97 protein-coding genes are annotated in these 113,178 nt (G+C 74.0%); 43 read left to right on the top strand and 54 right to left on the bottom strand.

Going from position 1 to position 113,178, the window contains the following annotated elements; all coding sequences use genetic code 11:
* The first annotated feature begins 12 nt into the window (after positions 1-12).
* The gene (locus tag ACIBQZ_RS11545) at positions 13-756 is read left to right on the top strand and encodes a S1 family peptidase (RefSeq protein WP_396088495.1); all 744 of its coding nucleotides are present in this window, start codon (positions 13-15) and stop codon (positions 754-756) included.
* A gap of 291 nt (positions 757-1,047) precedes the next feature.
* Positions 1,048-2,295 (top strand): formaldehyde dehydrogenase, glutathione-independent, encoded by a 1,248-nt coding sequence (fdhA, locus tag ACIBQZ_RS11540; protein ID WP_396088494.1) that lies wholly within the window; start codon positions 1,048-1,050, stop codon positions 2,293-2,295.
* 47 nt (positions 2,296-2,342) lie between these two features.
* On the opposite strand, the gene ACIBQZ_RS11535 is transcribed toward fdhA, so the two are convergent.
* Complete coding sequence (locus tag ACIBQZ_RS11535) at positions 2,343-4,022, bottom strand: glycoside hydrolase domain-containing protein (RefSeq protein WP_396088493.1); 1,680 nt, start codon at positions 4,020-4,022, stop codon at positions 2,343-2,345.
* A gap of 106 nt (positions 4,023-4,128) precedes the next feature.
* Complete coding sequence (locus tag ACIBQZ_RS11530; protein WP_396088492.1) at positions 4,129-4,674, bottom strand: RICIN domain-containing protein; 546 nt, start codon at positions 4,672-4,674, stop codon at positions 4,129-4,131.
* A gap of 308 nt (positions 4,675-4,982) precedes the next feature.
* On the opposite strand from ACIBQZ_RS11530, the gene ACIBQZ_RS11525 reads away from it, so the two are divergent.
* A complete protein-coding gene (locus ACIBQZ_RS11525) occupies positions 4,983-6,431 on the top strand; it encodes a cellulase family glycosylhydrolase (protein WP_396088491.1) in 1,449 nt (482 codons plus the stop codon).
* Here the strand turns inward: ACIBQZ_RS11525 and ACIBQZ_RS11520 are convergent.
* The 3 genes from ACIBQZ_RS11520 to ACIBQZ_RS11510 are packed head-to-tail and all read right to left on the bottom strand — an operon-like array spanning position 6,319 to position 8,561.
* Complete coding sequence (locus ACIBQZ_RS11520) at positions 6,319-7,491, bottom strand: NAD(P)/FAD-dependent oxidoreductase (protein WP_396088490.1); 1,173 nt, start codon at positions 7,489-7,491, stop codon at positions 6,319-6,321. The two genes, ACIBQZ_RS11525 and ACIBQZ_RS11520, sit on opposite strands and share 113 nt — an antisense overlap.
* 52 nt (positions 7,492-7,543) lie before the next feature.
* Entirely contained in the window at positions 7,544-8,092 is a 549-nt protein-coding gene (locus ACIBQZ_RS11515; RefSeq protein ID WP_396088489.1) for an RBBP9/YdeN family alpha/beta hydrolase, read from the bottom strand.
* Positions 8,093-8,111: 19 nt separating this feature from the next.
* On the bottom strand, positions 8,112-8,561 hold the full coding sequence (locus ACIBQZ_RS11510; protein ID WP_396088488.1) for a hypothetical protein: 450 nt from the start codon (positions 8,559-8,561) through the stop codon (positions 8,112-8,114).
* A gap of 100 nt (positions 8,562-8,661) precedes the next feature.
* Between ACIBQZ_RS11510 and ACIBQZ_RS11505 the strand changes: the two genes are divergently transcribed.
* On the top strand, positions 8,662-10,281 hold the full coding sequence (locus tag ACIBQZ_RS11505; RefSeq protein WP_396088487.1) for an alpha-amylase family glycosyl hydrolase: 1,620 nt from the start codon (positions 8,662-8,664) through the stop codon (positions 10,279-10,281).
* Here the strand turns inward: ACIBQZ_RS11505 and ACIBQZ_RS11500 are convergent.
* From ACIBQZ_RS11500 to ACIBQZ_RS11490, 3 genes are read right to left on the bottom strand one after another with little or no spacing between them, the layout of a single operon-like run.
* Positions 10,276-11,076, bottom strand: a complete 801-nt coding sequence (locus tag ACIBQZ_RS11500) for a DinB family protein (protein WP_396088486.1) — start codon at positions 11,074-11,076, stop codon at positions 10,276-10,278. The genes ACIBQZ_RS11505 and ACIBQZ_RS11500 overlap by 6 nt on opposite strands.
* A 30-nt stretch (positions 11,077-11,106) precedes the next feature.
* Positions 11,107-11,772: a response regulator gene (locus ACIBQZ_RS11495; RefSeq protein WP_396088485.1), complete on the bottom strand. Its 666-nt coding sequence runs from the start codon at positions 11,770-11,772 to the stop codon at positions 11,107-11,109.
* On the bottom strand, positions 11,769-12,995 hold the full coding sequence (locus tag ACIBQZ_RS11490) for a sensor histidine kinase (protein WP_396088484.1): 1,227 nt from the start codon (positions 12,993-12,995) through the stop codon (positions 11,769-11,771). The genes ACIBQZ_RS11495 and ACIBQZ_RS11490 overlap by 4 nt, the downstream gene beginning before the upstream one ends.
* Before the next feature lie 67 nt (positions 12,996-13,062).
* On the opposite strand from ACIBQZ_RS11490, the gene ACIBQZ_RS11485 reads away from it, so the two are divergent.
* Positions 13,063-13,200, top strand: coding sequence for a hypothetical protein (locus ACIBQZ_RS11485; protein ID WP_396088483.1), 138 nt, complete (start codon positions 13,063-13,065; stop codon positions 13,198-13,200).
* A 186-nt stretch (positions 13,201-13,386) separates the two neighbouring features.
* On the opposite strand, the gene ACIBQZ_RS11480 is transcribed toward ACIBQZ_RS11485, so the two are convergent.
* On the bottom strand, positions 13,387-14,397 hold the full coding sequence (locus ACIBQZ_RS11480) for a GNAT family N-acetyltransferase (protein WP_396088482.1): 1,011 nt from the start codon (positions 14,395-14,397) through the stop codon (positions 13,387-13,389).
* Between the two features lie 504 nt (positions 14,398-14,901).
* On the opposite strand from ACIBQZ_RS11480, the gene ACIBQZ_RS11475 reads away from it, so the two are divergent.
* A complete protein-coding gene (locus ACIBQZ_RS11475) occupies positions 14,902-15,687 on the top strand; it encodes a hypothetical protein (RefSeq protein ID WP_396088481.1) in 786 nt (261 codons plus the stop codon).
* A gap of 127 nt (positions 15,688-15,814) precedes the next feature.
* On the top strand, positions 15,815-16,267 hold the full coding sequence (locus ACIBQZ_RS11470) for a DoxX family protein (protein WP_396088480.1): 453 nt from the start codon (positions 15,815-15,817) through the stop codon (positions 16,265-16,267).
* A gap of 63 nt (positions 16,268-16,330) precedes the next feature.
* On the opposite strand, the gene ACIBQZ_RS11465 is transcribed toward ACIBQZ_RS11470, so the two are convergent.
* Positions 16,331-16,978, bottom strand: coding sequence for a DUF4360 domain-containing protein (locus tag ACIBQZ_RS11465; protein ID WP_396088479.1), 648 nt, complete (start codon positions 16,976-16,978; stop codon positions 16,331-16,333).
* Positions 16,979-17,461: 483 nt separating this feature from the next.
* Between ACIBQZ_RS11465 and ACIBQZ_RS11460 the strand changes: the two genes are divergently transcribed.
* The 7 genes from ACIBQZ_RS11460 to manD all read left to right on the top strand — a co-directional run bounded on the left by ACIBQZ_RS11460 (position 17,462) and on the right by manD (position 24,486).
* Complete coding sequence (locus ACIBQZ_RS11460) at positions 17,462-18,106, top strand: DUF4360 domain-containing protein (RefSeq protein WP_396088478.1); 645 nt, start codon at positions 17,462-17,464, stop codon at positions 18,104-18,106.
* A 188-nt stretch (positions 18,107-18,294) separates the two neighbouring features.
* Positions 18,295-19,293: a LacI family DNA-binding transcriptional regulator gene (locus ACIBQZ_RS11455; RefSeq protein WP_396088477.1), complete on the top strand. Its 999-nt coding sequence runs from the start codon at positions 18,295-18,297 to the stop codon at positions 19,291-19,293.
* Positions 19,290-20,486: an extracellular solute-binding protein gene (locus ACIBQZ_RS11450; RefSeq protein WP_396088476.1), complete on the top strand. Its 1,197-nt coding sequence runs from the start codon at positions 19,290-19,292 to the stop codon at positions 20,484-20,486. Before ACIBQZ_RS11455 ends, ACIBQZ_RS11450 begins: the two co-directional genes overlap by 4 nt.
* Positions 20,483-21,547 carry an ABC transporter ATP-binding protein gene (locus tag ACIBQZ_RS11445; RefSeq protein ID WP_396088475.1) on the top strand — a complete coding sequence of 355 codons (1,065 nt, stop codon included), beginning with the start codon at positions 20,483-20,485 and terminating at the stop codon, positions 21,545-21,547. The genes ACIBQZ_RS11450 and ACIBQZ_RS11445 overlap by 4 nt, the downstream gene beginning before the upstream one ends.
* Positions 21,544-22,437, top strand: coding sequence for an ABC transporter permease (locus ACIBQZ_RS11440; protein WP_396088474.1), 894 nt, complete (start codon positions 21,544-21,546; stop codon positions 22,435-22,437). The genes ACIBQZ_RS11445 and ACIBQZ_RS11440 overlap by 4 nt, the downstream gene beginning before the upstream one ends.
* Positions 22,437-23,276 (top strand): ABC transporter permease, encoded by an 840-nt coding sequence (locus ACIBQZ_RS11435; RefSeq protein WP_396088473.1) that lies wholly within the window; start codon positions 22,437-22,439, stop codon positions 23,274-23,276. The genes ACIBQZ_RS11440 and ACIBQZ_RS11435 overlap by 1 nt, the downstream gene beginning before the upstream one ends.
* 1 nt (position 23,277) lies before the next feature.
* A complete protein-coding gene (gene manD / locus ACIBQZ_RS11430; RefSeq protein WP_396088472.1) occupies positions 23,278-24,486 on the top strand; it encodes a D-mannonate dehydratase ManD in 1,209 nt (402 codons plus the stop codon).
* Here the strand turns inward: manD and ACIBQZ_RS11425 are convergent.
* Genes ACIBQZ_RS11425 through ACIBQZ_RS11415 form a run of 3 tightly spaced genes read right to left on the bottom strand, consistent with a single transcriptional unit; the run spans position 24,398 to position 27,420 of the window.
* On the bottom strand, positions 24,398-25,027 hold the full coding sequence (locus ACIBQZ_RS11425) for a hypothetical protein (protein WP_396088471.1): 630 nt from the start codon (positions 25,025-25,027) through the stop codon (positions 24,398-24,400). The two genes, manD and ACIBQZ_RS11425, sit on opposite strands and share 89 nt — an antisense overlap.
* A 32-nt stretch (positions 25,028-25,059) precedes the next feature.
* Entirely contained in the window at positions 25,060-26,994 is a 1,935-nt protein-coding gene (locus ACIBQZ_RS11420) for an amylosucrase (protein WP_396088470.1), read from the bottom strand.
* Between the two features lie 51 nt (positions 26,995-27,045).
* Complete coding sequence (locus tag ACIBQZ_RS11415; RefSeq protein WP_396088469.1) at positions 27,046-27,420, bottom strand: DUF5655 domain-containing protein; 375 nt, start codon at positions 27,418-27,420, stop codon at positions 27,046-27,048.
* Positions 27,421-27,704: 284 nt separating this feature from the next.
* On the opposite strand from ACIBQZ_RS11415, the gene ACIBQZ_RS11410 reads away from it, so the two are divergent.
* The 5 genes from ACIBQZ_RS11410 to ACIBQZ_RS11390 all read left to right on the top strand — a co-directional run bounded on the left by ACIBQZ_RS11410 (position 27,705) and on the right by ACIBQZ_RS11390 (position 32,450).
* The gene (locus tag ACIBQZ_RS11410; RefSeq protein WP_396088468.1) at positions 27,705-28,712 is read left to right on the top strand and encodes a hypothetical protein; all 1,008 of its coding nucleotides are present in this window, start codon (positions 27,705-27,707) and stop codon (positions 28,710-28,712) included.
* Complete coding sequence (locus tag ACIBQZ_RS11405; protein ID WP_396088467.1) at positions 28,705-29,103, top strand: sigma-70 family RNA polymerase sigma factor; 399 nt, start codon at positions 28,705-28,707, stop codon at positions 29,101-29,103. The genes ACIBQZ_RS11410 and ACIBQZ_RS11405 overlap by 8 nt, the downstream gene beginning before the upstream one ends.
* Positions 29,104-29,178: 75 nt before the next feature.
* Positions 29,179-29,823, top strand: a complete 645-nt coding sequence (lexA, locus tag ACIBQZ_RS11400; RefSeq protein ID WP_396088466.1) for a transcriptional repressor LexA — start codon at positions 29,179-29,181, stop codon at positions 29,821-29,823.
* A 320-nt stretch (positions 29,824-30,143) separates the two neighbouring features.
* Positions 30,144-30,695, top strand: coding sequence for a PadR family transcriptional regulator (locus tag ACIBQZ_RS11395; protein ID WP_396088465.1), 552 nt, complete (start codon positions 30,144-30,146; stop codon positions 30,693-30,695).
* A 33-nt stretch (positions 30,696-30,728) separates the two neighbouring features.
* The gene (locus tag ACIBQZ_RS11390) at positions 30,729-32,450 is read left to right on the top strand and encodes an acyl-CoA dehydrogenase family protein (protein WP_396088464.1); all 1,722 of its coding nucleotides are present in this window, start codon (positions 30,729-30,731) and stop codon (positions 32,448-32,450) included.
* Between the two features lie 222 nt (positions 32,451-32,672).
* On the opposite strand, the gene ACIBQZ_RS11385 is transcribed toward ACIBQZ_RS11390, so the two are convergent.
* From ACIBQZ_RS11385 to ACIBQZ_RS11375, 3 genes are all read right to left on the bottom strand, one after another.
* Complete coding sequence (locus ACIBQZ_RS11385) at positions 32,673-33,485, bottom strand: isocitrate lyase/phosphoenolpyruvate mutase family protein (RefSeq protein WP_396088463.1); 813 nt, start codon at positions 33,483-33,485, stop codon at positions 32,673-32,675.
* 290 nt (positions 33,486-33,775) lie between these two features.
* The gene (locus ACIBQZ_RS11380) at positions 33,776-34,219 is read right to left on the bottom strand and encodes a hypothetical protein (protein ID WP_396088462.1); all 444 of its coding nucleotides are present in this window, start codon (positions 34,217-34,219) and stop codon (positions 33,776-33,778) included.
* Positions 34,216-34,791 (bottom strand): hypothetical protein, encoded by a 576-nt coding sequence (locus ACIBQZ_RS11375; protein ID WP_396088461.1) that lies wholly within the window; start codon positions 34,789-34,791, stop codon positions 34,216-34,218. The genes ACIBQZ_RS11380 and ACIBQZ_RS11375 overlap by 4 nt, the downstream gene beginning before the upstream one ends.
* Before the next feature lie 183 nt (positions 34,792-34,974).
* On the opposite strand from ACIBQZ_RS11375, the gene ACIBQZ_RS11370 reads away from it, so the two are divergent.
* Both ACIBQZ_RS11370 and ACIBQZ_RS11365 read left to right on the top strand, forming a co-directional pair.
* Complete coding sequence (locus tag ACIBQZ_RS11370; RefSeq protein ID WP_396088460.1) at positions 34,975-38,049, top strand: FtsX-like permease family protein; 3,075 nt, start codon at positions 34,975-34,977, stop codon at positions 38,047-38,049.
* Positions 38,039-39,691, top strand: a complete 1,653-nt coding sequence (locus tag ACIBQZ_RS11365) for an ATP-binding cassette domain-containing protein (RefSeq protein ID WP_396088459.1) — start codon at positions 38,039-38,041, stop codon at positions 39,689-39,691. Before ACIBQZ_RS11370 ends, ACIBQZ_RS11365 begins: the two co-directional genes overlap by 11 nt.
* A 13-nt stretch (positions 39,692-39,704) precedes the next feature.
* Here the strand turns inward: ACIBQZ_RS11365 and ACIBQZ_RS11360 are convergent, their stop codons facing one another.
* The 5 genes from ACIBQZ_RS11360 to ngcE form a co-directional block, all read right to left on the bottom strand.
* Entirely contained in the window at positions 39,705-41,243 is a 1,539-nt protein-coding gene (locus tag ACIBQZ_RS11360; protein ID WP_396088458.1) for an FG-GAP repeat domain-containing protein, read from the bottom strand.
* A gap of 96 nt (positions 41,244-41,339) precedes the next feature.
* Positions 41,340-42,131, bottom strand: coding sequence for a hypothetical protein (locus ACIBQZ_RS11355; RefSeq protein WP_396088457.1), 792 nt, complete (start codon positions 42,129-42,131; stop codon positions 41,340-41,342).
* 89 nt (positions 42,132-42,220) lie between these two features.
* Entirely contained in the window at positions 42,221-43,057 is an 837-nt protein-coding gene (locus ACIBQZ_RS11350) for a carbohydrate ABC transporter permease (protein WP_396088456.1), read from the bottom strand.
* Position 43,058: 1 nt separating this feature from the next.
* Positions 43,059-43,964, bottom strand: a complete 906-nt coding sequence (locus ACIBQZ_RS11345) for a carbohydrate ABC transporter permease (RefSeq protein WP_396088455.1) — start codon at positions 43,962-43,964, stop codon at positions 43,059-43,061.
* Positions 43,965-43,966: 2 nt separating this feature from the next.
* Positions 43,967-45,379 carry an N-acetylglucosamine/diacetylchitobiose ABC transporter substrate-binding protein gene (ngcE, locus tag ACIBQZ_RS11340; protein WP_396088454.1) on the bottom strand — a complete coding sequence of 471 codons (1,413 nt, stop codon included), beginning with the start codon at positions 45,377-45,379 and terminating at the stop codon, positions 43,967-43,969.
* Positions 45,380-45,522: 143 nt separating this feature from the next.
* Here ngcE and ACIBQZ_RS11335 point away from each other — a divergent pair, with 143 nt between their 5' ends.
* The gene (locus ACIBQZ_RS11335; RefSeq protein ID WP_396088453.1) at positions 45,523-47,307 is read left to right on the top strand and encodes a glycoside hydrolase family 3 protein; all 1,785 of its coding nucleotides are present in this window, start codon (positions 45,523-45,525) and stop codon (positions 47,305-47,307) included.
* A 13-nt stretch (positions 47,308-47,320) separates the two neighbouring features.
* On the opposite strand, the gene ACIBQZ_RS11330 is transcribed toward ACIBQZ_RS11335, so the two are convergent.
* Positions 47,321-48,451 (bottom strand): N-acetylglucosamine kinase, encoded by a 1,131-nt coding sequence (locus ACIBQZ_RS11330; protein WP_396088452.1) that lies wholly within the window; start codon positions 48,449-48,451, stop codon positions 47,321-47,323.
* A gap of 50 nt (positions 48,452-48,501) precedes the next feature.
* On the opposite strand from ACIBQZ_RS11330, the gene ACIBQZ_RS11325 reads away from it, so the two are divergent.
* Both ACIBQZ_RS11325 and murQ read left to right on the top strand, forming a co-directional pair.
* A complete protein-coding gene (locus tag ACIBQZ_RS11325; RefSeq protein ID WP_396088451.1) occupies positions 48,502-49,458 on the top strand; it encodes a MurR/RpiR family transcriptional regulator in 957 nt (318 codons plus the stop codon).
* On the top strand, positions 49,455-50,372 hold the full coding sequence (gene murQ / locus ACIBQZ_RS11320; RefSeq protein WP_396088450.1) for an N-acetylmuramic acid 6-phosphate etherase: 918 nt from the start codon (positions 49,455-49,457) through the stop codon (positions 50,370-50,372). The genes ACIBQZ_RS11325 and murQ overlap by 4 nt, the downstream gene beginning before the upstream one ends.
* Here murQ and ACIBQZ_RS11315 read toward each other — a convergent pair.
* The 6 genes from ACIBQZ_RS11315 to ACIBQZ_RS11290 all read right to left on the bottom strand — a co-directional run bounded on the left by ACIBQZ_RS11315 (position 50,365) and on the right by ACIBQZ_RS11290 (position 57,433).
* Positions 50,365-52,419 carry a prolyl oligopeptidase family serine peptidase gene (locus tag ACIBQZ_RS11315; RefSeq protein WP_396088449.1) on the bottom strand — a complete coding sequence of 685 codons (2,055 nt, stop codon included), beginning with the start codon at positions 52,417-52,419 and terminating at the stop codon, positions 50,365-50,367. The two genes, murQ and ACIBQZ_RS11315, sit on opposite strands and share 8 nt — an antisense overlap.
* A 22-nt stretch (positions 52,420-52,441) precedes the next feature.
* Positions 52,442-53,257: a metal ABC transporter permease gene (locus ACIBQZ_RS11310; RefSeq protein WP_396088448.1), complete on the bottom strand. Its 816-nt coding sequence runs from the start codon at positions 53,255-53,257 to the stop codon at positions 52,442-52,444.
* Positions 53,254-54,090, bottom strand: a complete 837-nt coding sequence (locus ACIBQZ_RS11305) for a metal ABC transporter permease (protein WP_396088447.1) — start codon at positions 54,088-54,090, stop codon at positions 53,254-53,256. The genes ACIBQZ_RS11310 and ACIBQZ_RS11305 overlap by 4 nt, the downstream gene beginning before the upstream one ends.
* Positions 54,087-54,815 carry a metal ABC transporter ATP-binding protein gene (locus tag ACIBQZ_RS11300; RefSeq protein ID WP_396088446.1) on the bottom strand — a complete coding sequence of 243 codons (729 nt, stop codon included), beginning with the start codon at positions 54,813-54,815 and terminating at the stop codon, positions 54,087-54,089. The genes ACIBQZ_RS11305 and ACIBQZ_RS11300 overlap by 4 nt, the downstream gene beginning before the upstream one ends.
* Positions 54,816-54,831: 16 nt before the next feature.
* Positions 54,832-55,755, bottom strand: a complete 924-nt coding sequence (locus ACIBQZ_RS11295; RefSeq protein WP_396088445.1) for a metal ABC transporter substrate-binding protein — start codon at positions 55,753-55,755, stop codon at positions 54,832-54,834.
* A 76-nt stretch (positions 55,756-55,831) separates the two neighbouring features.
* On the bottom strand, positions 55,832-57,433 hold the full coding sequence (locus tag ACIBQZ_RS11290) for a chitinase (RefSeq protein ID WP_396088444.1): 1,602 nt from the start codon (positions 57,431-57,433) through the stop codon (positions 55,832-55,834).
* A gap of 188 nt (positions 57,434-57,621) precedes the next feature.
* On the opposite strand from ACIBQZ_RS11290, the gene ACIBQZ_RS11285 reads away from it, so the two are divergent.
* On the top strand, positions 57,622-60,669 hold the full coding sequence (locus tag ACIBQZ_RS11285) for an EAL domain-containing protein (RefSeq protein ID WP_396088443.1): 3,048 nt from the start codon (positions 57,622-57,624) through the stop codon (positions 60,667-60,669).
* A gap of 4 nt (positions 60,670-60,673) precedes the next feature.
* On the opposite strand, the gene ACIBQZ_RS11280 is transcribed toward ACIBQZ_RS11285, so the two are convergent.
* Entirely contained in the window at positions 60,674-61,876 is a 1,203-nt protein-coding gene (locus ACIBQZ_RS11280; protein WP_396088442.1) for an endonuclease, read from the bottom strand.
* 139 nt (positions 61,877-62,015) lie between these two features.
* Here ACIBQZ_RS11280 and ACIBQZ_RS11275 point away from each other — a divergent pair, with 139 nt between their 5' ends.
* The 3 genes from ACIBQZ_RS11275 to ACIBQZ_RS11265 all read left to right on the top strand — a co-directional run bounded on the left by ACIBQZ_RS11275 (position 62,016) and on the right by ACIBQZ_RS11265 (position 64,735).
* A complete protein-coding gene (locus tag ACIBQZ_RS11275; RefSeq protein WP_396088441.1) occupies positions 62,016-63,329 on the top strand; it encodes an alpha/beta hydrolase in 1,314 nt (437 codons plus the stop codon).
* Between the two features lie 91 nt (positions 63,330-63,420).
* Positions 63,421-63,858, top strand: a complete 438-nt coding sequence (locus tag ACIBQZ_RS11270; RefSeq protein ID WP_396088440.1) for a hypothetical protein — start codon at positions 63,421-63,423, stop codon at positions 63,856-63,858.
* A gap of 67 nt (positions 63,859-63,925) precedes the next feature.
* Positions 63,926-64,735, top strand: coding sequence for an SAM-dependent methyltransferase (locus ACIBQZ_RS11265; RefSeq protein WP_396088439.1), 810 nt, complete (start codon positions 63,926-63,928; stop codon positions 64,733-64,735).
* 8 nt (positions 64,736-64,743) lie between these two features.
* On the opposite strand, the gene ACIBQZ_RS11260 is transcribed toward ACIBQZ_RS11265, so the two are convergent.
* The 8 genes from ACIBQZ_RS11260 to ACIBQZ_RS11225 form a co-directional block, all read right to left on the bottom strand.
* The gene (locus tag ACIBQZ_RS11260; protein WP_396088438.1) at positions 64,744-65,181 is read right to left on the bottom strand and encodes a lamin tail domain-containing protein; all 438 of its coding nucleotides are present in this window, start codon (positions 65,179-65,181) and stop codon (positions 64,744-64,746) included.
* 137 nt (positions 65,182-65,318) lie between these two features.
* Positions 65,319-66,188, bottom strand: coding sequence for an alpha/beta fold hydrolase (locus ACIBQZ_RS11255; RefSeq protein WP_396088437.1), 870 nt, complete (start codon positions 66,186-66,188; stop codon positions 65,319-65,321).
* A gap of 81 nt (positions 66,189-66,269) precedes the next feature.
* The gene (locus ACIBQZ_RS11250; protein ID WP_396088436.1) at positions 66,270-67,247 is read right to left on the bottom strand and encodes a hypothetical protein; all 978 of its coding nucleotides are present in this window, start codon (positions 67,245-67,247) and stop codon (positions 66,270-66,272) included.
* Positions 67,244-68,743: an OmpL47-type beta-barrel domain-containing protein gene (locus tag ACIBQZ_RS11245; RefSeq protein WP_396088435.1), complete on the bottom strand. Its 1,500-nt coding sequence runs from the start codon at positions 68,741-68,743 to the stop codon at positions 67,244-67,246. The genes ACIBQZ_RS11250 and ACIBQZ_RS11245 overlap by 4 nt, the downstream gene beginning before the upstream one ends.
* Positions 68,740-72,636, bottom strand: a complete 3,897-nt coding sequence (locus ACIBQZ_RS11240; RefSeq protein ID WP_396088434.1) for a ThuA domain-containing protein — start codon at positions 72,634-72,636, stop codon at positions 68,740-68,742. Before ACIBQZ_RS11240 ends, ACIBQZ_RS11245 begins: the two co-directional genes overlap by 4 nt.
* 18 nt (positions 72,637-72,654) lie before the next feature.
* Positions 72,655-73,692 carry a multicopper oxidase domain-containing protein gene (locus tag ACIBQZ_RS11235; RefSeq protein WP_396088433.1) on the bottom strand — a complete coding sequence of 346 codons (1,038 nt, stop codon included), beginning with the start codon at positions 73,690-73,692 and terminating at the stop codon, positions 72,655-72,657.
* A 453-nt stretch (positions 73,693-74,145) separates the two neighbouring features.
* Complete coding sequence (locus ACIBQZ_RS11230; protein WP_396088432.1) at positions 74,146-75,285, bottom strand: PQQ-binding-like beta-propeller repeat protein; 1,140 nt, start codon at positions 75,283-75,285, stop codon at positions 74,146-74,148.
* A gap of 74 nt (positions 75,286-75,359) precedes the next feature.
* A complete protein-coding gene (locus ACIBQZ_RS11225) occupies positions 75,360-76,073 on the bottom strand; it encodes a GntR family transcriptional regulator (RefSeq protein ID WP_396088753.1) in 714 nt (237 codons plus the stop codon).
* 158 nt (positions 76,074-76,231) lie between these two features.
* Between ACIBQZ_RS11225 and ACIBQZ_RS11220 the strand changes: the two genes are divergently transcribed.
* A complete protein-coding gene (locus ACIBQZ_RS11220; RefSeq protein ID WP_396088431.1) occupies positions 76,232-77,392 on the top strand; it encodes a carbohydrate-binding protein in 1,161 nt (386 codons plus the stop codon).
* Positions 77,393-77,411: 19 nt separating this feature from the next.
* Here the strand turns inward: ACIBQZ_RS11220 and ACIBQZ_RS11215 are convergent, their stop codons facing one another.
* The 3 genes from ACIBQZ_RS11215 to ACIBQZ_RS11205 form a co-directional block, all read right to left on the bottom strand.
* Complete coding sequence (locus tag ACIBQZ_RS11215; RefSeq protein ID WP_396088430.1) at positions 77,412-78,752, bottom strand: M1 family metallopeptidase; 1,341 nt, start codon at positions 78,750-78,752, stop codon at positions 77,412-77,414.
* Positions 78,749-82,651, bottom strand: coding sequence for a Pls/PosA family non-ribosomal peptide synthetase (locus tag ACIBQZ_RS11210; protein ID WP_396088429.1), 3,903 nt, complete (start codon positions 82,649-82,651; stop codon positions 78,749-78,751). Before ACIBQZ_RS11210 ends, ACIBQZ_RS11215 begins: the two co-directional genes overlap by 4 nt.
* Positions 82,652-82,794: 143 nt before the next feature.
* The gene (locus tag ACIBQZ_RS11205) at positions 82,795-83,442 is read right to left on the bottom strand and encodes a TetR/AcrR family transcriptional regulator (RefSeq protein ID WP_396088428.1); all 648 of its coding nucleotides are present in this window, start codon (positions 83,440-83,442) and stop codon (positions 82,795-82,797) included.
* 58 nt (positions 83,443-83,500) lie between these two features.
* Here ACIBQZ_RS11205 and ACIBQZ_RS11200 point away from each other — a divergent pair, with 58 nt between their 5' ends.
* On the top strand, positions 83,501-84,457 hold the full coding sequence (locus ACIBQZ_RS11200) for an LLM class F420-dependent oxidoreductase (RefSeq protein ID WP_396088427.1): 957 nt from the start codon (positions 83,501-83,503) through the stop codon (positions 84,455-84,457).
* On the opposite strand, the gene ACIBQZ_RS11195 is transcribed toward ACIBQZ_RS11200, so the two are convergent.
* From ACIBQZ_RS11195 to ACIBQZ_RS11175, 5 genes are read right to left on the bottom strand one after another with little or no spacing between them, the layout of a single operon-like run.
* The gene (locus tag ACIBQZ_RS11195; protein ID WP_396088426.1) at positions 84,438-85,256 is read right to left on the bottom strand and encodes an anti-sigma factor domain-containing protein; all 819 of its coding nucleotides are present in this window, start codon (positions 85,254-85,256) and stop codon (positions 84,438-84,440) included. The genes ACIBQZ_RS11200 and ACIBQZ_RS11195 overlap by 20 nt on opposite strands.
* The gene (locus ACIBQZ_RS11190; protein WP_396088425.1) at positions 85,253-85,918 is read right to left on the bottom strand and encodes an RNA polymerase sigma factor; all 666 of its coding nucleotides are present in this window, start codon (positions 85,916-85,918) and stop codon (positions 85,253-85,255) included. The genes ACIBQZ_RS11195 and ACIBQZ_RS11190 overlap by 4 nt, the downstream gene beginning before the upstream one ends.
* Positions 85,915-86,361 (bottom strand): Rieske (2Fe-2S) protein, encoded by a 447-nt coding sequence (locus ACIBQZ_RS11185; RefSeq protein WP_396088424.1) that lies wholly within the window; start codon positions 86,359-86,361, stop codon positions 85,915-85,917. The genes ACIBQZ_RS11190 and ACIBQZ_RS11185 overlap by 4 nt, the downstream gene beginning before the upstream one ends.
* 48 nt (positions 86,362-86,409) lie before the next feature.
* On the bottom strand, positions 86,410-86,982 hold the full coding sequence (locus ACIBQZ_RS11180) for a DUF6529 family protein (RefSeq protein ID WP_396088423.1): 573 nt from the start codon (positions 86,980-86,982) through the stop codon (positions 86,410-86,412).
* A gap of 33 nt (positions 86,983-87,015) precedes the next feature.
* Entirely contained in the window at positions 87,016-87,723 is a 708-nt protein-coding gene (locus ACIBQZ_RS11175; RefSeq protein WP_396088422.1) for a hypothetical protein, read from the bottom strand.
* A gap of 188 nt (positions 87,724-87,911) precedes the next feature.
* Here ACIBQZ_RS11175 and ACIBQZ_RS11170 point away from each other — a divergent pair, with 188 nt between their 5' ends.
* Positions 87,912-88,811, top strand: coding sequence for a sensor histidine kinase (locus ACIBQZ_RS11170; RefSeq protein ID WP_396088421.1), 900 nt, complete (start codon positions 87,912-87,914; stop codon positions 88,809-88,811).
* On the opposite strand, the gene ACIBQZ_RS11165 is transcribed toward ACIBQZ_RS11170, so the two are convergent.
* The 5 genes from ACIBQZ_RS11165 to eccCa form a co-directional block, all read right to left on the bottom strand.
* The gene (locus tag ACIBQZ_RS11165) at positions 88,774-89,916 is read right to left on the bottom strand and encodes a hypothetical protein (RefSeq protein WP_396088420.1); all 1,143 of its coding nucleotides are present in this window, start codon (positions 89,914-89,916) and stop codon (positions 88,774-88,776) included. The genes ACIBQZ_RS11170 and ACIBQZ_RS11165 overlap by 38 nt on opposite strands.
* Before the next feature lie 4 nt (positions 89,917-89,920).
* A complete protein-coding gene (locus tag ACIBQZ_RS11160; protein ID WP_396088419.1) occupies positions 89,921-90,256 on the bottom strand; it encodes a hypothetical protein in 336 nt (111 codons plus the stop codon).
* 86 nt (positions 90,257-90,342) lie between these two features.
* Positions 90,343-90,648 (bottom strand): WXG100 family type VII secretion target, encoded by a 306-nt coding sequence (locus ACIBQZ_RS11155; protein WP_396088418.1) that lies wholly within the window; start codon positions 90,646-90,648, stop codon positions 90,343-90,345.
* 49 nt (positions 90,649-90,697) lie between these two features.
* On the bottom strand, positions 90,698-91,045 hold the full coding sequence (locus ACIBQZ_RS11150; protein WP_396088417.1) for a WXG100 family type VII secretion target: 348 nt from the start codon (positions 91,043-91,045) through the stop codon (positions 90,698-90,700).
* 75 nt (positions 91,046-91,120) lie between these two features.
* Positions 91,121-95,083: a type VII secretion protein EccCa gene (eccCa, locus tag ACIBQZ_RS11145; protein WP_396088416.1), complete on the bottom strand. Its 3,963-nt coding sequence runs from the start codon at positions 95,081-95,083 to the stop codon at positions 91,121-91,123.
* Between the two features lie 175 nt (positions 95,084-95,258).
* Between eccCa and ACIBQZ_RS11140 the strand changes: the two genes are divergently transcribed.
* The 6 genes from ACIBQZ_RS11140 to ACIBQZ_RS11115 all read left to right on the top strand — a co-directional run bounded on the left by ACIBQZ_RS11140 (position 95,259) and on the right by ACIBQZ_RS11115 (position 101,117).
* Complete coding sequence (locus ACIBQZ_RS11140) at positions 95,259-95,603, top strand: type VII secretion target (RefSeq protein WP_396088415.1); 345 nt, start codon at positions 95,259-95,261, stop codon at positions 95,601-95,603.
* A 35-nt stretch (positions 95,604-95,638) separates the two neighbouring features.
* On the top strand, positions 95,639-96,811 hold the full coding sequence (locus ACIBQZ_RS11135; protein WP_396088414.1) for a hypothetical protein: 1,173 nt from the start codon (positions 95,639-95,641) through the stop codon (positions 96,809-96,811).
* 27 nt (positions 96,812-96,838) lie between these two features.
* Entirely contained in the window at positions 96,839-97,174 is a 336-nt protein-coding gene (locus ACIBQZ_RS11130) for a YbaB/EbfC family nucleoid-associated protein (RefSeq protein WP_396088413.1), read from the top strand.
* Between the two features lie 53 nt (positions 97,175-97,227).
* Positions 97,228-98,919, top strand: coding sequence for a type VII secretion integral membrane protein EccD (gene eccD, locus ACIBQZ_RS11125; protein WP_396088412.1), 1,692 nt, complete (start codon positions 97,228-97,230; stop codon positions 98,917-98,919).
* 85 nt (positions 98,920-99,004) lie between these two features.
* Positions 99,005-100,417 carry a type VII secretion protein EccB gene (gene eccB / locus ACIBQZ_RS11120; protein WP_396088411.1) on the top strand — a complete coding sequence of 471 codons (1,413 nt, stop codon included), beginning with the start codon at positions 99,005-99,007 and terminating at the stop codon, positions 100,415-100,417.
* Between the two features lie 70 nt (positions 100,418-100,487).
* Positions 100,488-101,117, top strand: coding sequence for a LuxR C-terminal-related transcriptional regulator (locus ACIBQZ_RS11115; protein WP_396088410.1), 630 nt, complete (start codon positions 100,488-100,490; stop codon positions 101,115-101,117).
* Here ACIBQZ_RS11115 and ACIBQZ_RS11110 read toward each other — a convergent pair.
* Positions 101,107-101,676: a hypothetical protein gene (locus ACIBQZ_RS11110; protein WP_396088409.1), complete on the bottom strand. Its 570-nt coding sequence runs from the start codon at positions 101,674-101,676 to the stop codon at positions 101,107-101,109. The genes ACIBQZ_RS11115 and ACIBQZ_RS11110 overlap by 11 nt on opposite strands.
* Before the next feature lie 169 nt (positions 101,677-101,845).
* Here ACIBQZ_RS11110 and ACIBQZ_RS11105 point away from each other — a divergent pair, with 169 nt between their 5' ends.
* From ACIBQZ_RS11105 to ACIBQZ_RS11085, 5 genes are all read left to right on the top strand, one after another.
* Positions 101,846-103,192, top strand: a complete 1,347-nt coding sequence (locus ACIBQZ_RS11105; protein ID WP_396088408.1) for an alpha/beta hydrolase — start codon at positions 101,846-101,848, stop codon at positions 103,190-103,192.
* Between the two features lie 147 nt (positions 103,193-103,339).
* Entirely contained in the window at positions 103,340-105,010 is a 1,671-nt protein-coding gene (locus ACIBQZ_RS11100) for a DUF4331 domain-containing protein (protein WP_396088407.1), read from the top strand.
* Between the two features lie 56 nt (positions 105,011-105,066).
* Positions 105,067-106,374 (top strand): tetratricopeptide repeat protein, encoded by a 1,308-nt coding sequence (locus ACIBQZ_RS11095; protein WP_396088406.1) that lies wholly within the window; start codon positions 105,067-105,069, stop codon positions 106,372-106,374.
* On the top strand, positions 106,371-108,317 hold the full coding sequence (locus tag ACIBQZ_RS11090) for a hypothetical protein (RefSeq protein WP_396088405.1): 1,947 nt from the start codon (positions 106,371-106,373) through the stop codon (positions 108,315-108,317). The genes ACIBQZ_RS11095 and ACIBQZ_RS11090 overlap by 4 nt, the downstream gene beginning before the upstream one ends.
* 90 nt (positions 108,318-108,407) lie before the next feature.
* On the top strand, positions 108,408-109,616 hold the full coding sequence (locus ACIBQZ_RS11085; RefSeq protein WP_396088404.1) for a cytochrome P450: 1,209 nt from the start codon (positions 108,408-108,410) through the stop codon (positions 109,614-109,616).
* A 15-nt stretch (positions 109,617-109,631) separates the two neighbouring features.
* Here ACIBQZ_RS11085 and ACIBQZ_RS11080 read toward each other — a convergent pair whose 3' ends face one another.
* Complete coding sequence (locus ACIBQZ_RS11080) at positions 109,632-110,720, bottom strand: D-alanyl-D-alanine carboxypeptidase family protein (RefSeq protein WP_396088403.1); 1,089 nt, start codon at positions 110,718-110,720, stop codon at positions 109,632-109,634.
* A gap of 225 nt (positions 110,721-110,945) precedes the next feature.
* Entirely contained in the window at positions 110,946-111,458 is a 513-nt protein-coding gene (locus ACIBQZ_RS11075) for a DinB family protein (RefSeq protein WP_396088402.1), read from the bottom strand.
* A gap of 104 nt (positions 111,459-111,562) precedes the next feature.
* Here ACIBQZ_RS11075 and ACIBQZ_RS11070 point away from each other — a divergent pair, with 104 nt between their 5' ends.
* Complete coding sequence (locus ACIBQZ_RS11070; protein ID WP_396088401.1) at positions 111,563-112,141, top strand: helix-turn-helix domain-containing protein; 579 nt, start codon at positions 111,563-111,565, stop codon at positions 112,139-112,141.
* A 408-nt stretch (positions 112,142-112,549) separates the two neighbouring features.
* On the opposite strand, the gene ACIBQZ_RS11065 is transcribed toward ACIBQZ_RS11070, so the two are convergent.
* Positions 112,550-113,005 (bottom strand): hypothetical protein, encoded by a 456-nt coding sequence (locus ACIBQZ_RS11065; protein ID WP_396088400.1) that lies wholly within the window; start codon positions 113,003-113,005, stop codon positions 112,550-112,552.
* Positions 113,006-113,178 lie beyond the last annotated feature (173 nt).

Here is a 113,178-nt window from a genome sequence, read left to right as displayed (position 1 = left end):
CAGGACAGCCGCATGCGTACCCTCGCCCGGACCCTCCTCACCGCCGTCACCGTCACCGCCGCCGGCCTGCTCGCGCCGGCCGCCGCGGTCGCGTCACCCGCCCCCGAACCGCCGCCGGTCACCCAGGTGGTCGGTGGCCGGCCGGCCACCGAGAACTACCCGTTCATGGTGTACGTCTCGGGCTGCACCGGCTCGCTCATCAAGGGCAACTGGGCTGTCACGGCCAAGCACTGCCCCACGCCCAGCTCGGTCCGCGTCGGCAGCGTCGACCGGAGCAGCGGCGGCACCGTGGTCGCCGTCCGGCGCGGGGTGAACCACCCGCGGATCGACGTCAAGCTGCTCGAGCTGGCCTCGTCCGTGTCCTACGCCCCCGCGCCGATCCCCACGGCGTCCGGCGCGGTCGGCACCGCCACCCGGATCATCGGCTGGGGCCAGACCTGCCCGAGCCGGGGCTGCGGCTCCACCCCGCGCGTCGCCAACGAGCTCGACACCTCGATCGTGGCGGACAGCCGGTGCGCCGGCATCGACGCGGCGTACGAGATCTGCACCAACAACACCAACGGCAACGCGGGCGCCTGCTACGGCGACTCCGGCGGCCCGCAGGTGCGCCTGGTCGGCGGTCGCTGGGCGCTGATCGGCGTGACCAGCCGGGCGGGCAACAACAGCTCGGTCTGCGCGACCGCACCGTCCATCTACGGCGACCTGCCGTCCATCCGCACCTGGGTGAACCAGCAGGTCGGCGGGCTCCCGGTCTGACACCGGGTCAGGACGGGCCGGCGCACCACGGTCGCGCCGGCCCGTCGCCACCGGCCGGGTCCGATGCGGGCACCCCGGAGAGCAGGAAGGCGCGGCGGTGGCGAGCCGGCCCTGCGCACCGCGTCGGGCACCCGCCGCCTCCACTGGGTCGACGTGCACCTAATCAGACTATTGGCACGTCTCGTAACTATCGACGGTTTTCTTTGCCCGGCGACCCGAGAAACATGGCCGTCATGGCGGCGCCATCGTCCAGTTGGTTACCCGAGCGTGATCAGGATTGGAGCACACAAGATGGCAGGCAACAGAGCGGTTGTCTATCAGGGCCCCGGTCAGGTCGAGGTCCGCGACAGCGACTATCCGACGTACGAGATGAAGGACGGGCCCGGCGTCAACAAGGCCAACGTCGGACGGCGCACGCCGCACGGCGCGATCCTCAAGACCGTGGCCACCAACATCTGCGGCAGCGACCAGCACATGGTCCGCGGGCGCACCACCGCCCCGCAAGGCCTGGTGCTCGGGCACGAGATCACCGGTGAGGTCGTGGACGTCGGCCCGGGTGTGGAGTTCATCAAGGTGGGCGACGTGTGCTCGGTGCCGTTCAACATCTCCTGCGGCCGGTGCCGCAACTGCAAGGAACGCAAGACCGGCGTCTGCCTCAACGTCAACCCGGACCGGCCCGGCTCGGCCTACGGCTACGTCGACATGGGCGGCTGGGTCGGCGGCCAGGCCGAGTACGTGATGGTGCCGTACGCCGACTGGAACCTGCTCCGGTTCCCCGACCGGGACCAGGCGATGGAGAAGATCCTCGACCTGGCCATGCTGACGGACATCTTCCCCACCGGCTACCACGGCTGCGTGAGCGCCGGCGTGACGACCGGCTCCACGGTGTACATCGCCGGCGCGGGCCCGGTCGGGCTGGCCGCCGCCACCTCCGCGTTCCTGCTCGGCGCCGCGGTGGTCATCGTCGGCGACCTGAACGAGGAGCGGCTGCAGCAGGCCCGCAGCTTCGGCTGTGAGACCGTCAACGTCGCCGAGGGTGACCCGGCGGAGCAGGTCCAGCAGATCCTCGGCCACGACGCGCCGGCGACCGGCCAGCCGCTGGTCGACGCGGCCGTCGACGCGGTCGGCTTCGAGGCCCGCGGGCACGGCGCGAACGCGCAGACCGAGATGCCGGCGACCGTGCTGAACTCGCTGATGGACCTCACCCGCGCGGGCGGCGCGATCGGCGTGCCCGGCCTGTACGTCACCGGCGACCCCGGCGGCGTCGACGAGGCCGCGAAGGTGGGCTCGCTGTCGATCCGGCTCGGCCTGGGCTGGGCCAAGTCGCACTCGTTCGTCACCGGCCAGTGCCCGGTGATGAAGTACAACCGGGAGCTGATGATGGCGATCCTGCACGACCGGGTGCAGATCGCCCGGAACGTCAACGCCACGCCGATCCCGCTGGACCAGGCCCCGCAGGGCTACCAGGAGTTCGACCAGGGCGCGGCGAAGAAGTACGTCCTCGATCCGCACGGCATGATCCGGGGACGGTCCAACTGAACGAGCCGAGGGCCGGCGGACCTCCGCGGGGGTGAGGCCGCCGGCGCTCAGAGCACCGTGGCGGCGCCCAGGTCCGGCGCCACCGGCACCGGCGTGCCCAGCCCGGCGGCCTGGATCGGGTAGCGCACCAGCGTCCCGGTGGCCGTGTCGACGGCCAGCAGGTCCGGGGTGCCGTCGCGGTCGAAGTCGCCGGCGCCGGTCAGGTGGGCGAGCCCGGCCGCGTCCGCGTGGATCTCCCGGTACGTCGCCAGCTGCCGGCCCCAGCCGGAGTAGAGCCGCAGCACCCCGGTCTGTTCCACCCGCGCCACCAGGTCGCCGATGCCGTCGCCGTCCACGTCGCCGACGCCGGTGAGCTCGTCCAGCCCGCGCCAGTCGCCGGTGCCCAGCGTGAGCGCCGGGCTGAAGCCGGTGCCGCGACCGGGGTAGAGCATCAGCCGGCCGGTGGCGGGCTGGACCGCGACCACGTCCGCGCGGCCGTCCCCGGTCAGGTCCCCGGCCATCGTGATGTCCTGCAACGCGCCCCACCCGGAGCCGATCCGCACCCGGGGACCGAACCCGGAACCGGTGCTCGGGTAGAGCCACAGCGCCGCGCCGGCCCGGTCGCGGGCGATCACGTCCTCGCGGCCGTCGCCGGTGAAGTCGCCGCCGCGGGTGACCACGTCCAGGTCCTGCCAGCCCCCGGCGAGCGGCACGCGGCCCACGGACGTGCCGTTGCCCCGCCACAGCGTCATCGCGCCGGCCGGGTCCACCGCCAGCACGTCGGACCAGCCGTTGCCGGAGATGTCGCCGGACAGCGTCTCGGGCAGCGGCGCGACGTCGAGGTAGTCGTTGTCGACGGTGATGGTGACGCCGCCGTACGTCTCCTTGTGCGGGCCCTTGTACTGCTTCATCCGGCGCTTGCCCGGCCAGTGGCCGGCCGGCACGGCGGCATCGGTCAGCGCCGCGACGCCGTCCCAGCGGGCGAAGTCGATGTGGTCCGGTGCCACGAAGCCGGCCGAGCCGCGCGCCTTGACCAGGGCGGCGACCGTCGTGGCCGCGTCGCCGTAGACGCCGGACAGGTAGGCCAGGTCGTGCAGGCGTACCGTCCAGGCGCTGAGGAAGGTCAGCACGGCCTGTTTGCAGGCCGCGTCGCCGGCGTACTTCTCCATGTCGTAGATCAGCACGCTGTCGCGGGCCATGCCCAGCGCCTTGGCCTTCGCCACCGCGTCGGAGGCGGCGGCGGTGCCCTCGGCGGCGGCCTTGGCGACGGTGATCCTGTGCTTGGCGCCGGTGGTCGTGCACGGCGCCTGCGGGCCGACGTAGATCGGGATGAGCTTCCAGCCCGCCGCCTTCTGGGTCCGGACCCAGGAGGCGGTGAGGTTCGGCTGCTTGCAGCCGCGGCCCACGCCACCGAAGTAGACCACCAGGGCCCGGTACGGCGACTTCGCCCACGCCGTCATCTGCGCGGCCGACGGTGCCGTGCAGGCATCAAAACCCTTGCCCCGGTACGTGCCCGGCGACAGTCCCGGCTCCTTGGCCTTGGCCCGCCCCGCCAGCTTCGCCCGTACCGCCGCCACCGCCGCGTCCCGGCCGCCGGACGGGTCGGTCTCCGCCGTGGCGATCCCGACGACCGCGCCGGCCAGCACGGTGGTCACCACGGCGGCGGCCGCGGTCAGCGCCCGGCGAGACCGGGCCCAGCGCGGCACCGCCGGTCGCCGGCGGGGCGGGTGCGGTGTCGGTGTCGGCATCGGGCCTCGCTCGTCCGGGTGGGCGGCGCCGCGGGCTCGCGGCCGGCGGAGCCTATCAAGGCCGGCGGCCGGGCCGGTCCCCCGTGGACCGGCCCGGCCGGCCCGGTCAGAGAGTGGTCCGCGACCAGACCTGGTTCGCCCCCAGGTGGCAGTCCCAGAGGATGACCGCGGCGTCCCGGCCCCAGTTCGAGACGTCCAGGCACTGCCCCGGGTAGCGCACGTTCTCCAGCACCATCTCCAGCTCGGTCGTCCCGCGCTTGCGGAACCGCTGGCCGAGGGTCCCGTCGCACGGCCACACGGTCGCCTGCTGCCCGCGGCCCGCCACGCCGTCGAGGCACTTCACCGTGCCCTGGTAGGCGTAGAAGAGGTCGTACGTGCCGTCGCCGTAGCGGAACAGAGTCCACTGCTGGTTGGCGCCGCCGTGGCAGGTGGACATCTGGGCCCACGGCCCGATGCCCCAGTTGTAGGCGTCGAGGCATTTGCCGGCGGCGTCCGGGTCCAGGCTGCGGATCACCGGCCCGCCGGCGAGCGCCGCGGCGCGCGCCCCGGCCTGCCGGTCCGGGTGCGGGTCCGGCGGTGCTGCCGCCGCGGGTGCGGCGGTCGCGAGAACCCCGGCGACAGCCAGCGCGGCGATGAGGCGAGCAACGATCATGAGATCCCCCGTATCGATGACGGAACATGCCGAGGCGATCCGGTCCGGCCGGGTGCCGGCCCTCCCCCGTCGCTGAACGCCGAGCCCGCGCCCGACCCGGGTCACCTCCCGGCGGGACTGGCGCCGCCGTGTCCGCCAGGGTGCGACGGGGTGTTCGGACGGTCAACGAACGGACCCGCCGCCGGCCGGATTTTGCAGGATCCTGCAGCGCCGGCGGGTTTGCGCCGCCCGGTTCGCGGGGCTACAGTCGCCCGACGTGGGAGCGCTCCCACGTCGCCGTCCTCCCCCGATCCGACGGAGTCCCCCTCATGCGCAGCCTCAAAGTCAAACTCCTCGCGGCCGCCGCGGTCGCCGCTGCGGCCTCGGCGGTGGCCCTGATCGCCCTGCCGGCGTCCGCGGAGACCGCCGCGTTCACCGTGACCAACTCGTGGAGCACCGGATACCAGGCCGCCGTGGTGGTCAAGAACGACACCTCGGCGCCGATCTCCACCTGGCGGGTGGAGCTCACCCTGCCCGCCGGAACGACGGTGGTCAACTCCTGGAACGCGACCCAGGCGGTCGCCGGCGGCACGTACACCTTCACCCCGGCCGGCTGGAACGCCGCGCTCGCCGCCGGCGCCTCCACCGAGTTCGGGATGGTCGTCAACGGCACCGGGCGGCCCACCACCTGCCTGGTCAACGGCCGGGCCTGCGGCGGGTCGGCCACCCCCACCACGCCGGCGCCGACGTCGTCCTCCCCGACGGCGAACCCGTCGCCGACGCGTACCACCGCACCCACGACCGCACCCACCACGGCACCCACGACCGCGCCGGCCGGCCGCACGCCGGTGGCGATCAACGGCCAGCTGCGGGTCTGCGGCGTCAACCTGTGCAACCAGTACAACCGGCCGATCCAGCTGCGCGGCATGAGCACCCACGGCCTGCAGTGGTTCGCCAACTGCTACAACAGCGCCTCGCTGGACGCGCTCGCCACCGACTGGCAGGCGGACCTGTTCCGGATCGCGATGTACGTGCAGGAGGGCGGCTACGAGACCAACCCGGCCAGCTTCACCAGCCAGGTCAACAACCTGGTCGACCAGGCCGAGGCCCGCGGCATGTACGCGCTGATCGACTTCCACACGCTCACCCCGGGCGACCCGAACTACAACCTGGAGCGGGCCCGGACCTTCTTCGGCGCGGTCTCCGCCCGCAACGCCGCCAAGAAGAACGTGATCTACGAGATCGCCAACGAGCCGAACGGCGTCAGCTGGACCGGCATCAAGAACTACGCCGAGCAGATCATCCCGGTGATCCGCGCCAACGACCCGGACGCCGTGGTCATCGTCGGCACCCGGGGCTGGTCCTCACTGGGCGTCTCGGACGGCGCCGGGTCCAGCGAGATCATCGCGAACCCGGTCCGGGCCACCAACATCATGTACGCGTTCCACTTCTACGCCGCGTCGCACAAGGACAACTACCGGGCCGAGGTGGAGCGCGCGGCCGGCTCGCTGCCGCTGTTCGTCACCGAGTTCGGCACGGTCAACGCCAACGGCGGCGGCGCGGTCGACACGGCGAGCAGCACGGCCTGGCTCGATCTGCTCGACCGGCTGAAGATCAGCTACGCGAACTGGACGTTCTCCGACGCCGGCGAGGGCAGCGCGGCCCTCAAGCCCGGTACGTGCGCGAGCGGCACGTACGCCGGCACCGGTGTGCTGACCGAGTCGGGGGCGTTGCTGCGCAGCCGGATCCGTACCGCGGACAACTTCCCGACCAGCTGACATCCGGGAACGAGCCGTCGCCGAACAACACCTTGGCGGCGGCGGCTCGCCCCGGCGGGGTGCGCAGCAGCGTGAAAGCGGCCTCGGTGGCGGCCGGTGACCGTACCCCGGAAAAGGCCCGGCGCAGCAGCAGCCGGGTCCGGAAGCGCGCCCGCAGGGCGGCGCCGTCGTAGTGCCGCAGCACCGACGCGTCCCCGGTCCGCAGATAGTCACCGGCCACCGCCGCGGCCAGCTCCGCCATCCGCAGGCACGGATCGAGGCCGCCGGCGGTCAGCGGCGACACCGCGCCGGCGGCGTCGCCGACCAGCAGCCCCGCGGGGCAGGCCAGCCGGCGCAGCACCCCGCCGACCGGGATCGGCCCGCCGCGGCGCCGCACCGGACCGGTCGCGGCCGGCAACTCACCGAAGCCCCCGCCGAACGTGCTCAGCAGCCGCGGCAGCGGGCCGGTGAGCCGGTCCGGCCGCCCGGCCAGCCCGACGTGCGCGTGCCGGCCGTCGTCGACCACCCAGCCGAGGTAGCCGGGGGCGAGCCGCGGGTCGACAACACAGTGGAACGTCGGCGGCCGGTCGCCGGCGGCCACCGGGTACACCTCCTCGACACCCACGATGAAGTGCCGGTTGACGCCGAGCCCGAGCCTGCGCGCGACCGTGGACCGGGCGCCGTCCGCGCCGACGGTGAAGCGCGCCGCGACACCGGCCACCGGATAGGAGACGCCGAGCCGGACCCGCGCACCGGCGAGCCGGGCCCGGTCCAGCGCCCGGGCGTAGACCCCGGCCATGTCGGCGACCCGGAACTCGTCGCGCGGGCTGACCAGCTCGACCGGCCGGCGCCGCGACGGCGGGTAGAGCAGCACCCGGCGGATCGCCGGGCCGAGGTGCTCGGCCGGCACCGCGAAGTCCTCCAGCGTGCGGCGGACGAAGATGCCGGTGGTACGGATGCCCGCGGCCAGCGTGCTCCGGCGGTCGACGACGAGCACGTCGAGGCCCTGCCGGGCGAGCAGCCGCGCGGTGTGCAGACCGGCGAGGCCGGCCCCGACGACAAGAACGTCCACCTTCTCCATGCGCCGAAGCTAACGGCGTACGGACCGCCGGGCGGCCGCCGTCACCACACCTTCACGGACTCTCCCCGGGCCCTCCCCGGCCGAGCTCGTCGACCAGCCGCTCACCGGCGGGCCAGGGACCGAAGCCGCTCGCCGTGTCGAGATGACCGACGGCGCCCGCGTCGACCAGCCGGGCGCCCCAGTCCGCGGCGTACCGTTCGAACTGCGCGAAGGTCGTGTACGGGTCGGTGCGGCTGGCGACCACGACGGACCGGAACGGCAGCCTCTCCCGGGGCACGACCCACGGCAGGTCCGCGGGATCGTCGGGCTCGAACCCGTCGACGTACGGCGGCGTGACGAGCAGGGCGCCGCGGATCGGGCCGCTGTGGCGCAGCGCCCACACGACCGTGGTGACGCAGCCGGCGCTGTGTGCAATGAGGACGGCCGGCTCGTCCGACTCGCCGACCACCGCCTGCAGCGCCGCCACCCGGTCCCGCAGGATCAGCGGCGGGCCCGGCGGCTCGGGCGCCCAGCGGTATTCCGGATGGGCGCGGGCCCAGCGTCGCAGCCAGTGTTCCGGGCGGGGAATCCCCCGCCCGGGCACGAGCAGATGTCGCGTCACCGCACGCCCCCGGCGGGTGTCAGGCCGGGACGGCGGCCGGGTCGCGGCGGCGGCGGAACGCGTTGCGCAGCACGAAGACCCAGCCGACCAGCGCCGCCACGCCGGCCAGCACGAAGCCGGTCACCAGCAGGTACGTCGAGCCGCCCGCGGTGGCGAACACACCCTTGCGCGCGCCCGAGTCCAGCGCCTCGACGGTCGCGCCGGTGCGCAGCGAGTCGGGCTCGTCGTACAGGATCACGTCGTCGCGCTTCGCGCTGCCGTCGGCGGCCGTCCACGAACCGTGGAAGCTGCACGACCGCCGGCCGCACTCCTCGCGTTCCGCGGTGAACGTGCCGGCCGTGCCGCTGCCGCCGTGCGCCTGCCAGGCGGGCACCAGGTCGAACGCGCCGAACAGCAGGCCCAGGCCCGCGATGACCGGCAAACCGATCCAGAGGAAGAACTTCATCCGCCAGTCACTGATCTTGCTCAAGATTCCCACGGCGGGGAACGTTAGGGCACCGGCCGGATTTTCGCTGCCCCGTCCGCCGGGACCCGGCCGGTGATGACACTCCGTAGCTACGATGACGGACATGGGTGGTGACTGGCTCGCCGACGCGGTGCTCTACGAGATCTATCCGCAGTCCTTCGCCGACGCCGATGGCGACGGCATCGGCGACCTCCGGGGCGTGATCGACCACCTCGACCACATCGCGTCGCTCGGCGTCGACACGCTGTGGTTCAACCCCTGCTTCGCCTCGCCCTTCGTCGACGCCGGCTACGACGTCGCGGACTACCTCACGATCGCGCCCCGGTACGGCACCAACGACGACATGGTCGAGCTGGTGGCCCGCGCCCGGGAGCGCGGCATCCGGGTGCTGCTCGACCTCGTCGCCGGGCACACCTCCGACGAGCACCCCTGGTTCCGGCGCGAGCTGGCCGCCGACGGTCCCGACCCGGCCGGCGACCGGTACGTGTGGTGCGAGGAGCTGCCGGCCCGGGCGTGGGCGCTCGACACCCCCGGCACACCCGCCTGGGTCCGCTCCCCCGGCCCCCGCAAGGGCTGGTACCTGAAGAACTTCTACGACGAGCAGCCCGCCCTGAACTTCGGCTGGATCGACCACCCGGGCAACGAGCCGTGGCGCGACGCCGTCACCGCGCCGGGCCCGCTCCGCAACCGGCAGGCGCTGCGCGACGTGATCGCGTACTGGCTGGACCGGGGCGTGTCCGGTTTCCGGGTGGACATGGCGTTCTCGCTGGTCAAGGACGAGGAACTGACCGGGGGCCGGGCCGCGTCGGCGGCGCTCTGGCGGGAGATCCGCGAGTGGCTCGACACGGCGTACCCGGACGCGGTGCTGCTGCCCGAGGGCGCCGAGCCGCGCACCGGCGGGCCGCTCGCCTTCCACGCGGACTTCTTCCTGGTCATCCACGGCGCGCACGCCTCGCTGTTCGACAACCACGCCGCGGGGCTGCTGCCGTTCCAGGAGCCCCGGGAGCCGTTCTTCGACGCGGCCGGGCGGGGCAGCACCGGGCCGTTCCTGGCCGCCTGGGCGGACGCCCGCGCGGCGGACCCGGACCGGCCGGTGGTGCTGGCCACCGCCGACCACGACTTCAACCGGCTGCGCTGCGGCCCGCGCACGCCGGAGCAGCTCGGCGCGGCGCTGACGTTCCTGTTCACCTGGGGCAGCGTGCCCTGCCTGTACTACGGCGACGAGATCGGCATGCGGTACCTGCCGGGAATGCCGGACGTGGAGGGCGCGATCTGCAACCCGGCCTACAACCGGGCCGGCTGCCGTACCCCCATGCAGTGGGCGGCCGGGCCCACCGCCGGCTTCTCGGCGGCCGACCCGGAGCGGCTGTACCTGCCCGTCGACCCGGCTCCGGACCGCCCCACGGTCGCCGCGCAGGAGGGTGACCCCGGCTCGACCCTCACGCTCGTCCGCGAGCTGGTGGCGCTGCGCCGGGCCACCCCGGCGCTGGGCGGCCGGGCACCGACCCGGGTGGTGCACGAGGGCTACCCGTTCGCGTACGTGCGCGGCGAGTCGCACCTGGTCGTGGTGAATCCCCGGCGCGAGCCGGCGATGCTGACGGCGCCCGAGGCGACCGGCGCCACCCCGCTCTGGGGCTCCGGGGTGACCGCGACACCCGGCGGACTCACCGTGTCCGGTTTCGGGTACGGCGTCCTGGCTCTCCCACCTGTGCGGGGGCTATGACCTGGGCGCGGGCCGGGCCTCGAGCACGGCCAGGTCGCGCTCGGCGTACAGGCGGTGCTGCCATTCCTCGTTCAGGATGCACTCCAGGCACTCGCGGACCGGGTAGCTGCGCGGCGCGGGCCAGCCGGGGGCGGTGACGGGCGTGGTGTGCGCAGCCAGCGTCTCGTCGGTGAGACCGTCCAGCACCTGGCGCATCGAGGCCATCCGGTCGCGGCGCAGGGCCAGCACCTCGTCCAGCGACGGGCGGATCTCGCGGTCCCACGGCACGCCCGGCGTCTGGCGCATCTGGTCGAAGGGCAGGTCCAGCGGGTGCCAGGGGTGCGGGTCGCCCAGCAGCACCCGGCGGATCCAGGCGTCGGTGGCGAAGACCAGGTGGCGCAGCGTCTGGATGAACGACCACTCGCCCTGCACCGACTCGTGCAGCAGCGCCGGGTCCAGCCGCCGGGCCCGCGCCACGGTCTGCTCCCACCGCCGCTCGACGATGTCCCAGGCCTCCCGGAAGCCCGCCGGATCGGCCGGCCGCATCTTGGCCCGGTCCGGGTCGCGCCGGTTCAGCTCGGCCTCGATCAGCGGGCCCACGTCCACACCGTTGATGGTGAGGTGCCAGACCTCGCCGCTGATGTCCACGTCGAACAGCTCGACGCCGCGCATCACCACGCGGCTCAGGTCGACGTTCTCGAAGCGGGCGCCGGTCAGGTCGGCGACCCGGAACCGGGCGCCGGTCAGATCCACGTGCTCGAACGTCGTCCCTGGCCGCCGCTCGCCGGTGTCGCCCATGCCCGTCCTCCCGTCCACGTCCCCCGAACCGTACCGGTCGTGGCCGGGTCACGCGTCGCGGCGGCCGGGCACGATCAGGCCCGTCTCGTACGCGGTGACCACCGCCTGCGCCCGGCTGGACAGCTCGAGTTTGGACATCAGCCGGGTCAGGTGGGTCTTCACGGTCGCCTCGCTCACGTACAGGCTCCGGGCGATGGCGGCGTTGGACCGGCCGGTGCCGACCAGCCGCAGGACCTCGGTCTCCCGGGCGGTCAGCGGCGCCAGCTCCGGGGCCGGCTGCTCGGGGCGGGGCGGGGGCGCGTACGCCTCGACCAGCCGGCGGGTGACGCTCGGGGTGAGCAGCGTGTCGCCCTCGGCGACCGTGCGGATCGCGGCCAGCAGCCGCTCCGGCGGGGTCTCCTTGAGCAGGAAGCCGCTGGCCCCGGCGCGCAGCGCGGCGTAGATGTACTCGTCCAGGTCGAACGTGGTCAGCACGAGCACCCGCGGCGGCGGCCGGGTCTCGTCGAGGATGCGCGCGGTGGCGGCGGCGCCGTCCAGGCCGGGCATCCGGATGTCCATGAGCACGACCCGGGGCCGCAGCCGGGCGGCGAGGGTGATCGCCTCCTCGCCGTCGGCGGCCTCCCCCACGACGTCCAGCCCGGGCGCCGCCCGGATCAGCGCGGCCAGCCCGGCCCGGATGAGGATCTGGTCGTCGACGACGAGCACGCTGATCATCGGGCCCGGTCGTCTCCCTCCTCGCGCGGCTGCGGCGCCGGCAACGGCAGCACCAGCCGGACCTCAAAACCGCCGCCGGGCAGTGGCGCCGCGTCGAGTGTCCCGCCGTAGAGCATCGCGCGTTCACGCATGCCTATCAATCCCTGCCGGGCCGGCCCGGCGCCCTCCGGCGGTCCCGCCACAGCGGTACGGGCGGGGCCGTCGTCGCGGACGGTCGCGGTCAGCCGCCCGTCCCGGTAGCTCAGGGTGACCGTGGCGGTGGCCGGCGCGGCGTGTTTGAGCACGTTGGTGAGGCTCTCCTGGACCACCCGGTGGACGCACAGCTCCAGGCCGGACGGCAGCGGCTGCGGCACGCCGGCGACCTCCACCCGCACCGGCACCCCGGCGGCGCGGACCCGCTCGAACAGCTCGGGCAGGCCGGGCAGCCCCGGCGCCGGGTCGTAGCAGACCGCACCGGCGTCCGGCGACTCCGGGCCGACCCGCAGCAGCGCCAGCATCCGCCGCATCTCGTCCAGGGCCTCCGTACCGGTGGCGAGCACGGTGTCGATCGCGGCCCCGGCCGTGTCCGGATCGGTGCGCAGCACGTAGCGGGCCAGGCCCGCCTGGACGGCGATCACCGACATGTGGTGGGCCACCACGTCGTGCAGTTCCCGCGCGATCCGCAGGCGCTCGTCGGTGACCGCCCGCCGGGCCCGTTCCTCGCGGTCGCGGCGCAGCTGCGCGTTGGCCTCGCCCAGCAGGTGGTTGGCCCGGTCCAGCCGCTTGGCACTGTCGGCGACCTTCCAGATGGCGGCCGGGACGGCCACGCCCTGCAGCACCACGGCGGCGGGCGAGGACTCGTGCCCGGCGAGGCCGGCGGAGATCCAGATGACGCTGCCCACCGCCACGCAGGCCGCGGTGCGCCGCCACGGCTGGGTGGCCGCGACCGTGTAGCTGGCCAGCAGTATCCCGTAGGTGGTGACGACCGGGTTGTAGCCCAGCAGGATCTGCCAGGTCCAGAAGCCGTAGCCGGCCAGCAGCACCAGCACCGGCGCCCGCCGCCGGGCCACGATCGGCAGCGTGGCCAGCGCCGACAGCACGCCCGCCCGGAGGTCGTACGGCCGCCAGTGGCCGGAGTGGTCGTCGAGGCCCTGCAGGACGGTGACGGCGGTCAGCGCGACCGCCAGCCCGAGGTCCATTGCCAGTGGCGACCGGGCCGCCCGCCACCAGAAAGCGGTGCGCATCGGCGCACCATAGCCACGCCCTCCGGCGGTGTCGTCAACCGGCCGCGGTAGCCGCGTACCGCAGTGGGTGGACGCCCGGTCGCGCCCGTCGGCGGCAGATCCCGCCAGCCCGGAGGGCACCATGCGGGTGATCGCCGGGGTGCCCGGCCTGACCGCGTTGATCATCTTCTCGGCGTTCAACAACTTCCTCGGCGGCGTCTTATGACCGACGGGGCGGGCGCCCGGGCGATCGGCGGCTGGTTCGGCACCGGCGCCACCCACGGGCTCGCCCTGGTGTTCCTGCTGACCGGCGTCATCGGCCTGATCGCCACCGCCGTGGCGCTGGGCAGCGGCCCCTACCGGCGGCTGAGCCGGCGCTACCTCGCCGGTGCGACCGGACCGCACGCCGGCGTCATCGGTACGGCGGGAACCGGCCGGCGAGTGATTCCGGGGTCGGCGTCCCGGCCAGCTTCTCGAAGGCGCCCGGATCCGTCACCACCCGCCAGGTGTGGAACGCGTGCCGCCCCGAGGCGAACGCCGCCTTGTAGCGGAACAGGGAGTCGGCCTGCCCGCCCAGACCGCCGCCGAGGTGGTACACGGTGTGGCCCCGGTCCCGCCCCCACCGGCGTACCTCGTCGTAGAGCAGCTTGTCCGCGTACTGGGTGTCGCCGTCGCGGGTCGCCTGGAGGTGGGTGTGCATGATGCCGGCGTACGAGAAGAACAGGTTGCCGCCGAGCAGCTCCCCGCCGGCGGACACGGCGGCCGCGAGGTGGATCCGGTCGCCCAGCGCGGCGCGCAGCCGGTGGAAGTGGCCGGCGCCGAAGAAGTAGAACTCCGCCGCACCGACCCGGCGCATGGTCGCGTGGTAGGCGCCGATCCACTCGTCGAACCAGCCCCAGTCGTCGAAGACGACCGAGACGCCGGCCCGGCGGGCCTTGTTGATCTGGTTACGGTGGGTGCGGTGGGTCTGCTGCCACATCTGCTCGGCGGTGAGCGAGAGGTCCACCGACACGGTCTCGCCGTGCTGCACGACCGTGCCGGCCCGGGAAAGCGCCGCGGTCGGCGCCGGCAGCAGCGGGTGCAGGCGGACGAAGGCGGTGATGATGCCGCGCGTGCCGAGCAGCTCGGTCAGCGCGTGACCGGCGCGGGCCCAGAACTCGGGCCCGCCGTCGCTCACCGGCCCGGGATACCCGTACGGGGAGATCGCGTCGCGCAGGTCGGTGTCCGGCACCGGGCGCAGCACCAGCGGCAGCAGCAGGACGTGCCCCGCATGCTCGTACCGGAACGCGGCCGGGGTGCCCCCGGAGAGACCGGCGTCGATCCGTACGTACCCGGGCAGGTGGTAGACGTCGTGCCGGACGCGGCCCAGCGTGGCGGTCCACGCCGGGTCGCCGGGCTCGATCAGGGCGGCTCCGGCCATCATTCCCCCGTCCTGTCGGAGCGGTGACCCGGTCGCCGGCGGCGGTCCGCGGCTGATATCTCCACAACGGATACTCACCGGTCGGAAGCCTTCACATTGTGGCATCCGCGCGCCGGGCCGTCCCTCCTATGGTCGGCCGATGCCGGGCGGTTCCCCACGGCGCGGGTGCGCCACGAGAAGCTGCGGCACTTCTCGGCGATCCGGTCGCGCAGCCCCGGCTCCAGCCGGTCGGCGAAGGGCCATCAGTTCGACGGAGACAAATGCGTCGATGGAGTCCGGCCGGGTCGCGCCGCGCGAGACCGGCCGGGCCGTGGTGAGGCCGGCGGGACGGCCCGACCGGTCCGGCTGCCGGCGCGGCGGGGCCTGTGAGATGCCGGCTGGGCCGGCACAAATGGACGGCTGAACCCGTACGCTCCGGTGACCGCCGGACGAATCGGGCCGGATCGGGAGTAACACCCGGCCGACCGGATGATCCGGACGCCGGGCGCCGGGCCGCACCATGGCGGCGTGACCCGGAGACTGTGCGCGCTCGTGCTGGTCGCCGCCGTGGCGGTGGCCGGCCTGGTGGCGAGCAGCCCGCACCGGGGAGCGGCCGCCGACACCGTGGCCCGGCCGGTCCCGCTCGACGTGCTGTTCGTCGGCAACAGCCTGATCGGCACGCCGGGGGTCACCGGGGCGGACACCCCCGACCTGGTCCGGCGGCTGGCCGCCGCGGGCGGGCGGGACGTGCGGGTCACCAAGGTGATCCGGTTCGGCCACACCCTCCAGCGGACCTGGGACTCCGGTGCGGCCCGGCGGGCCCTGGCCGGCGCCGCCCGCTACGACTTCATCCTGCTTCAGGAGTACAGCACCCTGGTGCTCACCGATCCGGCGCGGGCCTCGGCGACGCTGCTGCGGACGTACGGTCCGGCCCTGGCCCGGTCGCTCAGGCCCGGCGGCCGGGTGGTGCTCTTCCAGAACTGGGCGCTGGCCGACCCGGCGCCGTTCGGCTCGCGCGCCCGCTCCGTGGCCGCCCTCACCGCCGGTTACGCCCGGCTGGCCGCGGCGCTGCCGCTGCCCACGCTGATCGCCCCGGTCGGCGAGGCGTTCGAGGCGGCGGTGGCCCGCGACGGCCTCGGCACGCTGCTCGTGCCGGACGGCAAGCATCCGGCCGACCGGGCCGTCTACCTGGAGGCCGTCATCCTGTACGGCGTGTTCTGCGGCTGCTCGCCGCGCGCCCTGCCGGACCTGCACGTGGCCCCGGCGGTGGCGGCCCGCCTGCGCGGTGACGCGGCCGCGGCCCTGGGCTATTGATCCAGACTGTCCCGAAACGTGGGAGCGCTCCCATACCCCTACCAGGACATTGACGAACGTCATTGTCTTATCCCCGCCACGTTCCTAATCTCCAGGACACCACCGTCCCCGTCCGAAGGAGATCCCCATGTCCTCCCATCGCTTCGCCGCCCCGCTGTGGTCGATCTTCCGCATCGTGGTGGGCCTGCTGTTCCTCTGCCACGGCCTGGCGTCGGTCTTCGGCGTGCTCGGCGGCAGCCGCGGGTCCGGCCACGCCGTCGAGGTGGGCACCTGGCCGAACTGGTACGCCGGGGTCATCCAGCTGGTCTGCGGCGCGCTCGTGCTCGCCGGCCTCGCCACCCGGCCCGCCGCGGTCCTCGCCTCCGGCTCGATGGCCTACGCCTACTTCGTGGTGCACCAGCCGCAGGGCCTGCTGCCGATCCAGAACGGCGGCGTCACCCCGGCGCTCTACGCCTGGACCTTCCTGGTGATCGCGGTGCTCGGCGCCGGCCCGTGGTCGCTCGACGCGCTGATCGCCCGGCGCCGCGGCGCGGCACCGGCCACGACCCCCGGGCCCGCCCTCGCCACCAGCCGCCGATAACCCCCACAACGGGTGGCGAGGGCTGCCGGACCGTGCCGGCAACCCTCGCCACCGCCCTGTCGGTTACGGGCACTGCCGCCATGCGAAGTGGTACGTGGTGGAGATGCTGCCGTCGGTGGAGTCCATGGTCAGGAAGCTGGCCTCGGTCGAGGTCCCCTTGGCGACCCGCAACTCCGTGTTGATGTTGAGGTTCCGCAGCTCGCCGCACGGGTGCCAGACGACGGCGGCGACCGGCACCTCGTCGCTGGCGAACCAGTTGTCATCGAGCGGCGCCGCGAGCGGGTGGGTGGTGTAGGTGCTCTGGGTCATGCCCTGGAAGTAGTAGTTGGCCCGCTGCGAGGCGGTGGCACCCCGCTGGAGCAGCCCGTACCCGCGGTAGTCCACCTTGGTGATCGCGAAGGTGAAGCCCTGCGGCACGTGCACCAGCACGTTGAGCTGGCAGTTCTTCCGACCCTCGGTGGTCGCGATGCCCGGGCCGGCCTGCGCCAGGTACTCGCTGTAGATCGCGGTGAAGGCGGTGTTGTCCGGCGAGACCGCGACGTCGGCCGTGCCGGGCCGGCAGCCGGAGCCGGCCATGGCCACCAGGTCGATGACGATGTGATCGGCCGGCGGATCCTCCAGGATGTTTCCGGCCTCCGCGGGCGAGCCCACGATCAGTGATGAGGCGATCAACGCCAGCAGGACTCCGCCACGCACCAACAGTTTACGCATGGAACTCCCTTCGAAATGAACGACGATGCACACGCGGGCTCAATGTAATGACGCACATCGATGGACGTCAATAAGCATTTTCTTGATCTGATTTCCGTTCAGAAGATCGGCAGCGGATCGCCGGGTGACCGCGTACTCCAGAACGCCAAAAGCAGCACATCACCTTTTCACGGATATTCCGGGCGCACTGGAATAACAAGCCTGACGAAATATACCCCTAATAACCGCGAAACGATGGTTGTGTCGCCGGCGCAGACGCGCCGCAGGCCGCCGTACGGGCGCCGGAGAACATCGATCATCGCCAATGCTTGCCCCAGGGGTGGCGGCTGGCTAGCATTTCCCTGGCGTTACACAATCGCGGCACGGGCAGTGCAATAAGACACCGTTGGCAACGATCCCCGATGCATCCTTGCGTCGGGGCACTGGCGGCGGGGCACGCGCGGAATAACTATTTCAGAGGCAGCGTCAAACGAGAGGAATGCAATGACCAAAGGCAGATATACGGCCCTGGCCGTACTCAGTACGGTGCTGGCGCTGTCGCTGTCCACGCCGGCCCGCGCCGCCGCCGACGACGCTCTCGCCGCCGCCGTGCCGGAGGGCGCCGTCACCGTCGAGGTGATCGCCGCCAACGGCTCGGGCTGCGCGCCGGGCACCGCCTCGGTGTTCGCCAACGGCGACAAGTCCGGGTTCCGGATCCGCTACTACGACTTCGTGGCCGAGGCCGGCGGCACCGCCGCTCCCACCGACCGCCGCAAGAACTGCCAGGTCGGCGCGCTCATCACCGTCCCGGCGGGGTGGACGTTCGCCATTGCCAAGGCGGAGTACCGCGGCCGGGCCCGGCTCGCCTCCGGCGCGACGGCCCTGCAGCGCACCAACTACTACTGGCAGGGGTCCTCGCACAACAGCAGCACCGAGGAGACGTTCACCGGTCCCCTCAACGGCTACTGGGACACCAGCGATGTCGCCCCGGTGCTGATCTACTCGCCCTGCAGCGAGCAGCGGGTCCTCAACATCAACACCGAGTTGCGGGTGGACAGCGGCAGCTCCACCAGCAAGAGCAGCATGTCGATGAGGTCGAGCGAGGGTGACGTCGACACCCTGTTCAACTTCAGCTGGACGCGGTGCTGACACCGCACCGACCCGACCAGCACCGGCCGCCCGCGACACCGCGGGCGGCCGGCGCCGTTCTGCAAACGATTTCATCCGCGGCCCCGGCGCGCCCACAGTAATTGATCATCGTCTATTGACAACACTCCGCAAAGGATTTCACACTCTCCGCAGCGCGCCAGTCCCCACCGGACGATGCGGAGGCCCCGATGGCGGTGACGATCAAGGACGTGGCCCGGGCGGCCGGGGTGTCGCCGGCCACGGTCTGCCGCGCGCTGTCGAACCCGGACCTGGTCCGCGCCGAGACCGGCGCCCGGGTCCGGCGCGCCGCCGCCGAGCTCGGCTACTCCCCCAACCGCGCCGCCCGCGGCCTCATCACCGGGCGCACCGGCAACCTCGGGCTGATCGTGCCCGACCTGGCCAACCCGTTCTTCCCGGGGGTGGTCAAGGGCATCCAGGCCCGGGCCCGGGAGGCCGACTACGCGGTCTTCCTGGCCGACACCGACGAGGACCCGGCGGCCGAGGTGCAGCTGGTCCGGACGCTGGCGAAGCAGGTCGACGGGATCGTGCTGTGCTCGCCCCGGATGGGCGAGCGGGAGCTGCGCGACGTCGCCGCGCAGTCCCCGCTGGTCATGCTGAACCGCCGGATCGGCCGGATCCCGTCCGTCACGTTCGCCAACGGCGACGGCATGCGGCAGGCCGTCACCCACCTCACCGCCCTGGGGCACCGGCGGATCGCGTACGTCGCCGGGCCGCGCGCGTCCTGGTCCAACCGGGAACGGATCCGCGGCCTGCGGGCCGTCGGCGCGGCGGCCGGGGTCGAGCTGATCGAGATCGGCCCGGTGCAGCCGCAGTTCGACGGTGGCGTCGCCGCCGCCGACCCGGTGCTCGCCGCCGGGGTCACCGCCGTCATCGCCTACAACGACCTCATCGCACTGGGCCTGCTCAGCCGCTTCACCGCGCGCGGGATCGCGGTGCCCGCCGAGATCAGCGTGCTCGGCTTCGACGACATCCCGATGGCGGGGATGGTGCACCCCTCGCTGACCACCGTCGGGCTGCCGATGGAGTCCTGCGGCCGGGCCGGCGTCGACCTGCTGATCGGCCTGCTGCACGACCCGGCCCGGCACGCCACCGCCCGCCGCGAACTCGCCACGCAACTGATGGTCCGGGCCTCCACCGGCCCGCGCTTGAGAAAGGGCTCCCCATGAAACGCGCCCTCCCCGCCCTCACCGCCCTGCTGCTGCTCACCGCGTGCAGCGCTCCCGACTCCGGAGGCTCCACCGGGGACACCGACGGCCCGGTACCGGCCCGACCCGGCAAGGCCGTCACGCTCAACATCCTCGACGTCGCCGGCAACCTCCAGCTCACCCAGGGCATGATCGACGACTTCGTCAGCAGGAACTCCGGGGTCGTCAGCAAGGTGACGTACTCCAAGTCGCCGGCGCCGGAACTGGTCGGCAAGGTCAAGGCCCAGCAGAACGCGAACCGGGTCGACATCGACCTCGTGCTGACCGGGGTCGACGGGCTCTCCGCGGGCATCGAGCAGGGCCTGTGGAACCCGCTGCTGGCCACGTACGCGGACCGGCTGCCCGGCGTGCGGGACTACCTGCCCGGCGCCGCGGCCATGCAGAAGCTGGCCGGGGACTCCGGGGTGACCGTCACCTACTACCCGTCCGGGCCGCTGATCGAGTATCTGCCGGCCAAGGTGCCGAACCCGCCGAAGACCGCGCCCGAACTGCTCGCCTACGCCAAGGCCAACCCGGGTGCGGTGCAGTACGCCCGGCCGTCGAACTCCGGACCCGGCCGCACGTTCCTGATGGGCCTGCCCTACCTGCTCGGCGACGCCAACCCCAAGGACCCGGTGGCCGGCTGGGACAAGACCTGGGCCTACCTGGCCGAGCTGAACAAGTACGTGACGCTGTACCCGTCCAGCACCGGCGAGACGATGAAGAACCTGGCCAACGGCTCCGCGAAGATCATCGCCTCGACGACCGGCTGGGACATCAACCCGCGGGTGCTCGGCACCGTGCCGAAGGAGGCGAGGATCGGCACGCTGGAGGGCTTCCACTGGGTCACCGACGCGCACTACGCCGTCGTGCCCAAGGGGGTGTCGACCGACAAGCAGGCGGCGGTCCTGCTGCTGCTGGCCCACATGCTCACCAAGGAGCAGCAGGCCAAGGCGTACGACAAGGGCTACTTCTACCCGGGCCCGGCGGTGCAGGGCGTCGACCTGGCGATGGCGCCGCCGGAGAGCCGGGCCGCGATCGAGGAGTTCGGCCGCCCCGAGTACGCCGGGCTGATCGCCGGCCGCCCGCTGGAGGTGCCGCTGGGCTCGAAGGAACTGGTCGCCGCCTTCGACCGGTGGGACCGCGAGATCGGTGGCGCGAAGGTGGCCAAGTGAGCTTCGAGGCCCTGCGCCTGGACGGGGTCAGCCGCAGCTTCGGCGGCCACGAGGCGCTCGCCGGGCTGGACCTGACGATCAAGCGGGGCGAGTTCATCGCCCTGCTGGGCCCCTCCGGCTGCGGCAAGTCCACCGCGCTGAACTGCCTGGCCGGGCTGCTGCCGCTGACCCGCGGCAGCATCTGGCAGGACGGGTCCCGGCTCGACGTGCTGCCGCCGGAACGCCGCGGCTTCGGCATGGTGTTCCAGAACTACGCGCTCTTCCCGCACCTGCCGGTCCGCAAGAACATCGCGTTCGGCCTGCAGATGCGGCGGGTGCCGCGCGCCGAGATCCGCCGCCGGGTGGACGAGGCGCTGCGCCTGGTGCACCTGGAGGACCAGGCGGGCAAGCTGCCCGGCCAGCTCTCCGGCGGCCAGCAGCAACGGGTGGCGATCGCCCGCGCCGTCGTGCTGGAGCCGTCGCTGGTGCTGATGGACGAGCCGCTGTCCAACCTGGACGCCAAGCTGCGGCTGGAGATGCGCACCGAGATCCGGCGGCTGCACCAGTCCCTCGGACTCACCACTGTGTACGTCACGCACGACCAGGAGGAGGCGCTGTCGCTGGCGGACCGGCTGGTGGTGCTGCGCGACGGCCGGGTGCAGCAGATCGGCACGCCGGAGCAGCTGCACACCGAGCCGGCGAACTGGCACGTGGCCGACTTCATGGGCTATCGCAACCTGCTGCCGCTGCGCGCCGGGCCGCGGCGGGACGCCAGCATCGTCGTTGAGGTCGACGGCCGGGAGCTGCTCGGCACCCCGGTCGGCGAGTTCCCCCCGGGCAGCGACGTGATCGCCGGGATCCGCCCGGAGGACCTGCGCATCGGCCCGGCCGGCGGCGCCGGCCTGCCGGCCACCGTGGAGGTGGTCGAGTACCAGGGCCGCGAGGTCGCCGTCGAGGCCCGGACCGGCGGCGGCATCCCGCTGCACCTGCGCTCGGCGGACCGGCCGGCGCTCGGCGACCGGATCACCGTCAGCGCCGAGCCCGGGCGGCTGCTGGTCTTCCCGGCCGGGGACCCGCGATGACGGCGGTGCTGGACCGGCCCGCGCTGCGGCACCGGCTCGCCGAGCGCGGCGTGGACCGGCAGTTGCTGTTGCTGCTGCCCGCGGCGTTGTTCGTGGTCACCCTGTTCATCTACCCCTTCCTGTACGGCGTGGGCCTGTCGTTCCAGCCGAACCGGGGCGGGACGCTGGGGGCGTACCGGGAGTTCTTCACCGACGCGTACCTGCGGGACACGATCCTCACCACGTTGCGGCTGTCGCTGCCGGCGGCGCTGCTGAACGTGGCGGCTTCGGTGCCCATCGCGTACCGGATGCGCGGCCGGTTCCGCGGCAAGCGGTTGCTGACCACCCTGCTGGTCGTGCCGATCACCCTGGGCACCGTGCTGACCGCGCAGGGCCTGCTGAACTTCCTCGGCCCGACCGGCTGGTTCAACCGGACGCTGCTGAGCACCGGCCTGGCCGACACGCCGGTGCGCCTCACCAACAACTACTGGGGCGTGTTCTTCTCGCTGGTCATCACCGGCTTCCCGTTCGCCTTCCTGCTGGTGCTCTCCTACCTGTCCGGGATCGACCCGAGTCTCGAGAAGGCGGCGGCGACCCTCGGCGCCGGCCGCTGGCAGCGGTTCCGGCGGATCACGCTGCCGCTGCTGGCCCCCGGGCTGGCCACCACCTTCTGCCTGACCTTCGTGCTGGCGTTCAGCGTGTTCCCGTCGGCGGTGCTGGTCGGCGACCCGGCCGGCACCACCCGGGTGATGTCCATCGCCGCCTACGACGCCGCGTACGTGCGCTACGACTACCCGCTCGCCTCGGCGGTGGCCGTGCTGATGGGCCTGGTCGAGCTGCTGGTCATCGCCGCGGTGCTGGGCTGGCGGGCGCTGCTCTACACCGGATCGACGGCCGGCGGGAAGGGCTGATGGCGACCCGGCGGGCGATCGTGGCGACCCCGGCGGCGTGGCTGGTCTGGGGCACGGTCGTCGCGTTCTTCATCTTCCTGGCCGGGGTCATCGGCTCGGTGGTGGTCAGCTCGTTCGGCACCCGGTGGTTCGACACCTGGCTGCCGCTGGGCTGGACCCCGGACTGGTACGCCCAGGCCTGGGACGAGTTCACCCTGCTGCCGGTGCTGATCGTGACCCTGGAGGTGTCGGCGCTGGTGGTGGGCATCGCGGTGCTGATCGGGGTGCCGGCCGCGTACGTGCTGGCCCGGCGCAGCTTCCCCGGGCGCCGGCTGCTCTACCTGCTGTTCCTGCTGCCGATCCTGATGCCACCGATCACCTACGGCATCCCGCTGGCGACCGTGCTCTACAAGTACGGCTTCGCGGGCAACCTCTCCGGCGTGGTGCTGGCCAACCTGGTGCCGTCGGTGCCGTTCGTGATCCTGACCATGACGCCGTTCATCGAGCAGATCGACCCGGCGGTGGAACGGGCCGCCCGGATGTGCGGCGCCGGCACCCGGCAGGTGTTCGTCCGCATCCTGGCGCCGCTGCTGGTGCCGGGCATCCTGGCCGCCTCGATCCTGGTGCTGGTCCGCACCGTGGGCATGTTCGAGCTGACCTTCCTGACCGCCGGGCCGGACTCGCAGACGCTGGTCGTCGCCCTCTACTACTCGATGTCGGCGGCCGGCATCCGGGCCCAGCAGTCGATCGACGCGATGGCGGTCATCTACACGTCGATGATGCTGGTGCTGCTCGTGCTGGCGCTGCGCTTCGTCAACCCGACCCAGCTGGTGGCCCGGGTCCGCGACGAGGGCGACTGAGATGCGCATCGCCGGGGCCCGGGTGATCGTGACCTGCCCGGGGCGCAACTTCGTGACCCTGAAGATCGTCACCGACGAGGGGCTGACCGGGGTCGGCGACGCCACCCTGAACGGCCGCGAGCTGGCGGTCGCGGCGTACCTGAGCGAGCACGTCGTGCCGTTGCTCACCGGCCGGGACCCGGCCCGGATCGAGGACACCTGGCAGCTGCTCTACCAGGGCGCGTACTGGCGGCGCGGGCCGGTGACGATGAGCGCGATCGCCGCCGTGGACACCGCGCTGTGGGATCTCAAGGGCAAGGTCGCCGGGCTGCCGGTCTACCAGCTGCTGGGCGGGCGCAGCCGGGACGGCGTGACGGTCTACGGCCACGCCGCCGCGGAGACCGTCGACGGCGTGCTGACCGACGTGGCCCGGCTGGTCGGCGCCGGCTACCGGGCGGTCCGGGTGCAGACCGGGGTGCCCGGCCTCACCGGCACGTACGGCGTGAGCGCGGACGCCCGCACCTACGAGCCGGCCGGGTCGGCGCTGCCCGCCGAGACGAGGTGGTCGACGCCGCGGTACCTGGCGCACGTACCGGGGGTCTTCGCCCGGGTCCGCGCCGAGTTCGGCCCCGAGCTGCGGCTGCTGCACGACGCGCACCACCGGCTGACCCCGATCGAGGCCGCCGCGCTGGGCCGGTCGCTGGAGCCGTACGGGCTGACCTGGCTGGAGGACCCGGTGCCGGCGGAGCTGCAGGAGGGCTACCGGCTGATCCGGCGGCACACCACCACGCCGCTCGCGGTCGGCGAGGTGTTCAACAGCGTCTGGGACTGCCGGACGCTGATCACCGAGCAGCTCATCGACTACATCCGGACCAGCGTGGTGCACGCCGGCGGGATCACCCACCTGCGCCGCATCCTCGACCTGGCCGGGCTGCACCACGTGCGCAGCGGCTCGCACGGCGCGACGGACCTGTCACCGGTGTGCCTGGCGGCGGCACTGCACGTCGACCTGAGCATCCCGAACTTCGGGCTCCAGGAGTACATGCCGCACAGCGCGGAGACGGACGCGGTGTTCCCGCACACCTACCGGTACGCCGACGGCTACCTGCACCCGTCCGAGGAGCCGGGGCTGGGCGTGGACCTCAATGAGGAGCTGGCGGCGAGATATCCGTACCGGCCGGCGTCGCTGCCGGTGAACCGGCTGGAGGACGGGACCGTGCATGGGTGGTGAGCGCCGTGCGCCGGCCGCGCGCATGGCCCAGGAAGGTGCCGCCGACGGTGACCCCGGCCGCCGCGATGGTCGCGACCATCTCCGCGTTGTCGCGGTCCCACCAGATCCAGGCCAGCCCGACCAGGGACGCCCCGCCGAGCAACGACCAGCCGAAGATCTCGTCGGTGTGCCGGAGGGAGTCGCTCGACGCCTCCGAGCTGAGCCAGTGGTGCCAGACGTGAGCCAGGCCGATGCCCAGCGCGGCCACGATCAGCGAGATCGACGCGGTCCTCCGCTCGCTGTCGTCGATCATGAGCAGGGCAGCCGCGACGGCGGCGGCCACCGAGAACGCCGCCAGCCAGCCGTCGAACCGGGAGAAGCCGGCCTGCCGTCCGCTCCCGTGACCGATCTTGGCGCCGCCGAAGGTCGCCAGCGGGGCCGCGAGCACCGCGGACCCTTCGGCGACGCCCGGCTCCGCGGCTCCGGCGATGCCCACCAGCCCGACGGTGTAGGCGCCGACCACGATGATCAGACCGAGTGTGTGCTCCTCCAGCCTTCGCATCCGCTCATCGTCCTATCGGCGGGCAGATCGACTCAACGCTGGACCAGCCAGGCGAAGCCCAGGCCGGGCAGGTGCGCGCGGCCCTCGTGGACCGTCAGCGGCCCGTCGCTGCTCAGCGCGGTCTCCAGCCAGCCGAGGTGGCCGAACGTGGCCGTGTCGACCGTCTGCGGCTCTTCGGAGAAGTTCGCCAGCCCGACGAAGTGGCCGCTGCGCGGGTGCCGCCGGCGCCAGGCGAAGACCGCGCCGTTGTCGACGCCGAGCACCGCGATCTCGCCGCCGGTCCGCAGCGCCAGCAGGTCCTTGCGGGCCGCCGAGAGCCGCCGCATCCAGGCGAACACCCGGCCCGGCACCGTCGCCGGGTCGTGCCGCTGCTCGGCGGCCACCCAGTCCATCCGCGGGCGGTGCATCCACCGGTTGTCGTCGGCCAGGGCCGGGTCGTCGCGGTACGAGGCGTCGTTGGTCAGCGCCAGCTCGTCGCCCATGTAGATCAGCGGGATGCCCCCGTACGCGAAGGCCACGCTGTAGAGCAGCACCAGCCGGCGGATCGCCCGGTCCCGTTCGGCCGGCGTGCCGGCCGCCTCCAGGCCGCACAGCGACGCGGCCGAGCCGGAGATCCGGGCGTCGCCGGTCTCCGGGTTCTCCTGGAAGAGCGCCCCGCGGGCGTACGACTGCCAGTAGTCGCCGGAGTAGAACTTGTTGAGGAAGTTGCGGTGGTTCCACCAGTCCCAGCCGACCGCCGCGGCGTCCTCGGCGCTGATCGCCCAGCCGATGTCGTCGTGCCCGCGCACGTAGGTCACCCAGGACGCCTCGGCCGGGATCTCCCGCATCCGGCCCAGCGACTGGGCCATCAGCCGGGCGTCGCGGGTGGCCAGGCTGCTCCACAGCAGCACCATGAGCTGGTTGTGGTAGGCCAGCTCGCACTCCGGCCGGTAGCGCTCGTGGCCGCCGAGGTAGGGCACCAGGTCGTCGGGGGCCACGATGGCCTCGGCCTTGAAGATGACCCCGGGCGCGGCCAGCCGGGTCAGCGCGTGCAGCGCCTGCACCAGCAGGTGCACCTCGGGCTGGTTCATGCAGGTGGTGCCGAGCCGCTTCCAGATGAACGGCACCGCGTCCAGCCGGAAGATGTCGATGCCCTGGTTGGCCAGCCACAGGATGGTCTCCAGCATGGCCTGGAACACCGCGGGATTGCGGTAGTCCAGGTCCCACTGGTAGCTCCAGAAGGTCGTCCAGACCCAGGCGCCCAGCTCCTCGGAGTAGGTGAAGGACCCGGGCGCGCGGTCCGGGAAGACCGGCACGATCGTGCGCTCGTAGGCGTCCGGCTGCTCGCGGTCGGGGAACTTCAGGTAGAAGTTCTCGTACGCCGGGTCGCCGGCCGCCCAGCCCCGGGCCCACGGGTGCTCCATGGCGGTGTGGTTGAGCACCAGGTCCACGCAGAGGCTCATGCCGCGCGCCCGCAGCGCCTCCGCCACCGCGGCCAGGTCCGCCATGCTGCCCAGCCGCGGGTCCACCTCGCGGTAGTCCATCACCGCGTAGCCGCCGTCGTTCTCGCCGGGCCGGGGCTTGAGCAGCGGCATCAGGTGCAGGTACGTCACACCCAGCTCGTCCAGGTAGTCCAGCTTGCCCGGCAGCTCGGCGAGGGTGCCGGCGAACCGGTCGGCGTAGCAGACGTAGCCGACCATCCGGGCGCGCTGGTACCAGTTGCGGTCCACCTCCCGCCGGCGGTCGAGGTCACGCAGCGGGTCCGGGCGTTGTTCCGCCGCGGCCAGGGCGACCTGGACCATCCGGTCGAGCAGCGGCTCGCCGTAGACGGCGTCCAGCGGCTCGAAGATGTCCAGCAGGGAGGTCTCGAGGCGGGCCAGGAACGCCACCGCGCCGGTGTGCCCGAGGCGCCGGGTCGCGTCCTCGGTCAGCGCGGGAAGCAGCTGCCGGAGGGCGTCGGCGGCCCGGCGGCGAACGGCGATCTCCATCGGCTCACCGTACGACACGGCGCGGGCTGCGGGGCACGACTCGACGGGCGCTCATCCGGCCCGCTCGGCGGCCTCCCGCAGCCAGCCCGCCACCTCGTCGTCGAGCTCGCCGATCCGGTGCACCTCCAGGTGGTGCATCCACTGCCGCGGCGCGGGGTGGGCGACCTCCTTGAAGCGGGGCGAGGGGTCCCGCCGGCCGAGGGCGATCGAGAGCACCACCTCGGCACCCGGCCTGGCCAGATACTGCCCGGGCCGCCAGAGCGCGGCGAAACCGCGGCGGCGGCGGAAGGCGACCTGGCTCTTGGTGATCCGTACGCCGAACGGCCCGATCGCGGTCAGCATCGTGCACACCCGGTCGTACGCGGCGCGCGCCGCGTCGTGGCCGGCGAAGAACTCGTCGGCGCTCACCGCGGTGCCGGCAGCCACCCGGTCAGCGTACCGCCGTGGGGTCTCGCCGGGCCCGCGGCGCGTCGCTCACAGTGGACAGACCTCCGCCCGGGGAGACAAAGCCCTCGGCACCACCTGGCTGTGAACCCGGCGCCGGGTGAAATCGGTGTCCGGCGGCACGGCCGGATGCGCGGCCAGGGTGCCCGACAGAGGCGCTGTCGCCTTTGCCGGTTGTGGCGGCTGTGCAGGTTGTCACAGCTTCGGATTGCCGACATGGCCCGGGGGCGGCGGGTGCGAGCCTCGGCTCTCCATCCCACGTCGCAGTGGAGACCGAGTTGCTCGACAACGGTCATGTCGGCGATCTCGCCGGCCCGTACGCGATCGACGCCTGTTCGGCCGAGGAGGCGCGGTCGGTCGCCGGGCACGCGAGCGGCTGCCCGGCGTGCGCGGCCGAGATCGCCCGGCTGCGGCAGGCGGCCGGCTGGATCGGGGCGTCCGCGGCCCGCGCCCCGGCGCCCGGGCTGCGCTCCCGCGTGCTGGCCGCCGCCCTCGCCGCGCGACCGGCCGACCACACCGGCCCGCGCGACGCCGCCGAGCTCGGCCGGCTGACCGAGCTGTACCGGACCCGGGTCGCGGAGCTGGACCGGCTGGTGAGCGAGCTGTCGCCGGCGCACTGGCAGCTCCCGTCGGCCCCGCACGGCTCGCTGCGCGAGCTGATGGTGCACCTGCACGCCAACGACGGGCTGGTCGCCACCGCGGCCGGCCTCGACCCGTCCCCGGTCGACGCCCGGTCGCCGGCGGACGTACGGCTGAGCTGGCGCCGCCAGGCCGGCGCTCTCGTCGAGGTGGTCGGCCGCCGGGGCAGCCGGCTGCGGGAGCGGCAGGTGCCGCTGGCCGGGCGCCGGGCGATCCGGCGCCCCCTGCGCGAGGCCCTGATCCAGCGGGGTTTTGAGACCTGGACCCACGCGGAGGACGTCCGGCGGGTGCTGGACCTGCCGCCGCGTCGGCCCGGCGGGCAGCAGATCGCCGACATCGTCGGGTTTGCGCTGCCGCTGCTGCCGGCCGCGCTGGCGGCCGCCGGCCGGGCCCACCCGGGCCGGGCGGTCCGGCTGGCGCTGACCGGCGAGGGCGGCGGGATCCACCTGGTCGGGCTCTCCCCCGCGGCCCCGACCGGCGGTGCCGTGGTCGCGGAGATCTCGCTGCCCGCGGAGCGGTTCTGCCGGCTGCTGGCCGGCCGGCTCACCGGCCCGGCGGCGCACGCCGAGATCGGCGGGGACCCGGCCGTCGCCGCGGACTTCCTGGCCGTGGCCGCGACGATGGGATGTGACTGACGTGCGCGCGCTCCCGGTGGAGAACGACGTGCGGCTGCACGCGGCGCTCGTCGCCGGCTCCGAGGAGGCGCAGGAGCGGGCCCGGACGGCCGCCGGGCAGGCGGTGCCGCACCAGGTCGAGGAGGACGTGCTGGCCGCGGCGGCGGCCCGGCAGGTGCGGCAGGCGGTGGCCGACCTGCCGGCCGCGCACCGGCAGGCGATCCTGCTGGCGTACTACGACGGCCTGACCTACCGGGAAGTCGCCCAGGCGCTGGACATTCCGGAGGGGACGGCCAAGTGGCGGCTGCGCACGGCTCTGCACCGCATCGGCGAGCGGCTCCGGGCGGAGGGCTTCGACGACGCCGGGCCCGTGGCGCTGGCCGACCGCGGCCCCGCACCGCCTCTGGTTTAAGGGGGCACGAAGCCGGGCCGCCGGCCCCGGGCGTGCCGGGACGCGAGTTGGCCGGGCATAGGTCAAGATCATGGGGTGCTACCGGCTGAGGACCTCGACACGTCCACGCTCACCTCCCGGCAGCGGGCGATCCTGTCCGTGATCCGGGACTGGGCCGTGCGATACGGCCACGCGCCGTCCACCCGCGAGATCGGCGACGCGGTGGGGCTGGCCTCGACGTCGTCGGTCAGCAGGCACCTGCGCGTGCTGGAGGAGCGGGACTTCCTGCGCCGGGGCCGCGCCGTGACCCGGCCGATCGACGTGCGGATGTTCCTGGCGCCGGCGGACCGGCCCGGCGGCGACGCGGCGACCGTGGGCGTGCCGCTGCTCGGCGCCATCGCGGCCGGCAGCCCGATCATGGCGGACCAGGAGCTGGAAGACACCCTCACGCTGCCCCGGGACCTGGTCGGCCGGGGCACCCTGTTCTGCCTGCGGGTCCAGGGCGACTCGATGATCGACGCGGCGATCTGCGACGGCGACATCGTGGTGGTGCGGCAACAGCCCGAGGCGTACAACGGGGACATCGTGGCCGCGATGATCGACGAGGAGGCCACGGTGAAGGTCTTCCGGCGCCGGGGCGGGCACGTGCTGCTGGAGCCGCGCAACCCGGCGTACGAGCCGATCAACGGCGACCGCGCGGTGATCCTGGGCAAGATCGTCTCGGTGCTGCGCCGGGTCTAGGCCCACGTCCTCCGGCCAGGGTCCGGACTTGGGCGGCGAGCATCCGCTGCCTGAGCGGCCTGCAGTGCACTGCCACGACGTCTGGGCCGTGGTCGGTGACGGACCCGGCCACACCTGGACGGTCGACAACCCGCTGGCCACCGCCGAGATCGAGCGGAAGATCGGCCGGCCGGGGCACCGGCGGCGGATCGACTACGTGTTCGTCGGTCCGAGCACACCCAGCCGCGGACCCGGGCCGGACCCGGATCACCGCCGCGCGACTGGTGGCCGACCTCGACGTGGCGGTTGCTATGCAACGAGTTGCATAGCAGGATGCTCCCATGGCCCTCGAACACGCGATCCTGGTCTCCCTGCTGGAGCAGCCCGGATCCGGATACGAGCTGGCCCGGCGCTTCGAACGCTCGATCGGCCGGTTCTGGACCGCGACCCACCAGCAGATCTACCGGGTGCTCAAGCGGATGGAGACCGACGGCTGGGTCACCGCGGAGGAGATCGGCCAGGGCGGCCGGCCCGACAAACGGTCCTACTCCGTGGCGGCGACCGGCCGGGCCGTCCTCACCGCGTGGCTGCGGGCGCCGGTGCAGCCCGAGGCGGTCCGGCACGAGCTGGCAGTCAAGATCCGCGGCGCGGCGTTCAACGACGCCGACGGGCGGACCGCGCTGCTCGCGGAGGTCGAGCGCTACCGCGCCACCCACGAGGCCACCCTCGGCCGCTACCTGACCGGCGAGCGCCGGGACTTCCCCGACGCCGACGCCCTCGACCTCCAGCAGCGGCTGCAACACACCGTGCTGCGCGGCGGCATCGCGTACGAGCGGATGGTGCTCGACTGGCTCGACGACGTCCTCACCACCCTCCGCGGCCTGGACCGCTGACCCGCACCCACCGGAGAGAAAGGGGACGCCGTCATGGCGGACTCGCTGCTGTTCAACCCGACGACGTACGACCCGGCGCACCTCGACCCGGAGAGCCGCCGGCTGCTGCGCGCCACCGTCGAGTTCTTCGAGAACCGCGGCAAGAAGGCCCTGATCGACAGCTACATCGACCGGGCCTGGTACGGCGACTTCCTGGACTTCGCCGCCAAGGAGGGCCTGTTCGCCACGTTCCTCACCCCGGCGGCCGACGGCGGCGGTGACCCGGCCAAGCGCTGGGACACCGCGCGCAACGCCGCGCTCAGCGAGATCCTCGGCTTCTACGGCCTCGGCTACTGGTACACCTGGCAGGTCACCGTGCTGGGCCTGGGCCCGGTGTGGCAGAGCGCCAACCAGGCGGCCAGGTCCCACGCCGCCCAGCTGCTCGCCGACGGCCACGTCATGGCGTTCGGCCTGTCCGAACGCGGCCACGGCGCCGACATCTACGCCACCGACATGATCCTCACCCCGGACGGCGCGGGCGGCTTCCGGGCGAACGGCACCAAGTACTACATCGGCAACGGCAACGTCGCCGGCCTGGTGTCGGTCTTCGGCCGCCGGGCCGACATCGACGGCCCCGACGGGTACGTGTTCTTCGCCGCGGACCGCCGGCACCCCGCGTACCACCTGGTCAAGAACGTGGTGAACGGCCAGATGTTCGTCAGCGAGTTCCGGCTGGCCGACTACCCGGTCCGCGACCAGGACGTGCTGCACACCGGCCGGGCCGCGTTCGACGCCGCGCTCAACACCGTCAACGTGGGCAAGTTCAACCTCTGCACCGCCGCCATCGGCATCTGCGAGCACGCGATGTACGAGGCCGTCACCCACGCCCACCGCCGCGTGCTGTACGGCAAGCCGGTCACGGACTTCCCGCACGTGCGCCGGGAACTGACCGACGCGTACGCCCGGCTGGTCGCGATGAAGCTGTTCAGCGACCGCGCCGTGGACTACCTGCGCTCCGCCGGCCCCGACGACCGCCGCTACCTGCTGTTCAACCCGATGACCAAGATGAAGGTCACCACCGAGGGCGAACGGGTCATCGACCTGCTCTGGGACGTGATCGCCGCGAAGGGCTTCGAGGCGGACACCTACTTCGACAAGGCCGCCAAGGACATCCGCGGCCTGCCGAAACTCGAGGGCACGGTGCACGTCAACCTGGCCCTGATCCTGAAGTTCATGCCGAACTACCTGTTCGCACCGACCGAGTTCCCGCCGGTGCCGCAACGCCACGACCCGGCCGACGACACGTTCCTGTTCCGCCAGGGCCCGGCCCGCGGCCTGGGCGCGATCCGCTTCCACGACTGGCGCACGGCCTACGACAACCACGCGGACCTGCCCAACGTCGCCCTCTTCCGCGACCAGGCCGACGGACTGTGCGCGCTGCTCCGCGCCCACGCCCCGGACGAGCAGCAGCAGCGTGACCTGGACTTCCTGCTGGCGCTGGGCCAGCTGTTCGCGCTGGTGGTCTACGGCCAGCTGATCCTGGAACAGGCCGAGCTGACCGGCCTGGACCGCGGCCTGCTGGACGAGATCTTCGCGATCCTGATCCAGGACTTCTCCGGGTACGCGACGGAACTGGCGGGCAAGGCGGCGGCAACGGAGGCCCAGACGGCCTGGGCGATCGCCCACATCCGCCGGCCGGTCTGGGAGGACTCTCGTACGGCGAACGTGTGGGAGCAGGTGGTGTCGCTCAGCGGGGCCTACGAGATGCAGCCCTGACCCGCTGCCATGGGCTCCCCGACCCGGCCTGGTCGCGTCCGTCCTGCACAGATCAAGCCCGGCCGGGTCAGGCGGGCCGGCTCTGATCAGCGGTGCCGGATCGGGCTGTCCCGCGCGATCAGTCATGCCGGGTCAGGCCGACCCTCACTGATCAACTGTGCCGGGTCGGGCGGGCCGGCCCTGATCAGCGGTGCCGGGTCGGGCGGGTCCCGCACGGATCAGCTAGGTGTCGATCCGGTTGATCGCGGCGGTGACCGACGCCTCGGCCTGCTCGGTGAGCGTCGCGAACGCGCCCAGCGGCAGCCGGTCGACCCGTTCGGCGTTCCCCTCCTCGAGAATCGCACGGTAGACGAGCGATGCCGCCCGCAGCGCGGCCAGCACGGCGGCAAGCGGATGCAGGACCAGCCGCACACCAAGGGCGGCCAGCTCGGCGTCGGTCAGCCGCGGACCGCCGGTCGCGGTCTCCGAGCGGCTGACCACCAGCGGCACGCCGGGCAGTGCGGCCCGCACCCGCCCGAGATCGTCCGCCTCGTCAGCGATGACCGGCAGCACCGCGTGCGCGCCGGCAGCCGCGTACGCCCGGCACCGTTCGACGGTCGCGCCCAGATCCCGCCCCCGGGCCTGCACGACGAGCGTGACCCCCGGCACCTGCCCGGCCATCGCGACGATCCGCGCAGCCGAACGGCCGGCGTCCTCCTCGTCGTCGAGGCACAGACCGCTGATCCCGGCCCGCTGATACGCCAGCGCGGTCCACACGGCGTGGTCCGGGCTGTCGTAGCCGATGTCCGCGTCGGCGAGCAGCGGCATGCCGCCGAGCGCCCGGACCAGTGTGGCCGCCCGGTCGGCGATCTGCGTGGCCGCGCCGAAGCCGAGATCGGGCCGGCCGAGCATGGTGGCCGCAATCGCCGCCCCGGACAGGTGCACGGCCCGATGCCCGGCCCGCACGGCAAGCGCGGCACTGGCCGGATCGTAGACGCCCGGCACATGCGTGACATGGTCGGCGACAAGCAGCGCCCGCAGATCGGCGGCGCTCATCCTCGGTGCTTCCCGGCTTCGCTCATGCCGCAGAGCATGACCGCTCCGCCCCGAACCCGCGACCCGAACCCGCGACCCGCGACCCGCCCGCCCGCCCGATCCAGCGAGCCCGGCCCGCGCGCGCTTGACCTCCGCGCGCGCCCCGGCGAGCCCGACCCACGCACGCCCAACCCCCCGCCCGACACGGCGAGCCCGACCCACGCACGCCCAACCCCCGCGCGACCCGGCGAGCCCGACCCGCGCACGCTCGGCCTCCGCCCGGCCGGCATTGCGCCCGGCGTGAGCTTCGCTCAGTTGCTCATCCGCTGCCTCCACAGTGTCCGCAGGGTGCCGACCGCGCCAGTCGTCGCGAGTGCCCACAGCACCAGCGCCGGCTGGAAGAGCAACCTGACCGCCCGGGCCGCGTCGGTGTTCAGGCCGAAGCCGTCCTTGTGTTCGGTGTACTGGGCGATGTTGCCCGGGAAGACCGCCACGAAGAACGCCGCCACCACCGCCCCGGTGATGCCGCGCGCGGGCTGCTTCCAGACGGCGAGCAGGGCCAGGCCGAGCAGGACCTCGACCACACCCGAGGCGACCACGACGAAGTCCGCGTCGAGGGGCATCCAGGACGGCACCTGGGCCAGGAACTCCTCGCGGGTGACCGTCAGGTGGGCGGTGCCGGCCAGGAGCAGGATCGCGCCCAGCAGGATCTGACCGACGGCACCAGCCGTTCGCCCGGCAGCGGTGGATGTCATGGCGCCTCTTCTCGTTGTCGCGGCCCGATCGCCGCGGCGGGGCGCCGCCGCCTGATCCGTCCCCACGGCTTCAGCACGCCCAGCACCGTGGCGATCGTCAAGGCGGTCAAGGATACGGCCGGCGGGAAGAACAGCGACGAGATCTCGTTCGGTGCCTCGCCCCCCGTGGTCAGACCGCGGCCGTACGCCGCGACGGCGTCCATGCCCGGCTCCAGGGCCACCACGATCAGCGTGCAGAGCACCAGGTTCAGGGCCAGCTTCACCGCCACCCACCAGTACCGGAGCAGACCCCATTTGGTGCACAGACCCAGCACCAGCCCGGTCGCCAGGCAGACCAGCCCGGACGTCAGCATCGGCCAGACCACGAACGCGGCCAGCGCGCGGTAGGCCAGAGCGCGGAGCTCGGGGTCCGTCGCGAACCGGCCCGTGCCGACCAGGACGGCGACCATCACGTCGATGCCGATCCAGGCCCCGCCCGCGATGATGTGCAGGATCAGCGTGGCCCGGCGCCACCGCCGGCCGAGGACGAAGACGGCGGCCTGCTGCGTGCGAGGCGCTACTGCTGACGTCATCTGTCGTTCCTTCCGCGGCGTCCGGTGCTTGCGGGCTTGACGATGCCGGATCGCGGGATGCCGCGGGTACGCCGAAAGGCGACTCATCTGCTGCGCCTTGGAGCGTATCCACCGGGGACGTGAGTTGTTATAGCGTCGGCAGCGCCGGCCGAGAACGGATCTTGGTTCGGCGGAAGGAGCTCCATGGCGTCCGATGTCGTCGCCGGTGAGCCGGTGGCGGTCACGCCAGGGCCGAAGACACCGGTGTCCCCACCTCGCCGCCGCCTGCGGCCCGATCGCCTCGCCGCGGCGGCGGTGCTCGGCGGGCTGCGGCAACGGGCCTGGTCGGCGCTGGTGTCGGCGGCGTTCCTGGTGCTGGCCGCCGCCTTCGCCGCGGGCCCGATGTTCGCCGAAGCGTCCGGCAACGCCGCCTTCCAGGACCGCCGCGATGCCGTCCCGGTCACCGCGCGCCAGGCCGACGCCGCGGTCGTCCGGCTGTCGGCGGACGTCGGCCCGGGCGCCGCCGGGCAGGATGCCGTCCTGACGGATCTGCGGGCGGTTCCCGGGCTGACCGAGCCCCGTCTGACCAGCGCCTCGATCGGTGCGGAGCTGACTTCCGGCGTGTTCTGGGAGTCCACGGCCGGGGTGGGCGACCGTCGGGAACGGGCCCGCCTGTTCGCCGTCGAGGCGCCGGAGACGGCGCTGGTGCCGGTCGGCGTCCCGGCGCGCGGGGACGGCCTGTGGCTGCCCGGCCCAGTGGCGACCGCGCTGGGTGTCCAGCCAGGTGACCGGATCGTCGTCACCGTCGCAGTGGGCAAGAGTGGCAAACGCCAGCAAGCCCCGGCGACAGTGCAGGGGATCTATGCCGTCGACGCCGACGGGCGGCTGCCGGCCGACGTGCCGGGCAGCCGCGCCTGGGCCCTCCGGGCCGGGGACACGCCCGGCGACACGGAGTACCGCACGCTGCCGGCGTACCTGATGATCGGTGACGTCTCGACGGTCGAGCGGATCGCCGCGGCCGTGGGTGACGACCTGCTCTGGTCGACCGAGGCGGAGCTGGCGCCCGGCGCGACCCTGGCCGGCGCGCGGCGCACCGCCGACGCCGTCGAGACGCTCCGCCGCGAGTACGCGTCCGCCCTGCCCGCCGAGGGCGACAGCCCACTGAACCTGCGCTTCGCCAGCGGCATCGGCCGGCTCGTCGCGGCGGCGCAGGCGACGACCAACACGGTGCGGCAGCGGACCCGGCCGGTGGAATGGGCGGCGGCCGCGGTCGGTCTGGCGTCGGTGCTGGCGGTGGCGCTGTTGTCGGTCCGCCGCCGGGAACGGGAACTGCGCCACGCCGTCGCGGTCGGGATGTCCCCGGTGACCGTGGGCGGGCTGTGGCTGGTCGAACATCTGCTGCCGGCACTGCTGGGCACGGTCCTCGGCTGGCTCGTCGCCTGGCAGCTCGTGGCCCGCCTGGGTCCGCCCGGGGCGCTCGCCCAGTCGCTGACGCCTGCGGCGCTGGCGGCAGCGGCGGGTGTGCTGGGTGGCCTGGTGACGGTGGCCGGCGTGAGCGCAGTGACGGCAGCCCACCGCGTCCGCCCCGCGCCGCCGGCCCATCCCCGGCGGGCCCTGCCGTGGGGTGCGCTGGTCGTCGTCGTCGCGCTGGTGACGGCCGTCGGACTCGCCGGTTCCGACGCGACCGCGGGTGCGGCGCGCGGGGTGGATCTGCTCGTACCGCTGCTCGTGCTGGCCGCCGCCGGGGTGATCGCCGGCTGGCTGCCCGGGCGCCTGGTAGGGCGGCCCGGCACCGGGCCGCCGACCTCCCGGGACCGGGCAGACGCCCAACTGACCCGCCGACGACCGGCGGCGCAACCCGACACCGAACCACCGACCTCCCGAGATCGGGCAGACGCCCAACTGACCCGCCGACGACCGGCGGCGCAACCCGACACCGAACCGCCGACCTCCCGAGATCAGGCAGGCGGCCGACTGACCCGCCGACGACAGGTGGGGCAGGCCGACGCCGGGCCGCCGACCTCCCGGGCCTGGGCGGTCGTCTGGCTGGCCCGGCGGCGGCTGGGCGGTGGCGGCGCCGAGCGCCGGCTCGCCGTTGTGGTCGTGACGGCGGGTCTGGGGATGCTTCTCTTCGCCCTGTCGGCGGTGCAGTCGACGGCCGTCACGACCGGTGACCGGGTGGCCGTGGCCGCGGGCGCCGAGGGGGTCGCCACGATCGAGGGTTCCTGGGAGCTCGACGACGCGGCGGCGCTCGTGCCGCCACCCGATCCGCTGGGCACTCAGCCCGACGGTCCGGTGCCGGGCGTGCGGACCCCGCCGCTGCCCGCGGGGAACACCGTGGTGTGGCGGGCCGACATCACCACCCCGCTCGACGACACGCAGCGTGACCTGCTGCTGATCGATCCCGGTCGGCTCCGGGACGTCGCGCTGTGGGGCCGTGGGGCCGACCTGACCGCGGCCCGGCGGGCCCTCGACGCCATCGACGCCGGTGCCACCGCGGCGGACGGGGTGATCCCGGTGATCGCCGTTGCCGATCCCGCCGCCGCGGGCCTCGACACGGTCCAGGTGACGCTGGGGTACGACAGCCGGACGCTGACGGTGGTCGCGCACGTGCCCGCGTTCCCCGGGCTGCGGGACCGTCCGATGTACGTCGTTCCCGCCGAGGCCGTGTTCGCCCGGCTCGGCGCCGCCGATCCTCGGCTCCGGCCGCGGAACGCCCTGGACCAGAACGCGCTCTTCGTGCAGACCTCCCTGTGGAGTGCGGGCGGCACCGCCGGGGTCGCGGCGGTGACCGGTCCGAAGGGCATCCGGCCCGAGCGGGTGGACACCGCCGCCACGCTGCGGCAGGGGGACGCGTACGTGGCGGCCGACCGGGCCCGTGGCTATGAGGTCGCGGTCGCCGGTTACCTGGCTCTGCTGGCCGCGCTGACGCTGTGCGTGTACGCCCAGCGCACCGCCGCGACCCGCCGCTCAGCCGACCTCATGCTGGCGCGCGTCGGGCTGGGCCGGGCGCGGGTGACGCGTGCCCGGGCGCAGGAGCTCGTGCTGCTGGCCACGGTGGCGTTCGGCGGGGCCGTGGCCGGCGTGGCCGTGCTCGCGCCGATCGGTGGGCGGCTGCTCGACGACCAGCCCGGCCTGCTTCCCCGGTTCGCCTTCCAGCAGTCGCCGGCCGCGCTGGCGGTGACGGCCGGGGTCGCCGTCGTGGCCACGGTTCTCGCCGTGGCACTGTCCACAGTGCGCTCGTCCAGCGCGGAGGAGGACGCCTACCGTGACGACTGATCGGGTCCCCCTGCTGGACGGCCGCGAGCTGCTCCAGCTGTATGCGGCGCCGACCGGGCCCACCCAGGCCCTGCGCGGTGTCGACGTCACCCTGCTCGGTGGCCGGATCACCGCCATCACCGGTCCCTCCGGCAGCGGCAAGTCCACCTTGCTCGCCGTGCTGGCGCTGCGGGAGCGACCCGCGGGCGGCGAGCTCCGGCACCGCGGTCGCCTGGTGTCCGGCCTGTCGCGGCGCCGGCTGCAACGGTTGCGGCGGCACGAGATCGGCTGGGTCGCCCAGCGCCCGACCCACAGCCTCTTCCCGCAGCTGGACGCGGGCGGGCAGATCGAGCAGATGGCCCGGCTGCGGGGCGTGCCCTGCGACGTGGCGGCGGCGCTCGCCGAGGTGGACCTGACAGCGCGCGCGACCGCCCGGCCGGCCACCATGTCCGGCGGTGAGCAGCAGCGCCTCGCGGTCGCCGCGGCCGGCGTGGGACCGCCGGCTCTGCTGATCGCCGATGAGCCGACCGCCGAGCTCGACGACGACTCCGCCGACCTGGTGCTGCGGCTGCTGCGCTCGTGCGCCGACCGCGGCAGCGCCGTCGTGATCGCCACCCACGACGCCCGGGCCATCGCGGTGGCCGACACGGTGCTGCGGCTGCGGCACGGCGTGCTGTCCGGGGAGCACCACGCCGGGCAGGCCCGCACCACGAGCATCGACGGCCTCGGCCGGCTCCAGCTGCCGGAGGAAGCGCTGGCGTTGTTCCCGGACGGCCGGGTCGTGGTCACTCTGACCGACGGCCACGTTCAGCTGCACCCGCCGGAAGGCCGGGACGGTCACATCGCACCGCACCCATCGCAGGACCGGGACACTCACCACACGCTGCACCCACCGGCGGGCCAGGACACTCACGAAACGCTGCACCCACCGGAAGGCCGCGACACCCCGCAACAAGCCGAACCCACCCCAGGACCAGGACACTCACCACACGCTGCACCCACCGGAAGGCCGGGAATGAGCGAGCCGCCGCAATCACCGCTGGTGCAGGTGCGCGGGGTGAGCCACATCCGCGGCACCGGGGCGGCCGCCACCCGGGTGCTGCACGACATCGACCTGGCGCTGGCCCCGGCCTCCCTGGTCGTGCTGGCCGGCCGGTCCGGCTCCGGGAAGTCGACGCTGTGCCATCTGGTCGCCGGGGTCATGGCGCCCAGCGCCGGCGAGGTTCTGGTGTCCGGGCGCCCGGCGCACCCCGTTCCCGATTGGCGCGACGTGTCGTTGCTGCCGCAGCGGCTGGCGCTCGAGCCGGAGCTCACCGTCGCCGAGAACGTTCTGCTTCCGGCCGGGTTGCGTGGGCTCGGCGGTGGCGCGGAGTTGCTCGACCGGTTGGGGCTCCGGCCGATCGCTGACCGGCCGGCGCGGGACACGTCGCTCGGCGAGCAGCAGCGCACCGCCCTGGCCCGTGCGCTGGTGCTCGGTCCTGCGGTTGCCGTCCTGGACGAGCCGACCGGGCATCAGGACGACGAACATGTTCACCTGGTTCTCGACGTGTTTTCCGCCGCGGTGCGTTCCGGCACGCTGGCCCTGGTGGCGACGCACGACCCGCGGGTGATCGGCATTGCCGACGTGGTGGTCCGGATGCGGTCGGGCCGGGTTGTCGTCTGACGCCCGGGGTGGGCTAACCCGCGAGGATCTGGGCTTGCGTGCGGCCGTCCGCGGTGCCCCACTTCTGCACCACCACGAGGTCGAGCCGGCCGTCCCGGTTCCAGTCCGTCACCGACAGGCTGTGCCGGTCGTCGGTCGAGACGTGCGCGGTGCTCGGCTTGCGCAGGAGCTTGCGGTACTGCGACGCGCCGTCGAGGACGCGCAGCACGGTCTTGTCGCTCTTCGCGCCCGACTTCTGCGTCACGACCAGGTCCAGGTACAGGTCGCCGTTCCAGTCGGCCACCGAGAACGTGTGCCGGGCGTCGGTCTTACCCAGTGGGGTGGCGCTCTCCTGCAGGTAGCGCTGGAAGTTCGAGGCGCCGTCGAGGACCCGGACCTCGGTGTGGCCGCTCGCCGTGCGGCACTTCTGCACCACGATCAGGTCGGGGCGGCCGTCGGCGTTCGGGTCGGCCACGGAGAACGCGTGGCAGGCGTCGGTCGGGCCCAGCACGGTGATCGACTCCTGCAGGTAGCGCTGCAGGTACGAGGCGCCGTCGAGCACGCGGACCTCGGTGCGGCCGCTCGCCGTGCCGGACTTCTGGGTCACCACCAGGTCCTGGCGGCCGTCGAAGTTCCAGTCGGTCATCGCGAACTCGGCCGGGGCGTCGGTGGAGACCAGCGGGGTGGCCGTGTCGAGCAGCAGGTGCTGGAACTTGTAGGCGCCGCTCACCACGCGCACCTCGGTCTTGCCGGTGGCCGTGCCGGACTGCTGCACCACGACCAGGTCGGCGTCCGCGTCGCCGTTCCAGTCGGCCAGCAGCACCTGGTGCTTGTCGTCGAAGGAGCCCGGCAGCCCGGGCACGGTCTTCAGCAGCGACTTGCTGAACGGGCCGGTCGCCTTCTTCGGCGTCGCCACCGCTGACTCCGGTGCCGCCACCACCGGCGCGACGCCCGAGCTGGTCCACAGCCGGCCGACGATCAGCCGTGCGTCGTTGGCCTCCGGCGCGTACGCGTCCGGGTAGCGGGAGACCTGCACCCGCTGGCTGATCTGGCCGATGTCGCCGCCCGTCCAGCTGTTGGCGGGGTAGCTGCGGAGCAGCTTGTTGAGGAACGCGTCGGTGGCGAAGGCGGGGTCGATCAGCTGCTCCGGCCGGCCCCAGCCCATCGACGGGCGCTGCTGGAACAGCCCGAGGCTGTCGTGATCGACGGCGAGTGTGTAGTTGTGCAGGGTGCTCTCGGCGATGGCGGTGGTCACCGCGATCACCGCTGCCCGGGCCGGCAGCCCGCGCCGCAGCACCTGCCGCACGATGGCCCGGGCGCACGAGATGTTGTAGCCGTTCACGGCCCGGCCGAGGCGCTGCCCGGTCATCGACGGCCGCAACCCGCCGGCGATCGCCTTGTCGGCCGCGGACACGCCGTCGGGCTGGCACGCGGTGCTCGGGATGGGCTTCGCGCGGGCCGCCACGACGGCCGGGTCCAGCCCCTCCGCGGCCTGGGCGGGGGCGGGCAGGCACAACGCTGCGACGGCGACGGCCGCGGTCAGCGCGACGCCGGACAGAGCTGGCAACCTCACGGCACATCCCCCGATTCGCCCATCGACAGCGACCTTAACCAATGAGGTACGGGATTGCCACCCGCCGTCCGCCTTGCCGGACTTGCCCGATCTTGGTCAGCGGATGGCCACGACCGTCTGGCTCCGGGGCTCCGCGTCGCCGCGGGTCGTCGTGAACGTCACGGTCTGCGGGCGGTGGAACCGGCAGATCCGTACGGCGGCCTCGTAGGTGCAGGTCACCGCGCCGGCCGGGCGTACCTGGAAGCCCTCGGGGCCGAGGTTCTCCACCCGGACGGTCCCGCTGGTCCGCATGCAGACCGCCCACGCGGACGGGCCGTCGTCCGCGGCGTTGATGGTCAGCGTCGCGCCGTGCGGCAGGCACGCCGGCGCCGGCTTCGGCGGGGACGAGGCCTTGATGATCCGTACGTCCAGGGTGCGGATCTGCGCGGCATCGGTGATCGTGAAGCGGACGGTTCCGGGGTGGAGCAGGCGGCATTGCCGGATGCCGGCCTCGTAGTGGCATTCGACCTTGTCCGCCGGGGCGACCGAGAAGCCCTCCGGTCCCAGGTTGGCGACCAGCACCACGCCGCCGACGGTCAGGCAGAGCGGCTGCCACGGCGGCCCGGTGTCCGCGGCGTCGACGCGGTGGATGACCGCGCCCTGGCAGACGGGCCGGGCCGGCGGCCGGGAGGTGCGCGGCGCCGCCACCGGCACCGCCGCGACGGGCGGTGCGGCGGCTGTCGGATTCCCGACGGCAGGAGGCGCGCCGCCAGCGAGCTGGGCAGGAGGCGCGCCGCCGGCGGGCTGAGCCGGGGGCGCGGCCGCGCCGGTGGTGGTGCAGGCCGCCACCGCGGCCAGGGTGGTCAGGGCGAGCGCGACCGGGCCGAGGCGCCGGAGAGGACGGATCATCACGAGCGGACTCCTTGGGGCTGTGCGAGCGTTTGACCGGTTGGTCCCCGCCGGAGCCGGTTTGGTTCGGCCCCCGGTCTGCCGATTTCTCAGGGCAGTTGGCCGGCCGCCAGCCCGCTCTGCACCTGGCGGTGGAAGGCCAGGTAGCCGAGCAGCACCGGGAGCATCGCGATGGTCATGCCGGCGAACAACCCGCTGTAGTCCCCGCGGTAGCCCTCGCTCACCGCGAGCGCGGTCAGGCCCTGCGCCAGCACCCAGCGCCGCTCGGCGTCCGGACCCTGCAGGAGCACGATCGGCAGCACGTACTGGTTCCACTGCCAGAGGAAGGTGAAGATGCCCACGCTGACCAGGCCGGGGCGGGCCATCGGCAGCATCACCCGGAAGAACAGGCCGAAGTGCCCGCAGCCGTCGACCAGCGCGGCCTCGGCGACCGACGTGGGCAGGGTCCGGAAGAACGCGGTCAGGAAGAACACCGCGAACGGCAGCGAGTACGCCGCGTACACCAGGGTCAGGCCCGGCAGCGTGCCGAGCAGGCCGAGGTTGCGCACCACGAAGAAGAGCGGCACCAGCGCCAGGAAGACCGGGAACATCATCCCGCCGACGAACGCCAGGTACACGATCCGCCGGCCGCGGAACCGGTAACGGGCCAGCACGTACGCGGCCATCGCGCCGAGCAGCATGGTGAGGGTCAGCGCGCCGGTCACCACGATCGCGCTGTTCAGGAAGTACCGGCCGAGGTGGGCCTCGGTCCAGGCCCGGCCCCAGTTGTCCCAGCGGATCCGCGACGGCAGGCCCCACGGGTCGGTGAGGATCTCGGTGTCGCTCTTGAACGAGCTGAGCACCGCCCACAGCAGCGGCAGCGTGGTCAGCACCGCCCAGCCGGCCAGGAAGCCGTGCGTCAGCACCGGGATCCGCGGCCGGGCCACCCTAGCGCTCCACCCGGTCGCGCCGGGTCACCCGGAGGAACAGCACCGCCACCGACAGCGTCAGGAAGAACATCGCCACGCCGATCGCCGAGGCGTAGCCGAACTGCGCATCGGTGAACGCCGTCTTGTACAGCCGCAGACCGACCACATCGGAGGAGAAGCCGGGGCCGCCGTCGCTGACGATCTGCACCACGGCGAAGCCGTCGATCGCCAGGACGGCCAGGTACACCCAGGCCACCTGGATGGTGTCCCAGAGCAGCGGGATCGTCACCCGGACCAGGGTGGTCGCCCGGTCGGCGCCGTCGAGCAGGGCCGCCTCGTAGATGTCCCGCGGGATCGCCTGCATCGCCGCGCCGAACAGCACCACGTAGAAGCCGACGTTGCTCCACAGCAGCACCACCGCGACGCACCAGAACGAGAACCGCGGGTCACCCAGCCACGGCCGGGCGAGCGCGTCGAGCCCGGCCGCGCGCAGGGCACCGTTGACGAGCCCGGTGTGCGGCGCGTACATCTCCTTCCACAACACGCCGATGATCGCCACCGACAGCACCTGCGGGAAGAAGTAGACGATGCGGTAGGCGGCGGCGCCGCGTACCGCGTGCACGCCCGGCCGGTCCCGCCGGCCGCCGACGCTGAGCATCGAGGCGAGGAAGAGGCCGAGCAGGATCGCCGCGACCGGCAGCAGCACCAGCAGCACCGCGTTGTGCCGCAGGGCGTTCCAGAAGTACCCGTCGCCGAGCAGGCGGCGGAAGTTGTCCAGGCCGACGAACTCGTACTCCGGGGACAGCCCGCCCCAGTCCGTCGCCGAGATCGGGAAGGCCTGCGCGTAGGGCGACACCACGAAGATGCCGTACAGCAGCAGCGGCGGGAGCAGGAAGACGACGATGAACAGCCGCTTGCCGCGCACCGTCAGGCCCGCTTGTACTTCTTGATCGACGGGTCCCGGGCTATCTCGTCGGCGGCCCGCTGGCACCGGTCGGCCCACTGCGCCGCGGTGATCCGCCGGGTGAACAGGTCGGCGCAGGCCGCGTCGACCAGGCTGCGCTCCAGCTTGCGGTAGTACGACGAGTAGAGCCAGGTGAACGTGTCGGCGCCGGCGGCCTTCATCATCCGGGTCACCGAGGTGAGCCCGGGTGACAACGCCAGGCCGGCCTCGGCGCCGGCGACGCAGCTGAGGCTGCTGACCCGGCCGGTGAAGTCCGCGGCGGCCCGCCGGGACAGCATCACCCGCAGGTACTCCAGCCCGCCGCGCAGGTTCTTCGCCTTGGCCGGCACCACGAACGCCTCGCTGCCGGTGCCCCGGAACGCCGTGAACGGCAGCTTGTCGCCGCCGGTGAGGCTGGGTGTGGGCGCGACGGCCATCCGGAAGCCGGGCGGGGTGACGGCCTTCTGCTCGTTCTCCAGCCAGGAGCCGCAGGAGATGAACGCCGCCTTGCCGCGGCACCACTCGGTCTGCGCCTGCACATGGTCCATGCCCTCGGCGCCGCGCTGGAGGAAGCCGTCGACGGCCAGCTGGGAGTAGGCGTCCGCGGCGGTCCGCACCGCGTCCTGCCGCCAGGCGCCGGGCTCCAGGTTGTCGATCGCCTTGAGCACCTCGACGCCGCCGAGCTTGGCCGCCGCCGCGAGGATCGGCCAGCTCATGTAGCGGGCATGCTTGCCCTGGTAGGTCCAGGGCGCGAGGCCGGCGGCCTTGATCTGGCGGCACAGCGCGATCATCTGGTCCCAGGTTTGCGGGTACTGCCACCCCCGGTCGGTGAAGAGCTTCTCCGAATACCAGATCCCGTACGCGGAGTACGCGTAGTTCAGCGCCCGGACCGTCCCGTCGTACGAGCCGGCGTCGACGATCCCGGGCAGCAGCGTGTCCCGGACCCGGACCTTCGGGTCGTCGAGGCTCGGCGCGTCGAGCAGCTCGCCGAGGTCGGCCAGCGCGCCCTGCGACACCAGCCCGTTGAAGTCGATCTGGCTGCCGCCGGAGTTGTCGACCACGTCCGGCGGGTCGCCGGCCACGAACCGCGGCTGGAGCGTCTCGGCGATCTGCTGGGTGGCCGAGTGCCGGATCGGCGCCCGCGGGTAGCGCTCGCGGTACATCGCCTGGTGGGCCTTGGCGTACTCGTCGCCGAAGCCGCCGTTGAAGATGACCACCTCGAGCGGGGCGTCCTCCTTGACGCCCAGCGGGTTGCCGGCGGTGGTCCGGCCCTTCGCGCCCTCGTCGGCGCTGTCGCCGCCGCCCATCGCGCAGCCGGTGAGGGTGCCCGCGGCGGTGACGGCGCCGGCCGCCGCCACCCCGTGCAGCAGCCCGCGCCGGCTGATCGTCTGTGCCATGTCGTGTGCTCCCGCCTGCGTGGTGATGGTCCATCATCAATATCGCTCAATGTCCGTTTTGTAGGATGAATGTTTCCTACACGACTCGCAAGAGGGGCGAAGGTTATTGCCACAGAACGGTGACCCGGGTAACTTGAAGCGCCATGCGAACGAGTCGGCTCGCCTGGTTGCCCGCCCTCACGGTCGTCGCCGCCCTCGGCGCCGCCGCACCGGCGGCACCCGCCGCCGCGCGCCCCGCAGCGTCCACGATCGACCGGCTGCTGGCCCGGATGACCCTGCCGCAGAAGGTCGGCCAGCTCTTCACCACCTACGCCTACGGCGCCGACGCGAACGCGCCCTCGGCCGCCGACGCCGCCCTCAACCGGCGTCTCTACGGTGTGGACACCCCGGCCCGGGTCGTCGCGAAGTACCACCTCGGCGGCGTGATCTACTTCGGCTGGACGAACAGCCTCCAGTCGCCCCGCCAGCTCGCCGGGCTCGGCAACGGGCTGCAGGCCGCCGCCACCGGCAGCGGCGCGGGCGTGCCGCTGCTGATCTCCACCGATCAGGAGCACGGCGTGGTCTCGCGGATGCCCGCCCCCGCCACCCAGTTCCCGGGCGGCATGGCGCTGGGCGCCGGCCGCAGCGCCGCCGACGCGTTCACCACCGGTCAGGTCACCGGCCGCGAGCTGCGGGCGGTGGGCATCGGCCAGGCCTGGGCGCCGGTGGCCGACGTCAACGTCAACCCGGCCAACCCGGTCATCGGCGTCCGCTCGTTCGGCAGCGACCCCGGCCTCGCCGCCCGGCTCACCGCGGCCCAGGTGCTCGGGTTGCAGCGCGGCGCGAACACGGCCGCGGCGGCCAAGCACTTCCCGGGCCACGGCGACACCAGCACCGACAGCCACACCGGGCTGCCGGTGATCAGCCACACCCGGGCCGAGTGGTCCCGGCTGGACGCTCCGCCGTTCCGCGCCGCGGTCGCGGCCGGGGTCGACGCGATCATGAGCGCGCACATCGTGGTGCCGGCCCTCGACCCGGCCGGTGACCCGGCCACGCTGTCCCGGCCCATCATCACCGGCCTGCTCCGCGGTGAGCTCGGCTACCGCGGCGTGGTCGTCACCGATTCGCTGGAGATGGCCGGCGTACGGCAGAAGTACGGCGACGCGCGGGTGCCCGTGCTGGCGCTGCGGGCCGGCGTCGACATGCTGCTGATGCCGCCGGATCTCGACGTCGCGTACGGGGCGGTGCTCGACGCGGTCGCCGCCGGCGAGCTCACCGAGGCCCGCATCAACGAGTCGGTGCGCCGGATCCTCACCCTGAAACACCGGCGCGGACTGCTGTCGTGGACGCCGCTGGACCCGGCCGCCGCCGAGCGTGTCGTGGGCCGGCCGGCCCACCGGCAGCTGGCGCAGGCCGTCACCGACCGCACGGTGACGGCGGTCCGTAATGACGCCGGCCTGCTGCCCTATCGGGGCGCCGGCCGGTCGGTGCTCGTCACCGGATGGAATTCCGGCACCTCCAGCAATGTGCCGGCACTCGCCGCCTCGCTGGCCACTCGGGGGGCCAGCGCGACGGCACTCGTCACCAATCTGCCCACCGACGACAAGATCGCCGAGGCGGTGCACGCGGCCGGCTCGCACGATCTGACGGTGGTGCTCACGTCGAGGGCGTGGGACACGGTGGTCAGTGATCCGTCAGCCCGCCAGCAGGCGCTGGTCCGGGCTCTGGTGGCGACGGGGCGCCCGGTGGTGGTGGTCGCGGTGCGTGATCCGTACGACCTCGCCCACCTGCCGGGCGTCTCGACCTACCTGGCCACGTACAGCACCACGGCGGTCGCGATGGAGTCGCTGGCGCGGGTGCTGCTCGGTGTCACGGCGCCGCGCGGCAGACTGCCGGTAGCGATCCCGGGTCTGTACCCGTTCGGCCACGGGCTGCGGTGGAGCGTGTGATGAGCGGCCGCTGCTATTCCCGGCGTGGGTCATGAGCGGGCGCGCGGCGGGTCAGCCGCGCGTGCACGGCCGCCGGCACCGGGCCGCCGGTGAGCCGGGCGAGGGCCAGTGCCGCCGCGCCGGCGGCCCCGTCGGCCGCCTCGCGGGGCTCGGCGCCGGTCCGGGCGAGCACACCGGCCCGGACGGCACGGGCGACCGGACCGGGCGTGAGCAGCACCGACCCGGCCAGCACCACAACACCGACAAGCGCCCCGACCACGCCGCCCGGCGGAGCGACCACGCCGGGCGGCAGAGCGACCACGCCGGGCGGCAGAGCGACCACGCCGGGCGGCAGAGCGACCACGCCGGGCGGCAGAGCGACCACGTCGGGCGGTGGAGCGACAGTGTCGTAGGTGTGGAGCAGTTTCGCGGCGGCGGCGTCGGTGATCCGCCGGGCGACCGGGTCGCCGGCGTCGGACGCGGCGCTCACCGCCGGCGCCAGCCGGCCCAGCTCGGCGGGGGGACGGGCGAAGCCGGCCGCGACCAGCGCCTGCGCGAGCTCCTCCCGGCGCGCGCGGGAGAGCGGACCGGGCAGCCCGGCACCGAGCCGTTCGGCGACCGCATCCGTCAGGGCCGTCGGCTCGCCGCGACCGTCCAGCGCCGCCAGCACCGCGCGCAACGCCCGCACCCCGATCCAGACCGCCGAGCCCTCGTCGCCGAGCAGCCAGCCGTAACCGTCGCAGCGGCGCTCGATCACCCCGCCGGCGAACCGCGCGGCCAGCGCCCCGGTGCCGGAAAGCAGCAGCACACCGTCCGCGCCGGCGGTGCCGGCGGCGAACGCCACCTCCAGGTCCGTCACGGTGACCACCTCGCCGCCCGCTCCGCACCGCGACCAGGCCCGCGTGGCGGCGGCCCGGAACGCCGCGCGACCGACGCCGGCCGAGCCCGCGGCGCCGAGCACGCCCACCCGCACCGCCGAGGTGTCCACTCCGGACAGCGCCGCCGTGAGCGCGGCGGCGATCGGCTCGGCCGCGTCGCCGCCGCTGCTGTTGCGGTTGGCGCCGCCGGCCGCGCCCCGGCCCAGCACGATCCCGTCGAGCGTCGCGACCACGCACCGGGTGGACGTGGCACCCGCGTCGACCCCCACCACCAGCGACCGGCTCATTATCCGGTGACCGTACCGGGTAACCGTCCCACCGAAGGAAACACTTCTCCATGACAGACAGGCCGCGCGGCGCGCACCTCATCCCCACAGCACCCGAGCCGGCCGTGGACCACCCGGCCGGCGACCGCTCGCCGACGACCGTGCGGGCGCGTGGCCTGCTGCCGTCGCTGTCACCGGCCGAGCGGCGGGTGGCCCAGGTGATCATCGACCATGCCGCCACCGCCTCCGGGCTGACCATCAGCGACCTCGCCGAGCAGGCCCGGTCGTCGGAGACCACGGTGATCCGGTTCTGCCGCGCGATGGGCTTCACCGGCTACTCGCAGCTGCGGCTCACCTTGGCCGGCGAGGCCGGCCGGGCGTACGAGGCGACCGCCGCCGACGGCCAGGTCGGCAGCGACATCGGCGAGACCGACGAGCTGGCCCAGGTGGTCAGGAAGATCGCCTTCGCCGACGCGCGCGCGGTCGAGGAGACCGCCGCGCAGATCGACATCACCGTGCTGGGGCAGGTGGTCGATCTCGTGGCCGGCGCCCGCCGGGTCTGCATCTACGGCGTCGGCGCGAGCGCCTTCGTCGCCGCCGACTTCCAGCAGAAGCTGCACCGGATCGGCCTGGTCGCGTACGCGTGGAGCGACCTGCACATGGCGCTGACCAGCGCCGCCCTGCTCGACGGGCGGGACGTGGCGTTCGGGATCTCGCACACCGGCACCACGCTGGACACCATCGAGGCGTTCGCGGAGGCGGGCCGGCGCGGCGCTCGGACCGTGGCGCTGACCAACTTCCCGAGGTCGCCGATCACCGAGCACGCCGACCTGGTGCTCACCACCGCGGCCCGGGAGACCACCTTTCGGTCCGGCGCGATGGCCAGCCGGCTGGCCCAGCTGACCGTCATCGACTGCGTGTTCGTCGGGGTGGCCCAGCGGACGTACCGGGAGACGCGCAAGGCCCTCGACGTGACCTACGAGGCCATCCGGTCGCGCCGGGTCGATCCCGGCCGGCGGCGCGGATGAGGGCGCCGGACAGCAGGCCGCTGGCGCGCACGGAGCAACGCAACCCGCGGAGCACCTCGATCGACCGGATGGGCACCGCCGAGCTGCTCGCGCTCATCAACGCCGAGGACCGGGCGGTGCCGGACGCGGTGGCCGGCGTGCTGCCGGAGCTCGCGGTCGCGGTCGACCTGGCCGTCGCGGCGCTCTCCGGCGGGCACCGGATCCACTACGTCGGCGCGGGCACCTCGGGCCGGATCGCCGTCCTGGACGCGGCGGAGCTGATCCCCACCTTCGGGGTGGAGCCGGGCCGGGTGGTGGCGCACATCGCCGGCGGCACGCACGCGCTCACCCATCCGTCCGAGGCGGCCGAGGACGACGAGGAGGCCGGCCGGGTGGCGGCCGGCGCGGTGGCCGCCGGCGACCTGGTGGTCGGCGTGACCGCCAGCGGGCGCACCCCGTACGTGCGCGCCGCGCTGTCGGTGGCCCGGGGCCGGGGCGCCCGCACGGTGCTGGTGTCGGCGAACCCCGCGGCGCCGATCGCGGCCCTCGCCGACGTGCACGTGGCGCCGGACACCGGCCCCGAGGTGCTCACCGGCTCCACCCGGATGAAGGCCGGCACCGCGCAGAAGCTGGTGCTCAACGCCTTCTCCACGGCGACGATGGTGCGGCTGGGCCGGACCTACTCCAATCTGATGACCGACATGGTGGCCAGCAACGACAAGCTGCGCGACCGCCAGCTGCGGATCCTGGCCGAGGCCACCGACGCCGACGTCGCGCGCTGCCGGCAGGCCCTGCGGCTGGCCGACGGCGACGCGAAGGTGGCGGTGGTGATGCTGATCGCCGGGTCGGGCCGCGAGCGCGCCCGGCAGGTGCTGGCCACCGCCCGCGGTCACGTCCACGAGGCACTGCGGCTGCTCAACACCCGGGTCACGTAGCCGGCCCCAGCGACGTCCGCAGGAAGTGCAGCTCGTACTCCCACAGGTTCGGCACCCCGGAGCCCAGGTGGGTGACGCCGGGCAGCGGCAGCACGGTGTGCGGCCGGCCCGCCGCCAGCAGCGCCTCGGACAGCTTCATCGTGTGCACCGGCAGCACGTTGTCGTCGAGCAGCCCGTGCACGAGCAGCAGCGGCCGGCGCAGGTTCGGGGCGTCGGCGATCAGCGAGGCGCGCGCGTACCCCTCGGGGTTCTCCGCCGGCAGGCCCAGCGTGCGCTCCTGCCAGTGTGAGCTGTAGAGCAGGTGGTCGGTGACCGGGGCGCCGGCCACCGCGGCGTGGAACACGTCGGGCCGGCGCAGCACCGCCAGCGCCGCCAGGTAGCCGCCGGCCGACCAGCCGCGGATGCCGACCCGGTCCAGGTCCAGGTCGCCGAAGCGCTCCGCGGCGGCGTGCAGGGCGTCCACCTGGTCCTGCAGCCGGGGGCCGGCATGGTCGTCGCCGCGGGCGCGTTCCCAGCGCGGTCCCCGGCCCGGCGTGCCCCGGCCGTCCGCGACGATCACCGCGAAACCCTGGTCGGCGAACCACTGGGAGGCCCAGTAACCGGACCGGGCGGCGACCGCCCGCTGCCCGGCGGAGCCACCGTACGGGTCCATGAGCACCGGCAGCCGGGCCGTGCCCGGTGCGTGCCCGGTGGGGAACAGCACCGCGGTCCGCAGCTTCCGCTCGCCCAGCGCCATCAGATGCGGCACCGGGCGCACCGCCGGCTCGGCCGCGAAGCTGCGCAGCGGGTGGCCGTCGACCGTGACCGTCTCGCCGTCCAGCGTCCGGGCGTCCACCACGGTCACCCCGCCGGCGCGGCGACCGCCGTACAGGCCGGGTTTGGCGGTGAGCCGGGCCGTCCCGCCGCCCGGCGACCAGGTCCACAGGTGCCGCTGGGCCGGCTCGTGCCGGGCGGCGAACAGCACGGTGTCGCCGTCGACCGAGAGCACCTCCCCCAGCTGCAGGCCGGGTGCCGTGACCGGGACGCCGTCGACGGTGAGCCGCCGGGTGTCACCGTCGTCCACCGTCCACAGCAGAGCCCCGGAGGCGGTGTGCGCGGGCACGCCCTCGACGATCGTGGTCCACGAGGGATCGGTGTCCTCGCGCAGCACGCCGGTCCGGCCGGTGGCCGGGTCGACGGTCAGCACCCGCATCACGGTCTGCCGCCGGTTCTGCACCACCACCAGCAGCCCGGCCGCGTCCCAGACCACCCGGGTCACGTACTCGAAGGCGGCGCGGTCCCAGTCCACCGGCGTCCGGCCGCCGTCGAGGCCGAGCAGGTGCAGGCTGACGTCCGCGTTCGGCGTGCCGGCGGCCGGGTAGCGCAGCGCGGCCGGCGGTCGTTCCGGCCGGGTCGGGTCGGCGACGTACCAGACCTGCACGGGCGTGTTGTCCACCCGGGCCGCCACCAGGCTGCGGCCGTCCGGCGCCCACCAGTAGCCCTCGAACCGGTTCATCGACTCGGACGCCTCGTGCTCCGGCAGGCCCCAGCTCACCTCCGGGCCGTCCGGCTCGGCCAGCGTCCGGTCGTCCTTGCCGTCGCGCCCGACCGCCCGCAGCTCGGCCTCGCACACGTACGCGACCGTCCGGCCGGTCGGGTCGATCCGGGCCTCGGCGGCCGGCCCCCGCGCGCCCAGGTCGGTCACCTCGGCCGAGGCCACGTCGACGGCGTACAGCCGGCCGGCGACGGTGAACACGGCGGTCCGCACGGCCGCGTCCGTGGCGTAGGAGCCGATCCCGGCCGAGCGGTCCCGGGCCCGTTCCCGCCGGGCCCGCTCCCGCTCGGACACCGGGGCGTCCGCGCCCGCGCCCAGCCCGGCGGCGTCGACCAGCAGCCGTTCCGTGCCGGTCTCCACCTCGTACGACCAGAGGTGACCGACCGGGTCCAGGCCCCCGTGCGAGCGCAGGAACAGCACCCGGGAACCGTCCGGGGCCACCGTGAACCGGCGCGGACAGCCGAGCGTGAAACGCTGCGTACGGGCGACCAGCCGGGGAAACATGGAGTTCATCCGCTCAGTCTTCAGCACCCTGTCACGCCGCGCGTCCGGCGTACCGCGGAACCCGCACGAGCACCGACGACGCCACCAGGATCGCCGTCGCCACCAGCGTGATGCTCGCGCCCGCGGCGACGTTCCACCGGCTCGACAGCGCGAGGCCACCCACTCCGCTCAGCACCCCGAAGAGCACGGCCAGCGCGGTGACCGCCGGCAACCGGCCGGACCAGAGCCGGGCGGCCGCGGCCGGGGCGACCACCAGCGCCAGCGCCAGGATGGTGCCGACGGCGGGTACGACGGTCACCACGACCACCTCGATGGTGAGCAGCAGCACCACATCCCAGGCGCCGGTCGCGAGGCCGGCCGCCCGCGCGCCGGTCCGGTCGAAGCCGATGAGCAGCAGCGGTCGGGCGCCGGCCGCGAGCACGGCCGCCACGACCACGAGCACCACCGCGGTGGTGACGAGGTCCCGCGTGGTCACCGTGAGCACCGAGCCGACCAGCAGCGAGGACAGGTCGCGGCTGAATCCGTCCTGGGTGGCGACCAGCCCGGCGCCGAGCGCGAACCCGCCGGAGAGCACCACCCCGGTCGCCGCCGCCGCGTGCTGGCCGCGGCGGCGGCTCAGCGCCGCCACGCCCAGGGCGGCAACCGTGCCGGCCACCACGCCGCCCAGGAAGACGTTGACGCCGATGATGGACGCGGCCACCACGCCCGGGAAGGTCGCGTGGGTCAGGGCCATGGTGAAGAAGGAGAGCCGCCGCAGGACGACCTGGACGCCGACGAGCCCGGCCAGCGCCCCGGCCAGCACCACCTCGGCGGTGGCCCGGTGCACCGCGTCGTCCCACCAGCTCATGAGCGGGCCGCCCGGAGCAGCCCGACGGGCAGCAGCAGCGCGTACGCCACCACGAGCAGCAGCACCACGGCGGAGGCCGGCGTCAGGTTCACCCCGTACGAGATCGAGGCGGTCCAGCTCAGCAGCAGCCCGCCGCAGCCGGCGGCGAGGATCAGCCCGGTGCCCAGCAGGGCCATCGCCGGCAGGCGGCAGGTCACCGACCGGGCGGCCGCGGCCGGCACGGTCAGCAGGGCCACCACCAGGATCGTGCCGACCGCCCGGACCGCGGCGACGACCACCAGGGCCACCAGCAGGTTGAGCCAGAGGTCCAGCCGGCCGATCCGGAAGCCCGCCGCGGCGGCGCCGGCCGGATCGAAGGTGCGGAACAGCAGGGCCCGGGCGGCGACCGCGAGCAGGCCGAGGATCACGACCGCGAGCACGGCGGTCTCGGCGAGCTGCCGCGCGGTCACGGTCAGCAGGCGGCCGAAGAGAAAGGCGGTCAGATCGCTGGTGTACGACGGACGCCGCGACACGAGCAGCACCCCGATCGAGAACATCGCGGTGAGCACGACGGCGGTGGACGCGTCGTCGGACAGCGCCCCCGCGCGGCTCAGCAGGGTGAGCGCCACCGCGGTGAGCACGCCGGCGGCCAGCGCCCCGACGGCGATGCCCTCGATCCCGCCGGCGAGGAAGCCGACGACCACACCCGGGAACACCGTGTGGGTCAGCGCGTCGGTGACGAACGACAGCCGGCGGGTGAACACGAAGACGCCGACCGGGCCGCAGATCAGCGCCAGCAGGGCCAGCTCGGCCAGCGCCCGGGCCATGAACGGCACGGCGAACGGCGCGATCACGGCCGCACCGGCACCGGGTAGCCGCCGTACGCCCGGCGCAGCGGACCGGCCGTGAGAATCTCCCCCGGCGGTCCCACCGCCCACATCCGGCCGTTGAGCAGGCAGACCTGATCGGCGAGGTCCCGTGCGACCGTGAGGTCGTGCGTGCTGAGCACCACCGCGGTGCCGGCGGCGCCGAGCTCGCGCAGCACGGTAATGATGGCGTCCTGGCTGACCGCGTCGACCCCGTTGAAGGGCTCGTCGAGCAGCAGCAGGCGCGGCTCCGCGGCCAGCGCCCGGGCCAGCAGCACCCGCTGGCGCTGGCCGCCGGAGAGCTGCCCGAACCGCCGGCCGGCCCGGTCGGCGAGGCCGACCCGGTCCAGCGCCTCCCGGGCGATCCGGCGGTCGGCCGCCCGGGTGGGCCGCCACCAGCCGATCCGCCGGTAGCGGCCCATCAGCACGACCTGCAGCGCGCTGACCGGGAAGCCGGCGTCGAGGGTGTCGAGCTGGGGCACGTAGCCGGCCAGCCCGCGGGCCCGCGCCGGGCTGCGGCCCAGCACGGTCGCGGTGCCGCCGAGCACCTGGGCCAGCCCGAGCACCGCCTTGATCAGCGTGGACTTGCCGGCGCCGTTCGGGCCGACCAGGGCGAGCCGCCGCCCGGCCGGCAGGTCGAGGTCGAGGTGGGTCAGCACGGGCGTGCCGTGGTAGCCGACGCGCGCGCCGGAGAACTGGAGGGCGGCGGCCACCGCGGCCTCGCCCACGTCAGCCGGCCAGCGCCGCGACGATGACCCGGGTGTTGTGCCGCTCGGCGCCGAGGTAGGTGCCCTCCGGGGTGCCGGGCTTGCCGAGGCTGTCGCCGTACAGGGCGTCCTCGCCGCCGATGACCTTGACGCCGGCCTGCCGGGCGATCGCCTCGGCGGCCCTGGGCGGCAGCGAGCTCTCGGTGAAGACGGCCCGGGTGCCGGTCGCCCGGATCCGGGCGACCAGGTCGGTGAGCTGCTTGCCGCTGAGCTCGGCCGAGGTGTCCAGGCTGGGGATGACCGAGCCGACGAACTCCAGCCCGTAGCGGTCCACGTAGTAACCGAAGGCGTCGTGGTTGGTCACCAGCTTGCGGCGGTCGGCGGGCAGCGTCGCGAAGGCCGCCCGGTTGTCGGCGTCGAGCTGGTCCAGCGCGGCGGAGTAGTCGCGCAGGTTGGCGGCGAAGGCGGCGCCCCGGCCCGGGTCGGCGGCGGTGAGGGCCCGCGCGATGCCGGCCACCATGATCTTGGCGTTGGCCGGGTCGTGCCAGATGTGCGGGTCGGGCCCGCCGCCCTCCTCGGGACCGCCGTCGCGCAGCGGCACACCCTGGCCGGCGTCCACCACCGGGCCCCGGAAGCCGGCCGACTCGACGGTCCGGTCGAGCCACTCCTCGAGGCCGACGCCGTTCCGCACGACCAGCGCCGCGGTGCCGATGGCCCGGATGTCGGCCGGGGTGGGCTCGTAGTCGTGCGGGTCCACCTGGGGCTTGATCAGCTGCGTGACGGTGACGTGGTCCGCGCCGACGGCGCGGACGAAGTCGGCCACCTCGGGCGTGGTGGCGACGACGGCCAGCCGCGGGTCGGGCTCGGCGGCCGCGGTGGTGCCGCCGCATCCGCCGGCGAGCAGCACGGCCGCGGCGGCCATGAGAATTCGGGGGGTCCTGGGCACGATGAACGCTCCTGTCTGCGAGAACAAGAACGGTAATCGTTTTCAATAAGTATCGTCCAATGGCAAGACGACGATGTCAGCCGGGCTCACCCGGCACCGTGAACAGCGGCTGCCACGGGTCGTCCGGGTCGGTCGGGAACTCCGTCGAGGGCGCGTCACCCGTCGTCGACCACCGGGCCTGGTACGGCAGCCCGTCCAGCAGCACCCGGTCGCCGCGGCCGTAGACCGTCGCCGGTGACCACACCTCGGTCACCCCGGTCACCGTCGGGCTGGGCCGGGGCGCGGTCTCGGTCGGGCTGACCGGGCCGATCACCGACCACGGGTTCGGGGTGGTGGAGTCGCCCGACCCGGACGGGTCCATCCCCTGGTTCGCCCACTTCGCCTCGTAGACGACGCCGTGCCAGACCACCTTGTACCCGCCGACGTACAGCGCGCTGAGCCGCCACACCGGGTACGGGCTGGTCTCCGGGTCGTCGGTGACCGGCTCCCGGTCGGCGATCGCCACCGACTCCCGGCCGGACGAGCCCACCGCGCTGCCGGGCAGCCCCGCGAAGACCGAGGAGAACGCCAGCGCGTCCTGGGCCACCCCGCTGCACGTGTTGGAGTGCACGACCACGTTGGTGAAGGTGCCGCGGCACTTGGCGTCGCGGTTCAGCGACCACATCGACACCCGGCCGAGGCCCTTGTCGACGGCGAACGTGGCGAGCCCGCGCGCGTCGTCGAGGGTGAAGCGCTCGGCGTCCACGTCGTTCTGGCCGATCATCGGGGTGGCCCCGATCCGCGACCACACCTGCGGCGACGTCAGCTGCACCCCGAGCCGCAGGTAGAGGTCGGAGAGCTGCTTGTGGGTGGCCTCCAGCGCCTGCAGGGACAGCTCCAGCATGTCGGGGTCGGAGCCGGCCGCCGAGCCGAAGTCCATCGTCATGACGTTGACCCCGCGCAGCGCCACGCCGCCCTCCAGCGTCGCCCGCACCGCGCCGAGCCCGTCGGCGGTCAGGCCCTCCGGCGCCACCGGCAGGGTCAGCCACACCTCCAGCGGCTTGCCCGCCTTCGTGCCCTCGGCCTGCAGCGCCGCCAGCGCGAGCGCGCGCCGGCGCAGCGACGCCTGGTCCGCGACGGCCGTGCCCTCGATGTCCAGGTCCAGGGTCCCGACGTCGTAGCGCCGCACCAGCTGCCGGTAGGCGTCGGTCAGCCGGGCCTGGTCGGTGCAGGCCACCGCGAGCTCGGAGTTGTTCAGCCCGCCGACGCTGAGCATGATGCTGCCGCCGGCCGCCCGCAGCTGGCTGATCCGGCGGTCCAGCTCCAGCGAGGCGGCCGCCTCGTCCGGGCTGTACGCGCCGCCCCAGCTGGGCGCGCACGGCTCCTGCGGGTCGGCGACCACAAACGCCAGCGCCACGTCGTTGGCCGGGTTCGCCTCCGGGTCCTGGAACTCGAAGGTCGGGGTCAGCGTCACGTCCACGTACGGCACCGCCCACGACTTCGCGGTCGGGCCGGCGGTGTCCCGCAGGTGCAGCACCGCGATCGTGCCGCCGGCGCCGAGGCCGCCCAGCACCAGGATCAGCACGCCCAGCCGCAGCCAGGACAGCCGCTCGGCGGGCGCCTCCGGCTCCTCCCAGTCCAGGTCGGCCAGGGGATCGTCGTCCGGCCGCACGGACGGGGTGGCGCGGTCGGTGAGCATGGTGGCCCTTCCGTCGTAGTCCTCGGCGGGGCATACCCCTCAGCAGGTGATTCGGCAGATTCCCCGGCGACTGAAGGACGAAGGCGGCAAAACCTTTAAGACCCGGCGCGCAACCGCCGATGGGAGATCGTGCGGGGTCGACGATCCCGGGGCCGGCCGCTGTTCGCACGTACCGTGAAGGGTCTTCCATGCAGCGCAACTCGGTGGACCAGCGGATGCCGGACGCCCGGCGTCAGTGGGGGTCCGACCGGCGGTCGGCACCGCATCCGCTGGTGCCGGCGCCCATCTCCGAGGGACGCATCGCCCGGGGACGGCTCGCGATCGTGCTGACCATCACGGTCTGGGCCTGCTACCTGATCGGCACGATCATCCAGCAGTTCATCGCCGGCCGGGCCACCAGCGCGCGCCTGGTCATCGAGGCGATCGTGTACATGGTCGTGGTCACCGGGCTGGCCGCCTCGGCCACCGCGTACCTGATCACCCGGATCGGCTACTTCTACCGCAGCCGGGCGCACCACCGGGCGCCGCGGATCGTGCTGGACAACTTCCTGCAGGGCGCGACGCCGTCGGTGACGGTCATCGTGCCGTCGTACCAGGAGGACGAGCGGGTCATCCGCACCACCCTGCTGTCGGCGGCGTTGCAGGAGTACCACGACCTGCGGGTGGTGCTGCTCATCGACGACCCGCAGCAGCCGCGCACCCGGGCCGCCCGGGACCTGCTGCTGGCCGCCCGCACGCTGCCGGGCGCGATCGAGGCCGAGCTCGCCGTCCCGTACGGACGGGTGCAGGCCGCCTACGAGCGGTTCGAGCAGACCCTGGACGAGCGCGACGACCGGGTCACCACCGCCGACGACATGCGCGACCTCGCCGCCGAGTACCGGTTCGCGGCCGGCTGGCTCTACGGCCTGGGCCATCGGCAGGAGATGGTCGACCACACCGACGCCTTCTTCGTCGACCACATCCTCAACGCGCTCGGCGACGACCTCGGCACCATCGCCGAGGCGCTGGAGAACGGCGCCGACGAGAAGGCCACACTGCCCGCGGAACGGCTGATCCAGCTGCACCGCCGGCTGCTCGCCGTCTTCGACGCGACCATGACGAGCTTCGAGCGCAAGCGGTACGTGTCGCTGTCGCACGAGCCCAACAAGGCGATGAACCTCAACAGCTACATCGGCCTGATGGGCGGCAGTTACCAGGAGGTGGGCACGCCGCTGGGGGTCGCGCTGGTGCCGGCCGGGCCGGGGCAGGCCGAGCTGATCGTCCCGGACCCGGACTACGTGCTGACCCTGGACGCCGACAGCGTGCTGCTGCCGGAGTACTGCCTGCGGCTGGTGCACCTGATGGAGCAGGGCGCGCACGAGCGGGACGCGGTGGCGCAGACGCCGTACAGCGCGTTCCCCGGCTCGGCGACCCGGATCGAGCGCATCTCCGGCGCCACCACCGACATCCAGCACATCGTCCACCAGGGCATGACGCACTACGACGCGACGTTCTGGGTCGGCGCCAACGCGGTGCTGCGCAAGAAGGCGCTGGACGACATCCGCGAGATCGCGTACGAGGGCGACTGGGAGATCCGCCGCTACATCCAGGACCGGACCGTCATCGAGGACACCGAGTCCACCATCGACCTCGGGGTGCACGGCTGGACGCTGTACAACTACCCGGAGCGGATGGCCTACAGCGCCACGCCGCCGGACTTCGGCTCGCTGTGCATCCAGCGCCAGCGCTGGGCCAACGGCGGCCTGCTGATCCTGTCCCGGCTCAAGGACCAGTTCCGGGCCCGGGCCGCGCGCGGCAAGAAGAACCGCTTCGGCGAGTTGTTCCTGCGGGTGAACTACATGGCCTCCATCTTCTGGAGCTCCGTGTGCCTGATCGTCATGCTGGTCTACCCGTTCAACGCCGACCTGCTCAACCCGATCCTGCTGCTGGTGTCGGTGCCGTACTTCCTGATGATGAGCGCGGACCTGAAGGCGTGCGGCTACAAGCGGCTGGACGTGCTGCGCGTCTACGGCTTCAACCTGATCCTGCTGCCGGTCAACCTCTCCGGCAGCTTCGCCTCGATCCTCCAGCTGCTCACCGGCGAGAAGAGCGCGTTCAAACGGACCCCGAAGGTCCGCAACCGGACCACCTCGGCCACCACGTACCTGGTCGCGCCGCTGGCCCTGATCGCGTTCTGCGGGTACACGGTGGTCCGCGACGTGCAGCTGCACCTGTGGGACAACCTGGTCTTCGCCGGGCTGAACCTGGTGCTGGCCTCGTACGCGATGATCGCGTACGTGGGCCTGGGCAACACCCTGGTCGACTTCTTCACCCACCTGCGGCACTGGCTGTACCGTCCGGTGCAGCCGAAGAAGCGGGGCCGCGGGGCCGGCGCCGCGCAGCGGCCGGCCGGCACCGCCCACGCCGAGAACCGCGCGATGGTGCCGAACGGCGCCATCGGCGACTGGGCCTCGGTGCTGCACTACCGCTCCGACCGGGGCTCCTCCGGGCTGGTCGCGGTCCGCTCGTCGCAGACGGCGACCGCGGGCAAGGCCAAGCGCGGGCCGCAGGGCCCGCAGTCCCGGTCGAGCTCCTTCGAGGAGTTCACCTTCTTCACCGTCTTCCAGCCGATCTTCGAGCTCGACACCGGCGAGGTGGTGGGCTACGAGGCCCTCACCCGGTTCGCCGACGGCACCCGGCCGGAGCGCGGGCTGGCCGCCGCCGAGGCCCGGGGCCTGCACATCGACCTCGACGCGGCCCTGATGCGGGCCGCGATGGCGTCGGCCGGCGCCCTGCCGGAGCACACCTGGCTGGCGCTGAACGTCTCCAGCGACCTGCTGCGCCGGCCCCGCGAGCTGGAACCGCTGCTGGCGGAGAGCACCCGGCCGCTGGTGCTGGAGGTCACCGACACCGACGGCGCCGACCTCGAGCACCTGCCGCCGGGGGTGCGGATCGCGGTCGGTGACGCCGGCGCCGGCTACGACACCCTGGCCCGGATGGAGGCGCTGAAGCCGGGCTTCCTCAAGCTGGGCCGGGCGTCGCTGGCCGGCGTCGAGACCGAGGGCGCCCGCCGCGCCTCGATCCGTTCCCTGGTGGACTTCGCCCGCGAGCACGGCTGCACCGTCATCGCCGAGGGCATCGAGTCGGCGCAGCAGCGCGACGCGCTGGTCGCCTGCGGCGTGCCCCTGGGCCAGGGCTTCTATCTCGGCAGGCCGGTCCCGGTGGAACGGGCCCTCGCGGACGCGGCGAGCCGTTGACGGATCACCCGAAGATCGAGGTCACCCACTCCGGGTGGTCGATGAACGGGTTGCGGTTGCGCTGGTAGTTGCTGTAGATCAGCTCGTTGCGGCGCTTCTCGAAGGCGTCCGGCGGGTCCTGGGTGTTCCACTGCTTGAGCGCGGAGAGCCGGCCCAGCCGCGGCGCGGTGCCGCTGCCGGTGGCGTCGTCCACCTCGAGGTCGGGGAAGGTGCCGCCCTCGTAACGGACCGCCATGTAGAAGATCATCCGGGCCACGTCGCCCTTGACCGCGGCGCGCGGCTCCCAGGAGTCGCTGTCGGTCTTGTTACCCGGCGCGGACGAGACGGCGGTGCCGCCGTTGTCGAAGTCCTTGTTGTCGCGCAGGGCGTTGACCTGGACGTCCTCGGGGCGCAGGTGGTGCAGGTCGGTGCCGGGGCCGTTGGCGGTGCCGAAGTCGCCGTGTGACTTGGCCCAGACGTGCTCGCGGTTCCAGTCGCCGACGTCGCCGCCGTTGAGCGTCTTCGACCGGCTGGTGCCGGAGTAGAGCAGGATCACGTTCGCGGAGTTCGCCGGGTCCTGGTCGGTGACCTTGAGCGCGTTCCACACCGCGTCGTACGACAGCGTGGTCACGCCGCTGGAGATGATGCCGTTCAGCGCGGTCTTCAGGCTCTCGCCGGTCTTGCCGGCCGCGGCGGCGTAGTAGGCGCTGGTCGAGCCGGTCGGCGTCGGGGTCGGCGTGCCGGTGCCGGTCGGTGTCGGCGTCGGGGTGGCGCCGCCGCGGGTCATCGCGGTCGGGGACTTGAGGCCGGCGTGGGTGAAGTAGGCGGTCAGCGTGCCGGTCACGGTGATCACCGACCGCATCAGCCCGGGGTTGCTCTGCAGCCCGAAGCTCGCCCGGTAGGTGCTGGTGATCTGCACGTACAGCATGTCGGCGGTGTCGGTCTCGGTGCTGCTGTCGGCGATCGCGAGCGCGGTGTCGCCGGTGAAGTTGGCGGTGAGCACCGTGCTGGTGGCGGTGGGCTGGCCGACGACGTAGCCGCGGACCGTACCGGTGCCGCTCTGGCTGCTGATCGCCTGCGCGACCGTGAGGGTGGCGGCGGCCGCGGGCAGCATCCCCGGCGGCGCCCCGACGGGGGCCCGGAACATCGTGACGACCAGGGCGAGCAGGGCGAGAAGCGCGGGCATCGTGAGCGCCACGACGCGCCGGTGCGCTGTCGGTCCGGACATGTGCACTCCGTTCACCAGGCCATATCGATGATGCTGAGATTATGGGAGAGCCGCTCGGCCCGGACGCCATACCGACTTCGTCATACGGGCGTGGCCGCACTCATAGTGCACAATGATGGTTGTCCATGAGGAGGAGCCCGTGCCGATCTCTCGCCGAAGCCTGCTGTCCCTGGGCGCCGCGGCCGCACTCGCCGCCACCGGCCTGACCCCGCCCGCCGCGCGCGCCGCCGAACCCGGCGCCGCCTACCGCCCGGTCGTCTTCGTGCACGGCAGCGCGGGATCGGCCCTGCAGTTCCGGACCCAGGCCAAGCGCCTGGCCGGCAACGGCTACCCGAGCACCGTCATCGAGGCCCACGAGTACGACTCGCCGAACATCGCCACCGTCCTGCCGGAGGTGTATGCCGGGCTGGACGCCCGGATCGGCCGGTTGCTCGCCGCCACCGGCGCCGACCGGGTGGACCTGCTCGCGCACTCGCTCGGCACCTTCGTCATCCAGGGCTACCTGAACAGCTCCCCGGCGCGGGCGGCCCGGGTGGCCCACTACGTCAACCTGGACGGTCGGACCGCCGCCGCGCTGCCCGGCGGCGTGCCGACGCTCGCGATCTGGGGCGAGGGCGACCCGGCCCGGACGGTCGCCGGCGCGACCAACGTGTCCTTCCCGGACCAGTCCCACACCGAGACGGTCTCGTCGGCGGCGTCCTTCCGGGAGATCTACCGGTTCCTGCGGGGCCGGGAGCCGCGCACCACCCGGGTCGTCCCGCAGCCCGCGGGCGCCGTCCACGTCGCCGGCCGCGCCGTGATCTTCCCCAGCAACGCCGGGGTCGCCGGCGCGACCCTCGAGCTCTACCCGGTGAGCCCGCTGACCGGGCACCGCCGTACGGCCCGGCCGGCGCACGTGACCTCGCTGGCCGCCGACGGCTCGTTCGGGCCCCTGCCGGTACGCCCGCACACCCGGTACGAGTTCGCCCTGCTGCGCCCGGGGCAGGCGACGCATCATTTCTACTTCGCGCCGTTCCTGCGTACCGACACGCTCGTCCGCCTGCTCACCAGCCGGCCGGGCGAGGGCATCGGCGCGCTGGTCGACGTCAGCGACCGGCACACGGCCCTGACCATCCAGCGCCAGCAGGAGTGGTGGGGCGACCAGGGTGCGGCCGGCGACCGCCTGTGGATCAACGGCCGGGACGTGCTCACCCCGGCGAACGCGCCACGGGCCAAGCGGGTGATCGGCATCTTCGCGTTCGACGACGGCAGCGACGGCGTCACCGACCTGCGCGCGCCGCTGCCGGAGTTCTTCGCCCAGCCCTTCCTCACCGGCATGGACGTGTTCATCCCGGCGGGCGGGCGCCCCGGCTTCGTCTCCGTCGTGGTCCGCGGGCGCGGCGGTGACCTGACCGTGCTCCCGGTGCCCAACTGGCGGTCCAGCACGCACCGCGTTTCGGTGGAAATCGGCTGAAAACCGGTGCCGCCGGGCGGCTCACGGCGTTGTCCGGGGTGAGGGTCATCCACCATCCCCGGGCACCGGGGAGCAGCGCACAGGAGCAACCATGCAGTCTCTCGTCACCCGAGCCGTCGGCGTGCTCGCCGCAGCCGGCGTCGCCGTCGGCCTGGCCGCCGTCCCCGCCGCGGCGGCCGGGCCCACCTTCGACCTGAGCGCCCGCGGCGTCACCGCGTACGGCCGCTACGACGTCATGATGAGCATCCCGGAGCGGCCCGTCCCGCCGATCCAGATCCGCGGCACCCTCGCGGTCACCAGGCACGACCGGTGCGGCGTGATCCAGCTCGCCGAAAACGGCCCGGCGGACGGCATCGAGTGGCGGACGCTGCGCGCGCGGTGCGGCCGGGGCACGACCACCTTCCGGGCCCGGACGGGCTACCTGTGGGGCGGCGCCACGCCGGGGCTGCGGCTCTGCTCCGGGCGTACCGTGCGGCGGGCGGAGCTCGCCCGGCAGTGCGACGTCCACCAGCCGGCGGCGGCGCGCTGAAACCGGCTCCGGCGGGCGCGGCCGGTCGCGCCCGCCGGAGCCGGTCCCGGTGGTTACCATCGATCCCGTGACCGGCAGCTCGGACCCACACCACGCCGTCGTCGACAGCTCCGTCGCGCACACCGCGCGGATCTGGAACTACTGGCTGGGCGGCAAGGACAACTTCGCCGCCGACCGCGCCGTCGGCGACCAGGTGCAGCGCTTCCTGCCGGACATCGTCGCCTCGGCCCGGGCCGACCGGGCGTTCCTCCGGCGGGCCGTCCGCCACCTGGTCGCCGACGCCGGCATCCGCCAGTTCCTCGACATCGGTACGGGCCTGCCCACGGCCGGCAACACCCACGAGATCGCCCAGACGATCGCCCCGGAGGCCCGGGTCGTGTACGCCGACAACGACCCACTGGTGCTGGCGTTCGCGCGCACGCTGCTCACCAGCACCGCGGCCGGCGCGACCGACTACATCAACGCCGACGCCCGGGACACCGCCACGATCCTGCGGCAGGCCGGCGCGACGCTCGACCTGACCCGGCCGGTGGCGGTCATGCTGCTCGGCGTGCTGAACTTCATCGGCGACGACGAGCAGGCCCGGGCGGTGGTCCGGGAGCTGATGGCCGCGGTGCCGTCCGGCAGCTACCTGGCCGTCGCCCACCCGACAACCGAGATCAGGCCGGCGGAGTCCGCCGCCGCGGCCCGGCGGTGGAACGAGACGGCAGTCCCGCCGATCACGCTGCGCAGCCGGGCCGGCATGCTGCGCTGGTTCGCCGGCCTGGAGCTGCTGGAGCCGGGCGTGGTCACCTGCACGAAGTGGCGCCCCGAGCCGGGCGACCCGGCGGCGGGCACGGACGTCTACCAGTTCTGCGGCCTGGCCCGGAAGCCCTGAGGCCCGGGTCAGCCGAAGACCGGCGGCGCGACGGCGCCCCCGTCGCCATCACCCGGGGATTCCGGCACCGCGGGCGGCTGCGTCCGCGTTGTCGTCTGCGTCGGTGCCGGCCGGGTCGTCGGCGGGGCCGGCGGCTTGGTGGTCCTGGCCGGCGCCGGCGCGCAGGTGGTCACCGAGCCCGTCGAACCCCACACGCACTTGTGCACGAACCCGCCCGTGCCGGTCCGCAGCGTCGCCGTGTCCCCGGTGTTGTTCCAGATGTAGGACTTCGAACCCCAGTAGAGGTGCCCGGAGGGCTTGTTCGCGGTGCCGCGTCCGGTGTGCACGGTCAGGGTCGCGCCGGCCTTCAGCGTGCCGGTGAGCTGGTAGGTGTGCCCGGCGACATCCTTGACCGTCCAGCCGGAGACGCTGACCGCTTCTTGGTCTTGTTGGTCACCTGGAACCATTCGCCGTTCAGGCCCCTGCGGACAGCGTGGGACATGGGTTCCTTCGGGGTGTCGGGTCCGGACCGGCACCCAGCCTGGCAGAATGCCGGGCCGGCGACAGCACACGGTCGGGCGACCCGGCAGGGACGAACGGGCGGTCAGGTCGCGTCCAGCACCTCGCGCAGGCGGGCCGCGAACTCCGCCGGCTTGCCCGCGTAGCCGAACTGGCCGCCCAGGAAGCCGCCGTGGTGGCTCGGGAACACCGTGGCCTCCTGGCCGAGCAGCGCCGCGACGCCGAGGGCGGTCCGCGCGGTGTACGTGCCCGCCGACTCCTCCCCCACCGCGACCACGACCCGGGTCGGCGCGGCGTTCAGCAGGGCCGGGTCGGGCCGGTAGTCGGTGATCGCCCACGAGCTCTTGGACAGCAGCGGGTCGTCGCGGTTGCCGTCGTCGCCGGCCGGCATGCCGAAGGCGGCCGGGTCGGGCGCGGGCTGGGCGAAGTAGGCGTCGGTGAACTCGCCCTGCCAGCTGGTCATGGTGATGAAGGCGGCCATGCCCGCGCCGGCGCCCTTCGCCTGGTAGGCCTCGTGGAAGCCCGCCCGGGCCCGGTCGGCGGCCTCGGCGTCGGGCAGCACGCAGGTGATCGGCGGCTCGTGCGCCACCAGCGTGAGCACGTCGCCGGGATGGGTCGCGACCAGCTCGAGGCCGGTCACCGCGCCGCCGCTGCTGCCGAAGATCTCGACCGGGCCGGCGCCGAGCTCCTCGATCAGCAGGTGCAGGTCGGCCGCCTGGTGCTGCGGGGTGTGGTCGGTGCGCCCGTCCTTGCGGACGCTGCGGCCCAGACCACGCGGATCGTAGGTGACCACGGTGCGGTCCGGGAAGTGCTCGGCGAGCGCCCCGAAGCCCTCCGCGGTCATCGGCTGGCCGATCATGAGCAGGACCGGCCGCCCGTCGGCCGGGGGCAGCGGGCCGCGGACGTCATAGACCAGGTCGACGCCGGGGGCGGCGAGGGTGAACGTCTTCGTCATGCCGGTGAGAATACGTCCCGCACCGCCTGGTGGGGCCGCGGTTCCCCGGGCCGCGCCCGGGGAACCGCGGCCTCACCGGGCTCAGAGATCGGCGTCGCCCGCCGCGTCCGCTTCCCGCACCGCGGACGACGTCCGGGCTGCGGCGCGCTGCTCCGCTCTCGCCTCGCGCTCCGGGGCGCCGCGCCTCGCCAGGGCCTTCGCCGCCGCCGCGCCCTGCTCCCCCGCCAGGCCGCCGCGGACCCGGTTGTTCGCCGCCACCCGGGCCACCGGCGTGTTCGCGGTCGTCGTCAGCCTGCCGTCGATGATGGTGTCGTCGACGGTCACCCCGCCCGTGGTGTTGCTGATGTTCACGTCGCGTCCCCAGTAGCCGCCGGAGGCGCAGCCGTCGAGGGCGCCGTTCGGCCCCAGCTGGACGCCGCCGAGGTTGCCCGCGAACGTGGCCCGGCCCCGGACCGCGCTGCCGCAGACCACGCTGCCGGTGGCGCTGTTGAGCACCGACAGCGTGCCGTCCACGAAGGAGTCGTGCAGGTCGGTGTAGTAGGTGCCCGCGGTGCTGACGTTGCCGGTCACCTCGGTGGTCCGGTCGAGCCGGACCTCGCCCGCGTTCGCGGTCACCGTCCCGTCGACGGCGGCGTTCTCGGTGAACAGGAAGCTGTCGATCGTCGCCGCGCCCTTCGCCCGTACGGTGATCGACGCGGTCCCGGAGTCCCGGAGGAACACGCCGTAGCCGCCCGAGGCCAGGTCGATGCCGCCGCCGACGGCGGTGTCGCCGGCGTCCAGGTAGCCGTCCGCGGCGACCTGGATGTCGCCGCTGATCCGGCCACCGGTGATCACCAGGTTGGCGCCCGCGGCGACGCTGACGTTGCCGGTGACGGTGGTGCCGGTCAGCGCGCACGACTGGCCGGCCGGCACCAGCAGGTCGTTGGGCACGGTCACCGCGCCGCCGGTGCCGACGCAGTGGGTGACCAGGTCGGCCCTGGCGCCGGTGGGAGCCATCGTCAGCGCCGCGGCGGTGACGACGGCAGTGGCGGTGGCCAGCTTCGCGGCGGTACGTCTCATCGCTGTGCTCCCTTGACGACGTCCGAGCGGGCGGCTGCCCGCACGATGGTGCCCTGCTGACGGGCGGTGAGCCGGCCGGCGGCGACCAGCGGCGCGGTGACCGCCTCGACGTGCCGGACGAACGCCGCGTGGGTCGGGTAGCCGGCGTGCTCGGCGATCAGGTCGTTGATCGTGCAGCCGTTGCCGGTGTCGGCGTTGCGGACGCCGGTGTCCTCGGCGCCGATGATCACCGTGGCGCGGGTGTCGGGGACTGGGCAGTCGCCGGGGCCGGGTGGCACGACCGTGAACGCCACGGTCCTCTCCGCCGCCACGTTCCCCGCGCCGTCCGTGGCCCGGTAGCGCACGGTGTGCGCGCCCGCCGCGGTGACGGTGACCGGCGCCGTGTACGCCGTCCAGGCGCCCGCGTCGAGGGCGTACTCAATCGAGGCGACCCCTGAGGCGGCGTCCGTGGCCGTGACCGTGACGACCGCGATGCCCGGCTGCTGGGTGTTGACCGTGGCCGCGGTGACCGGCGGGGTGGTGTCCGGGACCGGCGCTGCGACCACGGTGAAGCTCGCCATCTGCTCGGCCGAGGTGTTGCCGGCGGCGTCGGTGGCCCGGAAGTGCACCATGTGCGCCCCGACCGTGCTGACGACGACCGGCGCGGCGTAGCGGGCGAAGGCCCCACCGTCCACGTTGTACTCGATCCGGACGACCCCGGAGCCGGCGTCCGTGGCGGTGATCGTCACGGTGGCCGAGCCGAGGTAGTTGCCGTCGGCATCCCGGGAACCCGACACCGCCGACGAAGCGACCGGTGGGGTGGTATCGGTCGGCCCCGGCGCCACCACGGTGAAGGCAACCGAACCCACCGCGGACACATTGCCGGATCTGTCCGTCGCCCGGAACTGCACGGAGTGGTCGCCGACCGCGGTGACCGCCACCGGCTGCGGGTAGCGCGTCCAGCTCGTGTCATCGATCTGGTATTCAACGGTGTCCACACCCGACCCCGCGTCGGAGGCGTTCACGGTGACCGTCGCCGTGCCGAGGTAGCTGCCGGAAGCGTCGCGTGAACCGGAGACGGATGCGGAGACCGTCGGCGCGGTGGTGTCCGGCTCACCCGGGCCGTCGGTGACGACGAGCTCGCCGACCATCGTGCTGTGCCCGGGGATCGAGCAGAAGTAGCGGTACCTCCCCGGGGTGAGGGTGACGGCCGCCTGGTGCCGGCCGTTGTTGGCGTCGAACGGGCCGGCCAGGATGTTGAGGCTGACGTCGTGGTTGTAGCCCTCGGCAGTGGTGTCGAAAGTGAGCGTGTGCGGCATGCCGGTGGTGTTGCCGGTGGCCGCGCTGTTCTCGAAGACGATCGTCGTCGCCCCGGCCGTGGCCGACGCGGGCGCCGACTTGTAGCGGGTGATGTCGTCGTCGGCGGTCCAGGTCAGGGTCCCCGCCGCCGCGGCGGCGGCCGGGGAGACCGCCACCGGGCAGAGCACCAGCAGCAGGCTCAGGAGGAGATACTTCATAGCGTCCTCACGCGGATGTTCTGGAAGTCCATCAGGTCGGTGTCGCTGTGGTTCTGCAGCCCGATGAAGCCGGCGGCGAACTGCCGCAGGTCGGTGGGCGGGTCGCCGGCCCGGGAGGACTGCTTGCCGGGCGTGTTGTCGAACTCGTTGATGACCACGCCGTTGCGCAGGATCGTGTAGTGCTGGCCGACCACCCGCACCTCGTAGCTGTTCCACACGTTCTTCGCGGTGACCCCGGCCTCGGCCAGCGGGTTGACGTCGAAGTTGTAGATCGAGCCGGTCTTCTGCGGTTCGCCGGTGTCGCCGTCGTACAGCTGCACCTCGTGTCCGCAGTAGATGGCCACCCACGCCTGCGAGGTCCGCGCCGAGCCCGTGGTGCCGCACGGCGGGCGGTCGGCGAGCGGGGTGCGCGGGTCCGGGAAGCGGGTGAAGACGCCGCTGTTGGCGCGGGCCGTGCCCGGGGCCCCGTCGCGGAACTGCAGCTTCAGCGAGAAGTCCCCGAACGGCTTGGTGTAGTACAGCATGCCCAGCCCGCCGCCGGCCCGCAGTGAGCCGTCCGGCTGGATGGTGAACTGGCCGGAGGGCGCCTGCTGCCAGCCGAGCAGGGACCCGGCGGTGCCGTCGAAGAGCGGCTCGTAACCCCGGTGCCCGGGCCGGCCGACGGCCGATCCGGCGGCCGCGCGGGTCAGGGCGCCCGCCTCGCGGCCGCTGAGCGGGACCGTACGGGTGACCGCGGTGACGTGCCGCACGAAGCTGTCGTGGTCCGCCCAGCTGCTCTCGTCGTCGATGAGGTCGTTGATGGTGCAGCCTTCGCCCACCGTCCGGTTCGGCACCCCGGTGTCGGTCTCGTCCACCCACACCGTGGCCCGCGCGTCCGGCGTCGCACACCCGACCGTCACGGCCGTCTGCGCCGTCGCCGTCTCGCCGCCGGCGTAGGTGACCGTGAGCTTCGCGGTGTACCTGCCGACCTTCGCGTACGTGTGGCGCGGGTTCGCCTCGGCCGACGTGCCGCCGTCACCGAACTCCCAGCGGTAGGAGATGCCACCCGAGCGGGAGCCGGTGAAGGCGACGGTCAGCGGCTTGTTCTGCACGGCCACCGCGGTCGCGGCGGGCGCGGGGGTCGGCGCGCCGCCCTGATAGGCGATCCGGATCAGCTTCTGGTTGGCGTGCAGCGTGAAGAAGCCGCCGCCGTAGTCGAGCAAGTAGAGCGCGCCGTCCGGGCCGAACGTGGCGTCCATCCAGCTCTGCAGCCGGGTGTCGCCGGCACCGCCCGGGATGATCGCCCGCAGCGACTCGCCGAAGACCGGCGGGGCCTGCCGTGGCACCCCGGCCGGGTCGACGGTGACCGCGACCCGGTTGGCGGCGTTGGACTGGTCCCCGATGAACCACTTGTCGTCCCAGTACGCCGGCCACGCCACGCCGCTGGCGGTGTCCACCCGGTCCCGGTGGTAGGTCGGGCCGGACATGATGGCCTGTCCCCCGCCCCGCAGGTACGGCTGGGTGTACGTGGCGTCGGCCTTGACGTAGGTCGGGACGCCGCTGCCGTCCGCCCGGGGCGGGAAGACCGGCCCGCCGCCGTCCGGCGAGTACCAGATCATGTTGTCGCGCGCGGGCGGGAGGTCGGTCAGCCCGGTGTTGCGCGGCGAGGTGTTCTTCAGGTTGTCGCAGTCGTACCAGCCGGTGAGGACGGTGGCGTCGGTGCTGCTGCGGTCCCGGTACGGCTGCTTGTTGCCCATGCAGTAGGGCCAGCCCTGGTTGCCCGCCGAGGTGATGATGGTGGCGGTCTCGTACTTGGCCGGGCCGAGCGTGGGGCTGGGCGCCGCGGCGTCGGGACCCACCCAGCCGGCGGTCAGCCACTGCCGCTCCGGGTCGATCGCGAGCCGGGCGATGTTGCGCACGCCCATCACGTAGATCTCCGGGCGGGTCTTCGCGGTGCCGGGCGGGAACAGGTTGCCCTCGGGGATCGTGTACGTGCCGTCGGCCTCCGGGTGGATCCGGATGATCTTGCCGGCCAGGTCGTTGGTGTTGCCCGCGGTGCGCCGCGCGTCCTGGAACGAGACGCCCTGGTACTCGGCGGTCCAGTTGTTGCCGGAGTAGCCGCTGGAGCCCTCGGAGGAGTTGTTGTCGCCCGAGCCGACGTACAGGTTGCCCTGCTTGTCGAAGGCCATGCCGCCGCCGGCGTGGCAGCAGCTGTGGATCTGCACCGGGAACCGCAGCAGATCCTTGCGGGTCGCCACGTCGATGCTCCGGGTGGCCTTGTCGTAGGTGAGCCGGGAGATCGTCCGCTGCCCGATCCGTTTCTCCCGGTCGACGGAGTCGTACGGCATCCAGTAGACGTAGAGCCAGCCGTTGGTCGCGAAGGCCGGGTCGGGCACGATGCCGAGCAGGCCCTCCTCGTTCTTGACCAGCTCGGAGCCGCTGCCCCGGTTGCCCATCACCGGCAGCGTGGCCAGCAGCTCGACCTGCTTGCCGGCCGGGTCGTAGGAGTGGATGGTGCCGCAGCCCAGGCCGACGTCCGGGTTCGCCCAGTCGACGACCGGCCCGCTCGGGCAGGCGGCCTTGCCGACGTAGAAGACGGTGCCGTCGGGGGCGATGGTCAGGCCGTGCGGCTCGCCGATCTGGTCGAGCCGGCCGGCCTTGTTGGCGGCGGTCAGGCGCTCCACCTTGTAGTTCGCGGCGATCGTGGCCTGGCAGTCGCCGCGTTCGACGCCGGTGGTCCAGCGCAGCGCGCCGGCCAGGTGGCCGCGGAACGCGCTCTCGCCGTAGCTGCCCTCGGTGTGGCCCATGCCGGTGTAGAAGGACCGGCCGCCGTCGTAGTCACGGCACCAGGACACCGGATGGAACGGCCCGTTGGCGCCCAGGCCCGGGTCGTAGAAGCGCTCCTCGACCTGCGCGACGGTGTGGCCGGTGCCGATCGGGTTCGGATCCCAGTTGTACCAGCGGTCCGCGCGCCGCACGGTCATCGGCAGCGCCCTGGTCGCCGGGTGGTGCCGGTCGAGGATGTCCACCACCGCCTCGTGGACGGCCGGCGGCTGCGGTGCGGTCAGCGCGCCGGTGAACAGCCGCAGATCGGCCAGCTGGGTCAGCGGTTCGCCGCCGTTGGCGGTGACGGTCAGGCGGTAGAACTTGTACTCGGCCGCGCCGGTGACCTCGAACTTGCGGATCAGGTAGCGGTCGGTGAACGTCTGCCCGGCCCGCTTGTCCACGTCGGACCAGCTGGTGCCGTCGGCGGAGCCCTGCAGCGTCCAGTCCTTCGGGTCCCGGCCGGGCGAGTCGTTGGCCGAGGTGAGCGCGTAGCCGGTGACCGCGGTCGGCTTGCCCAGCTCGTAGCCGACCCAGGCGGTCGGCGTGCGCACCAGCCACTTGGTGTTCGGGTCGCCGTCGGTCAGCTTCTCCTTGGTCTCGTTGGGCGCGTTCTCCCCGCTGGCGGTCACCTTCGCGACCGGCTCCGGCACCGGGATGCTGCCCGCGGGCCGGGTGCCGATGAGCCCGGTGAACCAGGCCGAGTCCAGCTGCGCGCCCGCCGCGTCGGCGATGCCGACGAACCCGTTGCCCGCCCGCACGTAGCTCTGCAGCGCGGCCTCCTGCTCCCGGCTCAGCGCGGCGCCGGCCGCCGACAGGAACACCACGGCGCGGAAACGGGCGAGCGTGGCGGGAGCGAACGCCGCCGGGTCGGTGGTCTCGGTGACCGCGATGCTCTGCTCGGCGCCGAGCTCCTTGATCGCGGCGGCCGCCCGGGCCACCGGATCCTGCTGCTCCGCCGCCGGCCCGTGGAAGACCAGCACCTCGACCTGCTCCGGTACGGCCGGAGCCGCGTACCCGACCGCAGGCGGCCAGCCCAGCAGGAGCACGGCGACCGCCAGCGCTGCCCGCAGTAGTTGTCCTCGTCTCATCCCATGCCCTCTCGCTCGTCAGCCGTGCTGCGCACTGTGCTCACCCGCGGCGGAAAACCCAGGCAACTTCGTGTTGTGGACGTGGCCCTGAAAACGGTGGATCGCCTCCTGCGCGCCGGGCGGCATGCTGCCGTCGGCGTTGCGGACCAGGAAGATCCCGGCCATCCCGCCGTCGGAGTGGAACTGCACGTGGCAGTGGTACATCCAGGCGCCCGGCCCGACGCCCTCGCCGGCCACCACCTGGAAGCCGAAGGAGCTGCCCGGGTTGAGGTCCTTGTTGTCGATGACGGCGCTCGGATCGGCGGGACCCTCGAGCAGGCCGGTGCGGTTGTCCGCCCAGCGATGCGCGTGCAGATGGAACGTGTGGAAGGTGCCGCCGTGGCCGATGGCGAGCCATTCCACCCGCTGGCCGAGATTCGCCTCGAAGATCGGCGTGTCCGGCGCCATCCGGTTATTGATCATCATGTCGTTGAACACGACGGTGAACTGTTTCTCCGGCAGCAGGTCGCCGCGGCGCCGCACGACCAGGGCGCCGTACAGGCCCTTGGCGACCCCGCCGGTGCCGTGGTCGGTGCCCATCGCGTGATCGTGGTAGTGCCAGTAGCCGGCGCTGCCGGGCAGGAAACGCCGGCCCTCGGCGGCGACCATCTCCCGGGACCGCCACACGTAGGTGCGGGTCTCACCCGGGTTGTTGAAGGACGCGTTGAGCGGGCTGCCGTCGGAATCGGTGCGGTAGTCCACCCCGTGCGGGTGGATGGACAGCCGCTGGTTGGTGGTGTTGACCAGGGTGATCTCGAGGGTGTCGCCCTCCCACATCTCCAGCACCGGGCCCGGCACGGTCGCCGTGCCGGGCGCGAGCCCGTAGCCGAAGAGCCCGCCCGGCAGCGCCTCGGCGTAGATGGTGACCTTGCGGGTGGCGCCGGCCGCGGCCCGGGCCGGCTCGCCGCGCAGCGCGGCCGTCGCACCGGCCACCGAGGTCAGGCCCAAGGCTCCGCCGACCACCAGCGAGCGCCGGGACACGTTCTTCCGGGGCCACCTGACAACGTTGTCGTGCACAGACGTCTCCATCCACCGGCGGGCTGGTGCGGGACCGGAAAGAGGGTGCAGAAGATCGAGCGATGTCCACGGTGCGGCTCCGCTTTCCGCGATGTGCCGCACGACTTTCGTCGGATACGAGCAATGTATGTATCCCATTGACGAAAGTAAAGGTGATGAACCTAAAAGCAGGGGCGCGCGTAACCTCGCTGAAATTGGCGGAGACCAATGTTTGCGCAGTTCAGCACCGGCGCATCCGGGCCGCCGGGACTACCGCGAAGAGGTCCGCCGGCGGAGGGAGGACCGATGCCCCGGATCGGCCGGCTCCTCGCGGTGGCCGGGCTGGGGTGGCCGGGCTGGTCGGCTACGTCGGGCTGCGGGCGCACGGCGCGCCGCAGGACGTGGTCTCGTTCCGCGACATCAGGATCAGGGACCTGTCCGACCGCGACCGACGGCCGCCCACGGCACGCCGGGTCAGCGCCGCGCCGGGGCGAAGGCCACGATCTTCTCCAGCAGGGCCTTGGTGAACACCCGGCCGCCGCCGACCGTGACGTCGCCGATGCTGATCCGGCTCCAGATCCGCACCCGGCTCAGCACGACGCCGGTCGAGGCGCGCGTGGCGACCAGGTACGCCGGCCCGGCGCCCTGCCGGGTGGGCGACTGCTGGAAGTAGACGACGCCGTTGTCGACGGTCAGGGTGCCCCGCGGGTGGATGCCGCTCGACCAGCGGCGGCGCCCGGTCGGGTCGTACGCCGCGTACCGCGCCCCGGAGGTGGCGAAGATCCCGTACGGGCTGGGGTAGGCGGCGGTGTACCCGGCGTTCTCGCCGGCCCACGCGGGGCTGCCGTCCCGGACCGCGTAGGCCCGCAGGGAACCGTCCGCGACGTACGCGTGCGTGGCGTCCAGTGCGATGCCGCTGCCCCCGGCGACGGTCCGCGACCACAGCAGACCGCCGGTCACGGCGTCGAGGACCGTCAGGGTGGACGTGCCGCCGGTGTTGATCAGCACCGCCGCGTGCCCGGCGGTGGCGACGGACTTCACGTACCCGCCGGGCAGGGAGTACGACCAGGCCGGGGTGCCGTCGGCGGCGTTCCAGCCGAAGACGGTGGTGTGCGCGCACTCGACGTCGCACCCGGACCGGGACACGGTGATCAGGCGGCGGCCGGCCGGCATCGGTGATTGCGGGAATTGCTCGCCGGGCTGGGCCCGGCTCCACAGCACCCGGCCGTCCGGGCGGAAGGCCCAGACGTGCGTCTGCTCGCGGTAGGTGGCGACGTACAGGCTGCGCCCGTCCGCGGCCGGCCGGTATCCCATGATCGAGTCGATCGCCCCGGTCGCGAACGGCAGCCGCCGCCCGGTGCCGGCGTCGCGGCGGACCACCCGGACCAGCGAGCGGACCTTGGCGGGATCGGCGACCCCCTCCAGGTGGTAGGTCGCGCCGGCCAGGTAGACCGGGGCGGTCACGATGCCGGCCGCGGCGGGGCCGACGCTCCAGGCCATCCGCAGCCGGGCGGCGCCGGCCGCGTCCGGCCCGGTGACCGGGGCCGCGCCCGCCGGGGCAGCCCCGGCGAGGAGCGTCAGGCAGGCGAGAGCGGTGACCGCGATCCTGTGCATGACCGTACGATCGTCGCCCGCACCGGCCCGGGCCCGCCGGACGCGCCGACGGTCACCCGGGCGGGGCCGCCCGATCAGCCCGAGTCCGGGCCGAACCGCAGGTGGTTGGTGATCCGGTAGCGGTCGCCGCGGTAGACCGACCGGGCGAACTCGACAGTCCGCCCGCGTTCGTCGCGCGTGGTGCGCTCGAACAGCAGGGCCGGGGAGTAGAGCGGCACGTCCAGCAGCCGCGACTCCTTCCCGTCGGTGACGGTGGGCTCGGTGGTCTGCACCGCCTCCACCGGCCGGACGCCGTGCCGCTGCCGCAGGTGCCGGTAGAACGAGCCGGCGGCGAGGTCAGCGGCCGTCAGGCCGGGCGCGACGGCCAGCGGCACGTGGATCTCCTCGAGCGCCATCGGGCGGCCGTCGACGATCCGCCGCCGCAGCGTGCGGACCACGTCGTCGCCGGGCGACACGCGCAGCCGCATGCCGAGCCGGGCGCCGGCCGCGAGCACACCGAACTCCAGCACCTCGCTCTGCCACTCGCCCTCCGCGGGCGGCAGCGCGGCCGCCGCCGGGACCTCCTGGGAGATCTTGCGGGGATGCGTGAACGTGCCGCGGCCGTGCCGGCGGATCAGCAGCCCGTCGCTCGCCAGCTCCTCGATCGCGGCCCGGATCGTCGGGCGGGAGGCGCCGAGCTCGTCGCTGAGGTCGCGCTCGGACGGCAGCGGATCACCCGGCTCGCAGGCGCCGATCAACGCCAGCAGTCGTTCCCGCACCTCGGCCCGCCGCATCACCACTCCGCCCATGTTGGCCACTGGTCATTCTCCTGGCAAGGGCACCGGTTCCGCCAGGCCCCGATTTAAGCCTGAGCACAGGAAACAACCATTGACGGCCACCACTGGAAGGAGTCTTATCTATTTACCACTGGTAAACCCCACCCCCCGAACCCGAGGAGCCCTCCCCCATGGGCAGACCACGCAAGATCGCCGTCGGCGCCACCGTCGCCGCGACCGCCGCCGCCCTCGCCGGCTTCGCCGTCGCCGCCGCCCCGAGCAGCAGCGCGGCCACCGCGTGCGGCGTGCTGTTCGACGACTTCGCCTACTCGTCCCGGACAGACCCGGCGCTGGGCCAGCGCGGCTGGAGCATCCGTGGCGCCGCCGGCGGTCCCGGCGTGCCCGGCGCGAGCTGGCTCGCCGACAACGTCTCCTTCCCCACCGTGGACGGCCAGCGGGTCGCCCAGCTCACCGCGCGGACCGACGGCACCGCGGGCGGCACCTCGCACGCGGAGTTCTCGCAGAGCAACCGCCGCTTCTTCGAGGGCACCTACCTGGCCCGGATCAAGTTCGCGGACGCCCCGGCCACCGGCCCCGACGGCGACCACGTGAACCAGACCTTCTACACGATCTCCCCGCTGGCCGCGCCCCGCGACCCGAACTACTCCGAGATGGACTTCTCCGAGTACCTGCCGAACGGCGGCTGGGGCGAGGCGGGACCGATCAACTACCAGACCACCTGGTACACCTACGTCGCCGACCCGTGGTACGCGGACAACCAGCACAGCCAGCAGGCACGCAGCATCAACGGCTGGCACGACGTGCTGGCCACGGTCGCCGGCGGGCACGTGCGGTACTACCTCGACGGCGTGCTGGTCGGCGACCACTCCGGCAAGGTCTACCCGCGGCAGAACATGTCGATCGACTTCAACCAGTGGTTCATCGACCTGGCCGGGCACAGCGGCGGCACGGCCGTCTACCAGCAGGCGATCGACTACGTGTACCACGCGAAGAAGCAGGTGCTGAGCCCCGCGCAGGCGGCGGCAGCGATCACGGCGTACCGGTCGGCGGGCCGGACCCACGCCGACACCGTGGTGACGGCGAACGACTGCGACCCGGGCAGCACCCCGCCACCTGCCACCACGCCGACGACGACCGCGCCGACCACCCGGCCGCCGACGACCGCCCCCACCACGGCGCCACCGGCCGCCGGGGCGTGGGCGCCGGGCGTGGCGTACGCCCAGGGGCAGATCGTCACCTACGGCGGCCGGCGCTATCAGTGCCGCCAGGCGCACACGTCGCTGGTGAGCTGGGAGCCGCCGAACGTGCTGGCCCTCTGGCTGCCGCTGTAGCCGCCGGATCCCGCACAGGTCAGCGGGGCAGCGGGGGCAGCGCCGGGCGGTCGAGCCAGGCGGTGAACAAGCCGTCCAGGGGCTCCCTCGCGAAGCGCTGGGCGTGCGCCCGGAACTGCCCGGTGGTCACGGTGCCGTGCCGGTGCTCGGCGACCCACGAGCGCAGCAGGGCGAAGAACGGCTCCTCGCCGATCGTCCGGCGGACGGCGTGCAGGGTCAGCGCGCCGCGCTTGTAGACCAGCGGGTCGAACATCCGGTCGATGCCGGGGTCAGCGACGATCACGTCCGCCGGGCGGGCCGCGATCCGGGTGTGCCACTGGACGGCCAGGGCGTCCGCCGGCAGGTCGCCGCTGACCCCGGACCACAGCCATTCGGCGTAGGTGGCGAAGCCCTCGTTGAGCCAGATGTGCCGCCAGTCGGCGACCGTGAGGCTGTTGCCGAACCACTGGTGGGCCAGCTCGTGCACGATCAGCCGCTCGTGGGTGCGCCGGCCGTCGACGTGGTTGCGGCCGAAGACCGCCATGCCCTGCGCCTCGACCGGGTCGTCGAGGTCGTCGTCGGCGACCACGACGACGTACTCAGCGAACGGGTACGGCCCGAGCAGCCGCTGCAGGGCCGCCATGATCTCGCCGTGCCGGCCGAAGTCGCGGGCGACGGCGGCGCGCAGCCGGGGCGGGATCGCGGCGCGCTGCACCACCCCGCCGACCGCCAGCTCCACCAGCTCGTAGCGGCCGATCTGCACGCTCATCAGGTACGGCGAGGTCGGCTCGCGGCGCTCGTACACCCAGGTGGTGCTGCCCGCGCCGCGCCGCCGGGAGACCGGATCGCCGGTCACCAGCACCGTGTACGGCGTAGCGGTCGTCAGCGCCACCCGGAAGGTCGCCTTGTCACCGGGCTCGTCGTTGCACGGGAACCACGACGGCGCCCCGTTCGGCTGGCTGGCCACGAGCACCCCGTCGGTCAGCTCGTCCCAGCCGATGTCGCCCCACCGGCCGGAGATCGGGACCGGCTTGCCCGCGTACCGGATGTCCACCCGGAAGGTGTCGCCGGCGCCGATCGGGCGCTCCGGGCTGATCTGCAGCTTGTGCCGGCGATGGGTGTACTTCGCCGGGCGCCCGTCCACCCGCACGGTCTCCACCCGGAAGCCGCCCAGGTCGAGGGTGAAACGCGACAGCGGCTGGACGGCCACCGCGGTCAGCGCCGCCCGGCCGGCCAGCCGGTTGGGCACGATCCGGTAGTCCAGGTCGAGGTCGTAGTGCAGCACCCGGTAGCCGCCGTTGCCGTGCTCGGGCAGGTACGAGTCGGTGGACCGGTCGGCGCCGGGCGTGGCGCCGCGAGGCACCGCCGCCTTCGGGGTCACGCCGGCCGCGTGGCCGGGGCCGGCCAGGTCGCGATCGGGTTGCCGAGCCAGCGGCTGTCGGCGGGCACCGCGTCACCGCGGGTCACCAGCGAGCCGGGCCCGACGGTGGTGCGCGCGCCGATGCTCGCGCCGGGCAGCACGATGCCGTGCGGGCCGAGGGCGGCGCCGGCGTCCAGGGTCACCTGATCCATGCTCATCACACGATCATGGAACAGGTGGGTCTGCACCACACAACCGCGGTTCACCGTGGCGCCGTCGCCGAGCCGCACCAGGTCGTACTCGGGCAGCCAGTAGGTCTCCAGCCACACGCCGCGGCCGATCCACGCGCCGAGCGTGCGCAGCCACGCCGTGAGCAGCGGGGTGCCGGTCGCGATGCGGACCAGCCACGGCGCGGCGAGCACCTCGACGAAGGTGTCGGCGAGCTCGTTGCGCCAGACGAAGGAGGTCCACAGTGCCCGCTCGGCGACCCGGAACCGCCCGACCAGCAGCCACTTCGCGGCCGTGGCGGTCGCGCCGGCGATGAGCGCCGCGGCGAACAGCACCGGCCCGGCGGCCAGCCCGGCCGCCCACCAGCCGGCGCTCTGCCACACCGCGGCGAGCGCGGCCAGCACCCCGGCCGCCAGCACGGCGGCGCACATCACCGGGACGATCCGGCACAGCTCGATCGCGGCCCGGGCCAGCTTCAGCCGCAGCGGCGGGTCGAAGGTGCGGCTGGTGTCGGCCGCCTCGACGGTGCGGCGCAACGGCATCGGCGGCGCGCCGAGCCACGACGAGCCCTTCTTCGCCTTGCGCGGCGCCGACGACAGCACCCCGACCAGGCCCCGCTTGGGCACCGACCGGCCGGGCGCCGTCATCCCGGAGTTGCCGAGGAACGCCTGTTTGCCGATCCGGGCCGGGGCGACCCGCAGCCACCCGTGGCTCAGCTCGTAGGTGGCGACCATGGTGTCGTCGGCCAGGAACGCCCCGTCGGCGACCGTGGTCATCGCCGGCAGCGCGAGCACGGTGGACGCCTCCACCCCGCGCCCCACCTTCGCGCCCAGCAGCCGCAGCCACACCGGCGTGAACAGGCTGGCGTAGAGCGGGAACAGCCCCACCCGGGCCATCCCCATCAGCCGCTCGGTCGCCCACACCTGCCACGCCACCCGCCCCTGCACGGCGTGGTAGCCGGCGCGCAGGCCGATGCTGAGCGCCCGGACGGCGACGAGCACGAGCACCGCGTAGCCGACGACGTACGCGACGGTCGCCACCGCGACGGCGGCGAGCAGGGCACCCACGGTCGGCCGGTGGGCGAGCGTCCAGCCGACCAGGGCCACGCCCGGCAGCGCGGCCACGACCGGCACCAGGCCCAGCAGCTGCGCGGTCAGCCCGTACGCCGTGATCCAGAAGCGGGACCGGATCCGCGAGCGCGGCGGACGCTGCGCCGGCCATCCGGCGGGGTCCTTGCCGGCGGGCGCCGCCGGCGAGCCGGCCCAGCGCTGGTTCGCCGGCACGGCCCCGGCCACGGTCGAGCCGGCGGCGATCCGCGCGCCCTTGCCGATCCGCGCGCCGGGCATCAGCGTGCTGCGGGAGCCGACCCGGGCGCCCGCGCCGACCCGCAGCTTGCCGACCCGGACCACGTCGCCGTCGACCCAGTGGCCGGACAGGTCGACCTCCGGCTCGATGGCCGCGCCGCGACCGAGCTTGAGCAGCCCGGTGACCGGCGGGGCGGAGTGCAGGTCGACGTCGGGACCGATCTGCGCGCCGAGCGCGCGGGCGTACGTGGTCATCCAGGACGCCCCGGCGACACCGGTGGCGCCGGTCAGCTCGGCGAGCCGCTCGGCGGCCCACAGCCGCAGGTGCACGCTGCCGCCGCGCGGGTAGCTGCCCGGGCGGACGCCGCGCAGCAGCAGCCGCGCTCCCCCGGCCGCCAGGCCGATCCGGCCGAGCGGGCTGAACAGCAGGGCCCAGCCCAGCGCCACCCACCACCAGGACACGGCCGGCACCCACGGCGCCGGCGCGACCAGCGTGAGGACGTTGCCGAGCGCGGCCAGCGCGGTCAGCCAGCGGAGCCCGACCAGCGCCAGCATCGGCAGCATCAGCACGGCCTGGATCAGCCCGGCCCGGCGCGGCGTCGGCCGGACCTCGCGGCGTGTGGCCGTCGTGCTGTCGAGCGTGTCGAGCACCGCGGCGAGCTGCGCCAGCCGCGGGTGCAGGTAGATGTCGGCCACCGAGACCCGCGGGTGCCGGCGGCGGATCCAGGCCACCAGCTGCGCCGCGTTCAGGCTGCCGCCGCCGTGGTTGAAGAAGTCGGCGTCCGCCTCGGTGGGGCGCAGGCCGAGAATCTGCTCCCAGCCGCCGGCGAGCCACTGCTCGGTGGCGGTCAGCTCGCCGGCCGCGTCCGCCGCGGTCGCCAGGGGCCAGGGCAGCGCGGCCCGGTCCACCTTGCCGGAGGTGCGGGTCGGCAGGTCCGGCACGACGGCCAGCAGCGGGACGAGCGCGGCCGGCAGCTGCTCGCGGATCCGCAGCGCGGCCTGCGCGGCGTCGAAGCTCGCACCCTCGCGGGGCACGACGTAGCCCACCAGCAGCTGGTTGCCGGCCGCGGTCCGCTTCACCGCGGCGGCCGCGCCCACGACGCCGGGCAGCGCCTGCAGCGCGGCGTCGACCTCACCCAGCTCGATCCGGCGCCCGCCGAGCTTGACCTGCTCGTCGCCGCGGCCCAGGAACAGCAGCCCCTCGGGCTCCGCGCGGACGATGTCACCGCTGCGGTACGCCCGCGTCCAGCCGAGTGCGGGCAGCGCCGCGAACTTCTCGGCGTCCTTGCCGGCGTCCAGGTAGCGGGCGAGACCCACGCCGCCGATGACAAGCTCGCCGGACCCGCCCATCGCGACCGGCTCACCGGCGGCGTCGACCACGGCGAGCTCCCAGCCGGCCAGCGGCAGCCCGATGCGCACCGGCCCCTCGCCGGTCAGCCGCGCGGCGCAGGCGACCACGGTCGCCTCGGTCGGCCCGTACGTGTTCCAGACCTCGCGCCCCTCGACGGCCAGGCGCTCGGCCAGCTCCGGCGGGCAGGCCTCGCCACCGAAGATCAGCAGCCGCACCTCGTCCAGCGCCTCGACCGGCCAGAGCGCGGCGAGCGTCGGCACCGTGGAGACCACGGAGATGCGCTGCTCGGCCAGCCAGGGCCCCAGGTCGACGCCGCTGCGGACCAGCGACCGCTCGGCCGGCACCAGGCAGGCGCCGTGCCGCCAGGCCAGCCACATCTCCTCGCAGGACGCGTCGAAGGCCACCGACAGCCCGGCCAGCACCCGGTCGTGCGGGCCGATCGCCTCGTCGGCGTCGCCGGCGAGGAACAGCTGCGCCTCGGCGTCGACGAAGGCCGCCGCCGCGCCGTGGCTGACCGCCACGCCCTTCGGGGTGCCGGTCGATCCGGAGGTGAAGATGATCCAGGCGTCGTCGGCCGGGCCGGGCCGGCCGATCCGGCCCCCGGGGGCGCGGCGCAGCGCCACGGTCAGCCCGTCACCCAGCACCGCGGCCACGCCCGCCTCGGCGAAGACCAGCTCGGCGCGTTCCTCGGGGTCGTCCGCGTCGACGGGCACGTAGGCGGCGCCGGCCGCGAGCACGCCGAGAATCGCGAGGTAGAGCTCCGCCGTACCGGAGGAGACCCGGATGCCGACCCGGTCGCCGGCGCCGATGCCGTGGCCGGCCAGCCGCTCGCGCACGGCGTCGACCTCGTCGGCCAGCTCGCGGTAGGTCAGCGCGGTGCCGCCGCTGTCGAGGGCGCGGGCGGTGGGGTGGGCGCGCACGGTCTCGTCGAGGACGTCGACGAGGGTGCGACGGGCCGCGGCCGGCGGGGAACGGAACACCGCGGGGGTGACGATCGGAGGGAGCGTGACAAAGTGCAGATCGGTTGTCACGGTCACCGGGCGTGCACCATTTTCACCTCGCGGGTCGGCGTGGACCAGGCATGCGGTGAGCTCACCCGCCCTGGGCGACCTTCAACGCTACGTCGCGGAAACGTGAAACACGGCGGTTACCGCGGATTCGTGGCGAGAGCCACAGCAGGTCAGACGCCCGGCGCAGCGGTCGGGCCGGCCCCGGCCGGGGTGGTGAGCAGCGCGCCGGCGGCCCGGGTGGCCCGGGCCGCGATGTCGTCGACCGTGCCGGCGTGGCGGGCGAAGAAACCGTCGGCGAGCAGCGACGTGTAGCCGTGCGCCACCGCGATCGTCGCCTCGACGAGCAGCACGGCCTCCCGGTGCGAGGGGGCCTCGGTCGCCAGGGCCAGGTCGAGCAGCGTGGTCATCAGCGCGCGGGTCTGCTCGCGACGGGCGTCGTCCCGCAGTCCGTACAGCTCGGCGGCGTAGATGACGTGGAGGCCGGCGCCGGTGCGGGTCACGTACCGGACGTAGGCGCCGGCCACCGCGGCCAGCCGGGCGGCCGGGTCGGTGCCCGCCGCGTCCGCGGCGGCGATCACGGCGGCACGCAGCTCGCCGGCGGCCCGTGCCGAGACCGCGCCGAGCAGGTGGTCACGGTCCGGGAAGTGCCGGTACGGCGCGGCCGAGCTCACCCCCAGCCGGCGCGCCACCGCGGCCACCGAGAAACGCTCCAGGCCGGCCTCGGCGAGCTGGTCGAAGCTGGCGTCGATCAGCGCGGCGCGCAGGTCGCCATGGTGGTAGCGCCGTTCCGCCGACACGCCCGCCTCCCGGCTTGCCATCCAGGTAAGAGGGCTCTTACATTAGCAGGTGATAGCTCTCTTACCTGGTGGAGGCACTGTGAGCATCCGGCTCGGGTACCAGATTCCGAACTTCACCTATCCCGGCGTCCCGGTCGAGGACACCTTCGACACCGTCGCCGCGCAGGCCCGGGAGGCCGAGGCGGCCGGCTTCGACACCGTGCTGGTGATGGACCACTTCTACCAGCTGCCGGGCATCGGCGCGCCGGAGAACGCGATGCTCGAGGCGTACACGACGCTCGGCGCGCTGGCCTCGGTCACGTCGACCGTGCAGTTGTCCACGTTGGTCACCGGGAACACGTACCGCAATCCCGCGCTGCTGGCGAAGACCGTGACCACCCTCGACATGGTCTCCCGGGGCCGGGCCATCCTGGGCATCGGCGCCGGCTGGTTCGAACGCGAGCACCACGACTACGGCTTCGAGTTCGGCACCTTCGGCCAGCGCTTCGAACGCCTCGAGGAGGCGCTGACCATCATCACCCCGATGCTCAAGGGCGAGCCGGCCACGCTCGACGGCAAGTGGTACACCGCGCGGGGCGCGATGAACAACCCGCGGCTGCGGCCGACCGTGCCGATCATGCTGGGCGGCAGCGGCGAGCAGAAGACGTTCCGGCTGGCCGCGCGCTTCGCCGACCACATGAACATCATCTGCGACGTCACCGACCTGGCCCGCAAGGTCGGCGTGTTGCGGCAGCGGTGCGAGGAGATCGGCCGCGACCCGGCCACGCTCGCGACCAGCTACCTGGTCATGGGCATGGTGGGCGAGACCGGGCAGGAGGTGAGGGAGCTGGGCGGGACGGTGCCCGAGGACCGGCGGAACCGGGCGTTCCTCGGCACCGCGGAGCAGGTCGCCGAGCAGCTGCACGAGCAGGTGCTGGGCGCCGGGATCGACGGCATCACCATCAACCTGATCCGCAACGGGCACCGGCCCGGCGTGGTCAGCCGCGTGGGCGCCGCGCTCAAGCCGCTGGTCGCGGTCACAGCTGACCGACCATGACCAGCACGCCCGGAGCCTGGCCCGCGCCGACGCGTTGCTGGGTGACCTCGATCCGGCTGAACTTGCGCAGCGGCACCCCGGACCAGAGCTCGACCTGACCCGGCTGGTGCATGTGGAAGGTGCCCAGCGGCACCATCTCGGCACCGGCCACGGCCCAGCCCTGGTAGTAGACGTCCGGCCCGGCGGGGGCGAGCCCGGTGATGTCGGCGACCAGGCGCCAGCCCGCGTCGCGTTCGATCGCGCGCATGGTGGCGCGGGCACCGGGCGCGGCGCTGGTCCCGGTCAGCTGGATCACCGCGATCTGCCGAGAGGGGCCGTCGTCGCCGCGACCCAGCAGGTCGCCGCCGAACATGACGACGGCCAGCAGCACCGCGGCCAGGGCGCCGGCGACACCGAGCGCCAGCCGCGGCGGGGTCCAGCGCGGTCGCGGCAGGGTCCGGCGCAGCCGGGGCCACCGCCGGCGCCGGACGGCAACCGGTTCATCCACCGGCGGCGCCGGCTCCGGCTCAGCGGCCGGGACCGGCTCGACGGCCGGGTCCCGCTCCGGCTCGACGGCCGGCAGCGGCTCGGTGGTCGGCAGCGGCTCGGCGGTCGCGGCCCGGATCTCGGCCAGCAGCGCCGCGGGCAGGGTCGCGGGGGCCGCCGGCGTCTGCCAGGTGCCCGGGTGGCCGAGCAGCGCTCCGACCCGGGTGACCATCCTGGACTCCCAGGCGGCGTCGCCGGCGGCCTCGGCCTGCGGGGCGGGACTCAGCAGCGCCTCCAGGGCCTGCGCCCGGCGCGCGATGACGTCGTCGCTCATGGTCGGCCTCCTGCCGCTACCCCGTCGGTCGCGCCGCCGCCGGGATCGCCGGCCGGGGCGGCCTCCGGCTCGTCGAAGAGATGGCTCAGCGTCCCGGCGAGCCGCCGGTGGGCGCGGTGTGATCGCGACTTCACGGTGCCCACGGGTATGCCCAGATGCTCGGCGATCTCGCCGTGCGTCAGCTGGTAGTAGTGCGCTAGCCGGACGATCGCGGCCTCCTCCGGCGGCAGGGCCTCGACGGCCCGGCGCACCTCCCAGACCTCCCAGAGCCGCTCGGCGGAGAATCCCTCCACCGCGATCTCCGGGTCCTGCGCCGTGGTGGCCGGGCCGCGCCGCTCGCGCCGGTAGACGTCGATGGCGGCCTTGCGGGCGATGCCGAAGACCCACGCCGCCAGGCTCCGCTGCGGATCGAACCGCTCGCGGCTGCGCCACAGGCCGATGAAGGCCTGCTGGGTCGCCTCCTCGGCGAGGCCCGGGTCGGCCAGCATGTTCACCGACAGCCCGAAGACCGGCCCGCGGAACGCCGCGTAGACGGCGGCGAAGCCTTCCTCGTGGCCCTCGGCGAAACTGCCGGCCAGCGGCGCGTCATCCATGGTGGTGCCGATCGTACTTCGTCGATCCATCGTCGCCGTGCCGCCCGGCGTGTGGTCCGTGTCGGTCACGGGAGCAGGATGGTGTCGCCGGCCACCGTGACCGGCAGTTCCGGGAGCGGTCGGCGGGCCGGCCCGGAGACCACCGAACCGTCCGCGACCGCGAACTTGCTGCCGTGACACGGGCAGGTGAGCGTGCCGCCGGCGAGCTGGTCGACCGCGCAGCCCTGGTGGGTGCAGACCGTGGAGAAGGCGCGGACCCGACCGCTCTCCGGCCGGGAGAGCACCACCCGTTCGGCGGCGAGGATCCGGCCGCCGCCGACCGGGATCTCGTCGAGGCGGGCCACCGGCCGCGGACCCGCCGAGGCGCCCGACGCCACGGGAGCCGGCGGCGGCGCCGATTCCTCGTACACCTGGCAGCCGCTCAGCACCGCGGCACCTGTCGCGGCGAGGACCGCGCGCCGCCCGGCACAGCGGGGCCGGCACTCCGGTTCGGGATCGGTGGTGTCGCCCATGATCGATGCCTTTCGGTCGGGCGCGGCGCGGGCGGGTGCCCGGCCCGGTCAGAGCCGGAAGCCGGTGGTGGTGAAGAACCACAGGGACGAGCTGAGCCAGAGGACGACCAGCGCGGTGAAGGTCACCGCCCCGGCGATCGGCAGCGCCCAGCCGGGCAGTCCCGAGCGGGGCAGCAGCAGCATCTTGGCGGTGAACGCGCCGAAGAACAGGCAGCCGGCCAGCGAGTGCAGCAACGTGCGCGGGTCGGAGAACCGCAGGCCCAGCGCGTACAGGCAGTGCACGGCGACCGGCACCGCGCTCAGGAAGGCGGCGCGGCCGGACCATCGGTGCAGGCCGCCGATCCAGGACGGGGCGTGGATCCGGGGCAGCTTGCCGTACATCGCCAGGGCGGAGCCGAGCTGGACCAGGGCGAGGGTGGCCGCGAGCGTGGTCAGCCAGACCTTGACGGTCAGCGGGCCGGAGAAGCCGGCCAGGTTGACGCCGATCCCGGTCGGCGGGTGCAGGTTGCCGTACACCCCGAGGGTGATCGCCACCAGGCCGCCGATCAGCACCGGGACGACCAGGGCGGCGTAGCCCGCGGGCGGCGCGGCGGGTGGGTCCGTGGGGTCGGCGCCCGGCATGGTTCCTCCTGGCATCGTCGCGCTCCGGCCCGGTCACCGGGTCGGGTCGGCCGGGGCGGCGGCCACCGTGCTGCCGTCCACCGTGGCCCGGCCCGTCGTGACGTCGAGCTGCGACGGCCGGGTCAGCCGTCCGCCGACGGTGGCGAGTCCGACCTGGGTGCCGTCCGCCAGGACGATCCAGCCGCCGACCACCTTGGCGCCGCGGACGTCCGTGGCGGCCCGGTACAACCCGGAGGGCTTGCGGACCGCCTTGATGTCCACATCCGACGTCCGGCCGCCGATGGTCACCTTACCGACGGCCTGCTTCTTGTCGATGGTTCCGGTGAAGGCGGCGCCCTTCTTGCCGGTGAGGTCGAGCTTGCCGTCCCGGGCGGTGCCCTTGAGCCACGCCTCGGTCCGGCGGCCGTCGCAGAGGTAGGCGATCGCCTTGCCGTCCTTGACGTTGAGCGCGAGCACCCCGGGCTGCAACCGGCCGGCCCAGGTGCCGTCGGGGGTTTCCCGCTGCGCCAGCGGTTCCTTGTCCACCGTGGCCGGGGCGCCCGGCGGGCTCGCCTGGGCGCCGTCCGGCACCGGCACGACGCCGGCGCCGGCCGCCGGCACGCTCGGCGACCCGCCGGCCACCGCGGCCGGCGCCGGCTGCGCGGCGGTGCCGCTTCCCGACGCCTGCATGCTGAGCAGGAACAACACCGCCGCGACGGCGATGCCGGCCAGCAGGGTGAGCAAGGGGCCGTTGCGCTTCATGACATCTCCCCGGTCGGGCCGTGCGGCATGGATCGACTGGCGTACATGAGCAGGTTCGCGGTGCGGGGCCGTTCGGTTCCCGTCCTACCAGATTTTTCCGCCGAGAACCGATCACCGGGTCGGCGCCGAAGTACCGATCAGACGCCGCGGCCGAGCACCGGCGGCGGCCGTACGGGCAGGGGGATGTGATGACGGCGATGGGCTACGCCCCGCAGCAGCTTGCGCACGACGGCTGCGTCCGCCCGGCGGTGGACCCGCCGGTGACCCGGGTGACCTCGGGTCCGGCGCCGCCGCTGGTGGTGCTCGCGGCCCAGTCCGTGGCGGTCGTGGCCGCCGCGCCGCTGATCGTGTGGCTGGTCCCGGCGGGACCGGCCCGGGTGGACTGGTGGACGGCGGTGCTGGTGGCTCTGGTGATCGCGGCCGGGACGGCCGCGGTGCAGGCCCGGGCCCGCTCGGCGGCCTACCGGGCGGGTTGTGCCGCCGAGCGTGCCCGCCTGCTGCGCTCCCTGCACGACACGGCCCTGCAGTCGCTGGAGACGATGGCGCTGGCCGCCGACGCGGACCGGGTCGCCCCGGCCGAGGCGCTGACCGAGCTGCGCGGCACGGCCCGCCGCCAGGCCGCGCTGCTGCGGCGCAGCCTGGGCGAGGTGAACGGCGCGGGGCCGGGACACTCGCTGGTGGCGCTGCTGGGCGAGGTCGTCGACGAGGCGCCGGCCGACGGGCCCCGCATCGAGCTGATCGCCGGCGCGGATCTGCCCGAGCCCGCGCCGTGGCGGCGGGAATGCCTGCGCGACGCCACCCGCGAGGCGCTGGTCAACGTCGTCAAGCACGCCGCCGCCCGGCACGTGGTGGTGCGGGTCGCCGCCGCGGCCGACGGTGTCGAGGTGGTCATCCGCGACGACGGCCGCGGCTTTGCTCCCGAACGCACCACGCCGGGCTTCGGCACCCGCCAGTCGATCACCGCCCGGGTCCGGGAGGCCGGCGGGGACGCCGGGATCACCTCCCGGCCGGGCGGCGGCACCCGGGTCCGGCTCTGGATGCCGGCCCGGCTCACCACCACACCCCGCCGGCGCCGTCCTCGCCGATGACCGACGAGGTCACCACCGCGGGCTCTCCCCAGACGTCCTCGGTCTCCACCAGCCACTGCGGGATGCGCCGGCCGCCGCCGCTGTCGGCGCCGGCCATACCCATCGGCATCATCGGCATCATCGGCATGCCGCGCAGCCCGTGGGCGGCGCCGCCGGCACCGCCGCCGGTCGCCGCCGCGATGCCGGCGGCCTGGCCCGGGCCCGGTCCGGGGCTCACCGGCTCCGGCCCGGCGGGCAGCGCGGGCAGGCCCACGCCACCGCCGATGCCGCCCAGGGCCGGGCCGCCGCCGCCACCCAGGCCGCCCAGGCCGCCCAGGCCGCCCAGGCCGCCCAGGCTCGACAGGGGCGGGCCGCCGCCCGCCGGCACCGCGCCGGTCGGCTCGACGGCCTTCGGCGGCGGGACGGCGTTCGCGACCGGCTCCGGTGCGCCTGTCCCGGGGCGGCTCCCGGTGCGGCGGGCCAGCAGGCTCGGCACGAACGGCCGCCCGAGCACCGCGCTCGCGGCGGCCAGCCCGGCCGGCAGCATCCCGCCGAACAGCGGCGGACGGGCGCCCGGGGCCGTACCGGCCGGGTTGCCGAAGACCAGCTCGCCGGGCGGCAACGGGCCGGCGGACACCCCGGACGGGCCGGCCAGCGCCGGGTCCGCCGCGCCGGGCAGCAGCTGCGACAGCGTCTCGTTCAGCTCGGCGGTGACCGCCAGGTACCGCTCGGCGAGCTGAGCCATGATCAGGATGGCCTGGCGGCGGGCCGCCTCGCCGGAGACCGCGGGCATGCCGGTCCAGGCGGCGTGCAGGGCCTCGCCGGCCGCGTACAGCAGGTCGCGGGCCTCCTGGGCGGTGGCCGCGACCCGCTGGATCCCCTGCAGCAGCTCGCCCATCATGGTCCGGTACCGGTCGGCGGCGCCGCCGGTCCAGCTCGCGGTGAGCGTGCCGGACCGGTCGGCGATGTCCTGCGCGCGTTCGTGCAACGCGGCAGCGACCGCGGCCCAGGCGTCACCGGCGGCGACGACCTCGTTCGGGTTGCTGGCCGCCAGGACCCGGATCAGCTCCTCGTGCGGGTAGCGGGAGAAGTCGGTCCAGATGTCCGGTGGATCCGCGGCGCGCATCGGGTCACCCCCGGCCGGACAGGGACTGGTACGAGTCGGCGACCGACTCGTCAGCGGCCTGGTAACCGGTGGCCACGGCCCGGGTGACCTCCTCGGCGAAGCCCACCGCCACCGCGACCGCGTAGGCGAGCTGGTTCATCCGCAGCGCGGCGGCGGTGTGCGCCTCGCGCAGCGCGAACGCCTCGGCGAACGCGCCCGGTTCCAGCGGATCGGCGCCCAGCGCGGCCAGCCGGTCGGCCGGGTGCCGTACGGCCTCACGCTGCGCCGCCAGCTCGTCGGCGAGCCCGAGCAGTTCCCGCGGACGTACCTCGAACGAGCCGGCACCGGGATCGCTGTGCACAGCCGCCTCCTCGGATCGGTGCGGCAGTGCCACCCGGCGCGGCGGACCGCCCGCGTGGCACTGCCCTGGGGGTACCGGGACAGGTGTCAGCTGAAGAAGCTGGTGTTCTTGTTCTCCAGCGCCAGCTGGAGGTCGTGCGCCTCGTTGGTCTTGGCGGAGAACTGGGCGATCACGGCGGTGATGTCGGCGATCGCGGCGCGCAGCCGGGTCTCGCTCTGCTCGGCGGCCTGACCGGCGGAGCTGCCGGAGGCGTACCAGGTTTCCTTGATCGGCATGAGCGACTGCTGCAGGCTCGCCATGGTGGCCTCGAGTCCCTTGGCCTTGACGGACAGCGAGTCGGCGGCGGCCCGCAGCGCGGCGAAGTCGACGTTGATGACGTCAGCGGATGGCATGTCGGTGAACCCTTCTGGGAGTTACTGCGGTGGTGGCGTACGCCCGCGGTCAGGCGCCGGAGAGCCGGCTCAGGACCGCGCTGTCGCCGGTCTGGGCGGCCAGGCCGGTCAGCGACGAGGCGACGTCGGTGTCGCCGGTGTCGTAGTTGACGGCGCTGTCGCTGACCAGCTGCGACATGGTGTCGAGCTCCTGGCCGGCGCTGCGCATGTCCTCCTGCAGCCGCCGGTGCAGCTGCCAGAACGCCTGCGCCTGGGCGCCCTGGTAGCGGCTGAGCATGGACGTCAGTTCGTGCTCCAGCGCGCTCATCGTCGAGCGCGCCTCGGCGGCGGATTCGTTGAAGCCGGCGACCCCTCGCGCCATCGCGGCGGCGTCGCTCTGGAAACCCGTACCGGCCATGACACACCTCCTGGATTCGTTGCTGGGTAACTGATTCGAGGTTATGAACACAGTGGAGCCGGTGGTACGGCACTTCTACCCACAGGGCTGCCAGGCCACCTGGATGACGGCGGCGTCGCCGCGCCGACCGACGTACTGGCCCTGGCCGGGTGGACGCGGGCTCGGCTTGACCCCGCCCAGCAGCACGCCCTCGTCCCGGGAGCCGGACAGCAGCACCCCGGGCGTGCCCAGCTCCCGCAGCCGTTGCAGCACCGGCTCGAACAGCGCCCGGCCGGCCCCGCCGGTGCGCCGGGCCACGATCAGGTGCAGGCCGATGTCCCGGGAGTGCGGCAGCAGGTCGACCAGCGCGAGCAGCGGGTTGCCGCCCTGCGCGGCCACCAGGTCGTAGTCGTCGACCAGGACAAACAGCTCCGGCCCGGTCCACCAGGCACGGTTGCGCAGCTGCTCCGAGGTGACGGCGGGCCCGGGCAGCCGGTCGCGCATGCCCTTGGCCACGTCGCCGATCTGCGCGGTCAGGGTGGGCTCGGAGCCGGCGTACACCAGCAGGTGCTCGCCGGTGACCACGTCGAGCAGGCTGCGCCGGTAGTCCACCACCATGATGGCGGCCTGCTTCGGGGTGTACCGGTCCATCAGGCCGCGGGCCAGCAGCCGCAGCAGCCCGGACTTGCCCGACTCGTTGTCGCCGAAGGCCAGCAGGTGCGGGTCGGCGTCGAAGTCGACCGTGACCGGCTTGAGGTCGGACTCGGCGATCCCGATCGGCACCGGCCGGCTCCCGTCGGCGGCCGGCAGCGCGGCGGCGGGCAGCAACCGGGGCAGCAGCCGTACCTGGGGCGCCCGCTCCCCCGGCCAGGCCTCCGCGACCCGGCGGGCCAGCCCGGCGATGCCGGCCGCCACGTCGTCGCCGGACCGGCTCCGGTCCAGCCGCGGCAGGGCGCCGAGGAAGTGCAGCTTGTCGTGGGTCAGCCCGCGCCCGGCGGCGGCGGGCACGCCGGCCGCGGCGCGCCGGTCGACGGCCGAGTCGGACGGATCGCCCAGCCGCAGCTCGAACTGGGTGCCGATCATGTCGCGCAGGGCCGGCCGCAGCTCCATCCAGCGGCTGACCGACAGCACGACGTGGATGCCGAAACCGAGGCCGCGGGCCGCGAGCGAGCTGACCGCGTCGGCGAGCGCCTCGAACTCCTGGCGGAAGGTCATCCAGCCGTCGACGACCAGGAAGACGTCGCCGAACAGCCGGCCGTCGGTGCCGGCCGGCGGATCGCGCCGGAACGCCGCCATCGAGTCGATGCCGTGCTGCTGGAACAGCGCCTCGCGCTCGGTGAGCAGCGTGCTGATCTCGGCGACGATGCGCCGGCACCGGTCCACGTCGAGCCGGCTGGCCACGCCGCTGACGTGCGGCAGCCCGGAGAGCGTGGCCAGCGCCCCACCGGCCATGTCCAGCAGGAAGAACTGCACCTCGCGCGGGGTGTGGGTCAGGGACAGGGCGCAGACCAGCGTGCGCAGCAGCGTGCTCTTGCCGCTCTGCGGCGCGCCCACCACCACGGCGTGCCCGGCGGCGCCGGACAGGTCCGCCCACAGCACGTCACGGCGCTGCTCGAACGGCTTGTCCACGATCGCGACGGGTACGGTCAGCCGGCCGTTGCCCGCCCAGCCGGCCGGGCACAGGCCACGCCGGGGGTCCACAGTGAGCGGCGGCAGCAGCTCGTCGATGGTGGGCGGCTCGGCCAGCGGCGGCAGCCAGATCCGGTGCGCGGCCGGGCCCCGGCCGGTCAGCCCGGCCAGCAGCACGGTCATCGTGGAGTCGCCGGTGCCGTCCGGTTCCCCGGGCGTGGCCGGCGGCACGTCGACCGGCGGCGGCTCGGCGACCGCGACGGTACGGGCGCGGAACAGCACCGGCTCCGGCGCCCGTCGTCCGGTGGCCCGCGGGCGGCGGTCCGGGGCGGCGACCGGCCCGGAGACGTACGCCGCCTTGAACCGCCGCAGCGTCGTGGTGTCCACCTTCAGGTAGCCGACGCCCGGCTCGGCCGGCAGCTCGTAGGCGTCCGGCACGCCCAGCACCGTGCGGCTCTCGGCGGCGGAGAACGTGCGCAGCCCGACCCGGTAGCTCAGGTGGCTGTCCAGCCCGCGCAGCCGGCCCTCCTCCAGCCGCTGCGAGGCCAGCAGCAGGTGGATCGCCAGGCTCCGGCCCAGCCGGCCGATCATCACGAACAGCTCGGTGAACTCCGGCCGCGCCGACAGCAGCTCGCTGAACTCGTCGATGATGACCAGCAGCGAGGGCACCGGCGCGAGATCGGCGCCGGCCTGCCGGGCCTTCTCGTAGTCGCGGACCGAGGCGTAGTTGCCGGCGGCCCGCAGCAGCTCCTGGCGCCGCACCAGCTCACCGCGGAGCGCGTCGCCCATCCGGTCGACGAGGGTGAGCTCGGCGGCGAGGTTGGTGATGACCGCGCAGGTGTGCGGCAGGTCGGCCATCCCGGTGAACGTCGCGCCGCCCTTGAAGTCGACCAGGGCGAGGTTCAGCGTCTCCGAGGAGTGCGTGGTGACCAGTCCGGTGACCAGCGTCCGCAGCAGCTCGCTCTTGCCCGAGCCGGTGGCGCCGATGACCAGGCCGTGCGGGCCCATGCCGCCCTCGGCGGACTCCTTCAGGTCGAGCGCGACCGGCTCGCCGTGCGGGTCGGTGCCCAGCGGCACACGCAGCCGGTCGGCGGCCGGCCGCGGGCGCCAGCACTGCGCCACGTCGAGGTCCCGCGGATCGCCGATCCCCAGCAGGTCGGCCAGGTCGGCCGGCCCGGCCCGGCCGCCGGTGCCGTCCGGCGCCCGGTGGTGCCAGGCCGCGAACTGCCGCGCCATGGCCTCGGCCGCGACCCTGTCCAACCCATCCGGTACGCCGGCCAGCACGGTCCCCTCCCGGCGGCGGATCCCGAGCCGCCCGTCCGCGACGACAAGCTCGAGCGCGCCGGCGGCACGGGTGCCGGCGCCGCCGACGTCGACGACGGTGACCCCGGCCAGCCCCTCACCGGCCAGGGCCTCGGCGTCGGGGCGGTGCGACGATCCGCCCGCCGGCCCCGGCTGCGCCCGGTCGTGGACCACGACCAGGTGGACCTTGCCCGCGGGGGCGCCGGCGCCCGGCTGGAACCGGGGGCGCCCGGTGAGGTCGGCGGCGGCGAGCGCGGCGATCTCGTCGGGGTGGCGGGCGAACAGCCGTACCGGGCCGGTGGCGTCGGTGCGGGCCGGGTGCGCGGCGTGCGGCAGCCACTTCACCCAGGACCAGGCGGGCTCCCCCGCGTCGTCCGCGCAGACCAGGACGCGCAGGTCGTCGGGGCTGTGCAGGGCGGCCAGGTGGGCGACGACGGCGCGGGCCAGGTCCCGGGCGGCGGGCCGGTCACCGCCGATCGTGACCCGGGTGAACGCGCGCAGCGACACCGCCACGGGCAGCTCGTCCACAATGGCGTACGCCCGCAGGAACTGCTTGAGCGAGGTGGACGAGACCGGGTCGAGGTCCGCCAGCGGCGCGGTCTGCGGCGGGCGCAGCGAGGTGGCCAGGCGCTGCGGCCCCAGCCCGACCCGGACCCGGCCGAACTCGGCGTCGGTGGCGCGCCGGCGCCACATCCGCGGGGTGCCGGCCACCGCCCAGAGGTCGCCCGGGTCGGGCAGCGCCTCCCGCATGGCCGCGCGCTGCCAGCTCGCGGCCTGCCGGACGGTGTCCCGGAGCCCGGCGAGGTAGCGCAGGTAGTCCCGGCGCTCGTCGTTGATCTGCGCCTGCTTCGCCAGCCGGCCGCCGGACAGGCTCATCACCAGCATCCCGACGATGACGATCACGAACAGCCCGCCGAAGATCACCGTGCCGATGCCGCTGGAGCGTCCGATGTAGACGAACGACATCGCGCCCATGCCGATCAGCATCGGCAGCATGAACATCAGGTGCTGGGAACCCTGGCCGCTGCTCGACCGGGGAATGGCCGGCGGCGGCTGCAGCACGATCTCCGCCGGCGGTCTGCCCGCGGCCGGCGCACCGGCGCCGCGTACCGATCGGTCTCCGGACATGTCGTCTCCCGCTCCGTCGCGTCAGGGGGTACGCCCTTCACGGTGGTGCACCGCCCGGCACCGGCACCAGTCGGCAATTCCTCCGCGACGGGGTGGGTAATTCCGCCGTTATCGCAGCTCCGCCGGGTTCCTAGTCTCGGGGGCAAAGGCGTGGTCAGCCGTCGAGGGAGGCGAGATGGGCTCCGGTTACGAGATCTCCGTCCAGGAGGTGCTGAAGGTCGCCACGGCGCTGGACGGCCTGCTGTCGGACTTCCGGGGATGCACCCGGGACGCGGGCAGCGTGCGCGTCCCGAGCGTCGCGTACGGACAGGTCGGCACGGCCGCCGCCGGCTCCAGCGCCGCCGCCCAGCAGCAGCTGATCACCACCCTGCAGGCGCTCGCCACGGTCCTGCAGAAGATCAACGAACGGGTCCGGGCGAGCGCCGACGGTTACGCCGACCGGGACCGCCGGATCGCCGCGGTGCTGGCCCAGCTGGCCGCCGAGCAGGTCCCCGTCCGGCGGCTCTCCGGCGGCCGTTGACCAGGTGACGACGAGACAGAATGTGGAGGCCCGGCATGTTTGCCGTCCCGAACTCCTCGGCCATGGACGCCGCCGCCGGCGGCCGCGGCCCCACCGCCACGGTGCTGCCCTGGCTCGCCGGCGCCGAACCGGACCAGGTCCTGCGGTACGTCACCGACCTGGTCAACCGGATCACCAGAATCGCCGGCATCGTGGACCAGGTCGGCGACGCCGGCGGCACGCTGCGGAAGACCTGGACCGCCGGATCCGCCTCGGACGGGGCGGTCGCCAAGGTGCGGTCGACCGTGGCGACCTTCCAGAAGATCGTCCAGGCGGTCGAGACGCTCCAGGCCGAGATCGTGGCCGTCGCGACGGCGCTGCGCACGGCGCAGCACGCCTACCGCTCGATGGTCAGCTCGGTCAACCCGACGGTGGCGGCGCTGCTGTCCAACATCCACACCCACGCCGCGGCACGGTCGCTGGCGGTGGGCACCACGTCCGGGCTGGCGTCGTTCGTCAGCTCGGTCAAGGCGGCGCTGGACGCCATCGGGGCGGTGCGCCTGATGGCGGTGGTCACCACGCTCGCCACGATCGCCAAGGAGCTGGAGTCGCTGCTGAGCGACGGCGCCGCGGCCACCCCGGGCGGAGCACCGTCGATGATCACCGGGCCCGGCGCGGGCGCCGGTGCGGGCGCCGGCCTCACCGGCGGCACGACCTCCGGCGCTCCCGGCCTCGGCGCTCCCGGCCTCGGCTCGCCCGGCTCGGGTGCCTCCGCGGGTGGGCTCGGCGCGGGTGGCTTCGGCGCCGGCGGCACCGGCGGCACCGGCACCGGCGTTGGCGGCACCGGTTATGGCACCGGTGGGTGGAACGACGGTGGCTTCGGGCAGGCGGGTGCGCCGCCCTTCGGTTCGGGCGCTTCCGCGAGTGTGGTGCCACCCGGGCTGGCCGCTTCGCCCGCGACGCTGCCCGATCCGCCCGGACCGGGCACCGGGGCCGGACACCACACCAGCACACCGGCCGGGGGCACGCCGGCGGGCGGCACCGGCCACGACGTGACGATCTCCACGACCCACGGCGACGTCACCATCGACATCTCCGTGCCGGCCGCGGCCGCCGACGACCTGGCCATCGACCTCACCGTCACCGACGGCGGCGAGACCTTCACCGAGCATCTCAACCTCGACCTCGACGGGTCGGGCGCCGACGGGGCGCCCGCCGTCCGGGTCTGAGCGCACGAGCGAGAGAGGGGCGCACCGATGGACTTCACCCACACCGACGCCGACCGGCTGCAGACCACCCTGGACGACATGCTCGCCGAGGTCCGGGCGAGCACCGAGCGGGTCAACGAGATGCAGCGCGAGCTGCAGAGCAGCGAGATCACGGGCTACGCGGGCAACGGCGAGGTGACCGTCCGGCTGCTCGGCACCGGACAGTTCGTGGACGTCTGCATCGACCCCGACACCTACCGCCGCTACGACGCCGAAACCGTCGGCACCCTGGTCCTGACCGCGGTCAACGACGGCCTGGCCCGGCTCCAGGAGGCGAGCCGGACAATCTTCGCCCCCGTGCTCGACGCCGCCACCGAGCGGTGAGACCGATGTCGACCACCGCCCTGCCCCCACCGGGCCCACCGATCCAACCAGGCATGCCCGTCCAGCCGGGCATGCCCGTCCAGCCGGGCATGCCGGGCCACCTGGGCATGCCGATCCAGCCCGGCATGCCCATCCAGCCGGGCATGCCGGGCCACCTGGGCATGCCGATCCAGCCGGGCACGCCGATCCACCCGGGCACGCCGGCCCAGCCGGGCATGCAGATGGCGTTGCCGCCGTTGCCTCCGCCGGCCGGCTCCCCGGGCGTACCCCTGCGGGCGATGCCGCCGCTGCCCGGCCGCCCGGCCGACTCCCCCGCCCGGCGACCGGCGGGGCACCCCCGCCCGGCCGGCGTCGCGACCGTGCCGCTGCAGCCGCCCATGCCCGCCCTGGGCGCGCCCCGGCGGGTCACCGTCGTCGGCGAGAACGGCCGGGTCGACGTCGCCCTCCCGGCCCAGAGCACCGTCGCCGAGCTGGTGCCCGTCCTGGCGCGGGCGATCGCCGAGCCCGGCGGCCCGGGTGGCTTCGCGCTCTGCCGGGTGGGCGGCGGGCCGCTGCCGGGCGATCGCACCGTTGCCGCCCTCGGCCTGCGCGACGGCGAGCTGCTGCACCTGGTGGCTGCCGGGCCCGGGACCGCCGCGATGGTGTTTGACGACGTGGTTGATGCCGTGGCCGGCAATGTCAGCGAGGCACCCGGGCGCTGGCGGCCCGCCCTGTCGCGGCGGCTCGCCCTGCTGGTTGCCACCGTCGCCTTCAGTGGGGCCGCGCAGATCGCGGTCGGCGCCGCGGCGTGGCCGGCCGGGCCGGTGGCGGCGGGCCTGACGGCCGTTCTGCTGCTCGCCGCGGGGGTCACGGTGACCCGGGTACGCGACGCGGCCGCGGTCGGGGCGGCCCTCGCCGGGGCGGGCCTGCCGTGCCTGGTGGCGGCGGGTCTCGGGCTGGCGGGTACGACCGTCGGCGCGGGTCCGGGCGGCCCGGCACGGTCCCTGGTGGCGGCCCTCGGCGCGGTCGCCGGGTACGCGTTGCTCAGCGCGATTCTGCTGCCCGCGTACCGGATGTGGTTCTCGGCGGCCGTGGGCACCGCCGTCGCCGGAGCCGTCGGCGCGGCCGTCGTGGCTGCCGGTCATGCGGCTCCCGCCGGCGCCGCCGCGGTGCTGGTCGTGCTCGCCGTGGTGCTGAGCCCGGCCTTTCCGGTTCTTTCGCTGCGCCTCGGCGGGCTGCCGGTCCCGGAGGTGCCCACCGACATGGCGACCTTCCGGGCCACCGAGAAGCCCACTCCGGCGCCGGTGGTGGCCGGGCGGACGGCGGCGGCCGAGGCCGCCCTCACCGCGCTGCTGACCGCGGCGGCGCTGGTCGTGGTGGCGGGCGGTGCGGTGCTGCTGCGGATGGGCGGGCCCGCGGGGTGGATCCTGACCGGCGTGGCGGGCCTGGCGCTGCTGGTCCGCAGCCGCGCCTACCTGAGCGTCGCGCAGCGCGCCGCGCTGCTGAGCGCCGGGCTGGCCGCGCTCGTCGCCACCGCGCTGGTGCTGGTCCGGCACGGCGGCAGCACGACGGACGCGGTCGGTGCGGCGGCGCTGCTCACCGGTACGGTCTGCGCCGTGCACGCGGTCCGGGCCGGCCACCGGCCACCGTCGCCGTACTGGGCCCGGTTTCTCGACGTTGTCGACTTCCTCGTGATCACCGCGCTCGTGCCGGCCGGCGCCGCCGTGCTCGGCCTGTACGGATCGATCCGGACGCTCACCGGCTGATTTCCCGGTCCCGCGAACCGTCCGGCCGTCGCCGACGGAGTACCTCGTAGAACCGACCGCCACGGACGGAACCGCGAGGTGGACGATGTGGACCCAGCGCGACCAGCTTCAGGCGTACCAGTTCCTGCGCCGCCGGATCGTGTCGGCGCTGCAGTTCGGCGACGCCAACCATCCGGTGGCGCCGGGGCGGCGCGTCGTGGTCGCGACGGCCGCCGGGCTGGGCGCCATGCTGCTGATCTGCGGCGGCTTCCTGGTCCTCGGGGTGTTGCGTCCCGGCAGCGGCGCCGACTGGCGTACGCCCGGCCAGATCCTCATCGAGAAGGAGTCCGGCGCGGGCTTCGTGCTGGGCGCGGACGGCCTGGTGCACCCGGTGCTCAACTACGCCTCGGCCCGGCTGCTGATCGGCGGCGACCGGACCACCACCATCACGGCGAAGTCGCTGGCCGGCGCGCCGCGCGGGCGGCCGCTGGGCATCCCGGACGCGCCGGCCTCCCTGGCCGCCCCCGGCGCCCTGATCGCGGGCCCGTGGGCGGTCTGCGCCGGGGGCCCCGCCCAGGGCAGCGCCGGACGGGGCGGCACGGGTGAGGCCGGGGAGGCTGCGGCCGTCACCACCCTGGTGATCGGCCGGCCCGCCGGGTCGCGGCGGGTGGCGCGCGACCAGGGCGTCATCGTCGCCGGCGCCGACGGGACCCGGCACCTGCTCACGGACGGCCGGCGGCTGCGGCTGCGCGGCAACGCGGTGGCAGCCCTGGGCTGGGACGCGGTGCCGCCCACCCCGGTCGGCGACGGCTGGCTGGGCGCCGTACCGGAGGGGCCGGAACTGGCGCTGCTCACCGTGACGGGCAGCGGCGCCGCCGGGCCCCGGCTGGCCGGCCGGCGGACCCGGGTCGGCCAGGTGCTGCTGGCCGAGGGCGTCGACGGCGAGAACCGCTACTACCTGGCCAAGCGCGACACGCTGGTGCCGATCGGGCAGACCGAGGCCGCCCTGATCGTCGGCAACCCGGACAACCGGGCCGCGTACCCGGATGGCGTGGCCCGCCCGGTGCGGGTCTCGGCCGCCGACCTCACCGCCTCCGGGCTGGTCGCGCGCCGCACCGAGGTGCGTCCGTACCCGGCGCGGCTGCCCGAGCTGGTGCGGGGCGACGGGGTGCTCTGCGCCGGCGGCTCGCAGTTCTGGACCGCCCGCACTCCCCCGCTGCCGGCCGGCGGCCGGGCGCTGCCGGTCGCCGCGGCCGCCCGCAGGTCCGGCGCCGCGGATCAGGTCTACGTGACCCCGGGCGCCGGGCTGCTCGTCGCGGGACCCCCGGGACAGGACGGCGCGAGCCCGATCTATCTGGTGACCGACCAGGGCGTGCGCTTCCGGCTGCGCGACCGGGACGACGCCGCCGCCCTCGGCTACCGCGATACCCCGCCCACCACCGTCGCGGCCGGCTTGCTGGAGCTGCTGCCCAGCGGCCCGGAACTGTCCACCGAGGCCGCCCGCCAGGAAGTGAAGTGAAGTGATGACCGTGCCCCACAACGATCAGGAGAGAGGCCCTGCCATGCCGCTCGGCACCGATACCGTCGTCGTGTCCATCGTGGAAGATCATCCGCTGTACCGGGCCGCGCTGGCCCGGCTGGTCGACGGGCTGCCCGGCTGCACGCCGGGTCCGGTGGCCGGGTCGGTCGAGGAGTTCCTCGCCTACCGGGCGCCGGCCGGCGGGGTGGTCCTGCTTGATCTCCACCTGCCCGGGCAGCAGGGTCCGGCCGCGGCGCTCGCGGTCACCGAGGCCGGGCACCGGCCGCTGGTCATCTCGGCGCAGGCCGAGCGGGCCGAGGTGCTGGCCGTGCTCGCCGCCGGCGCCCGGGGCTACCTGACCAAGTCGGCCGAGGCGCCGGAGATCGCGGCGGCGATCCGCCAGATCGCCGGTGGCGGCACGTACGTGTCCCCGACGCTGGCCGCGTTCCTGCTGGACAGCGCCCGGTCGCGGCAGGCCGGCCCCCGGCTCGCGCTGACCCCGCGGGAACGGGAGGTGCTGGCCCTGCTGGCCGAGGGCGAGCGGGACGTGGACATCGCCCGCACGCTGACCATCAGCGTCCGGACGGTGCGCTCGCACCTGGACCGGATCCGGGAGAAGACCGGCCGGCGGCGCCGCTCGGAGCTGACCCGGCTGGCCATCGGCGAGGGGATCGCGGTGTGGCGCAGGGTCAAGGTGTGACCCGTGGCGCGGCCGCCAGCTCGCGGACGAGCGGCTCGGTGCCGGCGCTGAACTGCTCCAGCGCCAGGTCGAGCCGGCGCGCCACGGCCTCGGCCACCTCGACGTAGGCCGCGCCGGCCCGGTCCACCTCCTGGAGGACCGGGTCCGGGATCGGGACCCCCTGGGGCAGCAGGGTGCGGGTCCGGCTCGCCCAGGCGGCGAACTCCCGGCCGACGGCGCCGACCCGGTCCTGCGTCTGCTTCAGGATCAGGCCGAGCTCGCGCAGCCCGGTGGCCAGCGAGGTGAGCAACCGGCCGGTGGCCGCGATGCCGGCCGGCAGGGGCTCACTGCGGGTCTGGAAGGCCTCGCCGCTGGGCGCGGCCCAGGACGCCGCCAGCTCACCCCGCGCCGCCGTCAGCTCGCCGGCCGCACCCGTGACCCGGGCGGCGCAGTCCGCTGCCACCACACCCGCCCGATCCAGCGCGTCGACGTCACCGATCACCTGCCGCCGCAACGCGGCGAGCCTTTGCTCGTACCGGATCAGGGTGGCGTTGATCTCCGCGGCCGATGTCATCGCCATCTGTTCCTCCTGAGGGCTACCGGATGTCCCGGTACGCACGCTAGGCCGGCGCGGGGCGCACCGGCACGGTCGAATTGCCCAGGCCCGGCCGGGGTATTTCCGCCGTTGCCGCCGGCTGTGCGGTGCCTAGGCTGGCGGGTGACGGAGGTCCGCTGCGCTGGAGGACGTGATGGCCGGATTCGACGAGATCAACCTCTATGCCGAGCCCGGCCGGATGCTCGGCGGCGCCCGGCAGCTGGCCGGCGTGGCGGCGAAGCTGGGGCCGGCCGGTATCCGGCACCGCGCCGTCGAGCTGGCACCGGCCGCGTTCGGTGCGGCGCCGCACTCGGCGGCGGCACACCGGTCCTGGCGGCAGGCGGCCACCCTGATCGCGTCCTACCTGACGGCGGCGACGCCGGCGATCGAGGCGATGTCCGAGGGCGTCTACCGGTCGTCGGAGGCGTACCGGAGTGGGGACGCCCGGGTGTCCGAGATGTACCGGCAGCTGCTGCTGCAGCGGGATCCGGACGGCGCGGTGCTGATCAGCAAGGCCGGCATCCCGCCCGGCGGCACGCATCCGGACGCGGTGCACGACTGGTGGCAGCGGCTCGACGACGAGCAGCGCACGACGGTGGTGGCGGCGCAACCGGGGCTGGTCGGGGCGCTGGACGGCGTGCCGGCGGCGGCCCGGGACCGGGCGAACCGGGCCGTGCTCGATGCCGAGATCGCCCATCAGCGCGAGCTCGTACAGCAGTACCAGGCGCAGCAGGGGCGCGGCCGCACGAGCGGAGTGCCGCTGCGCGCGGCCGAGAACGCCCTCGCCGGGCTGGATGCCGTCCGCGCCCGCCTCCAGGCCGATCCCCAGGCGCACCTGCTCGCGATCTCCGGCGCGGGTGACGGGCGCGCCGTCGTGGCCCTCGGCAACCCGGACACGGCCGGCCAGGTGCTCACCTACGTACCGGGCATGGGCAGCGATCTGGGCACCGTGCCGGCCCAGCTCGGCCGGATGGACGACATCCTGGCCCGGGCGCCGGAAGGCACCGCGGCGATCGTGTGGCTCGGCTACGACGCCCCGGACCTGGGCCCGCAGGTGGGCTTCAGCAGCTACGCGCGGGAGGCGGCCGAGCCGCTGCACCGGTTCCAGGAGGGACTGCGCGCCACCCACGTCGGCGACCCCTCGCTCAACGTGCTGCTGGCGCACAGCTACGGCAGCACGACCTACGGCATCACCGCCGCCGAGCACGGCATCGCCGCCGACAAGGTCTATCTGATCGGTTCCATCGGCACCAACCAGGAATCCGCGCACGGGTTCCTGGGCACCAGCACCTCCGAGGTGTACGCCACCACCCACCCGTGGGACGTCGCCCACCTGCCACCCGCCGTCGACTACTACGGCACCGATCCGTCCGACGTACTGTTCGACGCCCAGCGGCTGCCCGGCGACTACGACGGCGTGCTCGACAGCCACACCGCCTACCTGCACCGGCCGGAGATCCTGGACAACATCGCCGGGCTGCTGACCCGGCGCCGGCCCTGACCCACTGTGGATCACGACGCACGGCGGCCGGAACATTCGGAGCTGTGGCCGCCGCGGATGGGCTTCTGACGGGAAGCCGACTCCCGCCCACCCTCCCCGCCGATGACTGCGAACACCTCGCGCAGGCATCGCTACGGGAGGACAGAGATGATCACTCAACCGCACCGGAGGAGACGCCGGATCGGGCCGGCTGTCGCCGTCGGACTCGTGCTCGCCGGGTCCCTCGCCGGGCTCGGACCCCAGGCATCCACGGCTTCGAGCCACCGGGAGGCGCCGCTGATCGCGAGTGATCCGGCGGCCGACAACACCGACCTGTACGCCTTCGTCAGCCCCGAACGGCCCGGCTACGTGACCCTCATCGCCAATTGGATCCCGTTCGAGGAGCCCGACGGCGGCCCGAACTTCTACCCGTTCGCCACCGACGCCGCGTACAACATCAATGTCGACAGTGACGGCGACGCCAAGGCCGATGCCGTGTTCCGCTGGACCTTCCGGAACGTGGACCGGCGTGGCGGCTCCACGTTCCTCTACAACGACGGGCCGGTGACCTCGCTCGACGACAAGAACCTGCTGTTCAAGCAGACCTACACCCTCTCGTCGTCGTTCGGCGGCGGCCCGTTCCGGACCCGCGTCAGCGACGCCCCGGTGGCGCCGTCGCGGATCGGCGCGGCGTCGATGCCCGACTACCAGAAGCTGCGCGACCAGGCCACCGTCCAGCTCCCGGGCGGCTGGAAGCTGTTCGCCGGCCAGGCCGACGACCCGTTCTTCCTCGACCTGCGGGTCTTCGACCTGCTCTACGGCGGCGACCTGAGCGAGACCGGCACCGACACGCTCGCCGGCTACAACGTCAACAGCCTGGCCATCCAGGTGCCGTTCAGGGACGTCGCGCTGGGCGGCGACGCCGAGCGCAACCCGGTGATCGGCGTCTGGACCACCACCGACCGGCCCAAGGTGCGGGTGGCCGGCCGGACCGAGCTCGGCCCGCGCAGCGGCCGGGTGCAGGTCTCCCGGCTCGGCAACCCGCTGGTCAACGAGGTTGTCGTGCCGGCCAACCTCAAGGACGCGTTCAACTCGATCTCACCCGACCAGGACGCCGGCATCCCCGCGGTCGTCAAGCGGGTCACCGACCCCGAGCTGCCGAAGCTGATCGAGAAGAGCTACGGCGTGCCGGCGCCGGCCACCCCGCGCAACGACCTGGTCGAGATCTTCCTGACCGGCATCACCACCAAGGCCGACGGGCCGATCAAGGCCGACCTCAACTCGCAGCTGAACAACCAGGACGTCAACGCCGGCCGGTTCCGGCCCGCGGAGATGCTCCGGCTCAACCTGGGCGTGCCGGTCGCCGGGCAGCCGAAACGGCTCGGCGTGCTGGCCGGCGATCTGCAGGGCTTCCCGAACGGGCGGCGGCTGACCGACGACGCCGTCGACATCGCCGTCCAGGCCGTCGAGGGTGCCGCGCAGACCGGCAAGCTGGTCGACGCGCTCGCCGCCGGCGACAAGGTGGACGCCAACGACAACCCGTTCGCGGACACCTTCCCGTACCTCGCGCTGCCGAACCAGGGCGCGGTCAACGGCGGCGGGACGGCCGGCGGCACCCCGCCCCGGATGGGCACCGGACCGGCAGCCGCGACCCCCGGTGCCGCACCGTCGCTGGCCCCGGTCTCCGCGCTGTCGGCCGGCCGCCCCGAGGTGACCACCGGCATCCTGGTCGCCGGCATCGGCGCCGGCTCCCTGGCCACCGTTCTCGCCCTCTGGTGGTTGCGCCGCCGCCGGGCCGCCGTGGCGGCCGCGCGCGCCGACGACACCATTCCGTTCTGACCGGACCGCGGGCCCGCCCGCACTCCGGGTGGGCCCGCCTCGGAAGGGAGGTTGTCATGTTCAGTCCGCTTCGGACGGTCGTGGTCGTGTCCGTCGCCGCGGTGGCCCTGCTCGCCGTCGGCGCGGTCCTCGGCCGGCGCGAGAAGGTGATCCCCGCGCCGCCGGCCGCCGCCGCGCCGGCCCGCGCCGACCGTCTCGCCGCATCCATCTCCCGGGCCCAGGACCGGCTCCGCAAGCTGCCGCGCGACCACGAGACGTGGGCCGTCCTCGGGCTCGCCTACGTGGAACGGGCGCGGGTGACCGGGGACCCGAGCCTCTACCCGAAGGCCGAGGGTGCGCTGCGCCGCTCGCTGCAGGTGCGTCCCACGGGCAACCCGGTGGTGCTGGTCGGCCTCGGCGCACTCGCCAACGCCCGGCACGAGTTCGCCGCCGCCCGCAAGTACGCCACGGCCGCGCTGCGGGAGAACCCGTACGACGCCGACGCGTACGGGGTGCTGGCCGACGCGCAGACCCAGCTCGGCGCCGCGGCCGCCGCCACCGCCGCGATCCAGCGGATGCTCGACCTGCGCCCGGGGCTGGCCGCGTACGCCCGCGCCGCCTACGACCTCGAACAGCGCGGGCGGCTCACCGAGGCGGCCGGGCTGATGCGGCGGGCGCTCGACGCTGCCGTGGACCCCGCCGACATCGCGTTCTGCCGTAGCCAGCTCGGCGACCTGGCCCTGTCCACGGGTGACCTCGAGGGCGCGGCCACCGAGTACGCCGCCGGCATCGCGGCCGATCCGTCGTACCAGCCGCTGCTGCGCGGCCGGGCCCGGGTCGCCGCGGCCGCCGGCCGGATCGACGCGGCGATCGCGGACGCGGCGACCGTCGCGGCCCGCACGCCGACCCCGGACACCCTGCTGGCGTACGCGGAACTGCTGCGCCTGGGCGGGCGGGCCGCGGAAGCCGACCGGCAGCTGACCCTGGCGGACGCGGCACACCGGATCTTCGTGGCGAACGGCGGCACCGACGACCTGACCGGCGCCCAGCTGGCGCTCGCCCGGGGTGACGCCGACGCCGCCGTGACGCTCGCCCGGTCGGAGTGGCTCCGCCGGCCGTTCGCGGAGGTCGCCGACATGCTCGGGCGCGCGCTGCACGCCGCGGGCCGCGACGCCGAGGCGCTGCCGTACGCCCGCCACGCCACCCGGATGGGCCCCCGCAACGCCGCGTACGCATATCACCTCGCCACCGTGCTGCTGACGGTCGGCGACCGGCCCGGCGCGCTCGTCGCGCTGCGCCAGGTGCGCGACCTGAACCCGCATTTCTCGCCCACCGAGGGCCCGGTCGCGGCACGGGCGCTGGCCGCATTGGAGGCACGACGATGAGACGGCTCCTGCTGCTGCCGGTGCTCGCGGCGGCGGCGTTCGCGGCGCTGCCGGCCGGTCCGGCGTCCGCGCACCCGCTGGGCAACTTCTCGGTCAACCGGTACACCGGCCTGACCCTGCACCCCGACCGGATCGACGCCACGGTGGTGGCTGACCTGGCGGAGCTGCCGACCCTGCAGGACCCGCCGGGGTCGTGTGCCGAGGCCGTCTCCGCGCTGACCGTCACGGTCGCCGGGATCGGTCTACGCTGGACGGTCCGAGATGCCGGCCTGTACTACGCCGCCGGGGCGGGCGGGCTGCGGACCAGTCGCCTGGAGTGCCGGCTGTCCGCACCGGCCACATTGGACCGGCCGGTTGAGGTCTCGGTGACCAACCGCTTCCGGGACGACCGGATCGGCTGGCGTGAGCTGGTGGCTGCCGGTGCCGGTGCCGGTGCCGGCGCCGACGCCGACGCCGACGTCCGGCTCGACGGGTCGCCGTTGCCGGTGACCAGCGTGAGCGACGAGCTGCGCCGCTACCCGGACGACCTGCTCACGTCGCCGCCCGACGTCCGCTCGGCGACCTTCACCGTGACACCCGGCAACGGCCCGGCACCCGGCAACGTAGCGGCGGCCGGCACCGACTCGGCCGCACCCGGGACCGGCTCGGCACCCGGCAACGGCCCAACAGGACCCGGCAACGTCGCGGCGGCCGGCACCGGGGCGGCCTCTGGCAACGGCTCGGCGGCGCCTGGCGTCGGCGGGGCGGCATCCGGCACCACCGTGGCAGGGTCCGGTGGCGGCCCGCCGGGCCTGACCGGGCCGTTGGCCAGCGCCGAGCGGCAGCTCGGTGAGCTGGTCGGCGGGCGGCGGCTCACTCCCCTGGTGGGTCTGCTGGCCGTGTTGCTGGCGCTCGCGCTCGGCGCGGCGCACGCGGCGCTGCCCGGCCACGGCAAGACGGTGATGGCCGCCTACCTGGCCGGTCGCCGGGGCCGGGCCCGGGATGCGGTGGCGGTGGGCGCGACGGTGACGCTCACCCACACCGGAGGCGTGCTGATCCTGGGGCTGCTGCTGACCACGGCGGCGGGAGTCGCCGGGGAGGCGGTGTTGGGCTGGCTCGGGGTCGCGAGCGGGGTGCTGGTGGCGGGGATCGGCACCGGCGCGCTCCTCACGGCCGTCCGCCGCCGGCGCCGCGCCCTCACCATGCCGTCCCCGCACACCAGCCCCAGCCCCGCCCACAACCAATTCCACGACCCCACACACGACACCGTGCGCGAGCACGAACACGCGCCCGGCGACGGCCATGCGCACACGCACGACACCGGGCACAGACACGGCCACGCGCACGAGCGCGGCCATGCGCATGCGCAGAACACCCGGCACAGACGCGACACCGGGCACGAACACAACCACCCGCACAGCCACGGTCACCCGCACGCCCACGACGCCGAGCACGGACACGACGCCGGGCACGAAGACGACCACGCGCACGAGCGCGGCCATGCGCATGCGCAGAACACCCGGCACAGACGCGACACCGGGCAGGAACACAACCACCCGAACAACCACGGCCACCCGCACGCCCACGACGCCGAGCACGGACACGACGCCGGGCACGGACACGGCGCCGGGCACGGGCATGGGCATGGGCCGGGGAAGTGGGGCATCGCCGGGCTGGGGGTCGCCGGCGGCCTCGTGCCCAGCCCGTCCGCCCTCATCGTCCTGCTCGCCGCCGTGGCGCTCGGCCGCACCGTGTTCGGCGTCCTGCTGGTCATCGCCTACGGTCTGGGCATGGCGGCCACGCTCACCGCCGCCGGCCTGCTGCTCATCCGGATCCGCGACCGGATGGCCGGCCGCTGGCGTCTGCTCGCCCGCTGGCAGACGGCGGCGCCCTCGGTCACCGCCGCTCTCATCGTCCTGGTCGGACTCGGTCTCGCCGGTCGTGCATTGTCCACAATCGCCTGATCCGGCGTGGGCCCGTACGGGTGGGATTTTGCCGTCCATCGCCGCTTCGGACATAGAGTTTGATCTCCGGCCTCGGCCAGAATCGGCTTCATGAGTAGCCAGATGCGGGACTACGACCTGTTCACCCCCGAGGTGATGGCCGACCATCACGCGTTCCTGCACCGGGTGCGCGCCGAGAGCCCGCTGGCCCGGCTGCCTCAGCTCGACGCGTACCTGCTCACCCGGTATGCGGACGTCAACGCCGCGCTGCGGGACAAGCGGATGGACAGCGCCAACATGGCCCAGGTGCTGCAGCGCCTGACGCCCGCCGAGCAGCAGGAGCTGGAGCCGGTCCGCCGGGCCATCACCATGTGGATGGGGCACACCGTGCCGGCCGACCATGTCCGCTTCCAGCAGCTGCTCAAGCGCTACTTCACCCCGGCGATGGTGGACCGGCTGCGGCCCCGGGTCCGCGCGTTCACCCACGAGCTGCTCGACGCGGTCGCCGGCAAGGGTGAGATGGACGTCGTGCGCGACCTCGCGTACCCGTTGCCCGCCAACGTGATCGCCGAGCTGCTCGGGATGCCGACCAGCGACCGCGAGCAGCTCCAGGCCTGGTCCCGCGACATCGTGCCGATCTTCGGCAACGGCGACGTCGAGCAGATCCGCCGGGCCCAGCGCAGCATGCTGGAGATGCACGACTACCTGCGGGTGATCGCGGCCGAGCGGCGCCGCGAGCCGCGTGAGGACGTGCTGAGCACGTTCCTGGCCGCCGAGGCCGAGGGCATCGTCACCGAGGACGAGGCGGTGGCCAACTGCGTGCTGCTGCTCTTCGCCGGCCACGAGACCACCGCGAACCTGATCGCCAACGGCCTGGTCCTGCTCTTCGACCACCCCGACCAGCTGGCCCGGCTGCGGCAGCACCCGGAGCTGATGCCCTCCGCGGTCGAGGAGATGCTGCGCTGCGACGGCCCGGCCGGGGTGATCGGCCGGGTCGCCACCGAGCCCGTCGAGCTGGCCGGGCATCCGGTGCCGGCCGGCAAGCACATCTACCTCGCGCTGATGGCCGCCAACCGCGACCCGGAGGTCTTCACCGACCCGGACACCTTCGACATCACCCGCAAGCGCAACCGGCATCTCAGCTTCGGCATGGGCACGTACTACTGCCTGGGCGCGGCGCTGGCCCGGATGGAGACCGACGAGTGCCTGCGGATCCTGCTCGAGCGCTGCCCCGGGCTGCGGCCCGCGTACGAGGTGCCGGACTGGCAGCCGACCCCGCCGGTCGGGCACCGGCTCGGCTCGCTGCCCGTGACGTTCTGACCCCGCCGGCCCCGGTCAGCCGCCGGTGATCGACCAGTGCCACGGCTCGGAGGGCAGGTTCACGTACCCGTAATCGGCGGCGTGCTCGGCCAGCCAGCGGAAGGCGGGGCTGTTCGCGGTGAGCGACCGGCCGCCGGAGGTCAGGTCGACGGCGAGCCCGAGCTCGTGCAGCGAGCGGCCGGGGATCGCCGTCGGCACCCGGCACGACGAGGCCGGCGCGGTCCACACGTCCGGGCACCCGTTGATCTTGCGCAGCTCGATCTGCCGCTGCTTGGTGCGGAAGCCGCCGCCGGCCAGCACGATCCCGTCGGCCTTGGCGTCGGCGAGCATCCGCCGGAACGCGAAGGCGACGCTCTTGTGCACGGTGATGCCCGAGACGGTGGTGGTGTCGGCGACGGTGAACCCGGGCCGGATGCCGGTGACGACGGCTCGGCTGATGGCGGCGGCCCGGGCGGCATACTCGTCGGACCTGTCGAGGCTGATCAGCTTCTGCTGGTTGGTCCGCACCGTCGTCGAGGCGGTCTGCCAGGCGACAATCGCCTTGTCCAGGGTGACGGTGGCGGTCCGCGCCGCGGCCTGCGCGGACTTCAGCGCCGCCGCGGCCTGGCGGGCCTCCGCGCGGTGGGTCGTCACCGTCTGCGCGGAGTTGGTGATGGTGGTCTTCGCCCGGGCCACCGCGGCGCCGCTGCGCGGCCGCTGCTGCGAGACCAGGACCAGCGTGCTCCGGGCGCTGCTCAGGGTCACGGCGGCGATCGCATATCGGGTACGGGCAGACGCGTCGGCGGTCACGGCCGTGGTCAGCGTCGACTGGGCGGCGGCGTGCGCGGACCGGCCCTGGGTGAGCCGGGTGCCCCGGGCCGCGAGGGTGGCCCGCTGCTCGGCGAGGGTCGCGCGGAGCCGGACGTACTCGGGGCTCGGGGTGAGGCTGTGGAACATCAGCGACGTCCACTGCCGCGCGACCTGCGGGGCGGCGGCCGCGGCCGGGCTGGGCGGGCCGGCGACCGTCAGGGCCGCGGCGAGCGCCGCGACGAGCGTGGCGACGCGGAACGCCCGGACCCTGGCACGGGCCCGCTGATCGGATCGGACTTCCTGCGGTGCGGTCATCTGGCGTGCGCTCCTCGGCCTCGATGGTCGGGGCGGAACAGAAAGGCAGACCACAACTGGTCCGTACCGATGCCGGCCGCCGGGACGAGGTGCCGTCGCCGGGCGGAAGACATGCCCCCGAGAATGTGTGTCCAGCCGAGTCTCGGGTCGCCCGGGTGCAGCGCAGGCCCGGTGACGTAGCGGGCAGGTTGCCACGCCGGCCGGCTCCGGCGTGGCAACCCGCGGTCAGCGCCCGGTGCTGCCGTCGATCTGTTCGCGCAGGATGTCGGCATGACCGGCATGCCGGGCGGTCTCCTCGATCAGGTGCACCAGCGCCCACCGCATCGACGGCCCGCGTCCCCGGCCGGGCGGTCGCGGCGCCGGCAGGGCCAGGTCCGTGCAGGCCTCGACGACCTGGTTCACCCGTACGCCGGTCTGCCGGTAGGCGGCGAGCAGGCCGTCGACGGTCTCGCCGGCGGCCGGCCGCAGTGTGCCGCGCAGGTTCCCGATCGGCTCGCCGAGGAAGTAGAACCGCTCGACGGCCGTCAGGTGCTTGATCAGCCCGAGCAGGTTGGTGCCGGAGGGCACGCCACCGGCGCGGACCGCGGGTTCCGGCACGTCGGCGACCTTGCCCGCGACCGCGGCGCGCAGGTAGTCGAGCACGCCGAGCAGGGTGGCCTGCTCGCCGGCGCCGGTCTCCGGCGGGCCGAGGTCCGCGGTCCGGCGCCGGCGTCCGGGTGGGCTTGCGCTGCTGGGCATCGGATTCCGATCGGGGCGGGTCGCGGGCAGGACAGGACAGGACCCAGGTTCGCCGCGACCGTTCCCGGCTTGCAAGGAATGTTGCGGATCCGCATGATGAGCCGATGACGGACGCCGAACGGGACGTGCTCGCCGGGGTCGGTCCCCGCCTGCGGGCCCTGCGTCAGGCGCGGGGCATCACGCTGGCGGGGCTGGCCACCGAGACGGGCCTGACCGCGAGCACGCTCTCGCGCCTCGAGAACGGCAAGCTGCGCCCGACCCTGGAGCAGCTGCTGCCGCTGGCCCGGGCCCACGGCGTGCCGCTCGACGACCTGGTGGCCGCCCCACCCACCGGCGACCCCCGCATCCACCTGCGGCCGATCCGGCGCTCCGGCCTGACGGTGGTGCCGCTGACCCGGCGCCCCGGCGGCATCCAGGCCTACAAGGTGATCTATCCCCCGGCCGGCCGAGCCCCCACCACGAGGCCGCAGACCCACGCCGGCTACGAGTGGTTCTACGTGCTCGACGGACGGGTCCGCTTCGTGCTCGGCGACCGCGAATACGAACTCGGCCCCGGCGAAGCCGCGGAATTCGACACCACCCTCCCCCACTGGCTCGGCAGCGCCACCAACCACCCCGCGGAACTACTCACCCTGTTCGGCGCCCAAGGCGAACGCGCCCACCTAACCCCACCCCAACGCTAAAACCCCCCAAATCAAGCCCCACAAAGCCACCCACCCCGAACCCCGAACCCCGACCCGAAGCCCGCAGCCCGCAGCCCGGGAGCGACCCACCACCCACCCGCAGCCTGCTGACCGCAACCGGCGCGGAATGTTCGCTTGCCCACCACCAAAGCCCGGCCTGCCCGACAAACCCACCCGGCTCAACCACAGCGCGGAAGCCAGACCCCACACCAGAAGGTGACCGCACACCTGGAGCTGCACTCAGAAGGCCGGCGACCCATCCCTCAGCCGCAGCGGACGAGAATGCAAGGCGGGGGCCGGGGGGGGGGGCCCCCCCCCCCGCAACACCCCCCCCCCCCCCCGGGGGGGGCCCCCCCCCCCCCCCCCGCCGTCCCAGCGCAACCACCAAACCCCGAAACCACAAAGCTGTCAGTGGCAGAAACGCGCCGGCCCATGCCGCCGGAAGAACTGCCGGATCACCGCAACAGCCTGGACCAGAACGGCAATGGCGGCGCCGATCGTGGCAGTCGCCAGAACGACCTGGGCGACCAGCACCCACCCCGGGCTGCTGAACACGAACGGGAAAACCGCCCACACCCGCGCCACCGCAGCCAACGCGACACCATTGGCCACGAGTTCGCCGACCGCCCGCCACCCGGGCCCGTCGTGGCTGACGTACACCAGGTTCGTCACGATGCCGACGACCAGCGAGAGGTTGACCAGCAGCAGCACCTTGCGGGTGTCCCCGGTCAGGAACGGGACCGCGGCCCAGCCCGGCCGGGCGTTGATCAGATAGAGCAGCGTGGTGTTCACGACGGCGGCGACGGTGTAGCCGAGGCTGCGGGCCGCACGGGACGGCCGGGTGTGTGAGGCGTTGGTGGTCATGGTGGCCTCCGGGCTGTTCGAACGGCGAAGGGGCGGCGCCCTGTCGGGTGCCGCCCCTTACCGTTGTCCGCTGTGGTTACTTGAGCCAGGGGAGGCGCTGCACGATCGGCAGCTTCGCCCACACCTTGCCCAGACCCAACGTCTCACCGGCAGCCGTCAGAGCCAGCACGACC

Source organism: Actinoplanes sp. NPDC049599, from assembly GCF_044465625.1.
Taxonomy (GTDB): Bacteria; Actinomycetota; Actinomycetes; order Mycobacteriales; family Micromonosporaceae; genus Actinoplanes.
The sequence above is the reverse complement of the archived record's forward strand: the minus strand, read 5'-3'. Positions and strand labels throughout refer to the sequence as shown.

What these genes read in the sequence shown, in the direction of transcription:
- ACIBQZ_RS11130 (WP_396088413.1), top strand. Translation starts at nt 96,839, where the DNA reads ATGGACTTCACCCACACCGACGCCGACCGGCTGCAGACCACCCTGGAC.
- ACIBQZ_RS11255 (WP_396088437.1), bottom strand. Translation starts at nt 66,188, where the DNA reads ATGACGAAGACGTTCACCCTCGCCGCCCCCGGCGTCGACCTGGTCTAT.
- ACIBQZ_RS11530 (WP_396088492.1), bottom strand. Translation starts at nt 4,674, where the DNA reads ATGATCGTTGCTCGCCTCATCGCCGCGCTGGCTGTCGCCGGGGTTCTC.
- manD (WP_396088472.1), top strand. Translation starts at nt 23,278, where the DNA reads ATGCGCATCGCCGGGGCCCGGGTGATCGTGACCTGCCCGGGGCGCAAC.
- ACIBQZ_RS11420 (WP_396088470.1), bottom strand. Translation starts at nt 26,994, where the DNA reads ATGGAGATCGCCGTTCGCCGCCGGGCCGCCGACGCCCTCCGGCAGCTG.
- ACIBQZ_RS11205 (WP_396088428.1), bottom strand. Translation starts at nt 83,442, where the DNA reads ATGGCAAGCCGGGAGGCGGGCGTGTCGGCGGAACGGCGCTACCACCAT.
- ACIBQZ_RS11315 (WP_396088449.1), bottom strand. Translation starts at nt 52,419, where the DNA reads ATGAACTCCATGTTTCCCCGGCTGGTCGCCCGTACGCAGCGTTTCACG.
- ACIBQZ_RS11480 (WP_396088482.1), bottom strand. Translation starts at nt 14,397, where the DNA reads ATGATGGCCGGAGCCGCCCTGATCGAGCCCGGCGACCCGGCGTGGACC.
- ACIBQZ_RS11545 (WP_396088495.1), top strand. Translation starts at nt 13, where the DNA reads ATGCGTACCCTCGCCCGGACCCTCCTCACCGCCGTCACCGTCACCGCC.
- ACIBQZ_RS11335 (WP_396088453.1), top strand. Translation starts at nt 45,523, where the DNA reads ATGCGAACGAGTCGGCTCGCCTGGTTGCCCGCCCTCACGGTCGTCGCC.
- ACIBQZ_RS11285 (WP_396088443.1), top strand. Translation starts at nt 57,622, where the DNA reads ATGCAGCGCAACTCGGTGGACCAGCGGATGCCGGACGCCCGGCGTCAG.
- ACIBQZ_RS11425 (WP_396088471.1), bottom strand. Translation starts at nt 25,027, where the DNA reads ATGCGAAGGCTGGAGGAGCACACACTCGGTCTGATCATCGTGGTCGGC.
- ACIBQZ_RS11450 (WP_396088476.1), top strand. Translation starts at nt 19,290, where the DNA reads ATGAAACGCGCCCTCCCCGCCCTCACCGCCCTGCTGCTGCTCACCGCG.
- ACIBQZ_RS11525 (WP_396088491.1), top strand. Translation starts at nt 4,983, where the DNA reads ATGCGCAGCCTCAAAGTCAAACTCCTCGCGGCCGCCGCGGTCGCCGCT.
- eccCa (WP_396088416.1), bottom strand. Translation starts at nt 95,083, where the DNA reads ATGTCCGGAGACCGATCGGTACGCGGCGCCGGTGCGCCGGCCGCGGGC.
- ACIBQZ_RS11135 (WP_396088414.1), top strand. Translation starts at nt 95,639, where the DNA reads ATGTTTGCCGTCCCGAACTCCTCGGCCATGGACGCCGCCGCCGGCGGC.
- eccD (WP_396088412.1), top strand. Translation starts at nt 97,228, where the DNA reads ATGCCCGTCCAGCCGGGCATGCCCGTCCAGCCGGGCATGCCGGGCCAC.
- ACIBQZ_RS11140 (WP_396088415.1), top strand. Translation starts at nt 95,259, where the DNA reads ATGGGCTCCGGTTACGAGATCTCCGTCCAGGAGGTGCTGAAGGTCGCC.
- ACIBQZ_RS11465 (WP_396088479.1), bottom strand. Translation starts at nt 16,978, where the DNA reads ATGCGTAAACTGTTGGTGCGTGGCGGAGTCCTGCTGGCGTTGATCGCC.
- ACIBQZ_RS11380 (WP_396088462.1), bottom strand. Translation starts at nt 34,219, where the DNA reads ATGACATCCACCGCTGCCGGGCGAACGGCTGGTGCCGTCGGTCAGATC.
- ACIBQZ_RS11080 (WP_396088403.1), bottom strand. Translation starts at nt 110,720, where the DNA reads ATGACCGCACCGCAGGAAGTCCGATCCGATCAGCGGGCCCGTGCCAGG.
- ACIBQZ_RS11230 (WP_396088432.1), bottom strand. Translation starts at nt 75,285, where the DNA reads ATGCACAGGATCGCGGTCACCGCTCTCGCCTGCCTGACGCTCCTCGCC.
- ACIBQZ_RS11165 (WP_396088420.1), bottom strand. Translation starts at nt 89,916, where the DNA reads ATGCGCGCCGCGGATCCACCGGACATCTGGACCGACTTCTCCCGCTAC.
- ACIBQZ_RS11260 (WP_396088438.1), bottom strand. Translation starts at nt 65,181, where the DNA reads ATGGTTCCAGGTGACCAACAAGACCAAGAAGCGGTCAGCGTCTCCGGC.
- ACIBQZ_RS11520 (WP_396088490.1), bottom strand. Translation starts at nt 7,491, where the DNA reads ATGGAGAAGGTGGACGTTCTTGTCGTCGGGGCCGGCCTCGCCGGTCTG.
- ACIBQZ_RS11170 (WP_396088421.1), top strand. Translation starts at nt 87,912, where the DNA reads ATGACGGCGATGGGCTACGCCCCGCAGCAGCTTGCGCACGACGGCTGC.
- ACIBQZ_RS11325 (WP_396088451.1), top strand. Translation starts at nt 48,502, where the DNA reads ATGACAGACAGGCCGCGCGGCGCGCACCTCATCCCCACAGCACCCGAG.
- ACIBQZ_RS11310 (WP_396088448.1), bottom strand. Translation starts at nt 53,257, where the DNA reads ATGAGCTGGTGGGACGACGCGGTGCACCGGGCCACCGCCGAGGTGGTG.
- ACIBQZ_RS11185 (WP_396088424.1), bottom strand. Translation starts at nt 86,361, where the DNA reads ATGGGCGACACCACCGATCCCGAACCGGAGTGCCGGCCCCGCTGTGCC.
- ACIBQZ_RS11375 (WP_396088461.1), bottom strand. Translation starts at nt 34,791, where the DNA reads ATGACGTCAGCAGTAGCGCCTCGCACGCAGCAGGCCGCCGTCTTCGTC.
- ngcE (WP_396088454.1), bottom strand. Translation starts at nt 45,379, where the DNA reads ATGGCACAGACGATCAGCCGGCGCGGGCTGCTGCACGGGGTGGCGGCG.
- ACIBQZ_RS11280 (WP_396088442.1), bottom strand. Translation starts at nt 61,876, where the DNA reads ATGTCCGGACCGACAGCGCACCGGCGCGTCGTGGCGCTCACGATGCCC.
- ACIBQZ_RS11225 (WP_396088753.1), bottom strand. Translation starts at nt 76,073, where the DNA reads ATGGGCGGAGTGGTGATGCGGCGGGCCGAGGTGCGGGAACGACTGCTG.
- ACIBQZ_RS11390 (WP_396088464.1), top strand. Translation starts at nt 30,729, where the DNA reads ATGGCGGACTCGCTGCTGTTCAACCCGACGACGTACGACCCGGCGCAC.
- eccB (WP_396088411.1), top strand. Translation starts at nt 99,005, where the DNA reads ATGTGGACCCAGCGCGACCAGCTTCAGGCGTACCAGTTCCTGCGCCGC.
- ACIBQZ_RS11440 (WP_396088474.1), top strand. Translation starts at nt 21,544, where the DNA reads ATGACGGCGGTGCTGGACCGGCCCGCGCTGCGGCACCGGCTCGCCGAG.
- ACIBQZ_RS11490 (WP_396088484.1), bottom strand. Translation starts at nt 12,995, where the DNA reads ATGCGCACCGCTTTCTGGTGGCGGGCGGCCCGGTCGCCACTGGCAATG.
- ACIBQZ_RS11535 (WP_396088493.1), bottom strand. Translation starts at nt 4,022, where the DNA reads ATGCCGACACCGACACCGCACCCGCCCCGCCGGCGACCGGCGGTGCCG.
- ACIBQZ_RS11250 (WP_396088436.1), bottom strand. Translation starts at nt 67,247, where the DNA reads ATGAGACGTACCGCCGCGAAGCTGGCCACCGCCACTGCCGTCGTCACC.
- ACIBQZ_RS11095 (WP_396088406.1), top strand. Translation starts at nt 105,067, where the DNA reads ATGTTCAGTCCGCTTCGGACGGTCGTGGTCGTGTCCGTCGCCGCGGTG.
- ACIBQZ_RS11090 (WP_396088405.1), top strand. Translation starts at nt 106,371, where the DNA reads ATGAGACGGCTCCTGCTGCTGCCGGTGCTCGCGGCGGCGGCGTTCGCG.
- ACIBQZ_RS11455 (WP_396088477.1), top strand. Translation starts at nt 18,295, where the DNA reads ATGGCGGTGACGATCAAGGACGTGGCCCGGGCGGCCGGGGTGTCGCCG.
- ACIBQZ_RS11395 (WP_396088465.1), top strand. Translation starts at nt 30,144, where the DNA reads ATGGCCCTCGAACACGCGATCCTGGTCTCCCTGCTGGAGCAGCCCGGA.
- ACIBQZ_RS11065 (WP_396088400.1), bottom strand. Translation starts at nt 113,005, where the DNA reads ATGACCACCAACGCCTCACACACCCGGCCGTCCCGTGCGGCCCGCAGC.
- ACIBQZ_RS11330 (WP_396088452.1), bottom strand. Translation starts at nt 48,451, where the DNA reads ATGAGCCGGTCGCTGGTGGTGGGGGTCGACGCGGGTGCCACGTCCACC.
- ACIBQZ_RS11110 (WP_396088409.1), bottom strand. Translation starts at nt 101,676, where the DNA reads ATGGCGATGACATCGGCCGCGGAGATCAACGCCACCCTGATCCGGTAC.
- ACIBQZ_RS11385 (WP_396088463.1), bottom strand. Translation starts at nt 33,485, where the DNA reads ATGAGCGCCGCCGATCTGCGGGCGCTGCTTGTCGCCGACCATGTCACG.
- ACIBQZ_RS11495 (WP_396088485.1), bottom strand. Translation starts at nt 11,772, where the DNA reads ATGATCAGCGTGCTCGTCGTCGACGACCAGATCCTCATCCGGGCCGGG.
- ACIBQZ_RS11245 (WP_396088435.1), bottom strand. Translation starts at nt 68,743, where the DNA reads ATGAAGTATCTCCTCCTGAGCCTGCTGCTGGTGCTCTGCCCGGTGGCG.
- ACIBQZ_RS11240 (WP_396088434.1), bottom strand. Translation starts at nt 72,636, where the DNA reads ATGAGACGAGGACAACTACTGCGGGCAGCGCTGGCGGTCGCCGTGCTC.
- ACIBQZ_RS11370 (WP_396088460.1), top strand. Translation starts at nt 34,975, where the DNA reads ATGGCGTCCGATGTCGTCGCCGGTGAGCCGGTGGCGGTCACGCCAGGG.
- ACIBQZ_RS11075 (WP_396088402.1), bottom strand. Translation starts at nt 111,458, where the DNA reads ATGCCCAGCAGCGCAAGCCCACCCGGACGCCGGCGCCGGACCGCGGAC.
- murQ (WP_396088450.1), top strand. Translation starts at nt 49,455, where the DNA reads ATGAGGGCGCCGGACAGCAGGCCGCTGGCGCGCACGGAGCAACGCAAC.
- ACIBQZ_RS11460 (WP_396088478.1), top strand. Translation starts at nt 17,462, where the DNA reads ATGACCAAAGGCAGATATACGGCCCTGGCCGTACTCAGTACGGTGCTG.
- ACIBQZ_RS11270 (WP_396088440.1), top strand. Translation starts at nt 63,421, where the DNA reads ATGCAGTCTCTCGTCACCCGAGCCGTCGGCGTGCTCGCCGCAGCCGGC.
- ACIBQZ_RS11070 (WP_396088401.1), top strand. Translation starts at nt 111,563, where the DNA reads ATGACGGACGCCGAACGGGACGTGCTCGCCGGGGTCGGTCCCCGCCTG.
- ACIBQZ_RS11105 (WP_396088408.1), top strand. Translation starts at nt 101,846, where the DNA reads ATGGCCGGATTCGACGAGATCAACCTCTATGCCGAGCCCGGCCGGATG.
- ACIBQZ_RS11470 (WP_396088480.1), top strand. Translation starts at nt 15,815, where the DNA reads ATGTCCTCCCATCGCTTCGCCGCCCCGCTGTGGTCGATCTTCCGCATC.
- ACIBQZ_RS11195 (WP_396088426.1), bottom strand. Translation starts at nt 85,256, where the DNA reads ATGAGCGACGACGTCATCGCGCGCCGGGCGCAGGCCCTGGAGGCGCTG.
- ACIBQZ_RS11220 (WP_396088431.1), top strand. Translation starts at nt 76,232, where the DNA reads ATGGGCAGACCACGCAAGATCGCCGTCGGCGCCACCGTCGCCGCGACC.
- ACIBQZ_RS11435 (WP_396088473.1), top strand. Translation starts at nt 22,437, where the DNA reads ATGGCGACCCGGCGGGCGATCGTGGCGACCCCGGCGGCGTGGCTGGTC.
- ACIBQZ_RS11085 (WP_396088404.1), top strand. Translation starts at nt 108,408, where the DNA reads ATGAGTAGCCAGATGCGGGACTACGACCTGTTCACCCCCGAGGTGATG.
- ACIBQZ_RS11100 (WP_396088407.1), top strand. Translation starts at nt 103,340, where the DNA reads ATGATCACTCAACCGCACCGGAGGAGACGCCGGATCGGGCCGGCTGTC.
- ACIBQZ_RS11175 (WP_396088422.1), bottom strand. Translation starts at nt 87,723, where the DNA reads ATGAAGCGCAACGGCCCCTTGCTCACCCTGCTGGCCGGCATCGCCGTC.
- ACIBQZ_RS11290 (WP_396088444.1), bottom strand. Translation starts at nt 57,433, where the DNA reads ATGCTCACCGACCGCGCCACCCCGTCCGTGCGGCCGGACGACGATCCC.
- ACIBQZ_RS11180 (WP_396088423.1), bottom strand. Translation starts at nt 86,982, where the DNA reads ATGCCGGGCGCCGACCCCACGGACCCACCCGCCGCGCCGCCCGCGGGC.
- ACIBQZ_RS11505 (WP_396088487.1), top strand. Translation starts at nt 8,662, where the DNA reads ATGGGTGGTGACTGGCTCGCCGACGCGGTGCTCTACGAGATCTATCCG.
- ACIBQZ_RS11150 (WP_396088417.1), bottom strand. Translation starts at nt 91,045, where the DNA reads ATGGCCGGTACGGGTTTCCAGAGCGACGCCGCCGCGATGGCGCGAGGG.
- ACIBQZ_RS11355 (WP_396088457.1), bottom strand. Translation starts at nt 42,131, where the DNA reads ATGATCCGTCCTCTCCGGCGCCTCGGCCCGGTCGCGCTCGCCCTGACC.
- ACIBQZ_RS11155 (WP_396088418.1), bottom strand. Translation starts at nt 90,648, where the DNA reads ATGCCATCCGCTGACGTCATCAACGTCGACTTCGCCGCGCTGCGGGCC.
- fdhA (WP_396088494.1), top strand. Translation starts at nt 1,048, where the DNA reads ATGGCAGGCAACAGAGCGGTTGTCTATCAGGGCCCCGGTCAGGTCGAG.